This is a genomic window from Serratia sp. Z4 (genome assembly GCF_009900725.1).
GTDB lineage: Bacteria > Pseudomonadota > Gammaproteobacteria > Enterobacterales > Enterobacteriaceae > Serratia > Serratia nematodiphila.
The window spans coordinates 228,515-320,370 of the sequence record NZ_JAAABD010000005.1; the positions used below are offsets into that span (position 1 = coordinate 228,515).

The 91,856-nt window shown below is 59.5% G+C and carries 85 protein-coding genes and 1 pseudogene; 36 read left to right on the forward strand and 50 right to left on the reverse strand.

Annotated elements, in window-relative coordinates:
• Positions 1–120: 120 nt before the first annotated feature.
• Together yiiM and GT753_RS18780 are read left to right on the forward strand one after the other, a co-directional pair.
• Positions 121–792, forward strand: coding sequence for a 6-hydroxyaminopurine reductase (yiiM, locus tag GT753_RS18775; protein WP_088381113.1), 672 nt, complete (start codon positions 121–123; stop codon positions 790–792).
• Positions 793–892: 100 nt separating this feature from the next.
• Positions 893–1,672 carry a class I SAM-dependent methyltransferase gene (locus tag GT753_RS18780; RefSeq protein ID WP_021504151.1) on the forward strand — a complete coding sequence of 260 codons (780 nt, stop codon included), beginning with the start codon at positions 893–895 and terminating at the stop codon, positions 1,670–1,672.
• 10 nt (positions 1,673–1,682) lie between these two features.
• Here the strand turns inward: GT753_RS18780 and GT753_RS18785 are convergent, their stop codons facing one another.
• Both GT753_RS18785 and GT753_RS18790 read right to left on the reverse strand, forming a co-directional pair.
• Positions 1,683–2,045, reverse strand: a complete 363-nt coding sequence (locus tag GT753_RS18785; RefSeq protein WP_021504152.1) for a YibL family ribosome-associated protein — start codon at positions 2,043–2,045, stop codon at positions 1,683–1,685.
• Between the two features lie 73 nt (positions 2,046–2,118).
• Entirely contained in the window at positions 2,119–3,585 is a 1,467-nt protein-coding gene (locus tag GT753_RS18790) for a PLP-dependent aminotransferase family protein (protein ID WP_160125837.1), read from the reverse strand.
• Between the two features lie 142 nt (positions 3,586–3,727).
• Between GT753_RS18790 and GT753_RS18795 the strand changes: the two genes are divergently transcribed.
• On the forward strand, positions 3,728–4,336 hold the full coding sequence (locus tag GT753_RS18795) for a LysE family translocator (protein WP_160125838.1): 609 nt from the start codon (positions 3,728–3,730) through the stop codon (positions 4,334–4,336).
• Here the strand turns inward: GT753_RS18795 and GT753_RS18800 are convergent.
• From GT753_RS18800 to GT753_RS18830, 7 genes are all read right to left on the reverse strand, one after another.
• Positions 4,333–4,884 (reverse strand): MltR family transcriptional regulator, encoded by a 552-nt coding sequence (locus tag GT753_RS18800; RefSeq protein WP_016929575.1) that lies wholly within the window; start codon positions 4,882–4,884, stop codon positions 4,333–4,335. The genes GT753_RS18795 and GT753_RS18800 overlap by 4 nt on opposite strands.
• Before the next feature lie 94 nt (positions 4,885–4,978).
• Positions 4,979–6,124, reverse strand: coding sequence for a mannitol-1-phosphate 5-dehydrogenase (locus tag GT753_RS18805; RefSeq protein ID WP_021504154.1), 1,146 nt, complete (start codon positions 6,122–6,124; stop codon positions 4,979–4,981).
• A gap of 58 nt (positions 6,125–6,182) precedes the next feature.
• Positions 6,183–8,096 (reverse strand): PTS mannitol transporter subunit IICBA, encoded by a 1,914-nt coding sequence (locus GT753_RS18810; RefSeq protein WP_044030181.1) that lies wholly within the window; start codon positions 8,094–8,096, stop codon positions 6,183–6,185.
• Between the two features lie 542 nt (positions 8,097–8,638).
• A complete protein-coding gene (locus GT753_RS18815; RefSeq protein WP_015376162.1) occupies positions 8,639–9,358 on the reverse strand; it encodes a DUF3053 domain-containing protein in 720 nt (239 codons plus the stop codon).
• 367 nt (positions 9,359–9,725) lie between these two features.
• Positions 9,726–11,795, reverse strand: a complete 2,070-nt coding sequence (glyS, locus tag GT753_RS18820) for a glycine--tRNA ligase subunit beta (protein WP_004933969.1) — start codon at positions 11,793–11,795, stop codon at positions 9,726–9,728.
• A gap of 9 nt (positions 11,796–11,804) precedes the next feature.
• Positions 11,805–12,722, reverse strand: a complete 918-nt coding sequence (gene glyQ / locus GT753_RS18825; protein ID WP_004933966.1) for a glycine--tRNA ligase subunit alpha — start codon at positions 12,720–12,722, stop codon at positions 11,805–11,807.
• 766 nt (positions 12,723–13,488) lie between these two features.
• The gene (locus GT753_RS18830) at positions 13,489–15,477 is read right to left on the reverse strand and encodes an autotransporter outer membrane beta-barrel domain-containing protein (RefSeq protein ID WP_015376161.1); all 1,989 of its coding nucleotides are present in this window, start codon (positions 15,475–15,477) and stop codon (positions 13,489–13,491) included.
• A gap of 196 nt (positions 15,478–15,673) precedes the next feature.
• On the opposite strand from GT753_RS18830, the gene GT753_RS18835 reads away from it, so the two are divergent.
• The 8 genes from GT753_RS18835 (at position 15,674) to ghrB (ending at position 23,099) form a co-directional block, all read left to right on the forward strand.
• The gene (locus GT753_RS18835) at positions 15,674–16,240 is read left to right on the forward strand and encodes a DNA-3-methyladenine glycosylase I (RefSeq protein WP_004933960.1); all 567 of its coding nucleotides are present in this window, start codon (positions 15,674–15,676) and stop codon (positions 16,238–16,240) included.
• Positions 16,237–16,689 (forward strand): N-acetyltransferase, encoded by a 453-nt coding sequence (locus tag GT753_RS18840; protein ID WP_160125847.1) that lies wholly within the window; start codon positions 16,237–16,239, stop codon positions 16,687–16,689. The genes GT753_RS18835 and GT753_RS18840 overlap by 4 nt, the downstream gene beginning before the upstream one ends.
• A gap of 247 nt (positions 16,690–16,936) precedes the next feature.
• Positions 16,937–17,599, forward strand: a complete 663-nt coding sequence (locus GT753_RS18845) for an OmpA family lipoprotein (protein ID WP_004933954.1) — start codon at positions 16,937–16,939, stop codon at positions 17,597–17,599.
• A 124-nt stretch (positions 17,600–17,723) separates the two neighbouring features.
• On the forward strand, positions 17,724–18,758 hold the full coding sequence (locus GT753_RS18850; RefSeq protein ID WP_004933951.1) for a LacI family DNA-binding transcriptional regulator: 1,035 nt from the start codon (positions 17,724–17,726) through the stop codon (positions 18,756–18,758).
• 165 nt (positions 18,759–18,923) lie between these two features.
• Positions 18,924–19,676 carry a sugar phosphate isomerase/epimerase gene (locus tag GT753_RS18855; RefSeq protein ID WP_021504157.1) on the forward strand — a complete coding sequence of 251 codons (753 nt, stop codon included), beginning with the start codon at positions 18,924–18,926 and terminating at the stop codon, positions 19,674–19,676.
• A gap of 7 nt (positions 19,677–19,683) precedes the next feature.
• Positions 19,684–20,649 (forward strand): sugar kinase, encoded by a 966-nt coding sequence (locus GT753_RS18860; RefSeq protein ID WP_031299775.1) that lies wholly within the window; start codon positions 19,684–19,686, stop codon positions 20,647–20,649.
• Positions 20,650–20,779: 130 nt separating this feature from the next.
• Positions 20,780–22,048, forward strand: a complete 1,269-nt coding sequence (locus tag GT753_RS18865) for an MFS transporter (RefSeq protein WP_049187072.1) — start codon at positions 20,780–20,782, stop codon at positions 22,046–22,048.
• 73 nt (positions 22,049–22,121) lie between these two features.
• Positions 22,122–23,099, forward strand: a complete 978-nt coding sequence (ghrB, locus tag GT753_RS18870; RefSeq protein WP_021504159.1) for a glyoxylate/hydroxypyruvate reductase GhrB — start codon at positions 22,122–22,124, stop codon at positions 23,097–23,099.
• A gap of 1 nt (position 23,100) precedes the next feature.
• On the opposite strand, the gene GT753_RS25725 is transcribed toward ghrB, so the two are convergent.
• Positions 23,101–23,253 (reverse strand): hypothetical protein, encoded by a 153-nt coding sequence (locus GT753_RS25725; protein ID WP_015376155.1) that lies wholly within the window; start codon positions 23,251–23,253, stop codon positions 23,101–23,103.
• 195 nt (positions 23,254–23,448) lie between these two features.
• On the opposite strand from GT753_RS25725, the gene GT753_RS18875 reads away from it, so the two are divergent.
• Both GT753_RS18875 and GT753_RS18880 read left to right on the forward strand, forming a co-directional pair.
• On the forward strand, positions 23,449–25,512 hold the full coding sequence (locus GT753_RS18875) for an alpha-amylase (RefSeq protein WP_088381108.1): 2,064 nt from the start codon (positions 23,449–23,451) through the stop codon (positions 25,510–25,512).
• 135 nt (positions 25,513–25,647) lie between these two features.
• Positions 25,648–26,901, forward strand: coding sequence for a valine--pyruvate transaminase (locus GT753_RS18880; protein WP_015376153.1), 1,254 nt, complete (start codon positions 25,648–25,650; stop codon positions 26,899–26,901).
• Between the two features lie 39 nt (positions 26,902–26,940).
• On the opposite strand, the gene GT753_RS18885 is transcribed toward GT753_RS18880, so the two are convergent.
• The 3 genes from GT753_RS18885 to ibpA all read right to left on the reverse strand — a co-directional run bounded on the left by GT753_RS18885 (position 26,941) and on the right by ibpA (position 29,716).
• A complete protein-coding gene (locus GT753_RS18885) occupies positions 26,941–28,599 on the reverse strand; it encodes a putative transporter (RefSeq protein WP_015376152.1) in 1,659 nt (552 codons plus the stop codon).
• Between the two features lie 167 nt (positions 28,600–28,766).
• The gene (ibpB, locus tag GT753_RS18890) at positions 28,767–29,195 is read right to left on the reverse strand and encodes a small heat shock chaperone IbpB (protein ID WP_004933922.1); all 429 of its coding nucleotides are present in this window, start codon (positions 29,193–29,195) and stop codon (positions 28,767–28,769) included.
• 107 nt (positions 29,196–29,302) lie between these two features.
• Entirely contained in the window at positions 29,303–29,716 is a 414-nt protein-coding gene (gene ibpA / locus GT753_RS18895; protein ID WP_004933919.1) for a small heat shock chaperone IbpA, read from the reverse strand.
• Between the two features lie 309 nt (positions 29,717–30,025).
• On the opposite strand from ibpA, the gene GT753_RS18900 reads away from it, so the two are divergent.
• Positions 30,026–30,373 (forward strand): YceK/YidQ family lipoprotein, encoded by a 348-nt coding sequence (locus GT753_RS18900; RefSeq protein WP_004933911.1) that lies wholly within the window; start codon positions 30,026–30,028, stop codon positions 30,371–30,373.
• Between the two features lie 30 nt (positions 30,374–30,403).
• Here GT753_RS18900 and GT753_RS18905 read toward each other — a convergent pair whose 3' ends face one another.
• Positions 30,404–31,684 carry a DUF3748 domain-containing protein gene (locus GT753_RS18905; RefSeq protein WP_004933910.1) on the reverse strand — a complete coding sequence of 427 codons (1,281 nt, stop codon included), beginning with the start codon at positions 31,682–31,684 and terminating at the stop codon, positions 30,404–30,406.
• Between the two features lie 38 nt (positions 31,685–31,722).
• Positions 31,723–32,040, reverse strand: a complete 318-nt coding sequence (locus tag GT753_RS18910; RefSeq protein WP_161801197.1) for a hypothetical protein — start codon at positions 32,038–32,040, stop codon at positions 31,723–31,725.
• Between the two features lie 135 nt (positions 32,041–32,175).
• Here GT753_RS18910 and GT753_RS18915 point away from each other — a divergent pair, with 135 nt between their 5' ends.
• Both GT753_RS18915 and GT753_RS18920 read left to right on the forward strand, forming a co-directional pair.
• Positions 32,176–33,144 (forward strand): threonine/serine dehydratase, encoded by a 969-nt coding sequence (locus GT753_RS18915; protein ID WP_075684588.1) that lies wholly within the window; start codon positions 32,176–32,178, stop codon positions 33,142–33,144.
• On the forward strand, positions 33,131–34,072 hold the full coding sequence (locus GT753_RS18920; protein ID WP_075684589.1) for an ornithine cyclodeaminase family protein: 942 nt from the start codon (positions 33,131–33,133) through the stop codon (positions 34,070–34,072). Before GT753_RS18915 ends, GT753_RS18920 begins: the two co-directional genes overlap by 14 nt.
• 25 nt (positions 34,073–34,097) lie before the next feature.
• Here the strand turns inward: GT753_RS18920 and yidA are convergent, their stop codons facing one another.
• The 5 genes from yidA to dnaA form a co-directional block, all read right to left on the reverse strand.
• The gene (gene yidA / locus GT753_RS18925) at positions 34,098–34,913 is read right to left on the reverse strand and encodes a sugar-phosphatase (RefSeq protein ID WP_021504165.1); all 816 of its coding nucleotides are present in this window, start codon (positions 34,911–34,913) and stop codon (positions 34,098–34,100) included.
• A gap of 124 nt (positions 34,914–35,037) precedes the next feature.
• The gene (gene gyrB, locus GT753_RS18930; RefSeq protein WP_004933898.1) at positions 35,038–37,452 is read right to left on the reverse strand and encodes a DNA topoisomerase (ATP-hydrolyzing) subunit B; all 2,415 of its coding nucleotides are present in this window, start codon (positions 37,450–37,452) and stop codon (positions 35,038–35,040) included.
• Positions 37,453–37,470: 18 nt separating this feature from the next.
• Positions 37,471–38,556: a DNA replication/repair protein RecF gene (recF, locus tag GT753_RS18935; protein ID WP_004933895.1), complete on the reverse strand. Its 1,086-nt coding sequence runs from the start codon at positions 38,554–38,556 to the stop codon at positions 37,471–37,473.
• 45 nt (positions 38,557–38,601) lie between these two features.
• Positions 38,602–39,702, reverse strand: coding sequence for a DNA polymerase III subunit beta (gene dnaN / locus GT753_RS18940; protein ID WP_004933892.1), 1,101 nt, complete (start codon positions 39,700–39,702; stop codon positions 38,602–38,604).
• Between the two features lie 4 nt (positions 39,703–39,706).
• Positions 39,707–41,101 carry a chromosomal replication initiator protein DnaA gene (dnaA, locus tag GT753_RS18945; RefSeq protein WP_160125839.1) on the reverse strand — a complete coding sequence of 465 codons (1,395 nt, stop codon included), beginning with the start codon at positions 41,099–41,101 and terminating at the stop codon, positions 39,707–39,709.
• A gap of 682 nt (positions 41,102–41,783) precedes the next feature.
• Between dnaA and rpmH the strand changes: the two genes are divergently transcribed.
• The 6 genes from rpmH to GT753_RS18975 all read left to right on the forward strand — a co-directional run bounded on the left by rpmH (position 41,784) and on the right by GT753_RS18975 (position 46,573).
• On the forward strand, positions 41,784–41,924 hold the full coding sequence (gene rpmH, locus GT753_RS18950; protein WP_000831330.1) for a 50S ribosomal protein L34: 141 nt from the start codon (positions 41,784–41,786) through the stop codon (positions 41,922–41,924).
• A gap of 17 nt (positions 41,925–41,941) precedes the next feature.
• Entirely contained in the window at positions 41,942–42,301 is a 360-nt protein-coding gene (gene rnpA / locus GT753_RS18955) for a ribonuclease P protein component (RefSeq protein ID WP_004933883.1), read from the forward strand.
• Positions 42,265–42,522, forward strand: coding sequence for a membrane protein insertion efficiency factor YidD (yidD, locus tag GT753_RS18960; RefSeq protein ID WP_004933881.1), 258 nt, complete (start codon positions 42,265–42,267; stop codon positions 42,520–42,522). Before rnpA ends, yidD begins: the two co-directional genes overlap by 37 nt.
• 2 nt (positions 42,523–42,524) lie before the next feature.
• Positions 42,525–44,162, forward strand: coding sequence for a membrane protein insertase YidC (yidC, locus tag GT753_RS18965; RefSeq protein WP_004933876.1), 1,638 nt, complete (start codon positions 42,525–42,527; stop codon positions 44,160–44,162).
• A gap of 96 nt (positions 44,163–44,258) precedes the next feature.
• Positions 44,259–45,623, forward strand: a complete 1,365-nt coding sequence (gene mnmE, locus GT753_RS18970; RefSeq protein WP_075686658.1) for a tRNA uridine-5-carboxymethylaminomethyl(34) synthesis GTPase MnmE — start codon at positions 44,259–44,261, stop codon at positions 45,621–45,623.
• A 149-nt stretch (positions 45,624–45,772) separates the two neighbouring features.
• Positions 45,773–46,573 carry an MBL fold metallo-hydrolase gene (locus GT753_RS18975; protein WP_076741176.1) on the forward strand — a complete coding sequence of 267 codons (801 nt, stop codon included), beginning with the start codon at positions 45,773–45,775 and terminating at the stop codon, positions 46,571–46,573.
• A gap of 10 nt (positions 46,574–46,583) precedes the next feature.
• Here the strand turns inward: GT753_RS18975 and GT753_RS18980 are convergent, their stop codons facing one another.
• Positions 46,584–47,702, reverse strand: coding sequence for a threonine/serine transporter (locus GT753_RS18980; RefSeq protein ID WP_160125840.1), 1,119 nt, complete (start codon positions 47,700–47,702; stop codon positions 46,584–46,586).
• Between the two features lie 58 nt (positions 47,703–47,760).
• A complete protein-coding gene (locus GT753_RS18985; protein WP_015376142.1) occupies positions 47,761–48,654 on the reverse strand; it encodes a hypothetical protein in 894 nt (297 codons plus the stop codon).
• A 193-nt stretch (positions 48,655–48,847) separates the two neighbouring features.
• Here GT753_RS18985 and GT753_RS18990 point away from each other — a divergent pair.
• The 4 genes and pseudogenes from GT753_RS18990 (at position 48,848) to GT753_RS19005 (ending at position 51,780) form a co-directional block, all read left to right on the forward strand.
• A pseudogene (locus GT753_RS18990) lies at positions 48,848–48,949 on the forward strand.
• 248 nt (positions 48,950–49,197) lie between these two features.
• The gene (locus GT753_RS18995) at positions 49,198–49,923 is read left to right on the forward strand and encodes a 4'-phosphopantetheinyl transferase superfamily protein (RefSeq protein ID WP_004933861.1); all 726 of its coding nucleotides are present in this window, start codon (positions 49,198–49,200) and stop codon (positions 49,921–49,923) included.
• A 161-nt stretch (positions 49,924–50,084) separates the two neighbouring features.
• On the forward strand, positions 50,085–50,651 hold the full coding sequence (locus GT753_RS19000; RefSeq protein ID WP_004933859.1) for an NADPH-dependent FMN reductase: 567 nt from the start codon (positions 50,085–50,087) through the stop codon (positions 50,649–50,651).
• 76 nt (positions 50,652–50,727) lie between these two features.
• Positions 50,728–51,780 (forward strand): hypothetical protein, encoded by a 1,053-nt coding sequence (locus tag GT753_RS19005; RefSeq protein ID WP_160125841.1) that lies wholly within the window; start codon positions 50,728–50,730, stop codon positions 51,778–51,780.
• 35 nt (positions 51,781–51,815) lie between these two features.
• Here GT753_RS19005 and GT753_RS19010 read toward each other — a convergent pair whose 3' ends face one another.
• Positions 51,816–53,153, reverse strand: a complete 1,338-nt coding sequence (locus GT753_RS19010) for an NCS2 family permease (protein ID WP_004933851.1) — start codon at positions 53,151–53,153, stop codon at positions 51,816–51,818.
• A 233-nt stretch (positions 53,154–53,386) separates the two neighbouring features.
• On the opposite strand from GT753_RS19010, the gene GT753_RS19015 reads away from it, so the two are divergent.
• Together GT753_RS19015 and yieH are read left to right on the forward strand one after the other, a co-directional pair.
• Entirely contained in the window at positions 53,387–53,791 is a 405-nt protein-coding gene (locus GT753_RS19015) for an NUDIX domain-containing protein (protein WP_160125842.1), read from the forward strand.
• 46 nt (positions 53,792–53,837) lie between these two features.
• Entirely contained in the window at positions 53,838–54,506 is a 669-nt protein-coding gene (yieH, locus tag GT753_RS19020) for a 6-phosphogluconate phosphatase (protein ID WP_015376139.1), read from the forward strand.
• Here yieH and GT753_RS19025 read toward each other — a convergent pair.
• The 23 genes from GT753_RS19025 to asnC all read right to left on the reverse strand — a co-directional run bounded on the left by GT753_RS19025 (position 54,503) and on the right by asnC (position 77,133).
• Complete coding sequence (locus GT753_RS19025) at positions 54,503–55,243, reverse strand: amino acid ABC transporter permease (protein WP_015376138.1); 741 nt, start codon at positions 55,241–55,243, stop codon at positions 54,503–54,505. The two genes, yieH and GT753_RS19025, sit on opposite strands and share 4 nt — an antisense overlap.
• 1 nt (position 55,244) lies before the next feature.
• On the reverse strand, positions 55,245–55,958 hold the full coding sequence (locus tag GT753_RS19030) for an amino acid ABC transporter permease (RefSeq protein ID WP_015376137.1): 714 nt from the start codon (positions 55,956–55,958) through the stop codon (positions 55,245–55,247).
• A gap of 81 nt (positions 55,959–56,039) precedes the next feature.
• Complete coding sequence (locus GT753_RS19035) at positions 56,040–56,879, reverse strand: ABC transporter substrate-binding protein (protein WP_015376136.1); 840 nt, start codon at positions 56,877–56,879, stop codon at positions 56,040–56,042.
• 168 nt (positions 56,880–57,047) lie between these two features.
• Positions 57,048–57,782, reverse strand: a complete 735-nt coding sequence (phoU, locus tag GT753_RS19040; RefSeq protein WP_004933833.1) for a phosphate signaling complex protein PhoU — start codon at positions 57,780–57,782, stop codon at positions 57,048–57,050.
• 11 nt (positions 57,783–57,793) lie between these two features.
• Positions 57,794–58,564, reverse strand: a complete 771-nt coding sequence (gene pstB, locus GT753_RS19045) for a phosphate ABC transporter ATP-binding protein PstB (RefSeq protein WP_016929614.1) — start codon at positions 58,562–58,564, stop codon at positions 57,794–57,796.
• Positions 58,565–58,618: 54 nt separating this feature from the next.
• Positions 58,619–59,509, reverse strand: a complete 891-nt coding sequence (gene pstA, locus GT753_RS19050; RefSeq protein ID WP_004933824.1) for a phosphate ABC transporter permease PstA — start codon at positions 59,507–59,509, stop codon at positions 58,619–58,621.
• A 1-nt stretch (position 59,510) separates the two neighbouring features.
• On the reverse strand, positions 59,511–60,467 hold the full coding sequence (pstC, locus tag GT753_RS19055) for a phosphate ABC transporter permease PstC (RefSeq protein WP_004933822.1): 957 nt from the start codon (positions 60,465–60,467) through the stop codon (positions 59,511–59,513).
• A gap of 91 nt (positions 60,468–60,558) precedes the next feature.
• Entirely contained in the window at positions 60,559–61,599 is a 1,041-nt protein-coding gene (gene pstS / locus GT753_RS19060) for a phosphate ABC transporter substrate-binding protein PstS (RefSeq protein ID WP_004933819.1), read from the reverse strand.
• A gap of 335 nt (positions 61,600–61,934) precedes the next feature.
• Entirely contained in the window at positions 61,935–63,764 is a 1,830-nt protein-coding gene (glmS, locus tag GT753_RS19065; protein ID WP_004933817.1) for a glutamine--fructose-6-phosphate transaminase (isomerizing), read from the reverse strand.
• A gap of 151 nt (positions 63,765–63,915) precedes the next feature.
• Complete coding sequence (gene glmU, locus GT753_RS19070; protein WP_015376135.1) at positions 63,916–65,289, reverse strand: bifunctional UDP-N-acetylglucosamine diphosphorylase/glucosamine-1-phosphate N-acetyltransferase GlmU; 1,374 nt, start codon at positions 65,287–65,289, stop codon at positions 63,916–63,918.
• A gap of 290 nt (positions 65,290–65,579) precedes the next feature.
• Positions 65,580–65,999 carry a F0F1 ATP synthase subunit epsilon gene (locus GT753_RS19075; RefSeq protein ID WP_004933814.1) on the reverse strand — a complete coding sequence of 140 codons (420 nt, stop codon included), beginning with the start codon at positions 65,997–65,999 and terminating at the stop codon, positions 65,580–65,582.
• A 20-nt stretch (positions 66,000–66,019) separates the two neighbouring features.
• Positions 66,020–67,402, reverse strand: coding sequence for a F0F1 ATP synthase subunit beta (gene atpD / locus GT753_RS19080; RefSeq protein WP_075685610.1), 1,383 nt, complete (start codon positions 67,400–67,402; stop codon positions 66,020–66,022).
• A gap of 32 nt (positions 67,403–67,434) precedes the next feature.
• Entirely contained in the window at positions 67,435–68,298 is an 864-nt protein-coding gene (atpG, locus tag GT753_RS19085; RefSeq protein ID WP_004933811.1) for a F0F1 ATP synthase subunit gamma, read from the reverse strand.
• 59 nt (positions 68,299–68,357) lie between these two features.
• Positions 68,358–69,899 carry a F0F1 ATP synthase subunit alpha gene (gene atpA, locus GT753_RS19090; protein WP_004933808.1) on the reverse strand — a complete coding sequence of 514 codons (1,542 nt, stop codon included), beginning with the start codon at positions 69,897–69,899 and terminating at the stop codon, positions 68,358–68,360.
• Positions 69,900–69,911: 12 nt separating this feature from the next.
• Entirely contained in the window at positions 69,912–70,445 is a 534-nt protein-coding gene (gene atpH, locus GT753_RS19095; protein WP_025160298.1) for a F0F1 ATP synthase subunit delta, read from the reverse strand.
• A 14-nt stretch (positions 70,446–70,459) separates the two neighbouring features.
• Positions 70,460–70,930: a F0F1 ATP synthase subunit B gene (atpF, locus tag GT753_RS19100; protein WP_004933804.1), complete on the reverse strand. Its 471-nt coding sequence runs from the start codon at positions 70,928–70,930 to the stop codon at positions 70,460–70,462.
• A gap of 57 nt (positions 70,931–70,987) precedes the next feature.
• Positions 70,988–71,227, reverse strand: a complete 240-nt coding sequence (gene atpE, locus GT753_RS19105) for a F0F1 ATP synthase subunit C (protein WP_004093904.1) — start codon at positions 71,225–71,227, stop codon at positions 70,988–70,990.
• Positions 71,228–71,276: 49 nt separating this feature from the next.
• Positions 71,277–72,056: a F0F1 ATP synthase subunit A gene (gene atpB, locus GT753_RS19110; protein WP_015376132.1), complete on the reverse strand. Its 780-nt coding sequence runs from the start codon at positions 72,054–72,056 to the stop codon at positions 71,277–71,279.
• 22 nt (positions 72,057–72,078) lie between these two features.
• Positions 72,079–72,462 (reverse strand): F0F1 ATP synthase subunit I, encoded by a 384-nt coding sequence (gene atpI, locus GT753_RS19115; RefSeq protein WP_004933796.1) that lies wholly within the window; start codon positions 72,460–72,462, stop codon positions 72,079–72,081.
• 639 nt (positions 72,463–73,101) lie between these two features.
• Positions 73,102–73,722, reverse strand: coding sequence for a 16S rRNA (guanine(527)-N(7))-methyltransferase RsmG (gene rsmG, locus GT753_RS19120; RefSeq protein WP_015379471.1), 621 nt, complete (start codon positions 73,720–73,722; stop codon positions 73,102–73,104).
• Between the two features lie 138 nt (positions 73,723–73,860).
• Complete coding sequence (mnmG, locus tag GT753_RS19125) at positions 73,861–75,750, reverse strand: tRNA uridine-5-carboxymethylaminomethyl(34) synthesis enzyme MnmG (protein ID WP_044030154.1); 1,890 nt, start codon at positions 75,748–75,750, stop codon at positions 73,861–73,863.
• Positions 75,751–76,130: 380 nt separating this feature from the next.
• Entirely contained in the window at positions 76,131–76,571 is a 441-nt protein-coding gene (gene mioC / locus GT753_RS19130) for an FMN-binding protein MioC (RefSeq protein WP_016929621.1), read from the reverse strand.
• Between the two features lie 100 nt (positions 76,572–76,671).
• The gene (gene asnC / locus GT753_RS19135) at positions 76,672–77,133 is read right to left on the reverse strand and encodes a transcriptional regulator AsnC (protein WP_004933786.1); all 462 of its coding nucleotides are present in this window, start codon (positions 77,131–77,133) and stop codon (positions 76,672–76,674) included.
• Between the two features lie 155 nt (positions 77,134–77,288).
• Between asnC and asnA the strand changes: the two genes are divergently transcribed.
• Entirely contained in the window at positions 77,289–78,281 is a 993-nt protein-coding gene (gene asnA / locus GT753_RS19140; RefSeq protein WP_016929623.1) for an aspartate--ammonia ligase, read from the forward strand.
• 6 nt (positions 78,282–78,287) lie between these two features.
• Here asnA and viaA read toward each other — a convergent pair whose 3' ends face one another.
• Positions 78,288–79,751 (reverse strand): ATPase RavA stimulator ViaA, encoded by a 1,464-nt coding sequence (viaA, locus tag GT753_RS19145; protein WP_004933781.1) that lies wholly within the window; start codon positions 79,749–79,751, stop codon positions 78,288–78,290.
• A 2-nt stretch (positions 79,752–79,753) separates the two neighbouring features.
• On the reverse strand, positions 79,754–81,262 hold the full coding sequence (gene ravA / locus GT753_RS19150; protein ID WP_160125843.1) for an ATPase RavA: 1,509 nt from the start codon (positions 81,260–81,262) through the stop codon (positions 79,754–79,756).
• Between the two features lie 283 nt (positions 81,263–81,545).
• Here ravA and kup point away from each other — a divergent pair, with 283 nt between their 5' ends.
• From kup to rbsR, 7 genes are all read left to right on the forward strand, one after another.
• Positions 81,546–83,414 (forward strand): low affinity potassium transporter Kup, encoded by a 1,869-nt coding sequence (gene kup / locus GT753_RS19155; protein WP_049240407.1) that lies wholly within the window; start codon positions 81,546–81,548, stop codon positions 83,412–83,414.
• 170 nt (positions 83,415–83,584) lie between these two features.
• Positions 83,585–84,004, forward strand: a complete 420-nt coding sequence (gene rbsD, locus GT753_RS19160) for a D-ribose pyranase (protein WP_015379466.1) — start codon at positions 83,585–83,587, stop codon at positions 84,002–84,004.
• Between the two features lie 7 nt (positions 84,005–84,011).
• The gene (gene rbsA / locus GT753_RS19165; protein WP_004933767.1) at positions 84,012–85,517 is read left to right on the forward strand and encodes a ribose ABC transporter ATP-binding protein RbsA; all 1,506 of its coding nucleotides are present in this window, start codon (positions 84,012–84,014) and stop codon (positions 85,515–85,517) included.
• Between the two features lie 6 nt (positions 85,518–85,523).
• Positions 85,524–86,492, forward strand: a complete 969-nt coding sequence (rbsC, locus tag GT753_RS19170) for a ribose ABC transporter permease (RefSeq protein WP_033652333.1) — start codon at positions 85,524–85,526, stop codon at positions 86,490–86,492.
• Positions 86,493–86,516: 24 nt separating this feature from the next.
• Positions 86,517–87,404, forward strand: coding sequence for a ribose ABC transporter substrate-binding protein RbsB (gene rbsB / locus GT753_RS19175; protein WP_160125848.1), 888 nt, complete (start codon positions 86,517–86,519; stop codon positions 87,402–87,404).
• Between the two features lie 61 nt (positions 87,405–87,465).
• Positions 87,466–88,392 carry a ribokinase gene (rbsK, locus tag GT753_RS19180; RefSeq protein ID WP_160125844.1) on the forward strand — a complete coding sequence of 309 codons (927 nt, stop codon included), beginning with the start codon at positions 87,466–87,468 and terminating at the stop codon, positions 88,390–88,392.
• A gap of 4 nt (positions 88,393–88,396) precedes the next feature.
• Positions 88,397–89,398 (forward strand): ribose operon transcriptional repressor RbsR, encoded by a 1,002-nt coding sequence (rbsR, locus tag GT753_RS19185; RefSeq protein WP_088382019.1) that lies wholly within the window; start codon positions 88,397–88,399, stop codon positions 89,396–89,398.
• Here the strand turns inward: rbsR and mdtD are convergent.
• Entirely contained in the window at positions 89,395–90,810 is a 1,416-nt protein-coding gene (gene mdtD, locus GT753_RS19190) for a multidrug transporter subunit MdtD (RefSeq protein WP_088382018.1), read from the reverse strand. The genes rbsR and mdtD overlap by 4 nt on opposite strands.
• A 67-nt stretch (positions 90,811–90,877) precedes the next feature.
• Positions 90,878–91,567: a FadR/GntR family transcriptional regulator gene (locus GT753_RS19195; RefSeq protein ID WP_004933751.1), complete on the reverse strand. Its 690-nt coding sequence runs from the start codon at positions 91,565–91,567 to the stop codon at positions 90,878–90,880.
• Between the last annotated feature and the right edge of the window lie 289 nt (positions 91,568–91,856).

The following is a 91,856-nucleotide window of genomic DNA, read 5'->3' on the forward strand; positions in this document are numbered from 1 at the left end:
GACGATAAAAGCCTAAATATAGACAGGAAAAACACATCCTTCCGTACAGGTAAACGCCGGGTAGTGTACGGGCACAACTCAGGCTATGCTGAGCCCTCGACGCGAGACACGGAGGCGCACATGCATCACCCAGACGTTTACATCGGCAGCATCCAACCCTATGAAGGCGGGCGCCCCAGCGCCATCGCCAAACGCCAGGTGGATGGCGCCATCCGGCTCACGCAGCTCGGGCTGGAAGGCGACGAACAGGCCGAAAAAAGCTACCACGGCGGGCCGGACCGCGCGCTGTGTCACTACCCGCGCGAGCATTATGCCCACTGGCGCGAGCAGTTTCCGGCGCAGGCCGAGCAGTTTTGCGCCCCGGCCTTCGGCGAGAACATCTCCACCGAAGGGCTGACCGAACACAATGTGTTTATGGGCGACATCTTCCGCTGGGGCGAGACGCTGATCCAGGTCACCCAGCCGCGCTCGCCGTGCTTCAAGCTCAATTATCACTTCGCCATCGAGGACATTTCGGTGCTGATGCAGCAAAGCGGCCGCTGCGGCTGGCTGTATCGGGTGGTGTCGCCGGGCGCGGTCAGCGGCGATCGCCCGCTGGCGCTGGCGGCGCGCAACAGCGATGTGTCGGTGGCCGAAGCCATCGCCATCGCCTGGCATATGCCGTTCGATGCGGAACAGTATCGCCGTCTGTTGGCGGTGGCCGGCCTCTCCGCCAGCTGGAGCAAGACCATGCTCACGCGGCTCGCCGAAGGGCGCCTTGAGGATTTCAACCGCCGCCTGCTCGGCCGTTGAACGCGCGAGCGGAAAATGAAAAACGTGCGCCGAATGCCGCGTTAACCCTTTTCTTCCGCCTATACTGTAGCCGCACGTTTTTTCAGCCAGGAGCCAGGATATGACCACCCCGACCCATTCGATTCATCACGCCGCCGCCGAGGGCTATCAGGCCAATGCCGATCGCTATGTGAAAGGCCGGCCGGATTACCCGCCGGAAATCGCCGTCTGGCTGCGTGACGTCATCGGCCTGCACGCCGGCATGACGGTCATCGATCTCGGCGCCGGTACCGGCAAGTTCACCCCGCGCCTGCTGGAAACCGGCGCGCAGGTGATCGCCGTCGAACCGGTGCCGCAAATGCTGGAAAAACTGTCGGCGGCGCTGCCGCAGGTGAAAACGCTGGCGGGCACCGCCGACGCGATCCCGCTACCGGACGAGTCGGTGGATGCCGTGGTGTGCGCCCAGTCCTTCCATTGGTTCGCCACGCCGCAGGCGCTGGCGGAAATCCAGCGCATTCTCAAGCCCGGCGGCAAACTCGGCCTGGTGTGGAACATGCGCGATGCGCGCGTCGGTTGGGTGCGTAAACTGAATCAGATCGTCGATAGCCACGAAGGCGATGCGCCGCGTTTCTATACCGGCGAATGGCGCAAATTCTTCCCGTTCAAAGGCTTTGAACCGCTGCAGGAGCAGGTGTTTATGCTCGGCCACCGGGGGGCGGTGGAGGACGTGATCTACAACCGGGTACGTTCAACCAGCTTTATCGCCGCGCTGCCGCAGGCGCAACAGGAGCAGGTTATCGATCGGTTGCGCCAACTGGTGGCGGAAGAAGAGGAACTGCGGGGCCAGGACACGGTCACCGTGCCCTATCAGACCAAGGCGTATTTCACCACCAAGGTCTGACGCCCGGGATTCAGAACGCTTTCTTGGCGTAGCCGGTGACCGCTTTCAGGCCCATCTCGCGGCCCAGCGCGGTCATCGGGTGTACCACAATCAGCCCGCGCGCGCTTTTCTTCAGCGCGCCCATATCGGCCTGCTCTTTCTTGGTGATCTCGCGGCTGAACGGCAGCTGGCTCAGCTTCTGCGCTTCGGCGCTCAGCTTCTCGCCGCGCACGTTTTTCAGGCGCTCGATCTCCGTCGCCAGCTTCTCTTTCTCTTTGGTGTGCTGCGCGATCAACTCAGGGTTGCCCTGTTGGATCACGGTGGCGTCTTTGTGGTTCAAGGCGTCCAGCAGGTCGCTCAGACGCTTGATCTCTGCCTTTTCTTTCTCTTTCATGGTCTCTGGCCCATTGTGCCCAAAATGGCACGCTAATCAATGATACCGGCATTGTAGCAAAAGGCGCGCGCCGTTACCCGTCCTGCGCAATGCCGGGCGGCAGGCCGCTCATCTCGCAGGCCCTGGCGCCGAGCCGAGCCAGCGCCTGGGTGTAGCGCGCGTTGAACGGGTAGCAGCAGGAGAGCCGCAGCGCGTTGCGGTAGCGCCCGCTCGGGGAATACAGGGTGCCCGGCGTCAAACAGATCTGCTCCTCAAGCAGCTGATGGAACAGCGCCACGCTGTCCACGCCGGGGGGGAATTCGACCCAGAACACGAAGCCGCCCGCCGGCTGCGTGGCCAGCGTGCCGCGCGGGAAATGCCGGGCGATCAGCGCCCTCGCCTCGTCGACCTGCGCCGCATAGCGCTTGCGCAGGTTGCGCAAATGGTGATCGTAGCCGCCGCTCTCCAGGAAGGTCGCCAGCGTTTCCGACAGCAGCTGCGACTCGGACATCGACGACACCGCCTTCAGCTTGCGCAACGCCTCGTGAAAACGGCCGCCGCAGATCCAGCCGACGCGAAAATCCGGCGCCAGCGTTTTGGTGAAGCTGGAGCAAAACAGCACCCAGCTGTCGCGATCGAACGCCTTCACCGCCGGCGACAGCGCCCCGCCGAACTGGATCTCGGCATACAGCCCGTCTTCAATCAACGGCACCTGATGATCGTTCATCAGCCGCGCCAGCCGCTTTTTCGCGGCCAGCGGCATAGTGCAACCCAGCGGGTTTTGCACCGTCGGCATGGCGATCACCGCATTCAGCCGCTTCTCGTTCAGCAGCAGCTCCAGCGCGTCCAACGACAGCCCCAGCTGCGGATCGGTAGGGATTTCCAGCGCTTTCAGCCCCAGGCTGGCCAGCAGCGGCAGCAGATAAAAGTAGGTCGGCGACTCCAGCCCGACGCAGTCGCCCGGTTTGGTGGTAACGCGCAGCGCCAGCTGCAGCGCCTCCATGCAGCCGTGGGTCAACACCACGTCGCCCGGCTCCAACAGCATGCCGAGCGTCATTGAGCGGCGGGCGATCTGCTGACGCAGCCGCAGGCTGCCGGGCGGCAACGGATACTGCCCGATCAGATCCGGCTGGCGGCGCAGTTGGGAAGACAGCATGCGCCCCAGTTTGCCGCCGGGATAGAAATCGCTGGTCTGCGGGCAGGCCAGCGCAATGTTGGTGAAGGCCGGGTTCTGCTGGGCGGCGAACACCGTATCGATCAACGCCAGCACGTCGTCCGCCGGCGGTTCGATGCGGCCGCTGGGCGCCGAGGCCATCTTCAGCGCCGGCAGCGTGCTGCGGACATAAAACCCCGACTGCGGCCGCGCTTCGATCAGCCCGCGATCCTCCAGCGTGCGGTAAGCCGACACCACGGTATTGATGCTGACGCGATGGGTTTGCGCACAGCGCCGCACCGAAGGCAAGCGGTCGCCGGGCTGCAGCGTGCCGCGGCGAATGGCTTCGGCCAGCGTATCCGCCAGCTGCAGGTAACGGGTATCCGGGGTTTCATCGAGCAGGGTCACAGTTTCTCTCCAGGGAATGGGTACAGTTTACATTTTGCACAACTGTAACCATGACAATAGCCGATTTGTGGTTCTGTCACCATCCCATTGCAGCGATTATGCTGATCCTCTCGTTATCACCGTCATTTTCAAGGAACCTGCCATGCTGGACTCCGCCTTTGTCAGCTACGTCACCGTCATGTCGATCACCCCCGGCCCCAACAACCTGCTGCTGGCCTCGTCGGGCGTCAACTTCGGCCTGCGCCGCACCCTGCCGATGCTGTTCGGCATCTGCGTCGGTTGTGCAGTACAGCTGGCGATCATTATCCCGCTGCTGGCGCTGGCGCTGAGCTGGGCCGGCGTCATCCGCTTCCCGCTGGCGGTGATCGGCTGCGCCTACCTGCTGTGGCTGTCGTGGAAACTGTTTCAGGCGGCCTCGCCGGACGCCAAAGAGCAGGCGCAGCCGATGAGCCTGCTCAACGGCGCGCTGTTTCAGGCGGTCAACCCCAAGGCCTGGCTGATGGTGATCAACGTGGCGATCCTGTTCACCCCGCGCGAAGGCGCCACCTTTGTCCATACGCTGTCTATCATCGCCGGTTTCGCGCTGCTGAACTTGCCTTGCGTGCTGCTGTGGGCGGTGCTGGGCGATCGGTTGCGCAACGCGCTGCGGGTCACCTGGAAGCTGCGGGTGTTCAACGGCGCGATGTCCGGGCTGATGGCCGCCACCGCGCTGTGGTTGTTGTTCGACGAGTGGCGCGCGGCCTTTGCCTAGCCGCGGCCGAGAGGAGAAAGCCGAGAGGGTTGCTTGGCGCCGATGCCGGCGATCAGATCGGTAATGGACAACACCATGGTGGAGCGCACCATCTGCTGATAGCGCTGGCGCTGCATGGCGATCAGCGCTTCATCCGCCTCGCCCGGCTGCAGGAAAGTCGGCACCGGCGGCAGCGCGGCCACGCAGTGCAGCTCGCCGAACGGCCCGAGTATTTCGTCGTCGACGAAGCGGTATTCCGATCCGTCGTGGTTCAGCTCTTCGCGCATCGCCATCAGCAGCTCGGCGTCTTCATATTCGTGGCGGGAAATCACCCCCAGCCCGTACATCAGCTTCAGGCGCACCGACAGCTCCCCCAGCGGGCCGCTGCCGGACAATAGCGGTTCGACGGCATATTTCACCGCATAGTCGTCCTTGCGGAATACCTGCACCACCAGCACGTTGAGCGCTTCCGCCAGCAGCTCTACCGCCGCGATCAGGAAGCTGCGCACCGTTTTGCCCGCGTTCAGCTTTTCCAGAACCTGGTTTTCAAATGCCTGTGCTTCTTCCATCGTCGCTTTTCGAAAGGCGTGGGGAGGGCCGTCGATGCCGAACTCGGGTTCCAGGAGCGCAGCAAGCTGCGCTCGGGTGTTCATCATCACGATTCTACTTGTGCATGGCGTTATACACAGCAACGGCCTCTTCTACAACCTCGCTTTCCGCCGGCAGGCCGGAAATTTGCGCCAGCGCGGCTTTCGGCCCGAGCGTGTTCAGCAATTCCGCCAACTCCAGCGCCTGCGGATCCTGTTCGCTGCGGTAACTCATGGCGGCGGCGATGCCCTGGATCAGGTTGGCATGCGGCAGGCCGTATTCCAGCGTGCCCAGCAGCGGTTTGATCAGGCGATCGCCGGCGCTCAGCTTGCGCAGCGGCTGGCGCCCTACGCGCTCGACGTCATCGTGCAGATACGGGTTTTCGAAGCGGCCGAGAATTTTGTTGATGTAGGCGGCGTGCTTGTCGGCGTCGAAGCCGTAACGCTTGATCAGCACCGCGCCGCTCTCTTCCATCGCCCCTTTCACCACGCGGCGGATCGCCGGGTCGAGAATGGCGTCGCGAATGGTTTGCAGCCCGGCCCGTTGGCCGAGGTAGGCGGTGATCGCGTGGCCGGTGTTGAGGGTGAACAGCTTGCGCTCGACGAAGGCCATCAGGTTATCGGTCAGCTCCATGCCGGCGATCGCCGGAGGCTGGCCTTTAAACTGCGTCTGATCGACGATCCATTCGCTGAAGGTTTCCACCGTCACTTCCAGCGGATCGCTGCTGTCCGCCGGCGGCACGATACGATCGACCGCCGAATCGACGAAGCCGACGTGCTGCTCAACCCATGCCTGCTCGTCCTGCGGCAGCGCGGCAAACACGTGCTGCTTCAGCTGGCTGGTGCCGCGCACCATGTTCTCACAGGCGATGATGTTCAGCGGCTGCACATTGCCCTGCTGATGGCGCAGCACCAGCCCTTTGGCGATCGTGCCGGCGATTTTGGCGAGAATTTGCGGGCCAACGGCGGTGGTCACCAGATCCGCCTCGGCGATCAGCGCCACCGCGGCTTCGCTGCCGCTGTTGACGGCGCTGACGTTGTTGACGCTCTCTACGCGCTCTTGCTCGCCCACCACGTGCACCTGGTAGCTTTTACGGCTGTTCAGCAGATCCAGCACCGTTTGATTGACGTCGGCGAAGGTCAGCTCAACCCCGGCGTCCGCCAGCAGCTTGCCGATAAAACCGCGGCCGATGTTCCCTGCGCCAAAATGTAATGCTTTCATAACTCTACCTTCTTAATGTCGAAGGGTGCAGCACGCTGCACCCTTGAAAATGATTCTGTTATCCGGCTTTTTTGCCGCCGAGCAGGTCCAGCACTTCCTGAACGCTGGTGGTATTCGCCAGCCGCTCGATCACGCTCTCGTCATCCAGCGCGTTGGTCAGGCTGGTGATCACCTGGATATGCTCGTTGTTGCGCGCGGCGATGCCGATCACCAGACGGGCCACTTCATCCTCTTCATCGCCGAAGCGCACGCCCTGCGGGTATTGGCAGAACACCACGCCGGTACGCAGCACCCGGTCTTTGGCCTCGATGGTGCCGTGCGGCACGGCGATCGATTCGCCCAGGTAGGTGGAGGTGAGCTTTTCGCGCTCCAGCATCGCCGGCACGTATTCCGGCTCAACGTAGCCGCCCTTCACCAGTTGCTCGCCGGCGAAGCGGATCGCCTGCTCTTTGTCGCTGGCCTGCAGGTTGAGGAACACGTTGCTCTCGCTTAGCTTGAACAGCCCCGGTTCGCCGGCCTCTGCAGCCGCGTGCGCGCCGCTCTGCGGGGCCGCTGCGGCAGCGGTGTTCACCGCCAGCAAACGCTCGACCAGATCGCCATACAGCTTGCTGTCGAGGAAGTTAGTCAGCGAAATGTGCTGGGCCTGCGGCGCATGGCGCATCGCGCGCTCGGTCAGATCGCGGTGGGTGATCACCAGATCCACATCGTCCGGCAGGCTGTTGATGGCGCTGTTGGTCACCGAGATGTTCTTCAGCCCGGCGTCGGCCACTTTCTTGCGCAGTACCCCGGCGCCCATGGCGCTGGAGCCCATGCCCGCATCGCAGGCGACGATGATTTTGCGCACGGTGCTCAGATCGCCATCGACCGCCGCCGGCGCGGCCGCGCCGCCCTTGGACTGCGATTTCATCTCTTGCACGCGGCGGGTCGCGGCTTCCAGATCGTCATCCTCTTTCACCTTGGAGGTTTTCAACAGGAAAGCGGACACCACGAAGGAGACGGCAAAGGCTGCGCACACCGCCGCAATGTTGGCGAAGTAGGCGCCTTTCGGGGTCATCGCCAGCACCGCCAAAATCGACCCCGGGGAAGCCGGAGACACCAGGCCGCCGTTCAGCATCGTCAGGGTGAATACGCCGGTCATGCCGCCCAGGATCACCGCCAGCAGCAGACGCGGGTTCATCAGCACGTACGGGAAGTAGATTTCGTGGATGCCGCCCAGGAAGTGAATGATCGCCGCACCGCCGGCGGATTGCTTGGCGCTGCCGCGGCCGAAGAACATGTAGGCCATCAGCACGCCCATGCCCGGGCCTGGGTTGGCTTCGATCAGGAAGAACACCGATTTGCCGGCTTCCGTCGCCTGCTGGATGCCCAGCGGCGAGAAGATGCCGTGGTTGATGGCGTTGTTCAGGAACAGGATTTTCGCCGGTTCAACGAAGATGGACGCCAATGGCAGCAGGTTGTTCGTCACCATCACGTGCACGCCCGCCGCCAGCAGCTTGGAAAGCACCTCCACCAGCGGCCCGATGCCCAGGAAGGCCAGGATCGCCAACAGCATGCCGATGATGCCGGCGGAGAAGTTGTTCACCAGCATTTCAAAGCCGCTTTTGATCTTGCCGTCCACCCAGCGGTCGAAGTGCTTGATGGCCCAGCCGCCCAGCGGACCGGCGATCATCGCGCCGAGGAACATCGGCATGTCGGCGCCGACGATGACGCCCATGGTGGTGATGGCGCCGACCACGCCGCCGCGATCGCCGCCCACCAGCCGCCCGCCGGTATAACCGATCAACAGCGGCAGCAGGTAGGTGATCATCGGGCCGACCAGCTTGGCTAAGGTCTCATTCGGCAGCCAGCCGGTTGGAATGAATAGCGCGGTGATAATCCCCCAGGCGATAAAGGCGCCGATGTTGGGCATCACCATGTTGCTCAGGAAGCGGCCAAAGTTTTGCACTTTAACCTTGATGTCTGGTGAAAACATAAAACACACCCCTATTGTTACGCGCTGACAATAGAGCGCGTGATTATTGTTGTGACGATCCAGCCGTGTTGCCGCTGTATGCGAAACGGACTCTATCACGCTGTTTTTGTCACGCGAACTTCACGAATTTTTTGTGACACAAGTCACACACAACACCCCAACAACCCCTCATTTATGGTGATAAAGATCACATTTATGGCGTGTAAAAAAAGCACAGTGAGAAAAAAACCGCCCAAAAACCGACAATAAAGTGATTAATGTCACATTTTTAACTTGGTTGTTTGTTTTTAAATTGTGATAAACATCACAATTTATTTTTAGCTGCAGCGCCCGAACGCGACGCTCTGTTTGATCTTCCCTGTGAGCACTCATCCCGCCGGGAACTAGCGAAGTGATGAATGAAAGAAAACTACAATGCCGAATGAATGGATTAATTGAAGTGTAGTACAGAAGCCTGCGTAATAAACCAGCAAGCTATTGGAAACGCTGAGGGGAAATAAAACAGGCCGGCCAATGCCGGCCTGTAGATCGTCGTAGGCGCGTTATTGCGTCACGCTTTGAATGGCTTTCTGCGCATTCACCAGGTTCTGCTGTTTGGCCACCAGATTCGACATCATGGTGTTGTACTGCGCCACCTGCTGCGCGGTGCGGAACTGCACGCCGTTGTTGTTGAAGCTGACCTGATTGCCCTGGCTCTGCAGGAAATCGCCAACCTGCACCAGATCCTGCACAAAGCTGGCGGTGGTCGGGATTGCCGGCATCAGGGCGTTGGCCGGCGCGGTGACGATTTTGTCATAGGCCTGGTTATACACCGCCTTCAGATCGTCGGGCTGTTTCAGCGCCGTGCGGGCGGTATCCGCCTGCGACTTGGCGGACTGGATCTGCTGGCCCAGCAGGTTCAACGCCCCGACCGATTGCTGCAGCGCATCGCGTTTGTTCAGATAGTCCTGTGCGGTGCGGATCTGGTTAATCTGATCCAGCGCTGGCGTCAGGCTGGCGCCGACCGACTTGGACAGCTGCTGTGAAAAGCCGACCAAAATCGCGTAATCGCCGGCATAGTTGCCGAACTTCTGCTTCTGGTCTTCGCTCAGCGTGGGGATGTTCGCCCCGCTGCGCATCACGGTATTCTGTAAGTAATCAATGAATGCTTTGCGCTGTTCCGGCTCTTTATCGCCGCAGGCGGTCAATTGCATGACCACCAACAATGCCAATACCGGTGCCAACCAACGCGCGAAACCTCTGCTCTGGATCCCTACCGCCATGTGACATAACTCCTGTTATAAACCTGCTTTTTCATTGGACTCCGCCCCTTTTTCCGCACTCCGTGCGCCTATAAGAATAGATCAACTGGCGGCGTTCCGATACGCGATTCCGTTTGCGGTGAACATTGTCTCGGCCGGAGGCGGTTGAACATCGTGCGCAAAACGCACTGAGGTTCATTGCCGTCGGCGACCGGATGCTTCAATTTCCCCAAGTCGCCCCCCAAGTCGCCCCCCAAGTCGCCCCCCAAGTCGCCCCCCAAGTCGCCCCCCAAGTCGCCCCCCAAGTCGCCAGGCGACCTTGCCTTCGCACCCAGGAAACGGAAATAAAAAAGGCGCCCGCAGGCGCCTTTTCACAGCACAGAGCCGTTTACTGCAGTACGGAGATATCCGCCACCTGCAGGAACAGTTCACGCAGTTTGCTCAGCAGCGTCAGACGATTCACGCGCACTTCCGCATCGTCCGCCATTACCATCACGTTGTCGAAGAACGCATCCACCGGTTCACGCAGCGCAGCCAGTTCCACCAGCGCTTCCTGGTAATTGCCCGCCGCGAAGTACGGCTGCAGCTTGTCGCGCAGCACCACCAGGTGGGTCGCCAACTGGATCTCCGCCGCGTCCTTCAGCACCGAGGCGCGCACGCTGTCGTTCAGCGTTTCGGTAGATTTGGCCAGGATATTGGAGACGCGTTTGTTGGCCGCAGCCAACGCCGCCGCTTCGTCCAGCGTGCGGAAGTGGGATACCGCCTTGACGCGCGCGTCAAAGTCGGCCGGCTTGGTCGGACGGCGCGCCAGCACCGCCTGAATGGTATCGACCGCGTGGCCTTCTTCCTGATACCAGGCGCGGAAGCGGCCCAGCATGAATTCCACCACCTCATCGACCACTTTGGCGTTGGTCAGCTTGCTGCCGTACAAGCGCACGGCCTCTTCGGTCAGGGTCTGCAGATCCAGCGGCAGGTTTTTCTCGACGATGATGCGCAGCACGCCCAGCGCGGCGCGGCGCAGCGCGAACGGGTCTTTATCGCCTTTCGGATGCTGCCCGATGCCGAAAATGCCGGCCAGGGTGTCCATCTTGTCGGCGATCGCCAGGGAACAGGCCACCAGTGACTGCGGCAGCGCATCGCCGGCGTAGCGCGGCTGATACTGCTCGTTCAGCGCAACGGCGACGTCTTCCGCCTCACCGTCGTGGCGCGCGTAGTGCATGCCCATCACGCCCTGGGTGTCGGTGAATTCAAACACCATGTTGGTCATCAGGTCGCACTTCGACAGCAGGCCCGCGCGGGTGGCGTGGTTGACGTCGGCGCCGATCTGGCCGGCAACCCAGCCCGCCAGCGCCTGAATGCGATCGGTTTTGTCGCGCAGGGTGCCCAGCTGCTGTTGGAACAGCACGGTTTCCAGGCGCGGCAGATTGTCTTCCAGACGTTTCTTGCGATCGGTGTTGAAGAAGAACTCGGCGTCAGCCAGGCGCGGACGCACCACCTTCTCGTTACCGGAGATGATCTGCTGCGGGTCCTTCGACTCGATGTTGGCCACGAAGATAAAGTTCGGCAGCAGTTTGCCCGCGGCGTCGTACACCGGGAAATACTTCTGATCGCCCTTCATGGTGTACACCAGCGCTTCCGCCGGCACCGCCAGGAATTTCTCTTCGAATTTGGCGGTCAGCACCACCGGCCATTCCACCAGCGAGGCCACTTCTTCCAGCAGGCTGTCGCTCAGATCGGCCTTGCCGCCAATCTTCTGCGCCGCCAGCTCGGCGTCGCGCTTGATGAGCGCTTTACGCGCTTCGTAGTCGGCGACCACTTTGCCGCGCTCCAGCAGGATCTGCGGGTATTGGTCGGCGTTGTCGAGGGTAAACTCGGCTTCGCCCATGAAGCGGTGGCCACGCACGGTGCGCGCGGATTCGATGCCCAGCACGGTGCCCGGGATCAGATCGGCGCCCAGCAGCATCGTAACGGTGTGCACCGGACGCACGAACTGCACGTCGGAGTCGCCCCAACGCATCAGTTTCGGGATCGGCAATTTAGCCAGCGCGGTGCTGACCATGCCGGCCAGCAGTTGTTGCGCCGACTGGCCTTTGACGTGGGCGCGGTACATCAACCACTCGCCCTTGTCAGTCACCAGGCGTTCAGCCTGATCGACGGTGATGCCGCAGCCGCGCGCCCAGCCTTCGGCCGCTTTGCTCGGTTTGCCTTCGGCGTCGAACGCCTGGGCGATCGCCGGGCCGCGTTTTTCAATTTCGCGATCGGCCTGCGCCGCGCTCAGGTTAGCCACTTTCAGCGCCAGGCGGCGCGGTGCGGCGAACCAGCTCACTTCACCGTGTTCCAGGCCGGCGTTGTCCAGCTCGGCGGTGAAGTTGGCGGCGAAAGATTCCGCCAGGGAACGAAGAGCCTTCGGCGGCAGCTCTTCCGTGCCGATTTCCACCAGGAAAGTCTGTTGAGTCATGGCTGCCTCTTAGTTCTCGTTCTTCTTGTTGCACATCGGGAAGCCCAGCGCTTCGCGGGAAGCGTAGTAGGCTTCGGCAACGGCTTTGGTCAGCGTGCGGATACGCAGAATGTAGCGTTGGCGCTCGGTCACCGAAATCGCCTTGCGCGCATCCAGCAGGTTGAAGGTATGGCCCGCCTTCAGGATGCGTTCGTAGGCCGGCAGCGGCAGCGGTTTTTCCAGCGCCAGCAGCGATTGGGCTTCTTTCTCGTACTGCTCGAAGCAGGAGAACAGGAAGTCGACGTCGGCGTATTCGAAGTTGTAGGTGGACTGCTCCACTTCATTCTGATGGAACACGTCGCCGTAGGTGGTGACGCCCAGCGGGCCGTTGCTCCACACCAGATCGTACACGCTGTCCACGCCCTGGATGTACATCGCCAGACGCTCCAGACCGTAGGTGATCTCGCCGGTCACCGGCTTGCACTCCAGGCCGCCGACCTGCTGGAAGTAAGTGAACTGCGTCACTTCCATGCCGTTCAGCCACACTTCCCAACCCAGGCCCCAGGCGCCGAGCGTCGGGTTTTCCCAGTTGTCTTCCACGAAGCGAATGTCATGGATGGTCGGATCCAGACCCAGCTCTTTCAACGAGCCCAGGTAGAGTTCCTGAATGTTGTCCGGCGATGGCTTAATCACCACCTGGAACTGGTAGTAGTGCTGCAGACGGTTCGGGTTTTCGCCGTAGCGGCCGTCGGTCGGGCGGCGAGATGGCTGCACATAGGCGGCGGCCATCGGCTCCGGCCCCAGTGCGCGCAGGCACGTCATCGGGTGTGAGGTTCCCGCGCCGACTTCCATGTCCAATGGTTGAACGATGGTGCAGCCCTGGCGCGCCCAATAATCCTGCAGTGTCAGGATCAGGCCCTGGAAGGTCTTGGTATCAAACTTTTGCATGTTGAATTCGCACGCGATACAAGTGGATTTAGATGGAATGAGCCAGTATACCCGTTGACCGTAAGATATACAGCCAGAATCCGGCAACAAGTGCGAATCGGGGCGAGAAACGCTGGATTTTCGCGCGCGGCGCGCGCAGGACAGGGCGCCGGTTAGCCGGCTAATTTCACCGGCGACGAACGGGGCGAAAATATGACCCGCCAAAAACATTAGAATAACTTAACAAAAAACGAGACTAATCGTTGCTTAAATCGTCACTTATTCGCCCGCAGCTCCTGTTCTCACCAACCCTATTTACGCAGATTGAAATGCACACATGCTTATATTTGCCACAGGGCAAAGTTACGCCAATGTTATTTTTGTTAATTTTATCAACTAAAAAACTCGCCTCACCGGCAGATAATGTGACTAACCGCCAAATTATTTCTTATATCGTGAAAAATAAGGAGAGATCACGCGATGGGCCGCTGCAGCGACTCGAGGAGAAACAAGCGGATATGTAATACGCCAACAATGAGCCACATAAACCCATTGACAGTTAATCTTTGGTTATACAATAATAATTAAAATTTTCCCTGGTGTTGGCCAAGTGGCTACCTGATCCTTTCATAGGATCAGTTTTTTTTTGTATTTCCGTCAGCATTATGGCGGCCCGCATAATTAATTCCCGTCCTCTTCCTCTTAATTAGCTTCCCTTATAAGAACGTATCGCTTACGCAATGCCATTTAGCACGCCTTTGGCAAACGCGCTCTGCAGGCACCCCATTCAAAAACGCGCGCTGACGCCGACGTTATACATAAACTGCTCGCCGCTGCTCAGGCCGCCGGTTTGCGAGACGGTGGCGAAGGCCGACACCCTGTCCGTCAACGGCATGTTGGCCCCGAGCGTGACATCCACCCAGTTTTTGTCCTGACCCGCACTGTCGCGAGTAAATGAGGTTTGCGTCGATTTCAGGCCGCCGCCGGCGCGGTAGACGTCGTCGCCGAACTGATGCTGATAACTCACTTCCGCATAAGGGTTAAACACGCCGAATTGCGTATCCAGCCGCCAACCCAACGCACCGATCTGCGAGTGGTAGGTTTGATCGTTGAAGCGCATGGCGGTGCTGTCATCGCCGTCTTCGCTGTAACCGGAAACGCGGCTGTAATCCCAGGCGAACTGCGCCACCGGCCCGGTGGTCAGGTAAGAAGCGATCGGGAAGTCATAGCCGGCGGTCACGCGCGCCCCCCACTGCCTGCCGGTGGTCGAACCGGTTTCGGTGCGCGTCAGCGGCCCCAGCCGCATGCTGCGGCGGATGTCGTCATAATCCATCGTCGCATAGTGCAGATCGGCGTTGACCCAACCGTGCTCGAATATCGCCAGTGAACTGAAAGCCGAGAGCAGCAGCCCGCGCGCCTTGTAATCAAAGCGGCTGGAAGGATGCTGATCGTCGTTGGAACCGGCGATCAACGCACCGATCAACCAGCTGTCGGTCAGCTGATAGTCCACGCCGACGGTCAGGTTGTGGGTGGTAGCGTTGCCGTCCCCCGCGGCCCGGTTATCGGCATAGTCGTAGTGCTGGCCGGCGTAACCGCCGAACACGCCCAGCGAACCCTGCGGGTTGTCGCCGTTGCGCAGCTGCTGGAAGCGGCTGTCGAGCGTGGCGCGGCTGTCACGCGCCATCGCCGCCGTCGCCTGATTCAGCGCCACCACCTGCGCCGGGCCATCCAACACCGCCTGGATATAATCCGCAATCAGCAGATGCGCCTGTGGGCTGGGGTGGAAATGGTCGGAGAACAGATAGGACTGGCCGGCGTCGAAGCCGGGCATGTCGGAACGGCAAACCGCCGAGGAAACGCCCGGCGGGCAAGCCATGCCGGCGGTGTTGGCGAAGCCGAACTGCGCCGGATTGGCGATCGCTTCGGCGAACAGCTTGTTGACGTCCACCCGCACGATATTGCCGCTCCCCTGCGCCAGCAAACGGTCTTCGCTTTGATTATAGAAATCGGTCAGCTGAGCGGCCTGCGCGCTCAGGCCGTCATACGCCGCGATAAGCTGCGCGGCGATCGCCTGCTGCACCTGAGGAATGGCGCTGCCCTGTTTCGCCGCAGCGGCCAACGCTGCGTGGATCGCCTGCGTGCGTGAAGCGTTGTCCGGCGTCGCCACCGAATTAAGCGTGGCATAGGCCGCCTGGATCGCCGCCCCCTGCACCGGAGACAGCGCCTGTTGAATGATCAATTCCATCAGCTGCGGCGTGGAGCCGATGTTCGGCACCGTCGGCACGATCACCGTGCCGGCACCGGCGTTCAGCAGCGAATGCACCTGCGCGGCCGCCGCGGCGGCGCTGTTATAGGCCACGCCGGGCGCGGTAGCGGCATTCAGCGCCGCCGCCGCCAGATCGTTGCCGCCGATCCAATGAATATACAAACCGTCGCCGTCGGCCTGGCCATTGACCCGGTTCAGATAGCGCTGCACCTGCTCCTGGGTGTTGTCGGCCGGGTTCAGGCCCGGCACCGCCACGGCGCCGCCGGCGGCGTAGTTCTCACCGCCGTTGTCCGAAGCCACCAGCGCCGCCCCGATGCGTTGCGCCAACGCTTCGTCGTACAGCAGGTGCTGGCTGCCGTCATAGGTGAACCGGCCGTTGTTGCCGGTATCGCTCAGGCTGTCGCCAAAGACGTAGAGTTGATCGTACGCCTGAGCCGGAAGGGTCACACTGCAAAGTAACGCCACTGCAAGCGCCGCCGGGCGGGGCATGCACGTTATTTTTAGAGGCATGAATCGACTCCTGAGAGCCTGCAAATGAAGGCCATGTCGTTTTTATCGTTGGTCAGTTTTCCACCGGCCATGTAGTAACTATTGTCGGCTTTTTCGTCACGTCAAGCGGGCTGATGACAAAACAATCAGAGACTTGCCAAGTTCGGCGCTTCGAGCGATGATTACTGTTCATAAACACAGCATAAGGACATTCAGGATGGCAGACGAACGTTGCGGTTGGGTGACGGCCGATCCGTTGTATCTCGAATATCACGACAAGGAATGGGGCGCGCCCACCACCGACGCGCGCGAGCTGTTTGAAATGTTGTGCCTCGAGGGGCAGCAAGCCGGCCTTTCCTGGATCACCGTCCTGAAAAAGCGCGAGAACTACCGCCGCGCTTTCCACGGTTTCGATCCGCAGCGGGTTGCCGCCATGACCGAACAAGACGTGGAAAACCTGCTGCAGGACAGCGGCATCATCCGCCATCGCGGCAAGATAGAAGCCATCATCACCAACGCCAAGGCCTATCTGGCGATGGAGGCGGCCGGAGAGAATTTCGTTACCTTCATTTGGGACTTCGTCGGCGGCCGGCCGCAGCTCAACCGCTGGCAAGCGCTGAACCAGGTGCCGGCCAAAACCGAGCAGTCCGACGCCATGTCCAAGGCGCTGAAAAAGCGCGGCTTCAAGTTTATCGGCTCCACCATCTGTTACGCCTTCATGCAGGCCAGCGGGCTGGTGAACGATCATCTCACGGGGTGCATGTGTTACCCAAAGCCACGGTGATCCGCCCCTGTGGCCCGGAGGATATCGAACGGCTGATGGCGCTGTGGCTGCCCAGTACCATCGCCGCCCATCCGTTCGTGGCGGAAAAATACTGGCGTGAGAGCGCCGCGCTGGTGCGGGAAAACTATCTGCCGCGCGCGCAAAGCTGGGCCTGCTGGCACGAAGGCGAGATCGTCGGCTTTATCAGCGTGCTGGACGAGCTGTTCATCGGCGCGCTGTTTGTCGATCGGGCGTTTCACGGCCGCGGCGTCGCCCAGGCGCTGATGACGCACGTGCAACAGCGCTACCGCCGACTCAGTCTGGAGGTGTACCAACAGAACCTGCGCGCCTGCGCGTTCTACCACAAGCACGGCTTTCAGATAACGCAGCGCCTGTTCAATGATGAAACCCAGGCCTATACGCTGATCATGAACTGGCCGGCAGTCGAAAACTCAACCGGTTACGCTTAAAAAAGGCGCATCCGCACCCCGGATGCGCACAATTAGGAATCCGCTGCATGGCGCCGCCCGGCGTTTTGCCGCATAACTCCCCCAGCACTTACCCGCGCTCATCATTTGTCACGTTTTTCTCCGGAACTGCCGGCGAAAGCGCGCGTCATAGGTAGCGCGGCGATGCGGGCTCCCTGCGTCACCCACTTTTTTGCGTCCCCGTTTTGGGCCGGCGCGTACAGATTCTGATGCCATTAAGGACAAGAACATGAAAAAACGCATTGCAATTATTGCCGGCGCCGTGAGCCTTACGCTCGCGCTGTCGGCCTGTACCACCAACCCTTACACCGGTGAATCCGAAGCCGGCAAATCCGGCATCGGCGCAGGCCTCGGCGCCGCACTGGGCGCCGGCGTCGGCGTGCTGTCCTCTTCCAAGAAAGATCGCGGCAAGGGTGCGCTGATCGGCGCAGCGGCCGGTGCAGCCCTCGGCGGCGGCGTAGGCTATTACATGGACGTGCAGGAAGCCAAACTGCGCGACAAGATGAAAGGCACCGGCGTCAGCGTCACCCGTCAGGGCGACAACATCGTGCTGAACATGCCGAACAACGTGACCTTCGACAGCAGCAGCGCCACGCTGAAACCGGCGGGCGCCAACACCCTGACCGGCGTCGCCATGGTGCTGAAAGAGTATCCGAAAACCGCGGTCAACGTGGTCGGCTACACCGACAGCACCGGTTCCCGTTCGCTCAACATGAACCTGTCGCAGCAGCGCGCCGACGGCGTAGCCAGCGCGCTGATCACCCAGGGCGTGGCGGCGAACCGTATCCGCACCACCGGCGCCGGCCCGGACAACCCGATCGCCTCCAACAGCACCGCGGAAGGCAAGGCGCAAAACCGCCGCGTCGAGATCACGCTCAGCCCGCTGCAGTAATCCCGTGCGGGGCGCCACCTGCGCCCCGCCGCCTCCCTGCGATTTTCTCCTTACCCTTCAACATTCCCGCCCGCACATCGGGTATGGTAGTCTCCTTGGCAATTAACCGCAGGAGGGATCGGCTGTGAGCACTGTCAAGGCAACGCGCGCATCGGGACGCGCCACCATCAGCGATGTGGCCAGCATCGCCAAAACCGGCAAGACCAGCGTGTCGCGCTATCTGAATGGTGAACAACACCTGCTTTCCGACGATCTCAAACAGCGCATCGAACAGGCGATCCAGCAGCTCGACTACCGGCCAAGCCAGATGGCGCGCAGCCTGAAGGGCGGCCAGACCCGCCTGATCGGCCTGATCCTCGCCGATATCACCAATCCCTACTCGGTGGACGTGATGCGCGGCATCGAGGCCGCCTGCCGCCAGCACGGCTTTACCCTGCTGGTGTGTAATACCAACAACGAAGTCAATCAGGAACAGCACTACCTGCAGTTGCTCAGCAGTTACCGGGTGGAAGGTATCGTGGTCAACGCGGTCGGCATGCGCGAGGAAGCGTTATCCACGCTGCAACAGTCGATGCTGCCGATGGTGTTGATCGACCGCAAAATCCCCGATTTCGCCTGCGACGTGGTGGGCCTGAACAACCGCGAAGCGGCCACCGTCGCCACCGAACACCTGTTGCAACAAGGTTTCGAAGCGATCCTGTTCCTCAGCGAGCCGCTCGGTACGGTCAATACCCGCCTGGAACGCCTGCACGCCTTCAGGCATACCATGGCGCAGCACCCCGCGCTGTTGGCGGAGCAGGCCGAAACGCCGCTCAACGATCGGCAGAAGCTGGAGCAGGTGCTGAGCGATTTCAGCGGCCGCCACCGCGGCATGCGCAAGGCGGTGATCTCCGCCAACGGCGCCCTGACGCTGCAGGTGGCGCGCGCCATGCGTCGGCTCGGCATCCAGTGGGGCAACGACATCGGCCTGCTGGGCTTTGACGAACTGGAGTGGGCGGAACTGGCGGGCGTCGGCATCACCACGCTGAAACAGCCCACCTACCAAATGGGGCACGCGGCGCTGGAGCGGCTGGTGCAGCGCATTCAGGGCCTGGCCGCCCCCAGCGGCGAGCAGATGTTCTCCGGCGAGCTGATCGTCCGCGGCTCCACCACCCGCTAACCCGCCTTTTCCGGGGCGTTAACCGCCCCGCCCTCACCGGCTGTTTTTTGCTCAGCTTCGTGATTGCGATCATATTTTTACACTCTGCCGCTTTTCGCTGGAACCGGTTCCATTTAACGTACCGGTAACAGCAGCGGCGGCGACAATGCCGCCTCAGGAGTCAAAATGAAAACAGAAATCATCGTGGTCACCGGCGCCTACGGCACCGATACCGTCAAACAACACGGCGGCCAGCGCGCGCTGTTGCCCCTCATCGCCGGCGCTGGCGCCGACGGGGTGGAGATCCGCCGCGAACTGTTCGCCGCCGGCGAGCTGGACAGCCTGCCGGCGCTGGCGCAAGAGATCGATCGCCAGCAGCTGTTCGCCGTCTACTCCGCCCCTGAGGCGCTGTTCACCCCGCAACATACGCTGAACCCCAACCTGCCGGCGCTGCTGGCGGAAGCGCAGGCGCTGAACGCGCGCCAGCTGAAGCTGTCCCTCGGTCATTTCCGCCCCGGCTTCGATTTTACCGAGCTGAAAGTGGCGCTGGAGCAACACCCGGTCAAGCTGGTGGTCGAGAACGACCAAACGCCGGACTGCGGCATTTTGTCGATGCTGAACGCCTTTTTCCACGCCGCGGAAGATAGCCATCTGCCGGTCAGCATGACCTTCGATATGGCCAACTGGCTGTGGGTGGGGCAAGACGCCTTCGCCGCCGCCGAGCGCCTGGCCCGCCACGTCGGTTACGTGCACGTCAAAGCCGCCACCCAAGGCCCGCGCGGCTGGCGCGCCGTCGCGCTGGACGATACCGACGGCAGCTGGCGCGATCTGCTGGCCCGCCTGCCGCACGATGCGCCGCGCGGTATCGAATTCCCGTTGCAGGGCGATGACCTGGAGGCCGTCACCCGTCATTACGTCAATATTTTGCGTGCGGAGTAACCCCATGATGACAACGTTAACGGCAACGACGGCGCAGCAGACGCCCCTGGATGTGGTCACGCTGGGCGAAGCCATGGCGATGTTCGTGGCGGCGCAAACCGGCGACCTGGCGGAGGTGGAAACCTTCACCAAACGCATCGCCGGCGCCGAACTGAACGTGGCGATCGGCCTGGCGCGTCTGGGCATGAACGTCGGCTGGGTCAGCCGCGTCGGCAATGACTCGTTCGGCCGCTTCGCCCTGCAGCAGCTGAAAAAAGAAGGCATCAACTACCGGCAGGTGACGGTCGATGGCCACTATCCGACCGGTTTTCAGGTGAAATCCAAAACCACCGATGGTACCGATCCCAGCGTGGAGTACTTCCGCAAGGGCTCGGCGGCCAGCCACCTGTCGATTGCCGATTTTAACCGCGAGTATTTCGGTTCCGCGCGCCACCTGCACCTGAGCGGCGTGGCGGCGGCGCTGTCCGGCGAATCGCTGGCGCTGTGCCACCATGCGGCGCGCGAGATGCGCGCCATGGGCAAAACCATTTCGTTCGACCCCAATCTGCGCCCGGTGCTGTGGCCCAGCCGCGAGGTGATGATCGAGCAGCTGAACCAGCTGGCGTTCGCCGCCGACTGGATGCTGCCGGGGCTGAAAGAGGGGCAGATCCTCACCGGCCAATCGACGCCGGAAGGCATCGCCGATTTCTATCTGGAACGCGGCGTGCAGGCGGTGATCATCAAAACCGGCCCGGACGGCGCCTGGTTTAAAACCGCCGCCGGCGATAAGGCGGCGGTGGCCGCAGTCAAGGTCGACAACGTGGTGGATACCGTGGGGGCGGGTGATGGCTTTGCCGTCGGCACCCTCAGCGCCCTGCTGGAAGGCAAAACGCTGGTACAGGCGGTGCAGCGCGGCAACAAAATCGGTTCGCTGGCGATCCAGGCCATCGGCGACAGCGAAGGCCTGCCGACCCGCGCGGCGCTGGCCGAATAACAATAAAAAAACGACTTCTCCGCATGACGTCAGCCTCTGGCCCTACAACCGGGACGCGTCGGGAGAGCATCTGCCCCTTCTTCTGGCATGCCGGGCGAAGGGGATGCAACACCACTGAAGGATACTGAACATGAACAAAGCGACTGTCGCGGCCAAACGCTGGTGGTACATCATGCCCATCGTGTTTATCACCTACAGCCTGGCCTATCTCGATCGCGCCAACTTCAGCTTCGCCTCCGCCGCCGGCATCAATGAAGATCTCGGCATCACCAAGGGCATGGCCTCGCTGCTTGGCGCGCTGTTTTTCCTCGGTTATTTCTTCTTCCAAATTCCCGGCGCCATCTACGCCGAACGCCGCAGCGTCAAAAAATTGATCTTCTGGTGCCTGATCCTGTGGGGCGGTTGCGCCTCGCTGACCGGCGTGGTGAGCAATATCCCGATGTTGGCCGCCATCCGCTTTATCCTCGGCGTGGTGGAAGCGGCGGTGATGCCGGCGATGCTGATCTACATCAGCAACTGGTTCACCAAATCGGAGCGGTCACGCGCCAATACCTTCCTGATCCTCGGCAACCCGGTGACGGTGCTGTGGATGTCTGTGGTGTCAGGCTACCTGATCCACGCCTTCGGCTGGCGCGAAATGTTCATCATCGAGGGCATTCCGGCGGTTATCTGGGCGTTCTGCTGGTGGGTGCTGGCGAAAGACAAACCGGCGCAGGCCGGCTGGTTGAGCGCCAATGAGAAACAGGCGCTGCAACAGCAGTTGGACGAAGAACAGAAAGGCATCAAGGCCGTGCGCAACTACGGCGAAGCCTTCCGCTCACGCAACGTGATCCTGTTGTGCGTGCAGTACTTCGCCTGGAGCATCGGCGTGTACGGCTTCGTGCTGTGGCTGCCTTCCATCCTGCGCAGCGGCATGCAGATGGGCATGGTGGAAGCCGGCTGGCTGTCGGCGGTGCCTTACCTGGCGGCAACCATCGCCATGATCGTCGTCTCCTGGGCGTCGGACAAAATGCAAAACCGCAAGCTGTTCGTCTGGCCGCTGCTGCTGATCGGCGCGCTGGCGTTCTTCGGCTCTTACGCCGTCGGCACCAACCACTTCTGGATCTCCTACGGCCTGCTGGTGGTCGCCGGCGCCGCGATGTACGCCCCTTATGGGCCGTTCTTCGCCATCATTCCGGAAATGCTGCCGAAAAACGTCGCCGGGGGCGCCATGGCGCTGATCAACAGCATGGGCGCGCTGGGTTCGTTCTTCGGTTCGTGGTTCGTCGGCTATCTGAATGGCGCCACCGGCAGCCCGGCGGCCTCTTACATGTTTATGGCCATCGCACTGGTGGTGGCGGTGGTGCTGACGCTGATCGTCAAGCCCGCCCGCAACGAGATCCAGCCACAATTGGCTTGATCCGGTTATACTTTTTCTCTGTTAACCCAACCGGGGGGGCGCCATGCCCCCTTTGGCCCAGCTGGAGTTCGTGATGAAGCCTTCTATCGTATTGTACAAAAGCCTGCCCGCCGATCTGCGTGAACGTCTGGAACAGCACTTCACCGTGCACGCCTTCAACGGCCTGCAGCCGGAGAACCGCGACGAACTGCGCCAGGCGCTGCAGCAGGCCGAAGGGATCATCGGTTCCGGCGGTAAAATTGACGAAGCTTTCCTGCAGCAGGCGCCCAAACTGCGCGCGGCCTCGACCGTTTCCGTCGGCTACGACAACTTCGACGTCGAGGCGCTCAACGCCCATAACGTGCTGCTGATGCATACCCCGACGGTGCTGACCGAAACCGTCGCCGACACCATCATGAGCCTGGTGCTGGCGACCGCGCGCCGGGTGGTGGAAGTGGCGGAGCGGGTGAAGGCCGGCGAATGGCGCGGCAGCATCGGGCCGGACTGGTTCGGCGTCGACGTGCACCACAAAACCATCGGCATCCTCGGCATGGGGCGCATCGGCCTGGCGCTGGCGCAGCGCGCGCACTTCGGCTTCGGCATGCCGGTGCTGTACAACGCCCGCCGCACGCACGAAGAGGCGGAGCAACGCTTCAACGCCCGTCGCTGCGATCTGGATACCCTGCTGGCCGAATCGGATTTCGTTTGCATCACGTTGCCGCTGACCGAACAAACTTTCCATCTGATCGGCCGCGATCAGCTGGCGAAAATGAAGAAAAGCGGCATTCTGATCAACGCCGGCCGCGGGCCGGTGGTGGATGAGCAGGCGTTGATCGAAGCGCTGCAAAACGGCGTGATCCACGCCGCCGGGTTGGACGTGTTCGAGAAAGAGCCGCTGCCGGCCGACTCGCCGCTGCTCAGCATGCCGAACGTGGTGGCGTTGCCGCACATCGGCTCCGCCACCCATGAAACCCGCTACGGCATGGCCGCCTGCGCGGTGGATAACTTGATCGCGGCATTGACCGGCACGGTGAAAGAAAACTGCGTCAATCCGCAGCTGTTGCAGAAATAACTTAGCGCGGCCGGTGGTCTGCGGATAACCGGCCGTGTTGCTCTTCCTGCTGCGGCGCGAACAGCGCCTGCAGCTGATGTTCTTCGGCGAAGTGCTGCAATTCGGCATCCTGAATTGCCCGAACGATCTCTTCTCGCCAGTTTTTGTCCGTCATCGCTAACCTCCTTTGATGTTCATCGTTTAATCTGCCGCAGCGCGCGCGCAAAGCCAAGCCGAATCAATCCGAAAACGCTCCGCCCTTCTCCTCCTCCCCGAAAAACCCTCGCAGGGAGGAGGCCATTTTTCCGCCGTTTGCCACACTGGCGCTACCCAGCGGAAAAAACGCTTCCTGCCACGCGTAAGGAGAGCCATGAAACTGTTACCCCTGCCCTTGTTGATACTGCTGTCGCCTTCGGCACTGGCCGGCTGGACGTTGGCGGGTTTCCCGGCCTTCGACGAAACTGCCGCCGGGCTGTTCGCCAGCCAGGCCGCGCTGCCCAAAGGCCAACTGCCGCTGCGGCTGTATCAGGATAACCACTGCTGGCAGCCCGCCGAGGCGGTGAAGCTTAACCAAACGCTGTCGCTGCAGCCCTGCGGCGCCCATCCGCCGGCCAGCTGGCGGCAGTTCCGCGCCGGCGATTATCAGGTGCGCATCGACACCCGCAGCGGCACGCCGACGCTGCAGCTCAGCCTGAGCAGCGCGCCGGAAAGCGCCGCCGTTGCCGTGCGCAGCTGCCCGCGCTGGGACGGCAAGCCGGTCACGGTCGACGTCGCCTCCACCTTCACCGAAGGCGAAACGCTGCGCGATTTCTATTCCGGCCAAACGGCGCAGGTGAGCCAGGGGAAAATCACGCTGCAGCCCGCCGCCGCCAGCGGCGGCCTGTTGCTGCTGGAATCCGCCGCCACGGCGAAACCGGCGGCGTTCAGTTGGCATAACGCCACGGTCTACTTCGTGCTGACCGATCGCTTTGAGAACGGCAATCCGGCCAATGACCACAGCTACGGGCGCCGCAGCGACGGCCTGCAGGAAATAGGCACCTTTCACGGCGGCGATCTGGCCGGCCTGACGCAGAAGCTGGATTATCTGCAGCAGCTCGGCGTCAACGCCTTGTGGATCAGCTCACCGCTGGAGCAGATCCACGGCTGGGTCGGCGGCGGCACCCAAGGCGATTTCCCGCATTACGCCTATCACGGCTATTACGCGCTGGACTGGACGCGCCTCGACGCCAACATGGGCACCGAACAGGAGCTGCGCACGCTGGTCGAGCAGGCCCATCAGCGCGGCATTCGCATTCTGTTCGACGTGGTGGTGAACCATGTCGGCTACGCCACGCTGGCGGATATGCAAACGTTCCACTTCGGCTCGCTGTATCTGCAGGGTGCAGAGGTGGAGAAAACCCTGGGGAAAAACTGGAGCGACTGGCGCCCCGGGCCAGGGCAAAACTGGCACAGCTTCAACGACTACATCAATTTCAGCGACAAGGCGGGCTGGCGCCCATGGTGGGGGAAAAACTGGATCCGCACCGACATCGGCGACTATGACGCGCCGGGCTATGACGACCTGACGATGTCGCTGGCCTTCCTGCCGGACATCAAAACCGAAGCGCCCGGCGCCAGCGGCCTGCCGCTGTTCTATCGCCACAAACCCGACACCGCCGCTCGCGACATGCCCGGCGCCACCACCCGCGATTACCTGACCGTCTGGCTCAGCCAGTGGGTGCGCGATTACGGCATCGACGGTTTTCGCGTCGACACCGCCAAGCACGTGGAAAAACCGACGCTGGCGCTGTTGAAGCAGCGCGCCACGGCGGCATTGGCGGCGTGGAAAGCGGAGCATCCACAGCAGGCGCTGGATGACGCGCCGTTTTGGATGACCGGCGAGGCCTGGGGCCACGGGGTGATGAAAAGCGACTATTACCAAAACGGCTTCGACGCGATGATCAACTTCGATTTCCAGGACCAGGCGTCGCAGGCGCTGGGCTGCTTTGCCGACATCGATGCCACCTACCGGCAGATGGCCGAGCGGCTGCAGGATTTCAACGTGTTGAGCTACCTCTCTTCACATGACACCCGGCTGTTCTTCGCCAGCGACGCCAAAGGCTCGCAGGTGCGCCAACAGCGGGCGGCGAACCTGCTGTTGCTGGCGCCGGGGGCGGTGCAGATTTACTACGGCGATGAAAGCGGCCGCCCGCTCGGCCCAACCGGTACCGATCCGCTGCAAGGCACCCGCTCCGACATGAACTGGCCTGAGTTGCAGGGGGAAAAAGCCTCGCTGCTGGCCCACTGGCAACGGTTGGGGCAGTTCCGCGCTCGCCACCCGGCGATCGGTGGCGGCGTGCAAACGCCGCAGCCGCATGCCGCCTACTATGCCTTCAGCCGTCGACTCGGCGACGATAAGGTGATGGTGGTATGGGCCGGCGAACGGTCACAATAATCCAGCGTAATATGCTGACAATCGGCTAATGAGCGAAGCTTTTGCCCATTGGTCGATTTGTCGGCCGCATTGCAGAGGAATTTGTCTGGCGGTATGGTGGGGGATTACCTGCTAAAAAACAGTACTGCTGCACCTATGACTTTCTCACTTTTCGGCGAAAAATTTACCCGTTATGCGGGCATTACCCGTTTGATGGACGACCTGAACGAAGGCCTGCGCACCCCCGGTGCCATCATGCTCGGCGGCGGCAACCCGGCGCAGATCCCAGAGATGGAAGCCTACTTCAAACAGCTGTGCCAGGAGATGCTCGATCAGGGCAAACTGACCGAGGCGCTGTGCAACTACGATGGCCCGCAAGGCAAGGACGCGCTGCTGAAAGCGCTGGCCAATCTGCTGCGCGACGAGCTCGGCTGGGAGATTTCGCCACAGAATATTGCACTGACGAACGGCAGCCAAAGCGCGTTTTTCTACTTGTTCAACCTGTTCGCCGGCCGCTACGCCGACGGTTCGCGCCGCCGCGTGCTGTTCCCATTGGCGCCGGAATATATCGGCTATGCCGATGCCGGGCTGGACGAAGGGCTGTTCGTCTCCGCCAAACCGAACATCGAGCTGCTGCCGGACGGCCAGTTCAAATATCACGTTGATTTCGAACACCTCACCATCGGCGACGACATCGGCATGATCTGCGTTTCACGGCCGACCAACCCGACCGGCAACGTGATCACCGACGAAGAGCTGATGAAGCTCGACCTGCTGGCGCAGCAGCGCGATATTCCGCTGGTGATCGACAACGCCTACGGCGTGCCGTTCCCCGGCATTATCTTCAGCGACGCCACGCCGCTGTGGAACCCGAACACCATCCTGTGCATGAGCCTGTCCAAACTCGGCCTGCCGGGCTCGCGCTGCGGCATCGTGATCGCCGACGAGAAGGTGATCACCGCGCTGACCAACATGAACGGCATCATCAGCCTGTCGCCGGGCAGCATGGGGCCGGCGATGGCGACGGAAATGATCGCGCGCGGCGATCTGCTGCGCCTGTCGAACGAGGTGATTCGCCCGTTTTACAAACAGCGCGTCGAACACACCATCGAGATTATCCGCCGCTACTTGTCGCCGGAGCGCTGCCTGATCCACAAACCGGAAGGGGCCATCTTCCTCTGGCTGTGGTTCAAGGATCTGCCGATCACTACCGAGGTGCTGTATCAGCGCCTGAAAAAGCGCGGCGTGCTGATGGTGCCGGGCCACTACTTCTTCCCGGGGCTGGAGCACGACTGGCCGCACACCCACCAGTGCATGCGCATGAACTACGTGCCCGACCCGGAGAAAATCGAACGCGGCGTGGCGATCCTGGCAGAAGAGATCGAACGCGCGCATCAGGAAGCGAACTAAGCGCAATCCATTGGGGCGCCACCACGGCGCCCTGATGGATTACAGCGTCCAGAACAGCACCGCCAGCAGCTGCGGCGACATGATGCGCAGGAACATCGCCAGCGGATAAACGGTGGCGTAAGACAGCGCCGCGGCACCGCTGGTGGGATGCAGACCGTTGGCGAATGCCAGCGCCGGCGGATCGGTCATCGATCCCGCCAGCATGCCGGACAGCGTCAGGTAGTTCATCTTGCCCACCGTGCGCGCCAGAATACCGACGCTCAGCAGCGGAATCGCGGTGATCAAGGCGCCGTACCCGACCCACGTCAGCCCCTCGCCGTGCAGCAACGTATCGATGAAGTTACCGCCCGATTTCAAACCAACCACCGCCAGAAACAGCACGATGCCCAGTTCGCGCAGCGCCAGGTTGGCGCTCGGCGGCATAAACCAGTACAGCTTGCCGATGCTGCCGATGCGCCCCAGGATCAGCGCCGCCACCAGCGGCCCGCCGGCCAGCCCCAGCCGCAATGCCGCCGGGAAGCCGGGCACGAACAGCGGAATGGAACCGAGCAACACCCCGAGGCCGATACCGATAAAGACCGGTAGCATCTGCACCTGCTGCAGTTTTTGTTGGGCGTTGCCGACAATCGCCGTCACCGCGTCGATGGCCTCCGGCCGGCCGACCAGGTTGAGAATGTCGCCAAACTGCAGCGTCACGTTGCTGCCGGCCACCAGCTCCACGCCGGCGCGGTTGAGGCGTGAAATCACCACGTCATACTTTTGCTTCAGATTCAGATCGCGGATTTTCTTGCCCAGCACCTGCTCGTTGGTCACCACCGCCCTCACCACCTGCAGCGCAGTGCCGCGCGTCGACAGCGAGGCATCCACCTCTTCGCCGATCACCAACCGGGCGTTCTCCAGATCTTCGCGTTTGCCCACCAGATGCAGGTAGTCGCCAAGCTCCAGCCGCTCGTGCGGCGCCGGCACCATCAACAGCTCCCCGCGCTTGAGGCGCGAACAGACGATCGCTTCACCGTTGAGCAGCGGCACGCTTTTGATCGCCATGCCCTGCAGATTGGGGTTGCGCACCGCCACGTTGATGGCGTGCAGCAACTCGCGCTGATTGCCCAGACTGCTTTCAAACGCCTGAGCCTCACGCTCGATGTTGATGCGGAAAATCAGCCGGATCAGCCACATCACCAGCAGGATGCCGCATATGCCGAACGGATAGGCCATGGCGTAACCCATCCCCATGCCGTCCACCAGCGCCGGATCGGAACCGAGATCGGTCAGGATTTGTTGACCGGCGCCCAGCGCCGGGGTGTTGGTGACCGCACCGGAGAACACGCCGAGGATGATCGGCAGCGGCACGTCGAACAGCTTGTGTACCGCCGCCGCCACGATGCCGCCGGTCAGCACCAGCAGCACCGCGAAGGCGTTGAGCCGCAGACCGGAGACGCGCAGCGAAGAGAAGAAACCGGGGCCGACCTGGATGCCGATGGTGTAGACGAACAGGATCAGGCCAAACTCCTGGATAAAGTGCAGCATGTCCCCATTCAGGCTGATTTGCCCGCTCTGGGCAAAGTGGCCGACCAGGATACCGCCGAACAGCACGCCGCCAATGCCCAACCCGACGCCATACAGCTTCCAGTTCCCCATCCACAGCCCAATGACGGCCGCCAACGCCAACATGCTGACGGTCAGGGCGATATCGCTCATAGGTCACATCCTTGCCAAAGTTGAACATGGGATTTGCGGCCAAAGACACACAATTAACAAGGATTATGGCATCGGGCAGACGAGGGGACTGTGGCGTGCGCCACATAACGCAACGGGGGAGATCCGTTTGGATCTCCCCCGCATGATGATGGCCGTTTTTCAGCCGGTTATTTCGCTTCCAGCTCCGGCGTCGCGCCGATGGCGATGCGCTGAGGCTGCAAGGCTTCCGGCACCTGACGCACCAGATCGATGTGCAACAGGCCATTTTCAAATTTGGCCTCGGACACCTGCAGGTGTTCCGCCAGGGTGAAGGTCAACTGGAACTCTTTGCACACCAGCCCCTGATGCAGGTACTCGACCTGTTTTTCCGGCGGCGTGGGTTTACCGCTGACGGTCAACCGCGGCCCTTCCACTTCAATATTCAGTTCGCTCTGCCGGAAACCGGCCAGCGCCAGAGAAATGCGGTAGTGATTGTCGTCACTTTTCTCGATGTTATACGGCGGGAACCCCTGGGGTTCCTGGCCGCCCATTGAACTGGCCAATTTATCAAAACCAATCCACTGACGCAGAAGCGGGGATAAATCGTAATTACGCATAGGAACAACTCCTTTCATTAAGCGAGATGTGTTTATTCAGCCCCCTGACGGCAGGCTAATCATGACTTCATATTTACCGGCAGCGTACCTGCCGGCGAAACGGAAATTTATTTAATTTCGATGCGGCGCGGTTTTAATGTTTCCGGCACGATGCGTTGCATGTCGATATACAACAGGCCATTCTCCAGTTTGGCGCCTTTAATTTGAATATGTTCGGCCAGCTGGAATTTACGCTCGAAATTACGCTCGGCGATGCCCTGGTATAAATAGGTTTTTTCTGCCGGTTCATTGTTGTGCGCCCCGCGCACGATCAGCAGATTGTCCTGCGTGGTGATCTCCAGCTCCTGCTCGGCAAACCCGGCTACCGCGATGGCGATCCGATAATGATTTTCATCCACCAGCTCGACATTATAAGGGGGATAACCGCCGTTGCCCTGACTCTGGCCAGCCTCCAGCGCGTTGAACAGGCGATCGAAACCAATGGCGGAACGGTATAGCGGGGAAAGATCAAAATTACGCATAAAACAGCCTCCTAAGGCACTTCAGCGAGGTTGAAATAAATACGCCTTCCACTCTGGACAGGCTAATTAAGCCAGAATTCCCTTACGGCGAATTCTCAATTCGGCTCTGATGATAAAATGGGGGTTGCTTTCATCAATTCAACAGGCGAGGATCAAAAAAATTTGCACCAATAAGGTAAAAGTTTTTTTTACCACTTACACTAAAGTGAGAGAGCCGCCACAGAGCGGGATTTTGCTTCTTTTAAAGCAGCAACAGGATGTTATAAATCAGCTTAATTTAGGGGCACAGCAACCCTGCAGGATGGATTAATGACGATGATGAAAGCGATAGCGACGGGCTGCATGTTGTTGGCGACCAGCGGTTGCTCCAGCGTGATGAGCCATACCGGCCCGAATCAGGGTTACTATCCCGGCACCCGCGCCAGCGTGGACATGCTGAAGGACGACAACACCAGTTGGGCGATGATGCCGCTGGTGGCGCTGGATCTGCCGTTCTCCGCGGTGATGGATACCGTGCTGCTGCCTTACGACTATCTGCGATCCGGCAACGACGCCACCGCAGACTCGCCAAAAGCGCGTATCCTGCGCAGCGAGCAGCAGAATTTGGCGGCGACCGGCAATCCCGGCCAGGGCGACGACAGCACCGCCACGCACTAATCGCGCACGCAGCGGGTCATCAGGCCCGCCTTACGCCTCAACCACGAAGATCTGGTTGAACCCCGCTATCTCGCGCATAAACGCCACTTTCTTGCCATCCGGCGAGAACACCACGGCATCCCCCGACGGCGGCTGCACGCTGCGCTGCGTCAAACGCTGCAGGCGACCGCTGGCCACCTCGCACAGCATCACGCTGTTGTCGCACACCAGGGCTATCGTCCCGCCCTGCGGGTGCCAGCTGAACGCCGACTGGATGTCATGCTCGCTGCGGCTCACCTGGCGCGGCTCGCCACCGTTAGGCGACACCGTCCACAGCTGCACCACGCCGCCGTCGTCCTTCATCAGAAAAGCTATCTGGCTGCCGTCCGGCGAACTGCGCAACCAGTGGCGCGGCGCACCAGCCACGCCAGGAAAACGGCGATCCCCGGTAAAGGTTACCCGCCGCTGCCTGACGCCAAGCGGCGGCGCCGGCAGCTCGCTTTCCGTCCCCTGCAGCGGCAGAGCGCCCGCCCGGGCGTAGTCGACGTCGTTCTCCGGCAGATCGACGATAAACACCTCAGACAGCTTCTCTCCGGCAGCGGACAACGTATCGCCGATAAATGCCAGCGCCCAGCGCTGCCGGCTGCCGTCGGCCTTACGGTAGCCTTCGCGCCCGATCCAGCCTTCTTCGTAAGCGCGATTGATCTGATCGCTACCCGGCTGCGGCTGCGGCACCGTCTCGCTGACCAACACGCAATAGTGGCTGCCGTCGTACTCACGCGGGTGCTGTTTTGGCGGATTAACCCCGTGCAGCGGCACGGCCACGCCGACGTTGCGCAGATCGCGCGCCGGATCGCGTTCATGCATCACGTGATCGTTGTAGGTAAAGCTGAGGCGGCTGCCGTCCGGACTGAAAACGTGCACGTGGCTGCCGCCGCGCAGCGCGCCGGGGGTATAGGGCGCGGTGATATCCAGCGCGTCGAGGGTGATGGCCAACTCGCGATCCGGTTCGCTGACGATCACCCCGCGGCGGTGGTGAAAATCATACTGCCAGGCGCTGTCCGGGTGCTCAGGTCCGTGAATAAAGGCATAGCGCGCCGGCGCATCGGGGCTGACCGTGACCACGCCAACGTGGGCGCCGTGCTGGGCGCGATAAATCACCTCCACCGCGCCGCTGGCGACGTTGACACGCTCGATGCTGAGGCCGGTGAAAGAGGCGCCGCGCGGGCGCACGTCATAAGCCAGCCATTGACTGTCCGGCGTCCAGACGTTGATATTGGTTAACTGATGCCCACGAGGGTCGAAAGTCAGTTGTTTTTCCCGATGGCTCATGGCGGCTCTCCTGCACATGCTGGCACTGAGCCGTCATCTTACCGGATCGCCCGCAGCGTTTCATATGGCCTGTGAGGGTGAGGCGGGAGGATTTTTCGATTCGAAATCACGCAATTATTTTCCAGCGTCTTATCATTTAAGCCGATCGACGGCGTCGGCAGGAAATAAGCGGCCGACCAGGCGATCGAATTCCTGCCGGCGAGACTCAACGGTGCCAATGTAATAGAGGTGGGTGATGCAAACGCTATTTTTTCATTCTCACTTCCCTTATAAGAATAAGGCAGCGGCAGCGCCTTACTTAACGCAAATAAATAAAAAATCGTGCCGCTAAACGACAGGTTTATGATTATTTTCACCGAAAACGGCAATGCTCCCGCCGACCGTTGCCGTTTTCTGATCGGTGTGCCCGAAGGTCGGGCCGCGGGGTTTACAATCAATACAAAAAAGTACAAACTGGATTTTTAAGTCCAAATTAATTTTCTGGAGCCGGTATGAACACCCTCTTCGATGCCATTGTTTCCGCTCATCAGCAACTGCGCCCTCAGGTGCGAGTCACGCCATTGGAGCGCAGCGTGCTGCTTTCACAGCAATTGGGTTGCGAGCTGTATTTGAAATGCGATCACCTGCAGCACACCGGTTCCTTTAAATTTCGCGGCGCCAGCAACAAGCTGCGGCTGTTGGATAACGAGCAACGCCGGCGCGGCGTGATCGCCGCCTCAACCGGCAACCACGGCCAGGCTGTCGCCCTGGCGGGGCAACGGATGGGCGTTGGCGTCACGGTTTATGCGCCGGAGACGGCGGCGAGCATCAAGCTCGACACCATCCGGGCGCTGGGCGGCACCGTGGAATTGGTGCCGGGCGACGCGCTGAACGCCGAACTGGCGGGGGAACAAGCCGCACGCGAACAGGGGAAAACCTACATCTCGCCGTATAACGACGAGCAGGTCATTGCCGGCCAGGGCACCTGCGGCATGGAGCTGGTTGAACAACTCGCCGATCTTGACGCGGTGTTCGTGGCGGTCGGCGGCGGTGGCTATATCGCCGGCATCGGCACCGTTCTGCGGCAACTGTCGCCGAACACGCAGCTTATCGCCTGCTGGCCGGAAAACGCCACCAGCCTGTACAGCGCGCTGGAAGCCGGCCATATCTTCCCGGTGGAAGAACAAGAAACCCTGTCCGACGGCACCGCCGGCGGCGTCGAGCCGGGTGCCGTGACCTTCCCGCTGTGCCAGCAGCTGATTGACCGTAAAGTGCTGGTCAGCGAGGCGGAGATCAAACACGCGATGCGCCGGATCGCCGCCAGCGATCGCTGGATTATCGAAGGCGCGGCCGGCGTGGCGCTGGCGGCGGCGATCAAACTGGCGCCGGAATACCAGGGTAAAAAGGTGGCGGTGGTGCTGTGCGGCAAGAACATCGTGCTGGAGAAATACCTCAAGGCCATCGCCGATGCGCATCCTTAATCAGCAGCAAATCCTCGCCGCGTTCGACGCCGAGGCCATTACGCCGCTGCTGAAGCAGGGTTTTATCGCCTACTCGCAACAGCGGGTGCAACAGCCGCCGGTGCAGCATTTCCTGTTCGAGCAGGCCGCCGGCGACTGCTGCATCAAGTCCGCCTGGTTGGAAGGCGACAAACTGTTCGTGGTCAAGATCTCTACCGGTTTCTACCGCAATGCCGAACACGGCCTGCCGAGCAATCAGGGGCTGATGATGGCGTTCTCCGCCCAGACCGGCGAGCCGCAGGCGCTGCTGCAAGATGAAGGTTGGCTGACCGCGCTGCGCACCGCCCTGGCCGGCCGCATCGTCGCCGAGCTGTGCGCGCCGCCGCATATTCAGGCGATCGGCATGGTCGGCACCGGCCTGCAGGCGCGGCTGCAGCTGCAATGTCTGAAACCGGTGACCGATTGCCGCGAGGTATGGGTGTGGGGCCGCAACGAACAGGCGCTGGCGGCGTATCGGCGCGATGCCGAGGCTGAGGGTTTTCGGGTGCGGGTCACGCAGGATGCGGCGGAGCTGGCGGCGCACTGTCAGCTGATCGTCACCACCACGCCCAGCCGCGAACCGATTTTGCAGGCGGCGGATATTCGGCCCGGCACGCACATTACCGCGGTGGGTGCCGACGCGCCCGGTAAGCAGGAGCTGGCGACCGAGCTGGTGGCCCGCGCGGACGCGCTGTTGGTCGATGCGCTGGCTCAGTGCACAGACTATGGCGAGATCGCGACGGCTTATCGGCAGAACAAGCTGACTTCAACGCCGATCGTCGAAATGGGCGCCGCATTGGCGCAGGGCGGGCGGGTACGACGCGAGCCGCAGCACATCACCATCGCCGATCTCACCGGCTTGGCGATTCAGGATCTGCAGATCGCCAAAGGGGTGTTGGCGAAAGTATAAAGGGGCGCCGCAGCGCCCCGTTTTCTCAGGCGTTGAGCACGAACTTCTCGATAGCGCGCGCCACGCCGTCTTCGGTATTGGCGCTGGTGACAAACTGCGCCACCGCTTTCAGCTCGGGAATGGCGTTGCCCATCGCCACGCCGACGCCGGCATATTCGATCATCGCCGTATCGTTAGCCTGATCCCCCAGCGTCATGATGTTTTCCCGCGCCACGCCGAGGTGCTCGGCCAGCATTTTCACCCCGGCGCCCTTATCGACGTTTTTATGTAAGATCTCGAGGTAGTAAGGCGCACTTTTCAAGATAGTGTAACGCGCGCGCGTTTCCTCCGGGATGCGCGCGATGGCGCTGTCCAGCAGCGCCGGTTCGTCGATCATCATCACTTTTGGAAAACGCATCTGGCGATCCATCTCTTCCACGCTGCGGTATTTCAGCGGAATGCCGGTCATTTCCGCCTCGTGTATGGTGTACTTGCCGATGTCCTTGTTCGGGGTATACAAGGTATCGAAATCAAACGCCTGGAAGTGAACGCCTAACTCGCGCGCCATCTGCTCGAAGTGCAGATAATCCTCGAAGCCCAGGGTTTCCTGCAGGATGCAGGCGCCGTCGACCGCGCGCAACACCAGCGCGCCGTTATAGGTGATACAGAAATCGCCGGGGCCCTGAATGTCCAACTGGCGCAGATAGTCCTGCACGCCGACATAAGGCCGCCCGGTGGCCAGCACCACGTGCACCCCTTTGCGCCGCGCCGCCGCGATAGCCTGCTTTACCGCCGGCGTGATTTGATGCTGCGGATCCAGCAACGTGCCGTCCATGTCGATCGCAATCAGTTCAATAGCCATTCAACGCTTCTCCCAGTGGTTTTTATTCATGCTAACGCGTTTCAGCCTCGGCTGTCAGCGCCAAAAAAGGCAAAAAAAAATCCGCGCGGGTCGCCCGGCGCGGATTTTCACAGCCATTAACGCATCAGATATCGATGTTCGCCGCTTTCAGGGCGTTTTCTTCGATAAAGGCGCGACGCGGTTCAACCGCATCGCCCATCAGCGTGGTGAACAGCTGATCGGCAGCGATGGCGTCCTTGACGGTCACGCGCAGCATGCGGCGGCTTTCCGGGTCCATGGTGGTTTCCCACAGCTGCTCCGGGTTCATCTCGCCCAGACCTTTATAACGCTGCACCGACAGGCCGCGGCGCGACTCTTTCACCAGCCACTCCAGCGCCTGCTCGAAGCTGTCTACCGGCTGACGGCGTTCGCCGCGCTCGATGAACGCGCCCTCTTCGATCAGCCCGCGCAGCTGCTCGCCCAGCTGGCAGATCTTGCGGTATTCACCGCCGTGGATGAAGTCGAAGTCCAGCTTGTAGTCGGTATCCACGCCGTGGGTGCGGATGCGCAGCGCCGGCTCGAACATCTGGCGTTCGCGGTTCTCGAAGATCACGAAGTCATAGCTGCTGCCGTGCTGCTCTTTGTCGTTCAGCGCCTGCACCAGCGACGCGATCCAGGTCTTCACCTTGGCTTCATCGCTGAGATCGCCTTCGTTCAGCGTCGGCTGATAGATCAGGCTGTTCAGCAGCGCGCGCGGGTAGCGGCGCTCCATGCGGCCGATCAGCTTCTGCACGCCGTAGTGCTCGGCCACCAGTTTTTCCAACTGCTCGCCGCCGAGCGCCGGCGCGCTGGCGTTGGTGTGCAGCGTAGCGCCGTCCATCGCGATGGCGATCTGGTACTGATCCATCGCCTCGTCATCTTTGATGTACTGCTCCTGCTTGCCTTTCTTCACCTTGTACAGCGGCGGCTGTGCGATGAACACGTGGCCACGCTCGATGATTTCCGGCATCTGGCGGTAGAAGAAGGTCAACAGCAACGTACGGATGTGCGAACCGTCGACGTCGGCATCGGTCATGATGATGATGCTGTGATAACGCAGCTTGTCTGGGCTGTACTCGTCGCGGCCGATGCCGCAACCCAGCGCGGTGATCAGCGTCGCCACTTCCTGCGAAGAGAGCATTTTGTCGAAACGCGCTTTCTCGACGTTGAGGATTTTACCCTTCAGCGGCAAGATAGCCTGATTCTTGCGGTTGCGCCCCTGCTTGGCAGAGCCGCCCGCGGAGTCCCCTTCCACCAGGTACAGTTCGGACAGCGCCGGATCGCGTTCCTGGCAGTCCGCCAGCTTGCCCGGCAGGCCGGCCAGATCCAGCGCGCCTTTGCGGCGGGTCATCTCACGCGCTTTACGCGCCGCTTCGCGCGCGCGCGCCGCGTCGATGATTTTGCCGACCACGATTTTCGCGTCGCCCGGATTCTCCATCAGGTAATCCACCAGCTTCTCGTTCATCAGCGTTTCAACCGCGGTTTTCACCTCGGAAGAGACCAGCTTGTCCTTGGTCTGAGAGGAGAACTTCGGATCCGGCACCTTCACCGACACCACGGCGATCAGGCCTTCACGCGCGTCATCGCCGGTGGCGCTGACCTTGGCCTTCTTGCTGTAGCCTTCCTTCTCCATGTAGCTGTTCAGCGTACGGGTCATCGCGGTACGGAAACCGACCAGGTGCGTGCCGCCGTCGCGCTGCGGAATGTTGTTGGTGAAGCAGTAGATGTTTTCCTGGAAACCGTCGTTCCACTGCAGCGCCACTTCCACGCCGATGTCGTCTTTCACGGTGGAGAAGTAGAACACGTTCGGGTGGATCGGGGTTTTGTTCTTGTTCAGGTACTCGACAAACGCCTTGATGCCGCCTTCGTAATGGAAGTGGTCTTCACGGTCGGTGCGCTTGTCCTTCAGGCGAATAGACACGCCGGAGTTGAGGAAGGACAGCTCGCGCAGACGCTTGGCCAGAATGTCGTACTCGAATTCGGTCACATTGGTGAAAGTCTGGTGACTCGGCCAGAAGCGCACCATGGTGCCGGTCTGCTCGGTTTCGCCCACCACGTTCAGCGGCGCCTGCGGCTCGCCGTGGCTGTAAGTTTGTTCGTGCACTTTGCCTTCGCGGCGGATCACCAGCTCCAGTTTCTCCGACAGGGCGTTAACCACCGAGACGCCCACGCCGTGCAGGCCGCCGGAAACTTTATAGGAGTTGTCGTCGAATTTACCGCCGGCGTGCAGCACGGTCATGATGACCTCTGCGGCTGAAACCCCTTCTTCCGGGTGAATGCCGGTCGGAATGCCGCGGCCGTCATCCTGTACCGATACCGAGTTGTCGGCATGGATGGTGACCTGAATGTCACTACAGTGGCCCGCGAGCGCTTCGTCGATAGCGTTGTCCACAACCTCGAATACCATGTGGTGCAGACCGGTGCCGTCATCGGTATCGCCGATATACATGCCCGGGCGCTTGCGCACCGCATCCAGCCCTTTTAATACCTTGATACTTGAGGAGTCATAAGAATTCGACATCAACGTTTCTCGCTCATTTTAGTCCTGTGGTTGAACCTCTATTTTACCCTGTTCCACGCGGAACATCTTGCCCTTTTCACCGGCCATGTCGGTCACTTGTTCAGCGCTGACCGCGCTGACAAAAACCTGGGCCTGGGTGGCTTTCAGGCGATCGGCCAGCAACCGGCGACGGCCGGTGTCCAGCTCGGAGGCAAAATCATCAATCAGATACAGGCAACGCCGCCCGCTCTGCCGGGTGAGAAACTCACCCTGCGCCAAGCGCAACGCGCACATCAGCAGCTTAAGCTGACCGCGCGATAACAAATCCTCTACCGGCGTGCCGTCGGCACGAATGCGAAAGTCCGCTTTATGCGGCCCCACCGCGGTATAGGTCAACGCCCTGTCGCGCTCAAACTGGCGCTCCAGCAGCTCGCCGTAGTCGCTCTCTTTGTCCCAGCCGCGCTGGAAGGAGAAGCTCAGGGCGAATTCAGGCAGAAACTGCGCGCAGGTCGCGGTGATATCCGCGGCGATCGCGTCGCTGTATTCCGCCCGCCATTCGCTGATGCGCTCCGCGAGCGGGATCAGTTCCTGATCCCAGGCGCGGATCTGCGCATAGCGACTCACCTGGCGCAGCGCGGCATTGCGCTGCTTCAGTAACCGTTTCAGGTTGCTCCAGGCGGTGAAAAAACCGGGTTCGTTATGAAAACAGCCCCAGTCCAGGAAAGCGCGCCGGAATTTCGGCCCGCCGTTCAGCAGGGTAAAACCTTCGGGGGTGATCAGCTGCATGGGCAGCAGCTGCGCCAGCTCGGCCACCTTGTGGCCGTCGCTGCCATCGATGCGTACTTTGCTGTCACCCTGACGGCTCTTGCTCAATCCTACCGACAGCTCGCGCTCCGCGCCTTCGATGCGGCCATGCAGCACGAACTCCGGTTGGTCGTGGCGGATCACCCGACCGGCCTGCAGGCTGCGGAAGGCGCGGCCATGGCCGAGCGTATACACCGCCTCCAGCACGCTAGTCTTGCCGCTGCCGTTGGCGCCGACCAGGAAGTTGAATCCCGGCGCCAGCGCCAAATCCGCCGCCTCGATATTGCGGAAATCTTTAATCAATAAACGCGTCAGAGCCATGCAATCTCTTTACCGATGACGGTGCTGTAATTCAAGGTAACGAGACTACAACCGCATTGGCATGACAACGTAGGCCGCCGCCTGGCTGGCGCCATCTTCGATCTGCACGCTGGAGACCGAGTCGGTCAACAGCAGGCGCACGTCTTCACACTTGAGCGCGTTCAACACGTCCAGCACGTAGCTGACGTTGAAGCCGATCTCCATCTCCGCGCCGTCGTAGCTGACGTCGAGGATCTCTTCCGCCTCTTCCTGCTCCGGGTTGTTGGCGGTGATCTTCAGCTGGTTCTGGCTGACGTACAGCCGCACGCCGCGGAATTTCTCGTTCGAGAGAATGGCAGCGCGGGCAAACGCCTGCTTGAGCAGATCGCAGCCGGCTTCCAGCGTTTTGTCCGGATTCTTCGGCAAGACGCGGCGATAGTCCGGGAAACGGCCGTCAACCAGCTTGGACGTGAAGATGAAATCGCCAACGTGGGCGCGGATGTTGTTGCTGCCGATCTGCAGCTGCAGCAGCGAGTCGCCGCCGTCCAGCAGACGCACCAGTTCCATCACCCCTTTACGCGGCACGATCACCGAATGCGATGGCAGCTGCTGGCCTATCGGCATCGAGCACACCGCCAGGCGGTGGCCGTCGGTCGCGACGGTGCGCAGCTCTTCGCCTTCGGTTTCAAACAACATGCCGTTCAGGTAGTAACGCACGTCCTGATGGGCCATCGAGAACTGGGTGGCTTCGATCAGGCGCTTCAGCGTCGCCTGCGGCAAGGTGAACTCCACCTCGCTCTGCCAGTCGTCCAGGTTCGGGAAGTCCGCCGCGGGCAGCGTGGACAGCGAGAAGCGGCTGCGGCCGGACCGCACCAGCATGCGCTCGCTCTCCAGCGTGACGGCAATCTCCGCCCCTTCCGGCAGGCCACGGCAGATATCAAAGAATTTGCGCGCGGGCACAGTCGTCGCGCCCGGCTCGTGCGGCTGGGACAGGGCGACGCGCGCCACCATCTCCATCTCCAGATCGGTGCCGGTCAGCAGCAGGGAGCCTTCCGTCACCTGCAGCAGCAGGTTGCCCAGGATCGGCAAGGTCGGGCGGCCGCCCAGCGGGCTGCTCACCTGTTGCAGCGGTTTTAGCAGATGCTCACGTTCAACGATAAATTTCATAGCGCTATGAAGATAATGTTCTGATTAAATTGGAGAAATCTTCTTTGATGTCGTGACTTTCCTCACGCAACTGCTCGATCTTCCGGCAGGCGTGCAACACCGTGGTATGGTCGCGGCCACCAAACGCATCGCCGATTTCCGGCAGGCTGTGGTTGGTGAGTTCCTTCGCCAGCGCCATCGCCATCTGGCGCGGGCGGGCAACGGATCGCGAACGCCGCTTGGACAGCAAATCCGCGACTTTAATCTTGTAATACTCCGCCACCGTCTTTTGGATATTGTCGATGGTGACCAGCTTTTCCTGCAGCGCCAGCAGATCGCGCAGCGCTTCGCGCACGAAATCGATGGTGATGGCCCGGCCGGTAAAGTTGGCGTTGGCGATCACGCGGTTCAGCGCCCCTTCGAGCTCACGCACGTTGGAACGCAGGCGCTTGGCGATGAAGAACGCCACTTCACCCGGCAGGCGAATGTCGTTTTCGTCGGCCTTTTTCATCAGGATCGCCACGCGGGTTTCCAGTTCCGGCGGCTCGATCGCCACCGTCAGCCCCCAGCCGAAGCGGGACTTCAGACGATCTTCCACCCCGTTGATCTCTTTAGGGTAGCGATCCGAAGTCAGGATGATCTGCTGATTGCCTTCCAACAGGGCGTTAAAGGTATGGAAGAACTCTTCCTGCGAACGCTCCTTGTTGGCAAAGAATTGGATGTCATCGATCAGCAACGCGTCGACCGAACGGTAGTAGCGCTTAAACTCTTCGATGGCGTTGTTCTGCAACGCTTTGACCATGTCCTGCACAAAGCGTTCCGAGTGCATGTAGACCACTTTGGCGTTGGCCTTGCGCGCCATGATGCCGTTGCCCACCGCGTGCAGCAGGTGAGTTTTACCCAGGCCGGTGCCGCCATACAGGAACAAAGGGTTGTAGGCGCCGCCCGGATTGTCCGCCACCTGGCGAGCCGCCGCGCGCGCCAGCTGGTTGGACTTACCCTCGACGAAGTTGTCGAAGGTGTGTTTAGGGTTGACGTTGGAGCGGTAAGAGAGCTCGGGCTGCGCCGCCGCGTTGTCCCAGCTCGGGCGCGAAGGCGCGGCCGTGCGCGCCGCCGGAGCCGCAGGGGCGCTGCTGACGCTGGCGGTCACGCTCTGGCTGATCACCTGCGTGATCGGCTTGCTGCCGACTTCAAAACGCAGCAAAGGCGCATCCGTGCCGCAGAAATCATTCAGCAGACCATTGATGTTGTTTAAGTACTTATCGCGAACCCAATCCAGCACAAAACGGTTAGGCGCGTACAGCGCCAGGGTGTTGTCACTCAGTTCCGCCTGCAATGGGCGAATCCACATACTAAATTCTGTGGCAGGTAACTCATCCTGCAATCGGGCAAGACACTGCTGCCAAAGCGAAAGTGACACGGCGGACTCCACTCGAACAAGATCAATAAAGAAAAGAAACGGGCAACTTTTTTATAACTCATGATTTTTGACACATACCCGGCATCGGCTGTTTGCCTGTGGGGGATGCGAACCGCCTTTCACGGTTTGTGTCCCTCACGATCCCGGCATGAGGGATCGCGATCGGAATGACGGATCATAGCGCAATCCGCGCAAGAGATCCTCCCCTTCCTCACAGATTAGATCCATTTTATCCACAGGCCGCGGCCGGCGGCGATCTTTTCGCCGCCAGCGCCGAATGACCGCGCAGATCCCGGCCGCTGCGCCGCATTTTTTACATTGTCAACCGGTTATACCCTGTTATCCACGTCGGATCCTGCGATCGCGCGCAAAGGATCTCACGGGGATCCTTGCGATTTCACCCCGAGTCCGTATAATCTTCGCCCTACGTGTGATACCTGGTTCCTTATGGTGCGTCATTAGCCAGACAGGATTCTGCGGTGACCACGGGCCAAGAGCGGATTTTGTTCCGTTATTGGCAGACAACCAGGTAGGCTGGCGCGATGCGAATTGACTCAGGACTGTACAATTATTACAATCCCGCTTCTTTATGTATTGCGATTGAGGCGTCGGTCATCTTCACGCCGAGTAGCCAAACGCGTTTACTGATCAGTAATTATTTTAAGTTTAGGTAGAAATCGCTATGAAACGCACTTTCCAACCGTCCGTATTGAAGCGCAACCGTAGCCACGGTTTCCGTGCTCGTATGGCCACCAAAAATGGTCGTCAAGTTCTGGCCCGCCGTCGTGCGAAAGGCCGTGCTCGTCTGACTGTTTCTAAGTAATAAAGCTAACCCGCTGAGTGGTTAAGCTCGCTTTTCCCAGGGAGTTACGTTTGTTAACTCCCACTCATTTCACTTTCGTCTTCCAGCAGCCACAACGGGCTGGCACGCCGCAAATCACCATCCTCGGCCGCCTGAACCAGCTGGGGCATCCCCGCATCGGTCTTACCGTCGCCAAAAAACACGTCAAACGCGCGCACGAGCGTAATCGGATCAAACGCCTAACCCGCGAAAGCTTCCGCCTGCGCCAGCACGAATTACCGGCGATGGATTTTGTCGTGGTGGCCAAAAAGGGGATAGCGGATTTGGATAACCGCGCGCTGACGGAAGCTTTGGATAAATTATGGCGTCGCCACTGTCGCCAGGCTCCCGCATCCTGATCGGGCTGGTGCGGGCCTATCAGCTCGTCATCAGCCCGCTGCTAGGGCCTCGTTGTCGCTTCCAGCCGACATGCTCTCATTACGCAATTGAGGCATTAAGCAGGTTTGGCATGATAAAAGGCAGTTGGTTAGCATTGAAACGCGTATTAAAATGCCACCCTTTGAACCCAGGTGGCGATGATCCGGTGCCGCCAAAAACCGACGATAACAGAGAACACTAACGATGGATTCGCAACGCAATCTTCTTCTCATCGCTCTGCTGTTCGTGTCTTTCATGATCTGGCAGGCATGGCAAACGGACAACGCTCCGCAGCCGGCCGCACAGACCACGCAACAGACTTCGAACGCAGTAGCCGGTGATGCCGCCAGCCAGGCCGTGCCAGCCAGTGGTCAGGGTAAGCTGATTACCGTGAACACCGACGTGCTGTCACTGACCATCAACACCCGTGGTGGCGATATCGAGCAGGCTAAACTGTTGGCCTACCCGGATACTCTGGGTTCATCGACTCCGTTCCAACTGCTGGAAACCACTCCGTCGTTCGTCTATCAGGCGCAAAGCGGCCTGACCGGTAAAAACGGCCCGGACAACCCGGCCAACGGCGAACGCCCGCTGTATCAGGCGGCGCAAGACAGCTACACCCTGCCGGAAGGCCAGGACGAGCTGCGCATCCCGCTGACCTACACCGGTAAAGACGGCGCGATCTACACCAAGACCTTCGTGCTCAAACGCAACCACTATGCGGTCGGCGTGGATTACAGCATCGACAACAAAGGCGCGACGCCGCTGGAGCTGACCCTGTTCGGCCAGCTGAAGCAGACCACCGAATTGCCTAAGCACCGTGATACCGGCAGCAGCAACTTCGCGCTGCACACCTTCCGCGGCGCGGCGTACTCGTCCAGCGAGGACAAGTACCAGAAATACGCGTTCGACAAAGACGAAAACCTGAGCGTCACCACCAAAGACGGTTGGGTTGCGATGCTGCAGCAGTACTTCGCCACCGCGTGGGTGCCGGCGACCAAGGGTGACAACACCTTCTACACCGCCAAACCGGGTGACAACCTGTCCACCATCGGCTTCAAATCTACGCCGGTCGTGGTGCAGCCGGGCGCTCAGCAACAGCTGAACGCGACCCTGTGGGTCGGCCCGGAGCTGCAGGACCAGATGGCCCAACTGGCGCCGCACCTGGACCTGACCGTGGATTACGGCTGGCTGTGGTTCATCTCCCAGCCGCTGTTCAAACTGCTGAAGTTCATCCACGGCTTTATCGGCAACTGGGGCTTCTCCATCATCATCATCACCTTCATCGTGCGCGGCATCATGTACCCGCTGACCAAGGCGCAGTACACCTCGATGGCGAAAATGCGCATGCTGCAGCCGAAGCTGCAGGCGATGCGCGAGCGCATCGGCGATGACAAACAGCGCATGAGCCAAGAGATGATGGCGCTGTACAAGGCGGAGAAAGTGAACCCGCTCGGCGGCTGTCTGCCGCTGATCATTCAGATGCCGATCTTCCTGGCGCTGTACTACATGCTGATGGGTTCAGTCGAACTGCGCCACGCTCCGTTCGCCCTGTGGATCCATGACCTGTCGGCGCAAGACCCGTACTACATCCTGCCAATCCTGATGGGCGTGACGATGTTCTTCATTCAGAAGATGTCGCCGACCACCGTGACTGACCCGATGCAGCAGAAAATCATGACCTTCATGCCGGTGATCTTCACAGTGTTCTTCCTGTGGTTCCCATCCGGTCTGGTGCTGTACTACATCGTCAGCAACCTGGTGACCATCCTGCAGCAGCAGCTGATTTACCGTGGTCTGGAAAAACGCGGTCTGCACAGCCGCGACAAGAAAAAAAGCTAAGCGTAGTGTAGGGGTTCGGCGCGCCGACCCTTGCAGTCACACCAAAGGCGGTCATTAGACCGCCTTTTTGCATCTTAATCGTCAGAGAGAACCGTTATGAGCACCACCGATACCATCGTAGCCCAAGCCACCCCGCCGGGACGCGGCGGCGTCGGCATTCTGCGCATTTCCGGAAGCAAGGCCAAAGACGTCGCCCTGGCGTTGCTCGGCAAGCTGCCGAAGCCGCGCTACGCTGACTATCTGCCGTTCCGCGACGCCGCCGGCGCCACCCTCGATCAGGGCATCGCGCTGTGGTTTCCGGGGCCAAACTCCTTTACCGGCGAAGACGTGCTGGAGCTGCAGGGCCACGGCGGGCCGGTGATCCTCGATCTGCTGCTCAAGCGCGTGCTGGCGCTGCCCGACGTGCGCATCGCCCGGCCCGGCGAGTTCTCCGAGCGCGCGTTTCTCAACGACAAACTCGATCTGGCGCAGGCCGAAGCGATCGCCGATCTGATCGACGCCAGCTCCGAGCAGGCGGCGCGTTCGGCGATGAACTCGCTGCAGGGCGCATTTTCCACCCGCATCCACCAGCTCGTGGAAGCGCTCACTCACCTGCGAATCTACGTGGAAGCGGCGATCGACTTCCCGGACGAGGAAATCGACTTCCTGTCCGACGGTAAAATCGAGGCGCAGCTCAACGACGTCATGGCGGATCTGGACAACGTGCGCGGTGAAGCGCGCCAGGGCAGCCTGCTGCGCGAAGGGATGAAGGTGGTGATCGCCGGGCGTCCTAACGCCGGTAAATCCAGCCTGCTCAATGCGTTGGCCGGGCGCGAGGCGGCGATCGTCACCGATATCGCCGGCACCACCCGCGACGTCTTGCGCGAACATATCCATATCGACGGCATGCCGCTGCACATCATCGACACCGCCGGCCTGCGCGACGCCAGCGACGAAGTGGAGCGTATCGGCATCGAACGTGCCTGGAACGAGATCGAACAAGCTGACAGGGTGCTGTTTATGGTGGACGGTACCACCACCGCCGCCACCGAGCCGGCGGAGATCTGGCCGGAGTTTATGGCGCGCCTGCCAGGCACGCTGCCGATCACCGTGGTGCGCAACAAGGCCGACATCACCGGTGAAACGCTGGGCCTGACGGAAGTGAATAACCACTCACTTATTCGCCTGTCGGCCCGCACCGGCGAAGGCGTCGATGTGCTGCGCGATCATCTGAAACAGAGCATGGGCTTCACCAGCAACATGGAAGGCGGCTTCCTGGCGCGCCGTCGCCACCTGCAGGCGCTGGAACTGGCGGCGCAGCATCTGGTGCAGGGCAAAGAACAGTTAGTGAGCGCTTACGCGGGCGAGCTGCTGGCCGAGGAACTGCGTCAGGCGCAGCTGGCCCTGAGCGAAATCACCGGCGAATTCACCTCCGACGACCTGCTGGGCCGCATTTTCTCCAGCTTCTGTATCGGTAAATAACGCGCTGCCAGAGGCCTTCACGGCCGGGATAAGCCCTTGTTCCGGCCGTTTTTCTTTCCCGCTCTCGCTCTGCGCGCTGGCTCACAGCGCCACCGCAACTGCCCGCGATATACTGGACGGTCAGGTGTCTTTCTCAGGAACGAGTCAACATGGCGTTAACCCTCAAGGTATTGCTGGAAAACCGCCGCGCCGCCGGCGCCAACCCGCTATTGCAGGCCAAGGCCGGGTTAAGCCTGCTGATTGAAGACGAGACGACCTCCATACTGTTCGACACCGGCCCCGACGACAGCTTCCTGCACAATGCGGCGCTGATGGGCGTCGATCTCTCCCGCATCACCGCGACGGTGCTCTCCCACGGCCACTATGACCACTGCGGCGGCGTCGCCTGGCTGCCGGACAACAGTCGCATCATCTGCCATCCCCAAATCGGTGATGAACGCTATGCGGCGCTGAAGGTGCTGGGCCACACCCACAAAATCAAAAAGCTCTCTTTGGACATCGACTACTCACGCCATAACATGCACTACAGTCGCGAACCGCTGGCGATCGGCGATCGCTTTATGTGGTCAGGTGAAATCGCCGTGCCCGCACCGCGCGCCTACGGGGTGATTACCGGGGAAAACGCGGCGGTGGATTACGTTATCGACGAAGGGGTGCTGATTTACAAATCGGATCGCGGTCTGGTGATCGTGACCGGCTGCGGGCATCGCGGGATCGTGAATATCGTGCGCCACTGCCAGAAAATCACCGGTATCGATCGGATCCACGCCTTGATTGGCGGTTTTCATCTGCGTTGCGCTTCCCCGCGCACGCTCTGGCGCGTCCGCCGTTTTTTACGGCAGCACCAGCCGGAAAAGATCATGGGTTGCCACTGTACCGGCGCGTGGGGTCGGCTATGGCTGCCGGAAGGGATCGCGCCGGCCACCGGCGATACGCTGATTCTGGCTTAGACGTACCGCTTTACACGAATAGCGTCGCTATCACCGCGATGCCGCAGCACAGCACCGCTATTCCTACCATCTTTTGCTGGCCGTCGCCCCGCTGTAAAAAATACAGTGATGGGATGAAAAAGACGGTCATCACGATAACGGGTATCGACCAGCTTGAGATGATCTTGATGATGCTCGGATTAATCGTGCCGATAAGCGTACAGACAACAATGTTCCCCGCGATGATGCCCTTTTTTCCCACCATGCCGAAGGACGTAATACCGTCGATGACCCCGGTCAAGGTGCCGATATAAGCGCCGCCGGTGAGCAAGCACAGCAGCAGGGCTGCGCCTAACCACGCCATCGAGTTACCGGTCAAACCTGCGGTATAAAACAGCGAATCCACATTGCGGCCGTTAATGATCGAGATATCATCCAACGTCAGCAAGCGACTGATAGCGATAACGATCATGGCGATAAACGCCAGGATCAGTATCTTGCCGAACAGAATACTGCGCGCCTGCGGCCGCACGGCACTTTGTGCAAACCGCTGGATACACGGGGTAAAGTTAAACGTAAAAAGAAAAATAGGCAGCAGCACCAACGTTTGCAATGAAATGCTCGGCGGCGCAGGCGTCCGCTGAGCCCCTGCAGGTTGTAACAGGAAAAACAGCGTAAGGATCGCCACCAGAACGATAGAAACCAGTGCCATTCTGGAGATCAAGTGCTCGATTCGCTGGCTAAATGCCAGCCATGCGGCCGACAGCGCCGCACTCAGCAACAGCGAAACACCGCCCCGAACCCAAAATCCATCGTGGAGAAAAGACGCGACCACGTTAACCAGGGTGATGAAATTTATCAGCACGATAATGATCATCGACAGAATAAACAGCACACAGACGATTGCCGCCGCCCGCTCACCGATAAACGTCGACGATGCCGCCAGGAAATCTTTCTGCGGGTGCGAGATGATGAATTTGAAAAAAAGATAGTGCGCCATCATCGATACCGACATGGCGATGACGATAAACAGCATGAACGCCTTCATCCCCAGCACGCCCGGCCCCACCGCCTGAGGCAAAAAGAAAATCCCGGCGCCGAATGCCGTGGAGAAGAAAGTGACTGGCCAATACAGGTGTGAAATTTTCATGATAATGCTCGACCATCATGGCTATGCAGCGACACATAGCCAGCTGGCACAAAAAATGTCATTCAAAACATGATCTTCCGAAGAAAACCAGTAAGGAAGGCAAGGAAAAGTTATCGTAAAAAGTCGCGGCCGCGCGATAGCCGTTAAGTACGTTAACGCGTGAACACAGCGGAAAAACGCCAATATGCGACGTGTAATTATCGAAGACTTTATTAGAGGAAATACGATACCGAATAGCCCTGAACGTCGCGGCATTGCCCGCCGCACAGGTCGGTTTATTTTCCTTGATGATATCGAACTCGTGCTCTCCCACCGCCATCTTCACATTACCGTCTTGGCGCTGAAAATACGCCTCTTTATCCATACGGTTTTTAATGTGGCGTTTAAAGCGATCCGCCATGTTTTTCTCACTGACATAAAATGCATTGATATCAATGTTATGACGTTGATTCGACGCCAGAATGTAGTCGTTTATTTTTTCTGGAATAATATACGGAGATGTCGCCATCCTCCTGAATTCGTTAGCGCCGTCTATCTCGCTGCCATCGTTTTTTTCCATATAGAAATCATTTATTTCCATCAAGAAGTCAGGCTGAACGTTGAGCTGTCGGATGGATTCGGCTATGTAGTCAATGCAGAATCGCGCGGACTTTTCCACTTCACTGCTGACAGAAAAACGATCGTCCAAATTAACCACGGTATGCCCGCCGGAAATCACCACCTTATCCGTCAAAAAAGACGATGCCAGCGCGATGAGCTCTTCGAGGTTATTATTTGAAACCTCATTGTTGACGACCTCAATGATTCCATTCTGATCGGCCTTGTAGACGATAAAGCGATCTTCGCCCTTCCAACCTTTTTTGCAGTTGCATTTATATTCTTTAAAAACAACACGTTCAGCTGTCTTATAAAATTCGGCGCTTTGCAGCGGCATTAACTCGAGATCTGGCATGCCCTTCTTCCCTATTCGTAGCCAATGACGCCAACTTTTTATAACAATAGCTAATGTAAATTTAGTGATCTGACTCCGATAATTAACAAACACACATATAAAATAGGGCTTTTGTGGCTTTAGTCACATTTCCAAGTTTAGGTTATTTTAACCATTTTTATTTTGTGGTTTTATGTTTCCAACAAACGAATGCGGAGAGGTGGGCGAGTGGTTTAAGCCAGATTTAAGAAACTAACCGTTTCTTAAATCCACACGAGTTATCGTGTCGTAGGTTCGAATCCTGCTCTCTCCGCCAACTCTTTCTTGTCTGATAGCTACTTTTATAGGCTCATTGGACGCCGTCGATTCGGATGTGGTTGGTTTCGGAACTGATTAATTTTGTGCACGCACCTATTCAGGTCCGTACGATCTTCTCCCCCCGCCTATACAGCGCAAAGCCAACAAATCGGATAAAACGCATAGTGTTTTTTGATGATAAATCCTCAACTTAGTCTTAATCTAACACCCCTGCGTTCTTAGCGACCCTCTGTCATGGAGCGAACAATGGCGTGTCATTTTGCCCGATGGACCCCGGCCTCCGCTGTCCTGGATACCCAGAGACTCGCCGACGAAGTGATAGCCGCCACCCGCACCTTTTCCGTTAAGCGCCGCACGCGCTACCTGCAAGGGCGCATTCTGCTCGCCGAAATGATGTTCTACCTGTACGGCCTGCCGACGCTTCCCCCTATAGCCACCACGCCCACCGGCCGCCCCTGCTTCGCCGACCATCAGCTGCCCGATTTTAGCCTCGCCTATGCCAGCAACACCGTGGGCGTGCTGCTCAGCGACGAAGGCAAAGTCGGACTGGATATCGAAGTGATGCGGGCGCGCGGCAGCCGGCAAAGCGCGCTGCAGAACGCACACCAGACGCCGGCGGAAAGCGCCTGGATCGGCGCGCAGGACGATCGGCTGGAGGCGGAAACTCAGCTGTGGAGCATTCGGCAAAGCGTGCTGAAAATTTCCGGCCTCGGCAACAGCGGCCAGTCTACGCTGCGTCTGCATCCCTTCTCCGGCCACCTGCGCTCCAGCGCCACGCCGGACGTTCAGGTGATGAGCGACGCCGACGAATATCTGAGCTGGGCCTGCGCCGGCAGCCCCGGGCTGGATCGCCTGCTGTGCTGGCGCTACGAAGAGCGTGGCGGCCTGCACAAAGACGGGGAAATCTCGCCGCGCAGCCCGGCGGCATCCTCACGCTTCGTTAAACTGACGGGCCTGAAGACGCCAGGTTGACGCGGCGCAAAGCGGATAACGCGGTCTTTACCGCACCAGTTACTGGATTAAATTGTAAAGACAGCTAAATGTTGAGCAATCGCCTATTCTCGACCCGCGCTTTAGCCTACTATTCGCCCATGTTGTACGCTGAATCTGCTCATTCGAAAGGGAGAATCACCATGTCAGACCAAGCCTTAAAAATCGTCACTCTACTCGGCAGCCTGCGCAAAGGCTCCTACAACGCCATGGTGGCCCGCGCCCTGCCTGGCCTGGCCCCGCAGGGCGTCACCATTGAAGCGCTGCCCTCCATCCGCGATATCCCGCTGTACGACGCCGACATGCAACAGGGTGAAGGCTTCCCTGCCGCGGTCGAGGCGATCGCCGAGCAGATCCGCCAGGCCGACGGCGTGATCATCGTCACCCCTGAATATAACTATTCCGTGCCCGGCGGGTTGAAGAACGCCATCGACTGGCTGTCTCGCGTACCGAATCAGCCGCTGGCCGGCAAGCCGGTCGCCATTCAAACCAGCTCAATGGGGCCGATCGGCGGCGCGCGCTGCCAATACCATCTGCGCCAGATCCTGGTGTTCCTCGATGCGATGGTAATGAACAAGCCTGAGTTTATGGGCGGCGTGATCCAGAGCAAGGTCGATGAACAGGCCGGTGAACTGAGCGATCAGGGAACGCTGGATTTCCTGACCGGCCAGCTGTCCGCGTTCAGCGATTTTATTCGCCGCGTGGAGTGAAGGTCTCGCGGCGCCCGCTGGGCGCCGCAACAGGACATGACGTCCGTCAATTTATTGAAATTAAAGCCATAGCATCATGTATTTTTTCATTTTAGCGTTATTTTTCGTTTCCATCACCAGTCCCGCTTTCGCCGCAGACATGCGTTATCCCGCCGGTGAAGAGCCGCTGGAGCTGCCGGCGCACAGCGCGCTCAACGCCCAACTGTCGCGTTCCGCGCAAACCCAGGAAGACAAAAAGCTCGGCGCCATGTCGCTGTACCTGACGCTGATGCGCGAAGACGGCCGCAACGTCTGGGCACCCTACCAGCTGGCGGTGTCGTCGGCGGAGAAAGGGCAAACCGAACTGGCGGAGCGCTACCTGCAGCTGAGCGCCGACCGCGGCCTGTGGTACTACTACAACCTGCTGGAGGACGACGCCTTCAACAGCATCCAACACTCCGCCACTTACCAATCCATTTTGGCCGTCACCAAAGCGCGCTATCTGCAGCACGCCCGTCAGTATGAAGGCAAAGCCAGCTACGCGGTGCCGGACGGCGAAGCGCCGCCCGCAGGCTGGCCAACGGTGATCTTCCTGCATACCTACGGCAAAGCCGCCGCCATCAGCCCCGAGGAGCGGCTGCTGTTCGGCGAAATGGGCGTGGCCTACATCGAGATCAACGGCACGCAGATGCTGTCGGAAAACAGCTTCCGCTGGTCAAATTACAGCGACGAGAGCACCCAAACCGCCCTGCAGCGCACGGTGCAACAGCTGGCTCCGCAGCTAAAGCTGGATCCCCGGCGAATTTATCTCAGCGCCCGCGGCCAGGGCGCGCTGCATGCCGCTAACCTGCTCGCGAAGTACCCACAGTTTTACGCCGGCGCGCTCCTGATCGCCCCCCACGGCGAGATCAAGCCGGCCCAGCAGTCGCTGGCGGCGAAAAAGAAAATCGTGATGGCGTATTACGATCGGCAGACCTTCAGCGAGCAGGCGCTGGCGTTGCACTTCGCCAATCTGTTCGGGGAGGATAATCAGGTGCAGACGCTGCACTTCGCCCAGGGAGAGGATGCCGCCGGCAGCTGGCAGGCGCGCTTCAGACGGCCGTTGCAGTGGGTGTTGGATCAGGCGCCGGATGCGACGCCGGGCGCCTAGGGATTCAGGGCCGACCGCCGTCGGCCCTTTGGCTGTCAATGGCCGTCGACGAAGACGATCTTAAGCACGAACAGCAGCGCCACCACCACCACGCACGGGCTGATTTCACGCCAGCGGCCGGTGCCCAGCTTCATCACGCAGTAGGAGATAAAGCCGAGCGCGATGCCTTCGGTGATCGAGAAGCTGAACGGCATCATCACCGCGGTGACAAACGCCGGCACCGCTTCGGTCAGATCGTCCCATTTCACCCGCGCCAGGCTGGAGGTCATCAGCACGCCGACGTAGATCAGCGCGCCGGCGGCGGCATACGCCGGCACCATGCCCGCCAGCGGCGACAGGAAGATCACCAGCAGGAACAGCAGGCCGGTGACCACCGCCGTCAAACCGGTGCGGCCGCCGACGGCGACGCCGGATGAGCTTTCGATATAAGCGGTCACGGAAGAGGTGCCCGCCAGCGAACCGGCCACCGAGCTGATGCTGTCAACGTACAGCGCCTGCTTCATGCGTGGGAACTTACCCTGGTTGTCGGTCAGGCCGGCTTTATCGGTGACGCCGATCAGGGTGCCGGAGGAGTCGAACAGGTTCACCAGCATAAACGAGAAGATGACCCCGGCCAGCCCGATGTTCAGCGCGCCGGCCACGTCGACCTGGCCCACCACCGAGGTAATGCTCGGCGGCAGCGAGAACAGACCGCCGTATTTCACGTCGCCCAGCATCCAGCCGATCAGGGTAGTGACCACGATCGACACCAGCACCGCCGCGTGGAAGTTACGCGAAGAGAGCACGGCGATAATGAAGAAGCCGAGCGCCCCCAGCAGCACGTTGTGCGAGGTCAGGCTGCCGATGGTCACCAGGGTGTCCGGGTTGGCCACCACGATGCCGGCGTTTTTCAGCCCCATCATGCCGATGAACAGGCCGATGCCGCTGGTGATGCCGACCCGCAGGCTGACCGGAATGTTGGCGATCATCCAGTAGCGAATGCGGAAAATGGTCAGCAGCAGCAGGCCGACCGCGCCCCAGAAGATGGCGCCCATGCCCACCTGCCAGGAGATGCCCATCGCCCCGACCACCACGAAGGCGAAGAAAGCGTTCAGCCCCATCGCCGGCGCCAACGCCACCGGCAGGTTCGCCAGCAGGCCCATAAAGATGCTGCCGAAGGCGGCGATCAAACAGGTGGTGACAAATACCGCCTGGGTATCCATGCCCGCCGCGCCTAAAATTTGCGGGTTAACGAACACGATATACACCATGGTGAGGAAGGTGGTGATACCGGCAATCGTTTCCGTACGCGCCGTCGTGCCATGTTGCTTGAGTTTAAACACGCGCCCAAGCAAGCCTTGCTCAGCGTCAAGGCCAGATACTGGTTTGGTCATTATCAGAATTCCGAAAATGGGAATGGACAGTCGCCGGCTATCCTATAACAAAAAGTGGGGCTTTTGACGCCGGTCACAGGTTTTTTTCGCCGTCTTTACGGCTAAACGCGTCAACGGCTTGTATTTACAGACATTCATCCCCCGACCGCCCGCTGCGTTGCCGTTTGTCGGCACGGCCGATAAAATGGCCTATCGCCCCCTCTTTCCCTATCCGTTAACAAACAGGAATCCGCATGTCTTCGACCTTTATCGATAAGCTGGCGTTGATCGCGCTGAAAGATGACAAAGTGGCGCTGGTGCGCTCACACAACAAGACGCTGTTTTATATGCCAGGCGGAAAGCGCGAAGCGGGTGAAACCGACGAACAGGCGCTGTGCCGCGAAATCGACGAAGAGCTGACCGTCGCGCTGCAGCCGAACTCCATCGCGTTTTACGGCGAGTTCACCGGCCCGGCAGACGGCAAGCAGGACGGCACCCAGGTGCGCATTCGCTGCTACCAGGCCGGCTTTACCGGGCAGTTGCAGCCGGCCGCCGAAATCGCCGAGCTGAAGTGGTGCGACAGCCGCGATCTGCCGCAGTGCTCACACGTCGCCGCGCTGATTTTGCACGATCTCAAGGCGCGTAACCTGATCAAGTGATCGCTGAGTCGCCTCAGCGGCGTTAACCCGAAGGAACCTGTCCCGCATGAATCAGATTGACTGCATTTTGTTCGACTGCGACGGCACGCTGGTGGACAGCGAAGTGCTGTGCAGCAAAGCCTATGTGCACATGTTCGCCCGCTACGGCATTCATCTGTCGCTGGAAGAGGTGTTCAAGAAATACAAAGGGGTGAAGCTGTACGAGATCATCGATCGGGTCAACGCCGAGCAGGGCACTGACCTGGCAAAAGAGACGCTGGAGCCGCTGTATCGGCAGGAAGTGGCGCGGTTGTTCGACAGCGAGCTGCAGCAGATTGCCGGCGCCCGCGAGCTGCTGGCGCAGGTGACGGTGCCCGTCTGCACCGTCTCCAACGGGCCGGTCAGCAAGATGCAGCACTCACTCGGCCTGACCGGCATGCTGCCTTATTTTGATGACCGGTTGTTCAGCGGCTATGACATTCAGCGCTGGAAGCCGGATCCGGCGATCGTGTTTCACGCCGCCGAACAGATGCGGGTGCCGGTGACGCGCTGCATCCTGGTGGACGACTCGCCCGCCGGCGCGCAGGCCGGCATCAATGCCGGCATCCCGGTCTTTTACTTCTGCGCCGATCCGCATAACCCGCCGATCGATCACCCGCTGGTGACAACGTTTGACGACCTGGCTCAATTGCCCACGCTGTGGCGCGAACGCGGCTGGCGGCTGACGGCCGATTAACTGGCCGGCAACGGCGGCTTGTTGCGCCACCAGCGCCAGGACCGTTTCAGCGCGCGGGTTTGCGCGCCGAAGCGGCGGTTGACCGCATTGGCCAGCAGATCGAGCGCCAGGCAAAACACAAAATAGACCAGCGCCACGAACAGGAACACTTCCATCGGGTAGACCATGCTGCGGTTGTTGACCTGGGTCGCCAGGAAGGTCAGTTCGCCAACGCCGACGATATAAGCCAGCGAAGTGTCTTTGATCAGGGAGATCCACTGGTTGATGAACGACGGCACCATCATGCGCAGCGCCTGCGGCAGCACGATCATGCGCAGCGTCTGCCAGCGGGTCAGCCCCAGAGAGAGCCCGGCCTGCCACTGGCCGGGGCCGATCGCGGCGATGCCGGCTTTCACCGCATGGGCCAGATAGGCCGAGGCGATCAGCGCCAGCGCGCACACGACGGTGGTGATTTCCGGGATCTCTACGCCAAACACCATCGGCAGCAGGAAATAGGTCCAGAAGATCAGCATGATGACCGGAATGGCGCGGAAAAAGCCCAACACCGCCGCCAGCAGCCCGGCGGCGATGCCGCGCGACATCGCCAGCGCCACGCCGAGCAGGGTGCCGAGCACCGCCGAGGCGACCCCGGCCATCAGACTGATCGCCAACGTCAGCGCCGCGCCGCCCAGCGGCCCATCCGGCCAGGTGCCCCACAGCAGGTAGCCCAGGTTGTCGTGAATCACGCTGAAATCCATCTCAATGCCCTCCCAGCGGTTTACGCTGTTGTCGCCACATGCCCCAGCCTTCCAGCAGCGCGATGATGGCGATGTACAGTACCGTCGCCACGCCGAACGCCTGGAAGGTGCGCAGGGTTTCGGTTTCGACCTGACGCGAGGCGTAAGAGAGTTCGGCCACGCCGATCGCCATGGTCAGCGACGAGTTCTTGATCACGTTCATGTATTGCCCCAGCAGCGGCGGCAGCGCGATTTTCAGCGCCTGCGGCAACACCACGTAGCGCATCGCCTGCCAGCCGGTCAGCCCCAGCGCCTGAGCGGCATATTTCTGCCCGCCGGCGACGCCGCGAATGCCGGAACGGATCTCTTCGGCGATAAAGGCGGTGGAGTAGAGCGTCAGGCCGAAGAAACCGGCGAGAAACTCAAACGACGGCCACTCAAGCGGGCCGATCTGATGGGCGCTGTTCAGCCACTGCATGGCGGCGGACGGCAAGATCTGCCCGGCGGCGAAGTACCAGAAGAACAGCTGCACCAGCAGCGGCGTATTGCGAAACAGCGAGCTGTAGCCCATCGCCAGCCAGCGCAATGGCCGCAGGCTGCTGTCGCGCATCGCCGCCAGCACGAAGCCCAGCAGCGTGGCCGCCAGGCCCGCGCAGGCGGAAAGCCACAGCGTCAGCAGAAAGCCGTGCCACAGCCAGCTCAGGTATTGCGGCGCCAGCAGCCAGTCCAGATTCATGTTCAATCCTTGTCTTGCAGAATGCATCAGGGGCGCAGCAAGCTGCGCCCCTCCGTACCGATCTCACCGCGCGCGGTTAAATCAGGCTTTCGGTTGCTGATCCAAAGGCGCGATTTTGAAATCGCCGCGCGGCTGGGCGGATTGGGTTTCCGGCCCGAACCAGCGATCGTAAATCTTAACCGCTTCACCGTCTTTTTCCAGCTTGATCAGCGTCTCGTTCACCGCGGCGGTCAGGCGATCTTCGCCCTTGGGAATGCCGACGCCCTGATACTCTTTGGTCAGGCTGAACGGCGAAATTTCAAACTCCGCCTTTTGCGCCGCCGGCAGGTTGCCGAGCAGGCCGACCAGCTTGGCGTCGTCCTGAGTGATCGCCTGCACGTTGCCGTTACGCAGCGCCACGAACGCCAGCGGGGTATCATCGTAGGAGATCACTTTCGCCGTCGGGAAACGCTCGCGCAGGGTGATTTCCTGCACCGTGCCCTTATCCGCGCCGATGCGCAGCTTCTTGATGTCCTCCGGCGTTTTCAATACGCCTTTGCGGGCGATGAATTTCTGGCCGGTGGCGAAATACGGCACGCTGAAGTTCACTTCCTTGGCGCGCTCGTCGGTAATGGTGAAGTTGGCGGCAATCAGGTCAACCTTCTTCGACACCAGCAGCGGAATGCGGTTGGCCGGGTTGGTGGCGCGCAGCTCCACTTTCACCCCCAGCGCTTTGCCGATCGCGTCGGCGACATCCACATCGTAGCCCACCAGCTTCTTGCTCTGCGGATCGATGTAACCGAACGGCGGATTGCTGTCGAACACCGCGATGCGCACCACGCCGGCTTGCTTGATATCGTCAAGTTTGTCCGCGTGCGCGGCGCCGGCGGCGAAACCGGTCAGACTGGCTAACAACGTTAAGGCCAAAGCGCGATGTTTCATAGAAAGCTCCTAAGTGGTTGATGTCCTGCTGGCGGATAAGCTAGCAAGCGCCACATAGGTCAGGAAATAATATAAAAAGCTATATTTATAACCTTTTTATCTTTACGCGCTTAAGATGGAATAAAGGCGCGGGAAACCGCGCCTTGGAAGGATATTACCCGGAAAGGGTTAGTCGTCTTTTTCGTCTTTACCGCCCGGAGACAGCAGCTTTTCCAGGGCGTCGCCGCCCAAATGACGGAAATCCTGTCCTTTGACGAAATAGAAGATAAATTCGCAGATGTTCTGGCAGCGATCGCCGATACGCTCGATAGAACGGGCGCAGAACAGCGCGGTCAGCACGCTCGGAATGGTGCGCGAATCTTCCATCATGTAGGTCATCAGCTGACGCACGATGCCTTCGTATTCCTGGTCGACCTTTTTATCTTCCCGGTAAATACGGATTGCTTCGTCCAGATCCATGCGCGCGAACGCGTCCAGCACGTCGTGCAGCATCTGCACGGTGTGGCGCCCCAGCGACTCCAGGCTGACCAGCAGCGGCTGGTGCTGGTGCGAGAACTTCTCCAGCGCGGTGCGGCAGATCTTGTCCGCCACGTCGCCGATGCGTTCCAGTTCGGAAATGGTTTTGATGATCGCCATCACCAGACGCAGATCGCTGGCGGTCGGCTGGCGCTTGGCGATAATGCGCACGCAGGCTTCGTCGATCGCCACTTCCATCATGTTGACCTTGGCGTCGCCTTCGATCACGCGCTTGGCCAGCTCGCCATCCTGATTGTGCATCGCGGTGATGGCATCGGTCAGCTGCTGCTCCACCAGCCCGCCCATGGTCAGCACCTGGGTGCGGATATGCTCGAGCTCTGCGTTGAACTGGCCGGAAATGTGTTTGTTTAAATTCAGGTTATCCATGATGCTTCCTATCAACCATAACGGCCAGTGATGTAGTCTTCAGTCTGCTTTTTCTGCGGCGCAGTGAACAGGTTATCAGTATCACTGAACTCGATCAGCTCGCCCAGATACATAAATGCGGTAGAGTCGGAGCAGCGCGCCGCCTGCTGCATGTTGTGCGTCACAATCACCACGGTGTAATCGGCCTTCAGTTCGCTGATCAGCTCTTCAATCTTGCCGGTGGAGATCGGATCCAGCGCCGAGCAAGGCTCATCCAGCAACAGCACTTCCGGACGAATGGCGATGCCGCGGGCGATGCACAGACGCTGCTGCTGGCCGCCGGAGAGGCTGTAGCCGCTCTGGTGCAGCTTGTCCTTGGTTTCGTTCCACAGCGCCGCCTTGGTCAGCGCCCACTGCACGCGCTCGTCCATATCGGCGCGCGACAGCTTTTCAAACAGGCGAACGCCGAAGGCGATGTTGTCGTAAATCGACATCGGGAACGGCGTCGGCTTTTGGAACACCATGCCGACCTTGGCGCGCAGCAGCGCGATATCCGAGTTGTCGGTCAGGATGTTCTGGCCGTCCAGCAGGATGCCGCCTTCCGCACGCTGTTCCGGGTACAGCTGGTACATCTTGTTGAAGGTGCGCAGCAGGGTGGATTTGCCGCAGCCGGACGGGCCGATAAACGCGGTGACCTTGTTCTTGGCGATATCCAGCGTGATGTTCTTCAGCGCATGGAATTTGCCGTAGTAGAAGTTCAGATCGCGTACCTGAATTTTGCTGCTGGAAGCGTCAGTAACCATACTCATCAAGACTTCTCTCTTTTCATCAGCGCCGCCAAAGCGGCGCTCAAAATTTTATGAATGCTTTTTCTTGGCGAAAATTACGCGCGCCAGGATATTCAGTAACAGTACGCACAGGGTGATCAACAGCACCCCGGCCCAGGCCAGCTGCTGCCATTCGGCGAACGGGCTCATGGCGAATTTGAAGATGGTCACCGGCAGGTTGGCGATCGGCTGCATCAGGTCGGTGCTCCAGAACTGGTTCGACAGCGAGGTGAACAGCAGCGGCGCCGTTTCCCCCGCGATACGCGCAATCGCCAGCAGCACGCCGGTGATGATGCCGGACACCGACGCCTTCAGCGTGATAGCGGAAATCATGCGCCATTTCGGCGTGCCCAGGGCATAGGCGGCCTCGCGCAGCGTATCCGGCACCAGCTTCAGCATGTTCTCGGTGGTGCGAATGACGATCGGCACCTGCAGCAGCGCCAGCGCCACGATGCCGGCCCAACCGGAGAAGTGTTCCATCTTCGCCACCACGATGGTGTAAACGAACAGGCCCACCACGATCGACGGTGCGGAGAGCAGAATGTCGTTGATAAAGCGGATCACTTCCGCCAGCCAGGATTTACGGCCGTATTCCGCCAGGTAGATGCCGGCCATGATGCCCAGCGGCGTACCGAAGAGGGTCGCCCACAGGATCAACAGACCGCTGCCGGCGATGGCGTTGGCCAGGCCGCCGCCCGCGGTATTCGGCGGCGGGGTCATCTCGGTGAACAGCGCCAGCGACATGCCGTCGAAGCCTTTGGTGACGGTGGCGATCAGGATCCAGATCAGCCAGAACAGCCCGAACGCCATGGTCGCCATCGACAGGAACAGCGCGAGGCGGTTTTTCTGCCGGCGCCAGGCCTGCATTTTGCGGCGGCTTTCCGCCAGAACGACTGCGTTTTGCATATCCATCGTCGCCATGTTAACGCCCCTCATTCTTGGCCAGACGCATGATCATCAGTTTCGACAGCGCCAGCACGATAAAGGTGATAACAAACAGAATCAGGCCCAGCTCCATCAACGCGGCGGTGTGCACGCCGGACTCGGCTTCAGCGAATTCGTTGGCCAGCGCCGAGGTGATGCTGTTGCCCGGCATGTACAGCGAAGCGCTGTCGAGCTGGTAGGTGTTGCCGATGATAAAGGTCACCGCCATGGTTTCCCCCAGCGCGCGGCCCAGGCCCAACATCACGCCGCCGATGACGCCGTTTTTGGTGAACGGCAGCACGATGCGCCAGATGACCTCCCAGGTGGTGCAGCCGATACCGTAGGCCGACTCTTTCATCATTACCGGGGTCTGTTCGAACACGTCGCGCATCACCGCAGCAATGTAAGGAATGATCATGATCGCCAGGATCACCCCGGCGGCCAGGATGCCGATGCCGAAGGCCGGGCCGGAGAACAGCTCGCCGACGATTGGAATGCCCGACAGTACTTCGCCCACCGGCGTCTGGAAGTATTCGGCGAACAGCGGGGCGAACACGAACAGGCCCCACATGCCGTAGACGATGCTCGGAATGGCCGCCAGCAGCTCAATGGCGATGCCCAGCGGCCGCTTCAGCCAGTTCGGCGCCAGTTCGGTCAGGAACAGCGCGATGCCGAAGCTCACCGGCACGGCGATGATCAGCGCGATAAGCGAGGTGACCACGGTGCCGTAGATCGGCACCAGCGCGCCGAACTGCTCCGCCGGCGCGTCCCACTCTTTGGTCCACAGGAACGCAAAGCCGAATTTCTGCATGCTTGGCCAGGAGGCGAAGATCAGCGAAACGATGATGCCACCCAGCAACAATAGGGTAATCAGCGCAGCCAGTCTCACCAGCGCGCTGAAAATGATGTCACCGTTTTTGCCCGGTGCTTTGATGGTCGGCTTGTACTCAGCCATAGATTACTCTCTGTTTGAACCCTGGCAGCCCCAACCGGGATCGGAGCCTGAAGAACTGTGTGGGGCGCGGCGAACCCGCGCCCCTGCGTTGTTAGTACAGCGCTTTACCTGAACTGTCTTTTACGTTGGTTTTCCAGGCCGCACGCACCTGCTCAACCACTTCTGCCGGCAGGGTGGCGTAATCCAGCTCGTTAGCTTGTTTTGCACCGGTTTTATACGCCCAGTCGAAGAACTTCAGCACTTCGGCGCCCTGAGCAGGGTTTTTCTGCTCTTTGTGCACCAGGATGAAGGTGGTGGAGGTGATTGGCCACACGTTGTCGCCTTTCTGGTCAGTCAGATCCTGAGCGAAAGTTTTGCTCCAATCTGCGCCTTTGGCGGCGTTGCTGAAGCTCTCTTCGGTCGGGCTGACCGGTTTGCCGTCGGCGGACACCAGCTTGGTGTAAGCCAGGTTGTTCTGCTTGGCGTAAGCGTATTCTACGTAGCCGATAGAGCCTGGCAGGCGCTGAACGAAGGCGGCGATGCCGTCGTTGCCTTTACCGCCCAGACCGGTCGGCCAGTTAACGGTAGAACCGGCGCCAATCTTTTCTTTCCACTGCGCATTGGCCTTGGACAGGTAGCTGGTGAACACGAACGAGGTGCCGGAACCGTCGGCGCGGCGCACTACGGCGATGTTCTGGTCAGGCAGTTTCACGCCTGGGTTCAGCTTGGTGATAGCCGGATCGTTCCACTTTTTGACGTTGCCCAGGTAGATATCGCCCAGGGTTTTGCCGTCCAGCGTCAGTTCGCCGGATTTGATGCCCGGGATATTCACCGCCAGCACCACGCCGCCAATCACGGTCGGGAACTGGAACAGGCCGTCGGCCGCCAGCTTGTCGTCAGACAGCGGGGCGTCGGAGGCACCAAAGTCAACGGTGTTGGCCACGATTTGCTTCACGCCGCCAGAGGAGCCGATGCCCTGATAGTTAACTTTGTTGCCGGTTTCTTTCTGATAAGAATCTGCCCACTTGGCGTAAACCGGAGCGGGGAATGTCGCACCTGCACCGGTCAGGCTGGCAGCAGCGAACGCGGACACGGCGGTCAGGGAGAAGGTCGCTGCCACAATACTGGCGACGGTGGTACGCATCAGTTTCATAATCCCTCCTAATGGGATACTTAAAATCGACTTCGAGTCGTTTTAATCAGAGTAAGTATTGCTGCAGGAGGGAAAATAGGACAGTTTGGTGACAGAAAAATGTACGCAATATGACAGTTATATTACAGCGTATTTGATAGGTATTTGTTTTTATGTAAATCAGAAGGTTAACCGTGAAACAGCACATTTCCCAAGCAATAAAAAACCGGCTTGGCGCGGCCTATCCGCTTGAATATGACAACGTTTATCACCGAAACGGCAGCGCTGTCATCTTTAAGGTCACTCATGAAAAAAGCCGGCGCTAAGGCCGGCTTTTGCAGTTTACCTGTAACAAATTACTCTACGGTGACAGACTTCGCCAGGTTGCGCGGCTGGTCAACGTCGGTGCCCTTGATCAGCGCCACGTGGTAAGACAGCAGCTGCAACGGCACGGTGTAGAAGATCGGCGCGACGATTTCCTCGACGTGCGGCAGAGGAATGAGGGTCATGCCTTCGCTGCTGACGAAGCCGGCGTCCTGATCGGCGAACACGTACAGCTGGCCGCCGCGCGCGCGCACTTCTTCAATGTTGGACTTCAGCTTTTCCAGCAGTTCGTTGTTTGGCGCCACCACGATCACCGGCATATCGGCGTCGATCAGCGCCAGCGGGCCGTGTTTCAACTCGCCCGCCGCATAAGCTTCAGCGTGAATATAGGAGATCTCTTTCAGCTTCAGCGCCCCTTCCATGGCGATCGGATACTGATCGCCGCGGCCGAGGAACAGCGCATGGTGCTTGTCGGAGAAGCCTTCCGCCAGCGCTTCGATCTCTTTATCCATCGACAGCATCTGCTCGATACGCGCCGGCAGCGCCTGCAGACCATGCACGATCTCGTGCTCCACGCTTTCCGCCATGCCTTTCAGACGGCCCAGGCGCGCCACCAGCATCAACAGCACGGTGAGCTGCGTGGTGAAGGCTTTGGTCGAGGCTACGCCGATTTCCGTACCCGCTTTGGTCATCAGCGCCAGATCGGATTCGCGCACCAGCGAAGAGCCGGCAACGTTACAAACGGCCAGCGAACCGAGATAACCCAGCTCTTTGGACAGGCGCAGCGCCGCCAGGGTGTCGGCGGTTTCGCCGGACTGCGACAGAGTGATGATCAGGCTGCCCGGACGCACCGCCGATTTGCGGTAACGGAATTCGGACGCGATCTCGACATCGCACGGCACGCCGGCCAGCGCTTCGAACCAGTAACGCGCCACCATACCGGAGTGGTAAGAAGTCCCACAGGCGATAATCTGCACGTGCTGCACCTTGGCGAGCAACTCGTCGGCGTGCGGCCCCAGCTCACTCAGGTTGATTTGGCCATGACTGAAACGCCCTTCCAGGGTGTTTTTCAGCGCCAGCGGCTGTTCGTAAATCTCTTTTTGCATGTAGTGGCGATAAGCGCCCTTGTCGCCGGCGTCATACTGCACCTGGGATTCGATCTCAGGACGCTCAATGGCGTTGCCCTGTTTGTCGAAGATGTTGACGGTGCGGCGAGTCACTTCCACCACGTCGCCCTCTTCCAGGAAGATGAAGCGGCGGGTGACCGGCAGCAGCGCCAGTTGATCGGAAGCGATGAAGTTTTCCCCGACGCCGCGGCCGATAACCAGCGGGCTGCCGGAACGCGCCGCGACCAGCACGCTCGGATCGCGGCTGTCCATCACCACGGTGCCATAAGCGCCGCGCAGCTGCGGGATCACGCGCTGAACCACTTCCAGCAGCGTACCGCCTTGCAGTTGTTCCCAGTGCACCAGGTGCGCAATCACTTCGGTGTCGGTTTCAGAGCTGAAACGGTAACCGCGTTCAATCAGCAGTTCGCGCAGCGGCTCGTGGTTTTCGATGATGCCGTTATGCACCACGGTAATGTAGTCGGAAACATGCGGGTGCGCGTTCGCTTCGGTCGGTTCACCGTGCGTAGCCCAACGGGTGTGAGCGATGCCGGTACCGCCGTGCAGATCGGTTTGTTCCGCCGCTTCGGCCAGCTTTTGTACCTTGCCAACGCGACGCAGGCGACTGACGTTGCCTTTTTCATCGACCACCGCCAGACCAGCGGAGTCATAACCGCGATACTCGAGACGACGTAAACCTTCCAACAGGATTTCTGCGATATCACGTTGCGCTACTGCGCCTACAATTCCACACATCAGTTATATTCCTAATGAACGCCCTTCATGGGCGCTTTCGATGCCTTGACCTGATTTTTGCCGGTTTTTACCGTGCGTCCCCCGAGCCTGTAGATGGTGGGGGTTATTATGTTTTGTATTGGGCTCTGAACGGAGCCCAACGCAAAACACACTATGGCTTCTTCTTCACCGGACGTTGCCAACCCTGAATGTGCACCTGCTTGACGCGGCTCAGCACCAGTTCGTTCTCGGCGATATCGCGCGTCACCGTGGTGCCGGCGGCGATGGTGGATCCTTTGCCGACCGACACCGGCGCCACCAGCTGAGTATCGGAACCGACGAACACGCCATCGCCGATCAGCGTTTTGTGCTTGTTGGCGCCATCGTAGTTACAGGTGATGGTGCCGGCGCCGATATTCACGTCATCACCGATTTCGGCATCGCCCAGGTAGCTGAGGTGGCCGGCCTTGGAGCCTTTGCCCAGACGCGCCTTTTTCATTTCCACGAAGTTGCCGACGTGAGCCCCTGCCGCCAGCTCCGCGCCTGGGCGCAGGCGGGCGAACGGTCCCACCGTGCAGTCTGCTTCCAGCACGCTGTCTTCCAGCACGCTGTAAGGGCTGATCTCGCAGTTATCGCCAATCACGCAGTTTTTCAGCACGCAGCCGGCGCCGACTTTCACCCGGTCGCCCAGCTTGACGTGACCTTCGATAATCACATTCGCATCAATAGTGATGTCACGGCCGTGAACAAGTTCCCCGCGCAGATCGAAACGCGCCGGATCCAACAACATCACGCCGGCCAACAGCAGCTTTTCAGACTGTTCCGACTGGAATACGCGCTCCAGAGTCGCCAGCTGCAGACGGTTGTTCACGCCTTCCACTTCACTTAAACGCGACGGGTGCACGGCTTCGATTTTCTTGCCGTCGGCATGGGCCAACGCAATGATATCGGTGATGTAAAACTCGCCCTGTGCGTTGTCGTTATTCAACATTCCCAGCCAGCGCTTCAGATCGCGCCCGTTCGCCACCAGGATGCCGGTATTGATCTCGTTGATCTGGCGCTGTGCCTCACTGGCGTCCTTGTGTTCGACGATGCCCACCACGTTGCCCTGCTCACGCACGATGCGGCCGTAACCGCTCGGATCGTCCAGCTTGACCGTCAGCAGGCCGATGCCGCCCTGCGGCTTGGCCGCCAGCAGGCGTTGCAGCGTATCCACGGAGATTAACGGCACATCGCCGTACAGCATCAGCACGTCTTCATCGTCGGCAAAGTGCGGCGCGGCCTGCTGCATCGCATGGCCGGTACCCAGTTGCTCGGCCTGCAGCACCCAGTTCAGCGCGCCTTCGGTCAACGTGCTTTTCAACAGATCGCCGCCGTGGCCGTATACCAGATGAACCTGTTGCGCGCCCAGTTTCATCGCGGCATCAATGACGTGTTGCACCATCGGCTTGCCGGCCAACGGATGTAAAACCTTGGGAAGATCGGAATACATGCGTGTTCCCTTGCCCGCGGCGAGGATGACCACGCTCATTGCGCTGTTCGACATAAGCAACCTGATAACTCCATTTTGATAGACGAAAGTAAAACCGTTTAGCGACGATATTACTACATATTTCTCTGCACGAACCCGGCGCAGGCCGCGTGGGCCTTGGTCTGCCGCTATCACGGCTAATTCGGCGTCGGGACGAAAAAACTGTCGGCGATCGGCGACGTTTATTTCCCGATATCAGCGGTTATACACCACACCGCCCGCCGGGCTGAAATGCTTATTTTAAAGTAAAAAAAAAGCGACCCTATAGGCCGCTTTCTTAAAGTTGGGTGCCGGGCACCCAAACATTACATCGCTTTTCTGGTGAGCTCGATAACGCGCAGTTTTGCGATCGCTTTCGCCAGTTCAGCGGATGCCTGAGCATAGTCGACATCGCCATGAGAGCTGCGAATGTGTTCTTCAGCTTTACGCTTAGCTTCCAACGCTCTCGCTTCGTCGAGGTCAGTACCACGGATAGCAGTGTCCGCCAGCACGGTAACCACGCTCGGCTGCACCTCGAGGATGCCGCCGGACAGGTAGATGAACTCTTCTTCACCGTGCTGCTTAACAATACGCACCATGCCAGGCTTGATGGCAGTCAGCAGCGGCGCATGGCCAGGGAAGATCCCCAGTTCACCTTCGCTGCCTGTCACCTGGATCTTCTGCACCAGGCCGGAAAACATCTGTTTTTCCGCGCTGACTACATCCAGATGGTAAGTCATAGCCATATCACCCTCCTCTCAAGGCGTTACAGTTTCTTGGCTTTTTCCACTGCTTCTTCAATGGTGCCAACCATGTAGAACGCCTGCTCCGGCAGGTGGTCATAGTCGCCGTCCATAATGCCTTTGAAACCACGGATGGTGTCTTTCAGCGATACGAACTTGCCCGGAGAACCGGTGAAGACTTCTGCCACGAAGAACGGCTGAGACAGGAAGCGTTGGATCTTACGCGCACGGGATACGACCAGTTTGTCTTCTTCAGACAGCTCGTCCATACCCAGGATCGCGATGATATCTTTCAGTTCCTGGTAACGTTGCAGAATGGACTGCACGCCACGCGCTACGTCGTAGTGCTCCTGGCCAACAACCAGCGGATCCAGCTGACGGCTGGTGGAATCCAGCGGGTCAACGGCCGGGTAGATACCCAGAGAAGCGATGTTACGGCTCAGTACCACGGTTGCGTCCAAGTGCGCAAAGGTGGTGGCTGGAGACGGGTCAGTCAAGTCATCCGCAGGAACGTAAACGGCCTGTACGGAAGTGATGGAACCGGTCTTGGTCGAGGTGATACGTTCTTGCAGAACGCCCATCTCTTCCGCCAGCGTTGGCTGATAACCTACCGCGGATGGCATACGGCCCAGAAGTGCGGACACTTCGGTACCGGCCAGGGTGTAACGGTAGATGTTGTCAACGAACAGCAGAACGTCACGGCCTTCGTCACGGAATTTCTCCGCCATGGTCAGACCGGTCAGCGCAACGCGCAGACGGTTACCTGGTGGCTCGTTCATCTGGCCGTAAACCAGAGATACTTTGTCCAGAACGTTGGAGTCGGTCATTTCGTGGTAGAAGTCGTTACCCTCACGAGTACGCTCGCCCACGCCCGCGAACACGGAATAACCGGAGTGCTCGATCGCGATGTTACGGATCAGCTCCATCATGTTTACGGTTTTACCTACGCCCGCACCGCCGAACAGACCGACTTTACCGCCCTTGGCGAATGGACAAATCAGGTCCATTACCTTGATACCGGTTTCCAGCAGTTCCTGGGAGCTGGACAGCTCTTCGTAGCTTGGCGCCGCGCGGTGAATCGCCCAACGCTCTTCTTCGCCGATGTCGCCTTTCATGTCGATCGGTTGACCCAATACGTTCATGATACGGCCCAGGGTAGCTTTACCCACCGGCACTTCAATCGGGTGGTTCAGGTTGTTCACTTTCAGACCGCGACGCAGACCGTCGGAGGTCCCCATTGCGATACAGCGAACCACGCCACCGCCCAGCTGTTGCTGAACTTCCAACACCAGTTTTTCGGTGCCGTTTTCTACCTCAAGGGCGTCGTACACTTTCGGTACGGCATCCTGAGGGAACTCGACGTCCACCACGGCGCCGATTACCTGGATAATCTTTCCAGTAGCCATCTTGAATCCTCTACGTAATTCGTAAACCTAGCTTAAACCGCGGAGGCTCCCGAAACGATCTCGGTGAGTTCCTGAGTGATGCTGGCCTGACGCGCCTTGTTGTATACCAACTGCAGCTCTTTGATCAGGCTACCGCCGTTATCGGTTGCGGCTTTCATCGCGACCATTCGTGCGGCCTGCTCGCTGGCCAGGTTTTCCACGACGCCCTGATAAACCTGCGACTCCACATAGCGGCGCAGCAAGGTATCAAGCAGCACTTTTGGATCCGGTTCATACAGGTAATCCCAAGGCGTTTTCTTCAGCTCTTCGTCATCGGCTGGCGGTAACGGCAGCAGCTGAAGCACCTGCGGCTCTTGGGACATCGTATTAACAAATTTGTTGCTGACAATGTACAGCTTGTCCAAACGACCTTCGTCGTAGGCCTGCAGCATCACTTTCACCGGCCCGATCAGATCCGACAGGGAAGGTTTATCCCCCATGCCGGTCACCTGGGCAACCACGTTGCCGCCCACGGAACCAAAGAAAGAGGCCGCTTTAGAGCCAATCAGCGCCAAATCGGTTTCGACGCCTTTTTCGGACCAGGCTTTCATCTCCGCCAGCAGCTTTTTGAACAGGTTGATGTTCAAGCCGCCGCAGAGACCACGGTCAGTAGACACCACCAGATACCCAACGCGCTTAACGTCACGCTCATCCAGGTACGGGTGCTTGTACTCCAGATTCCCTAACGCAAGGTGACCAATCACTTTGCGCATGGTCTCTGCATAAGGACGGCTGGCCGCCATGCGATCCTGCGATTTACGCATTTTGGAGGCGGCGACCATTTCCATCGCTTTAGTGATCTTTTGCGTGTTTTGCACGCTAGCGATCTTACTACGTATCTCTTTTGCGCCGGCCATCTCTGCTTCTCCTCAGTGCCAGACGGCCTGCTGTCTTTCAACAGCAGGACCGTTCGGCGTTACCAGGACTGGGTTTTCTTGAAGGTCTCGAGGATGTCTTTCAACTTGCCCTCGATCTCATCATTGAAGTTGCCAGTTTGGTTGATGTGGTTCAGCAGTTCGGCGTGCTCGCGGTCCGCATAGGCGACCAGCGCGGCTTCGAAGCTCACCACTTTGGCGACTTCGACGTCGTTCAGGTAACCGCGTTCTGCGGCAAACAGCACCAGAGACTGTTGTGCAACCGACATCGGCGCATACTGTTTCTGTTTCAGCAGCTCGGTCACTTTCTGACCGTGGCTCAGCTGTTTGCGGGTCGCGTCGTCCAGATCGGAGGCGAACTGGGAGAACGCAGCCAGTTCACGATACTGCGCCAGCGCGGTACGGATACCGCCGGACAGTTTCTTCATGATCTTGGTCTGCGCGGCGCCACCAACACGGGATACGGAGATACCCGGGTTAACTGCCGGACGAATACCGGAGTTGAACAGGTTGGATTCCAGGAAGATCTGACCATCGGTAATCGAGATTACGTTGGTCGGAACGAACGCGGAAACGTCACCCGCCTGGGTTTCAATGATCGGCAGAGCGGTCAGTGAACCGGTTTGGCCTTTAACTTCACCTTTGGTGAAGGCTTCAACGTATTCGGCGTTGACGCGCGCTGCGCGCTCCAGCAAGCGGGAGTGCAGGTAGAATACGTCGCCTGGGTAAGCTTCACGACCTGGCGGACGACGAAGCAGCAGGGAAATCTGGCGGTAAGCAACGGCCTGTTTGGACAGGTCATCGTACACGATCAGCGCATCTTCACCGCGGTCACGGAAGTATTCGCCCATTGCGCAACCGGCATATGGCGCCAGGTATTGCAGTGCAGCGGATTCGGAAGCGGTCGCCACCACCACGATGGTGTTGGCCAGTGCGCCGTGCTCTTCCAGTTTGCGCACCACGTTAGCGATGGTGGACGCTTTCTGGCCGATAGCCACGTAAACGCATTTGATGCCGGAGTCGCGTTGGTTGATGATCGCATCGATCGCCAGCGCGGTTTTACCGGTCTGACGGTCACCGATCACCAGCTCACGCTGGCCACGGCCGATTGGAATCATGGCGTCAACGGATTTGTAGCCAGTCTGAACCGGCTGATCAACGGACTGACGCTCGATAACGCCTGGCGCGATAGCTTCTACCGGAGAGAAACCGTCGTTCTCAATCGGGCCTTTGCCGTCGATTGGTGCGCCCAGGGTGTTAACTACGCGGCCCAGCAGACCACGACCGACTGGAACTTCCAGGATACGGCCGGTGCATTTCACCTTCATGCCTTCGGCCAGATCCGCGTACGGACCCATGACCACGGCACCGACGGAGTCGCGCTCAAGGTTCAATGCGATTGCGTAACGGTTGCCAGGCAGCGCGATCATTTCGCCCTGCATAACTTCGGCCAGGCCGTGTACGCGGATGATCCCGTCGCTGACGGAAACGATAGTACCTTCATTGTGAGCTTCGCTCACTACATTGAACTGAGCAATGCGCTGCTTGATCAGTTCGCTGATTTCGGTGGAATTCAGTTGCATGCTCCAGTCCCCTTAAGACTGCAAGACGTCTGTCAGGCGTTCAAGACGACCGCGAACGCTGCCATCAATCACCATATCGCCGGCGCGAACAACGATGCCGGCCAGTACAGACTTGTCAATTTTGCAATTCAGCTTAACTTTGCGTGACAGACGTTTTTCCATCGCAGCGGCGATTTTCGCCTGCTGTTCGTCGCTCAGCGCGCTCGCAGAGAGCACTTCGACTTCGACGGTGGATTCCAGCGAGGCGCGCAGTTCGATGAACTGCTGCAGCACGGCAGGAAGAACCAGTAAACGTCCATTTTCGGCCATTACACGGATAAAGTTCTGGCCATGTTCGTCGAGCCGATCGCCACAAACCGCGATGAACGTCTTGGACAGCGTTTCTGGCGCAACCGCGCCAGACAGCAGTTCAGAAATCTGTTCATTGCGAGTGACTTCAGCCGCAAACGCCAGCATGTCCTGCCAGCGCTCTACGCTTTGGTGCTCAACGGCAAAGTCAAAAGCTGCTTTGGCGTAGGGGCGAGCTACAGTTACAAATTCAGACATCAGCCCCTCCCTCCTTACAGTTCAGCGACCAGTTTATCAACGATGTCGCTGTTAGCAGCTTCATCCACGGAACGTTCGATGATCTTCTCGGCGCCGGCAATTGCCAGCATCGCGACTTGCTTACGCAACTCTTCACGAGCGCGCTTACGTTCGGCTTCGATCTCAGCCTGAGCCTGCGCCACGATTTTGTTACGTTCCTGCTCGGCTTCGGCTTTCGCTTCATCCATGATCTGAGCTTTGCGTTTGTTCGCTTGCTCGATGATCACCTGAGCTTCTGCTTTGGCAGTTTTCAGCTGGTCGGTCGCATTGGCTTGCGCTAAGTCCAGATCTTTTTTGGCACGCTCTGCAGAAGCGAGGCCGTCAGCGATTTCTTTCTGACGCTTCTCGATGGCAGCCATGATCGGCGGCCATACGTACTTCATGCAGAACCAGACAAACAGAACGAACGCGATGGCCTGGCCGAGGATTGTTGCGTTAAGATTCACAGCACAATGCCTCTTTAAAAGTTAATAGTTTGGTTACGTCGTAGAGGGTTGCTCTACTTACGCGACGGCGAACATCACGTACAGACCCAGACCTACAGCGATCATCGGGATGGCGTCGACCAGACCCATAACGATAAAGAACTGTGTACGCAGCAGAGGAATCAGGTCAGGCTGACGAGCAGCGCCTTCCAAGAATTTACCACCCAGGATGCCGATACCGATCGCAGCACCGATTGCCGCTAAACCCATCATCACAGCGGCAGCCATGTACAGCAGATCCATACTCAGGTTTTCCATGACAGTCTCCAGTTTGTTTCAGTTTAAAAGTGCAAGTGTTTTAAGAAAATCAGTGCTCTTCAGACGCCATCGACAGATAGACGATCGTCAGAACCATGAAAATAAAGGCTTGAAGCGTAATGATCAGGATGTGGAAGATAGCCCAAGGCAAGCTCAGGACCCACTGTGACCACCACGGCAACAGGCCGGCAATCAGGATGAAGATCAACTCACCCGCATACATGTTGCCGAACAGTCGCAGACCCAGTGAAACAGGTTTGGACAGCAGGCTGACACCTTCAAGAATCAGGTTGATAGGAATGAATACAGGGTGGTTGAACGGCTGCATGGTCAACTCTTTAACAAACCCGCCAACGCCTTTCATTTTGATGCTATAGAACAGAATCAGGATAAACACGCCCAGCGCCATCGACAGCGTGACGTTCACATCGGCGGTAGGCACCACGCGCAGCGCAGGCAGGCCGAGGATGTGTTCGCCAACATAAGGCAGGAAGTCGATGGGCAGCAGGTCCATCAGGTTCATCAGGAACACCCAGACGAACACGGTCAGCGCCAGCGGCGCAATCACCTTGCTCTTGCCGTGGTACATGTCGCGCACGCTGCTGTCGACGAAACCGACCACCAGCTCCACGGCGGTTTGCAGTTTACCCGGCACGCCGCTGGTGGCGTTTTTGGCCACTTTGCGGAAGATCACCAGGAAAAGCGCCCCGAGGACGACGGAGAAAAACATCGAGTCGATGTTGATCGACCAGAACCCAGTCCCGACCTGAAGCTGCGTCAGGTGGTGACCGATATACTCCTGTGGAGTCAAGACTTCTCCTGCAGACATGATGCCTCTTACCCTTATTTAGTTAAGTTCGGTAACTGTTAATCACGGCCGGTGCCACTATCTGCACCACTAACACCGCTAAATAGGTCAGGCCAAGCGGTATAAACTCCGCCTTGAACACCCCCAGCGCCACGATCAGCAAAACGATGGTGATCACGACCTTTAGCCCCTCGCCGATGGCGAACGACCAGGCAACCCTACCGGGCGCCGGCGTTTGCGCCTGATGGCGCAAGGCAAACAGCATAAACATTGCACTCGGCAACCAGGCGGCGAGACCGCCTGCCAACGCCGAAGCGCTCCATTCCGGGCTTTTCAGCCAGAAAGCAACGCTGATCAGAACAAAAGTCATTAACTGCAAAAACAGCAGTTTGCGTGCGACTTTCCCGCTGTAAAGGGACACAGACATGACGTTTGTTCTCTCCGTACCCCAGAGGGGGTATGCTGAGTGACGTATACAACTGTTTTTGCTGTCCTGAGTCAAGCAGCAAAAAACGAGCAAATTATACGGGGCATACCAACGAATTCAATCGATAAGTAGCGAAAAGGTGAACAATTATTTAAATTTCCCTATTCCAGCCTATTTTCACAAGAAAACGGTCGGAATAATAGGGCGCATTTAATTGTCTGATTATTCCAGCGTTGCGTTTAGAAACGCGAAGCTGATCACAGTAATGTCCCTTCCTGATTTATAGCCGATGGTCAACCAAACCGTCTTTAGCAATTTGAGCGATCAAAAAATTATATAAATCAAAACATTACTAGTTAACTGTTCAAAAACAATCCGTATACCCGATGAAAACCTTTTATTGACAAGCAGCGGGGCAATATTCCAACAGCCAATTAACATTAGCAGCAAACGCCAATCTTTCGCACATGATTGCTAACGTGACTATTTCTAAATGCAATTACTCTATTGTCGCTAATTAGCCGCGTTTTTTGTGTTAATAGAAAGTAAATTAACTAAAAAAAGCGACCAACTAATTAGCCTGCTTATCTTTCTGCTGGGTACGACCTTTAATTCACGCTTGTTTGATCAAAAGCAAACTCAGTTTGCCTTAAGAATCACCAGATGACGTTCGCCTTCCAGTTCAGGCACCTGCAGCCGCACGATAGACTCCAGGCTAACGCCAGCCGGCAGCTGCGTCAGTTCTTCATCCGGGCGCACGCCTTTCAACGCGTAAAAACGCCCCTGCCCTTTCGCCGGCAGGTGATGGCACCAGGACAGCATATCCTGCAGCGAAGCGAATGCCCGGCTGATCACGCCATCGAACGGTGGCTCGGCCGGAAACGCTTCGACGCGGCTCTGCACCGGCTCGATATTGTTCAGGCCCAGCTCATGCTGCACCTGGCGCAGGAAACGCACGCGCTTGCCCAGGCTGTCGAGCAGCGTGAAATGCGCGTCCGGGCGCACAATCGCCAGCGGAATGCCCGGCAAGCCGGGGCCGGTGCCGACATCGATAAAACGCGAGCCCTGCAGATGCGGATTGACCACAATACTGTCGAGGATGTGGCGCACCAGCATTTGCTGCGGATCGCGCACCGACGTGAGGTTATAAGCCTTGTTCCACTTATCCAGCATGCCGACATAGCCCAGCAGCTGCTGTTTCTGCTGATCGGGCAGCTCAATGCCTGCTGCCGCGAGCAGCGAGTCTAATTTTTTTTGCACAACGGATCCTCTGGCAGGCGCTGAACGACCAGCGGATGGTTAGCTGGCGCAATGAGGCGACTATGATAATTCAGGGCGCAAGTGATGTCAGCGGCCGTTTGGCTACGGGTTGAGCAAACGGCCGCCTGGATGCGGGATTTATGCGCTGCGGCGCAGCAGTCCCTGCTTTTTCAGCCAGATCAGCAAAATCGAGATCGCCGCCGGTGTAATGCCGGAGATGCGCGAAGCCTGGCCGATGGAGTTCGGTTTGTGATCGTTCAGCTTGGCGATCACCTCGTTCGACAGTCCCGAAACCTGACGGTAGTCAAGATCCAGCGGCAGCACGGTGTTCTCGTTGCGCTGCTGTTTTTCGATCTCTTCCTGCTGGCGAGCGATATAGCCTTCGTATTTGACCTGGATCTCGACCTGCTCGGCGGCTTGTACGTCGTCCAACGGCGGCGCGAAGGCGTCGATGCCGGTCAACTGCGCGTAATCCATCTCAGGACGGCGCAGCAACTCTTCGCCGTTCGCTTCACGCGACAGCGGCGCTTTCAGCAATGCATTGACCTGTTCGACGTTCTCGGCATGCGGGTGCATCCAGATGTCGCGCAGGCGCTGACGTTCACGTTCGATCCGCTCCAGCTTTTCGCTGTAGCGCGCCCAGCGCACGTCGTCCACCAGACCGAGTTCACGGCCTTTTTCCGTCAGACGGAGATCGGCGTTGTCTTCGCGCAGCATCAGACGATACTCGGCGCGTGAGGTAAACATGCGGTACGGTTCTTTGGTGCCGAGGGTGCTGAGATCGTCCACCAGCACGCCGAGGTAGGCCTGATCGCGACGTGGCGCCCAGCCCTCTTGTTCATCGGCGAAGCGCCCGGCGTTCAGGCCGGCCAGCAGGCCCTGTGCGGCGGCTTCTTCATAGCCGGTGGTGCCGTTGATCTGGCCGGCGAAGAACAGGCCCTGAATAAATTTGCTTTCCAGCGTCGGTTTCAGATCGCGTGGATCGAAGAAATCGTACTCGATGGCATAACCAGGGCGAATAATACGCGCGTTCTGCATCCCTTCCATTGAACGGACGATCTGCATCTGCACGTCGAACGGCAGGCTGGTGGAGATCCCGTTAGGGTAAATCTCGTTGCTGGTCAGGCCTTCCGGCTCAAGGAAGATCTGGTGCGCGTTGCGATCGGCAAAGCGCATGACCTTGTCTTCGATCGACGGACAGTAACGTGGGCCGATCCCTTCGATGATCCCGGCATACATCGGGCTGCGATCGAGGTTATTGCGGATCACGTCATGGGTTTTTTCATTGGTGTGGGTGATGTAGCACGCCATTTGTTCCGGGTGCTGGCTGGCATCGCCCAGGAACGAGAATACCGGCACCGGCGTATCGCCGTGTTGCGGCGCCAATACGCTGAAATCGATAGTGCGGGCGTCGATGCGCGGCGGCGTACCGGTTTTCAAGCGGTTAACGCGCAGCGGCAGTTCACGCAAACGCTGCGACAGCGAGATCGAAGGAGGATCCCCTGCGCGGCCGCCGCTGTAATTCTCCAGGCCGATATGGATCTTGCCGTCCAGGAAGGTGCCTACGGTCAATACCACCGCCTTGGCGCGGAATTTCAGACCCATTTGGGTGACGGCACCCACGACGCGATCGTTTTCGACGATCAGATCCTCAACCGGCTGTTGGAAGATCATCAGGTTGGGCTGGTTCTCCAACGCGGTACGGATCGCCTGCCGATACAGGACGCGATCCGCCTGAGCGCGAGTGGCGCGAACGGCTGGGCCTTTGCTGGCGTTTAGTATCCTAAACTGGATGCCGGCATGGTCGATCGCCGTTGCCATCAGGCCGCCGAGCGCATCAATTTCCTTAACCAGATGCCCTTTACCAATACCGCCAATCGCCGGGTTACAGGACATCTGTCCCAGCGTATCGATATTGTGTGTCAATAATAAAGTCTGACGTCCCATGCGCGCCGCGGCCATGGCGGCCTCGGTACCTGCATGGCCACCACCGATGATGATGACGTCAAATTGATCTGGATAAAACATGGAACTGCACCTCGCCGTATTGCGAACGATCGTATTTGCCCTGGGGTCGGGGATTCTACTCAAGTTTAGACGATCGACCAAGTGGTCAGGATCGTCGGTAATTAAAAGAAGATCTTTTTTATTTAAAGATCTCTTTATTAGATCTCTTATTAGGATCGCGATCCTCTGTGGATAAGTGACTATTCACGATGAAGATCAGCAGATTAAGGAGGATCGTTTGCTGTGAATGATCGGTGATCCCGACGCAGATAAGCTGGGATCTAAAAGGCTTGTTATACACAGGACAAAAAGCGCACTACGGTTGTTATTGGGATAACTACGGCTTTTACCCTGCTTTTAAGTATAGTTATCCACAATCGTTCGCACGATCTTTAGACGAATTAGAGTAAATTAATCCAGTTTTTTACCCATTCCTCGGCCGGATCCTCGGGAATTTCATGCTCGGTCACGTCGATCTCGAGACGATCGCCGATCCTTTTAGCGCCTCTGGCGATCAACAGATCGTCGATCTGTTTGATCGCACCGCAGAAGGTGTCGTATTCCGAACTGCCCAAACCGACGGCGCCGAACTGTACCTCGGAAAGATCCGGCTGCTGCTCAGCGATCTGTTCCAACAGCGGTTGAAGGTTATCTGGCAGTTCGCCGGCGCCGTGCGTGGAAGAGACCACCAGCCAGCGGCCGGTCAACGGCAGTTCATCCAGTTCAGGGCCGTGCAGCATCTCGGTAGAGAAACCCGCGTCTTCCAGCTTTTCAGCCAAATGTTCAGCCACGTATTCGGCGCTGCCAAGCGTACTGCCACTGATCAGAGTAATGTCTGCCATGAACCAACGATCCCAACCTTCTCACTCAAAGTGGCTGCATTGTACGCTGTGAATCGGCTGGGATCTACCTGTGGATAATGTGGGTATGCAATTTGGCGGGTTACGGCACGATGGTGCGCATAATGGGGTTCTGCAGTGAGATCAGCGTTTCGGTGGACTGGATCTCGTCGATGGTCTGGATCTTGTTGATAAGTACCTGTTGCAACGCGTCGATCGATCGGCACATTACCTTAATAAAGACGCTGTAGTGGCCGGTGGTGTAATAGGCTTCCACCACTTCTTCCAGGCTTTCCAGCTTCTTCAGCGCCGAAGGGTAATCCTTGGCGCTCTTTAAGATGATGCCGATAAAGCAGCACACGTCGTAGCCCAGCTGTTTGGGGCTGACGTCGATGCGTGCGCCGGTGATGATCCCGGCCTGCTTCATCTTCTCCACCCGCACATGAATGGTGCCGGGGCTGACGGCGAAGTTTTTCGCCAGTTCGGCGTACGGTGTGCGCGCATTGTCCATCAGGGCGTTGAGAATGCCGCGATCGAGATTATCGATCTGATAAATTTCCGCCATTTAATCCCCCATTAATTAGCGATTGTTGAATTCTGTCCGGGTAAAAATGAACGATTAAAAGTGAAAAGGCAATATTGATTAATGGATATTGAATAGTCGTGTCATTTTGTTGCTTAATCGATGGCAACAGAGACAGGTTTACAAGAGATACGGCAATGAAAAAACAGTTTATCCAAAAACAACAACAAATCAGCCAGGTCAAATCCTTCTTCTCCCGCCAGCTGGAGCAACAGCTCGGTCTGATCGAAGTGCAGGCCCCGATCCTTAGCCGCCTGGGCGACGGCACGCAGGATAACCTTTCCGGCAGCGAGAAAGCGGTGCAGGTCAAAGTCAAAACCTTGCCGGACGCCACCTTCGAAGTGGTGCACTCACTGGCGAAATGGAAACGCAAAACCCTGGGCAGCTACGATTTCGGTGCCGGCGAAGGCCTGTATACCCATATGAAGGCGCTGCGCCCGGATGAAGACCGCCTGACGCCTATCCACTCGGTGTACGTCGATCAGTGGGACTGGGAACGGGTGATGGGCGACGGTGAGCGTAGCCTGGACTACCTGAAAAACACCGTGCGCAGTATTTACGCTGCGATCAAGGCGACGGAGGCGGAAGTCAGCCGCGAGCATGGCCTGACCCCGTTCCTGCCGGAACAAATCCACTTCGTGCACAGCGAAACCCTGCTGCAGCGCTACCCTGATCTGGACGCCAAGGGGCGTGAGCGGGCGATTGCCAAAGAATTGGGCGCAGTGTTCCTGATTGGCATCGGCGGCAAGCTGTCACACGGTAAATCGCACGATGTGCGGGCGCCGGATTATGATGACTGGACCACGCCGACGGCGGATGGCCTGGCGGGCCTGAACGGCGATATCGTGGTGTGGAACCCGGTGCTGCAGGACGCTTTCGAGCTGTCCTCCATGGGGATCCGCGTTGACGCCGCCGCGCTGAAACACCAGTTGGCGCTGACCGGCGATGAAGAGCGCATGAAGCTGGAATGGCACCAGTCCTTGCTGCGCGGCGATATGCCGCAGACCATCGGCGGCGGCATCGGTCAGTCGCGTCTGGTGATGTTGTTGCTGCAACTGTCGCATATCGGCCAGGTGCAATGCGGCGTGTGGTCGCCGGAAGTGCGCGGCGCGGTTGAAGGTCTGCTCTAATCCCGCCTAGCGCCGCCAGCGGCGCATCAAACGGCTTTTCAGCCCGGTATCAAAGCGCCAGATATGATCGAAGATGCGCATGATGCCGGGTTTGCCGTAGGCGGACATCGCCACCGCGTGGAAACGTTGCTGGTGGCTTTGTTGCTGCTGTTTCACCTTCTTTATTACCTCCTCCGGCAACCGCTGGGCAATAAAATCGGAAATGATCACCGCATCGGCGTCGAACCAGCCGCTCTCCGCCATTTTGGTGACGGTGGCGTTCAGGCAGGCCGCCAGATCGGTACCGCCACGAAACTGCTGGCCGAGAAAGCGCACTGCCTGCTCGATGCCGCTGGCGGCGGTGAGTTCGTAATGCACGATCTGGTTGGCGAACAGCATGATATAGCAGCGGCGGTTGTCCGCCAGCGCAATGCGCAGCAGCGCCAGACAGAACGCCTTGGCGCACTGTTCGTTGAAACCGCCCATCGATCCGGAGGTGTCCACGCAGACGATAAACGGCCCGCGCGGCTGTTGATCCTGCTGCTGGTGAGTGACCTGGCGGATCAGGATCTGTTCCTGCCAGACGTCGCCCTGCAGACGGTAGCTCAGCAGCCGCTTTTCCAACAGGCGGCGATAAAACTCGAATTCCAGCTCTTCAATCCCCAGCGTCGCCAGCTCCGGCGGCAGCAGGCGCAGAATGTCGTCGCTTTGATGAATGCCGCTCACTTCTTCTGGCAGCGTGGCCGGCACCTGCACCATGACCCTGAACGGCTCCGGCTGCGCGTCCTGTTGCTGCACCGCCTTGGCCTGATAGCTGCGGCCCAGCTGTTGCGCCAGTTTTTTCAGCTCCGGCTGCTGCTGCAAAAAGTTGCCGTACTCCACCAGCCGCTGATAATCGCCACGCTGCAGCTGGCCTTTGCTCATGTCCCACAGCCTGCCGGCGGCGGTGTCGTTTTCCGACAGCAGCGGTTCCAGCGCGCCGCTCAGCGCCAACCGCTCCTGCAGCTCCGCCATCAGCTGCTCGCGCTCTTGTTCCAGCAGTTGGTGGTGCAGCATGGTGGCCTGCAGCGTCAGGCTGATGCGCCAGCGCTGCAGAAACAGCGTTTGAAAGCTGTCGTCCAGCGGATGATTGGGCAGATCGGCGGCGTCCACCAGCGCGCGCGCCTGTTCATAAAACGGTGAGACCAGCTGGCGCAGCAGCTCCATGGTGTCGTTGAGGTTGTGATAGAACTGGGTGTTGTTCTCCAGCTGACACTGCTGGTAGCGATAGAATTCCTGCGCCAGCGCCGGCGGCACCATCGCCTCCTGCAGACGCTCCTTGAGCTGCAGCTTCCAGCGCGGCAGATCGCGATCCAGCGCTCGGCGAAGGGCCGGAAACTTTTTAAAGAATACCGACAGCTGCGGCGCCGCCAGCATGCCGACGATCATCTCCTCGATCATCTCGCCTTCGGTGATCGCCAGCAGCAGATCGAGCGTCTCCAGACTGAGCATGGTTACTGGCCGCGCATTTGCTGCAGTTGCTGTTTAACCTGTTCCGCGACCTGCAGCAGACTGGCTTCGATCTTGGCCAGGCCGGCGGTGGGGGTGAACAGACAGGGCTGATGTTGGCTGAAGGCGCGGCGTTGCTCCGCCAGGCGCTGGGCCAATCCGTCCATTTCATCCAGCAGCGCCTGCGGCGTGGCGGTGGCCTGTTTGCCCGGCAGCGCCAGCAACGACGGCTGGCGGCTGACGTCCAACACCGTGAGGTGCAGTTGGTCATCCACTTCCAGGTCGATCGGCTGCGCAAAGCCGATGCCGTTCAGCTTGGCGCGCACGTCGCCGCCTTTTTGCAGCCAGTTGTCCAGCGCGCTGCTTTCGATGCTCAGATGGTTGACCTGAATGTCATGCAACTGCAGCGGCTTTTGCAACAGCAGAGTGAGGGTGCCGCCGGCGAACGGCGTGGCCGGCGCGTATTGCGGTTTGCGGCTGAACATGCCGCCTTTTTTCACCAGGCTGATGGCCTGCCGGTCGCTTTGTTGCTGCTGGTCCTGCAGCCAGCGAGTGTGGATCTGTTGCAACTGGATCAGCATCGACTGCTGCTGATAGGCCGACTCGGTCAGCAGCTGATCTATCTGCTGTTGCAGCAGCTTCAGCGAGGTGAGATCGTGCCACAGGCAGTCCTTCAACAGCATCAGATCGAGCGGGGCGATGGCGTCGCGCCCGCTGAAGAAGGCGCAGGCCTGCAGCAGGCGCAGGGCTTTTTTCCAGCGTCGATCGGAGACGTATGGCGCCTGCTCCAGTGCGTCCAGCCGCTGGCGCAGTTGGAAAATCAGCTCAAAGCAGGCTTCCGGCAGCGCCACCTTATCGATCTGCGGCTGCCATTGCAGAAACTCTTCGTCGCTGATGCTCAGCGCCGCCGGCACCGGGTTTTGGCTTTCGCTCTGGCGGTTGACCAGCAGCGAGCGGAAATTCTGTTTATCCTGCACCTTGTCCAGCCACAGGCGGATCAGCATGCGGTCATATAAGGCTTCGAGGCTGTTGTCCGCTTCGGGCAGTTCGTTGGAGGCGGTGACCAGCAGGCGCAGCGGGATCGGTTCTTCGCTGTTGCCGTTGCGAAAGCGGCGTTCGTTGATCGCCGTCAGCAGGGTGTTGAGGATCGCCGGGCCAGCCTTCCAGATCTCGTCAAGAAACACGATCTCCGCTTCCGGCAGATAGCCGGCGGTCAGACGCTGATAGCGCCCCTCATCTTTCAGCGCCTGGATAGAGAGCGGGCCGAAGACCTCTTCCGGCGTGGAAAAACGCGTCATCAGGTATTCAAAGGAGCGGGCGTTGCGGAAGGCAAACTTCAGCCGGCGCGCGATCAGGCTCTTGGCGATGCCGGGCGGGCCGAGCAGGAATACGCTTTCGCCGCTCAGCGCCGCCAGCAGGCACAGACGGATTGCCTCTTGCCGCTCATAAAGACCGCTCTCCAGCGCGCTGCTGAGGCGGGAAATTCGTTCTGCCAGAAGGGATGATGGCGTCATATAATTGTCGCATTGTCCGAGAGTTAGCCAATCTTGGTCGATAATCCGATGATAAACCACCATTATTTTTAGTGGTATAGCCCGTTGATTAGTAATATTTTTCTACGTTAAGCCGGATATTCGGTTCACATTTTGTTTATTTTTCGGCTCTGATATAAGGGTAGGCAAGCGGTATAAATGGTGCATACTGTGCGGCTTTCTGGTGGGCGTGACGGATCTTTGAGCCCGTATTTTGCCTGATGCGGATGCATCGCTAACGGATGTTCTGATAAAGAAACGAATTATGAGCGCAGAGCATAAGCAGTCCTTATCGGCGGTAACCCTGGCTGCCATCGGCGTGGTCTACGGTGATATCGGCACCAGCCCTCTCTATACACTGAGAGAGTGTTTCTCCGGCCATTACGGCTTCGATGTTCGTCCAGACGTGGTTTTCGGCTTCCTGTCGCTGATTTTCTGGATGCTGATCGTGATCGTTTCCCTCAAATATCTCACCTACGTGATGCGCGCGGACAACGCCGGCGAGGGTGGTATTCTGACGCTGATGTCGCTGGCCGGGCGCAATACCTCGGCGCGTACTACTGCGGTGCTGGTGATACTGGGTCTGATCGGCGGCAGCTTCTTCTATGGCGAGGTGGTGATCACCCCGGCGATCTCGGTGATGTCGGCGATAGAAGGGTTGGAAATCGCCGCCCCTGCGCTCGATGCCTATATCGTGCCGCTCTCCATTCTGGTGTTGACGCTGCTGTTCGTTATCCAAAAGCACGGCACCGGCAGCGTCGGCAAGCTGTTCGCCCCGGTAATGCTGCTGTGGTTCATCGTGTTGGCGGTGCTGGGCGCGCGCAGCATCATTTCAAACCCGGAAGTGCTGCAGGCGCTGAATCCCAAATGGGCGCTCAACTTCTTCATTGAATATAAGAAGGTATCGTTCTTCGCACTGGGGGCAGTGGTGTTGTCGATCACCGGCGTCGAGGCGCTGTATGCCGATATGGGGCACTTCGGCAAGTTCCCGATCCGCCTGGCCTGGTTCACCGTGGTGCTGCCTTCGCTGGTGCTCAACTACTTCGGCCAAGGGGCGCTGCTGCTGAAAAATCCGGAGGCGATCAAAAACCCGTTCTTCCTGCTGGCGCCCGATTGGGCGCTGATCCCGCTGCTGATTCTGGCGACCCTGGCGACGGTGATCGCTTCGCAGGCGGTGATTTCCGGCGTCTTCTCGCTGACTCGCCAGGCGGTGCGCCTGGGCTATCTGTCGCCGATGCGCATCATTCACACCTCGGAAATGGAATCCGGCCAGATCTACATTCCGGTGATCAACTGGACGCTGTACATCTCGGTGGTGCTGGTGATCATCGGCTTCGAGCACTCCAGCAACCTGGCGGCGGCGTACGGTATCGCCGTCACCGGCACCATGGTGCTGACCAGCATTCTGGTCACTTCGGTGGCGATTAATAACTGGCACTGGAACCGCTTCCTGGCGATCGGCATCGTAACCATCTTGCTGATCATCGACGTGCCGATGTTCTCTGCCAACGCCCTGAAGCTGTTCTCCGGCGGCTGGCTGCCGCTGACCCTGGCGCTGGTGATGTTCATCATTATGACTACCTGGAAGAGCGAGCGCTTCCGCTTGCTGCGCCGCCTGCATGAACACGGCAACTCGCTGGAGGCGATGATTGCCTCGCTGGAGAAATCGCCGCCGGTACGGGTGCCGGGCACCGCGGTCTTCTTGTCGCGCGCCACCAACGTCATTCCTTTTGCGCTGTTGCACAACCTGAAGCACAACAAGGTGCTGCACGAGCGCGTGGTGCTGCTGACGCTGCGCACCGAGGATGCGCCTTACGTGCACAACGTGCGCCGGGTGACCATCGAGCAGCTGTCGCCGACCTTCTGGCGGGTGGTGGCCAGCTACGGCTGGCGCGAAACGCCGAACGTCGAGGAGGTGTTCCACCGCTGCGGGCTGGAAGGGTTGCCGTGCCGCATGTCGGAGACGTCGTTCTTCATGTCCCATGAATCGCTGATCCTCACCAAGCGGCCGTGGTACCTCTACCTGCGCGGCAAACTGTTCGTCGCCCTGAGCCGCAATGCGCTGCGCGCGCCGGATCAGTTCGAAATCCCGCCGAACCGGGTCATCGAACTCGGTACGCAGGTCGAGATCTAATCCGCCTGACAGGGGCTCAGCATGGCTGAGCCCCTTTTGTTTGCGCTTTCTCCGTGCGCGAACGAAACGTTTCGATAACGATCACACTTCTGCATTGTCCTGGTTGCCTTCCCCTGCCGTTTTTTTAAACTCCCCCAAAGAGCGAAACGTTTCGCTAGCGGAGTGAGAAGATGAAAAAAGGCGTATTACTGAATTCTGACGTGTCTGCCGTGATTGCCCGGCTGGGGCATACCGACCAGCTCACCCTGTGCGATGCGGGCCTGCCGATACCGGCGGCGACGCAGCGCATCGATCTGGCGTTGACGCAGGGCGTGCCGACCTTCATGCAGGTGTTCGCGGCGGTCACGCAAGAGATGCAGGTAGAAAGCGCCATCCTGGCGGAAGAGATCGTGAAACAGAATCCGTCGCTCCACGAGGCTCTGTTGGCTGAACTGACCGCACTGGGCCAACGCCAGGGCAATACCATCAGCGTGCGCTATATCAGCCATCAGGCGTTTAAAGCGCAAACCGAGCACAGCCGGGCGGTGATCCGCAGCGGGGAGTGTTCGCCTTACGCGAACGTGATCCTGTGCGCCGGCGTAACTTTCTGAGGCGTTTATGCAACCTTTACTGCAACTGAAAGGGATTGATAAAGCCTTTCCCGGCGTGAAGGCGCTTTCCGGCGCTGCCCTCAGCGTTTATCCCGGCAAGGTGATGGCGCTGGTGGGGGAAAACGGCGCCGGGAAGTCCACCATGATGAAAGTGCTGACCGGCATCTACCAGAAAGACGCCGGCAGCCAGTATTTTCTCGGTAAAGAGGTGGCGTTCAACGGGCCCAAGGATTCGCAGGAAGCGGGCATCGGCATTATTCATCAGGAGCTGAACCTGATCCCGCAGCTGACGATTGCGGAAAACATCTTCCTCGGCCGCGAGTTCGTCAACCGTTTCGGCCGCATTGACTGGAAGCGCATGTACGCCGAGGCCGATCGCTTGTTGGCGCGGCTCAATCTCCGCTACAGCAGCCACCGGCTGGTGGGCGAGCTGTCGATCGGCGATCAGCAGATGGTGGAGATCGCCAAGGTGCTGAGCTTCGAATCGAAAGTGATCATCATGGACGAACCGACCGATGCGCTGACCGACACCGAAACCGCCTCGCTGTTCAAGGTGATCAATGAGCTGAAGGCCGAAGGGCGCGGCATCGTCTATATCTCGCACCGTCTGAAAGAGATCTTTGAAATCTGCGACGACGTGACCGTGTTCCGCGACGGGCAGTTTATCGCCGAGCGGCCGGTGAGCGAGCTGCAGGAAGATTCGCTGATTGAGATGATGGTCGGCCGCAAGCTGGAAGAACAATATCCGCGCCTGGATTTGCCGCGTGGTGAAAAGCGGCTGGAAGTCAGTCATCTTTCCGGCCCCGGCGTTGAAGACGTCAGCTTTACGCTGTACCGCGGCGAGATCCTCGGCGTGGCCGGGCTGATGGGCGCCGGGCGCACCGAATTGATGAAGATCCTGTACGGCGCCGCGCCGCGCAAGGCCGGCACCGTCAGCCTGGACGGCCGCGAGGTGGTCGCCCATTCGCCTCAGGATGGGTTGGCGAACGGCATCGTCTATATCTCGGAAGACCGCAAGCGCGACGGCCTGGTGTTGGGCATGTCGGTGAAGGAAAACATGTCGCTGACCGCGCTGCGCTACTTTAGCCGCGCCGACGGCAGCCTGAAACAGGCCGATGAGCGGCAGGCGGTGGGGGATTTCATCCGGCTGTTCAATATCAAAACGCCGTCGATGGAGCAGCCTATAGGTCTGCTTTCCGGCGGTAATCAGCAGAAAGTGGCGATCGCCCGCGGCCTGATGACCCGGCCGAAGGTGCTGATCCTCGATGAGCCGACGCGCGGCGTCGATGTCGGCGCCAAAAAAGAGATCTATCAGTTAATCAACCAGTTCAAACAGGAAGGGCTGAGCATCATTCTGGTGTCTTCGGAAATGCCGGAGGTGATGGGCATGAGCGATCGCATTCTGGTGATGCACGAAGGGCATCTCAGCGGCGAGTTCCCGATTGAACAGGCCACCCAGGAAGCGTTGATGGCGGCAGCCGTCGGCAAGCAATACGGCGTAAAGCAGGAGTAATCAGATATGAGTTCCCAGACTATCGCAGCTAAGCGCTGGTTCAGTAAAGAATGGCTGTTAGAGCAGAAGTCGTTGATTGCGCTGCTGGTGCTGATCGCTGTGGTCTCTTCCATGAGCCCGAACTTCTTCACACTGAACAACCTGTTCAATATTCTGCAGCAGACCTCGGTCAACGCCATCATGGCGGTGGGGATGACGCTGGTGATCCTCACTTCCGGCATCGATCTGTCGGTGGGATCGCTGCTGGCCCTGACCGGCGCGGTGGCGGCGTCGATCGTCGGCTTTGAAGTCAACGCGCTGGTGGCGGTGGCGGCGGCCTTGGCGCTGGGCGCCGCGATTGGCGCCTGCACCGGGGTGATCGTCGCCAAAGGCAAAGTGCAGGCCTTTATCGCCACGCTGGTGATGATGCTGCTGCTGCGCGGCGTCACCATGGTGTACACCAACGGCAGCCCGATCAACACCGGTTTTACCGACGTGGCCGACACCTTCGGCTGGTTCGGCATCGGCCGTCCGCTGGGCGTGCCGACGCCGATCTGGATCATGGCGATCGTGTTCATCGCCGCCTGGTATATGCTGCACCATACGCGCCTGGGCCGCTATATTTATGCCCTGGGCGGCAATGAAGCGGCGACCCGTCTGTCCGGCATCAGCGTCGATAAAGTGAAGATTATCGTCTACTCGCTGTGCGGCCTGTTGGCGGCGCTGGCGGGGGTAATCGAAGTGGCGCGCCTCTCGTCGGCGCAGCCGACCGCCGGCACAGGCTATGAGCTGGACGCCATCGCCGCCGTGGTGCTGGGTGGCACCAGCCTGGCCGGCGGCAAGGGGCGCATCGTCGGCACGCTGATCGGGGCGCTGATCCTCGGCTTCCTGAACAACGGCCTGAATTTATTGGGTGTTTCTTCCTACTACCAAATGATCGTGAAGGCAGTGGTGATACTGCTGGCGGTTCTGGTAGATAACAAAAGCAACAAGTAACCTCCCCCTACAGGAATCACGATGATGAAAATGAAAAAACTGGCAACCTTAGCCTCCGCCATCGCGCTGAGCGCCACCCTGAGCGCCAATGCCATGGCCAAAGAGACCATCGCGCTGGTGGTGTCCACCCTCAACAACCCGTTCTTCGTCTCGATGAAGGATGGGGCGCAGCAAGAGGCCAACAAGCTGGGTTATAACCTGGTGGTGCTGGATTCCCAAAACAACCCGGCGAAGGAACTGGCCAACGTGCAGGATCTGATGGTGCGGGCGCCCAAGCTGCTGTTGATCAACCCGACCGACTCCGATGCGGTCGGTAACGCCATCAAGATGGCCAACCAGGCTGAGATCCCGGTCATCACGTTGGACCGCGTGGCGAGCAAGGGTGAAGTGGTGAGCCATATCGCTTCGGATAACCGCGTGGGCGGCAAAATGGCCGGCGACTTCATCGCCAAGAAAGCGGGCGCCGACGCCAAGGTGATTCAGCTGGAAGGCATTGCCGGCACCTCCGCCGCGCGTGAACGCGGCGAAGGCTTCAAACAGTCGCTGGATCAGAATAAATTCAAGCTGCTGGCCAGCCAGCCGGCCGATTTCGACCGCACCAAGGGCCTGAACGTGATGCAGAACCTGCTGACCGCTCACCCGGATGTGCAGGCGGTATTTGCCCAGAACGATGAAATGGCGCTGGGCGCGCTGCGTGCGCTGCAAACCGCCGGTAAAACCGACGTGATCGTGGTAGGCTTCGACGGCACCGCCGACGGCGTGAAAGCGGTTGAAGGCGGCAAGCTGGCGGCGACCGTGGCGCAGCGTCCCGATCAGATCGGCGTGATAGGCGTGGAAACCGCCGATAAAGTGCTGAAAGGCGAAAAAGTGCCGGCGACCATTCCGGTCGATTTGAAACTGGTCACTAAGTAAGTCATACCAGCGCCATCGGGACGGGGCGTTTACGATGGCGCGCAATTCAGGAATCAATGCGATGGAAACAGGTAAGCTGGTGGTTCTGGGCAGCATCAATGCCGACCATATCCTCAATATTGAACAATTCCCCCACCCGGGCGAAACGGTGATCGGGAAGCAGTATAAGGTGGCGTTTGGCGGCAAGGGAGCGAATCAGGCGGTGGCGGCCGGGCGCAGTGGGGCGGAGATCGCCTTTATCGCCTGCGTGGGCGCCGACGATATCGGCGAGCGTGTCCGCCGGCAGCTGGCGAGCGATCGCATTGATACCCAACCGATTGAAGCCATCGCCGACAGCACCACCGGCGTGGCGCTGATCTTCGTCAACGCCGAAGGCGAGAACGTGATCGGCATCAATGCCGGCGCCAACGCCGCGGTAACGCCGGATTACCTGGCGCGCTACCGGCAAAAAGTCATCGACGCCGATGCCCTGCTGATGCAGCTGGAGTCGCCGTTGGAGACGGTGATCGCCGCCGCCCGCTTGGCCAAGCAACATCAAACGCAAGTGATCCTCAACCCGGCCCCGGCGCGCGAGCTGCCGGACGAGCTGCTGGGGATGATTGATATGATCACCCCGAATGAAACCGAAGCGCAGCGCCTGACCGGCGTCGCTGTGGACAACGACGCCGATGCGGCGCGCGCGGCGCAGGCGCTGCACGACAAAGGCATCGCGACGGTGATCATCACCCTCGGCAGCCGTGGCGTGTGGCTGAGCGAAAACGGCAACGGCAAACGGGTGCCCGGCTTCAAAGTGCAAGCGGTGGATACCATCGCCGCCGGCGATACCTTTAACGGTGCGCTGGTGACCGCCCTGTTGGAAGGCAACAGCATGGCCGACGCGGTGCGTTTCGCCCATGCGGCGGCGGCGATCGCCGTAACCCGCCCCGGCGCGCAGCCTTCGGTGCCGTGGCGCGAAGAGATTGACGCCTTCTTGCAGCAACAGGGGTGATCCTTTGGCCACCATGAAAGATGTCGCCCGCCTGGCGGGCGTTTCAACCTCTACCGTTTCGCATGTGGTCAACAACAATCGCTTTGTCAGCGACAGCGTGCGCGACAAGGTCATGGCGGCCGTGGAACAGTTGAACTATGCGCCTTCTGCGCTGGCGCGCAGCCTGAAGCTTAATCAAACCCGCACCATCGGCATGCTGGTGACCGCCAGCAACAACCCGTTTTATGCCGAAGTGGTGCGCGGCGTGGAGCGCAGCTGTTATGAACGTGGCTACAGCCTGATCCTGTGCAATACCGAAGAAGATGCCGCGCGCATGAACCGCAGCATGGAGACGCTGCTGCAAAAGCGCGTCGACGGTTTGCTGTTGATGTGCACCGAAAATCACCGGCCATCGCAAGATGCCCTGAGCCGTTACCCGTCATTGCCGATCGTGATGATGGACTGGGCGCCGTTCGAGGGTGCCAACGACATTATTCAGGATAACTCGCTGCTGGGCGGCGAGATGGCGACCGATCATCTGATCGCCCGCGGCTACCGCAAGATCGCCTGCATCGCCGGCCCGCAGGATAAAACCACCGCCCGTCACCGGCTGGAAGGCTATCGCAACGCGATGCGGCGCGCCGAATTACCGGTTCCGTCAGGGTATGAAGTGCATTGCGACTTTGAGTTTGAGGGCGGCGTGAACGCCATGCGCCAACTGTTGGCGCTGGACGAACCGCCGCATGCGGTGTTCGCCGGCAACGACGCGGTGGCGGTAGGCGTTTATCAGGCGCTGTATCAGGCCGGGCTTTCCGTGCCGCAGGATATGGCGGTGATGGGGTACGATGATATTGAGCTGGCGCGTTATCTGGCGCCGCCGCTGAGCACCATTCATCAACCGAAGGATTCGCTGGGCGAGCTGGCGATCGATGCGCTGATCAACCGCCTGCAAAATCCGGAGCGCGCGCCCCAGGTGCTGGTGCTGACGCCCGAGCTGGTGGAGCGCGCTTCGGTGGGGCGCCGTTAACTGGCCGCCTTCGCTTCTTTCTTGCTTTCCTGGCCGCTGATCAAATTGCGGCCATCTTTCCTTCTCAGCAACATAAACACCAGCGCCGACGCCACGGTGACGATCCCCATGGTGATAAAGGTGTAATGGAAGTGGTCGATCATGGTGCCTAACGACAGGGATTCGTAAAAACGCAGCACCGCCGCGCTGATCGCCACGCCGAAGCTGATGGACAGTTGTTGGGTGACCGCCAGGACGCTGTTGCCGGCGCTGGCGTTGGCGTCGTTCAAATCCGCCAGGCTGATGGTGTTCATGGCTGTGAACTGGGTGGACATCGCCATGCCCAGCACGAACAGCGGCAGGATCATCAGCCACAGCGGCATGCCCGGGCTTTGCAGGGCAAACTGGGCGATCAGCACCCCGATGATAACGGTGATGCCGACCAGCGTTTTACGATAACCGAACCAGCGCAGCACCTGAGTGACGGTGGATTTCGCCATCAGTGAGCCGATGGCGGTTGGCGCCATCATGCAACCGGCGACGATTGCCGTGTAACCGAATCCCACCTGCAGCATGAGCGGCATTAAAAACGGCACGCAGCCGGTGCCCAACCTGGAGGCGACGTTGCCGGCGATGCCGACCGAGAAGGTGCGGGTTTTGAACAGGTCGAGACCGATCAGCGGCTGAGGGTGGCGGCGTGCGTGCGCGATGTAGCCGAACAGCATCACGAAGCCGCTGAGCAGAATGCCCAGCGAAACGTAGCTCGCCAGCACCCGCTCGCCAAACAGTTCCAGCCCGGTAGAGATCAGCACCAGACTCAGGCCGAACAGCATAAAACCAAGGAAATCGAAGCGGCGTTTGGGCGTGGTGAAGTCCGGCATGTATTTGCGTGCATAGAAGATGCCGAGCAGACCGATAGGAATATTGATCAGGAAAATCCAGTGCCAGGTGGCGTAGGTTACCAGCCAGCCGCCCAGCAGCGGCCCGAGAATCGGCCCGACCAGGCCGGGCATGGTGACGAAGTTCAGCACCGGCAGCAGTTCGCTGCGCGGGTAGGCGCGCAGCAGCGCCAACCGCGCGACCGGCATCATCATCGCGCCGCCGATGCCCTGCAGCACGCGAGAGGCAACCAGCACGCTCAACGTGGGGGAGAGGGCGCACAACAGCGAACCGAGGGTGAATAACGTGACGGCGAAGATGAATATCCGTCGAGTGCCGAAGCGATCCGCCAGCCAGCCGCTGACCGGGATCAGCATCGCCACCGTCAGCGTGTAGCTGATGACGGCCGATTGCATCGCCAGCGGCGAACGCCCCAGGCTTTGGGCGATCGCCGGCAGCGCGGTGTTGAGGATAGTGGCGTCCAGCGCCTGCATAAAGAACGCCATTGCGGCGATCCACGGTAGTCCTGCCATACTGCGCGCGGATTGGGTCATGGTCGGTCCTGGTTAAATGGTCGTCTGTCCCTCGTCTCTTTCTTCTATATATAAGCGGGGAGCGTGTCTAGTCTTTCTCTTTCAGCAGCACCTGGCAGGCGACGAGTGCGCCTGCGCTGTCTCCGGCGAGTATCGCATCGACGATAGCCTGATGATGGCGCAGCTTGATCACTTCATTGCCGGTGATGGCGCGGAAGTAGCTTTGGTACACCGAACTGAACAGGTTGGCGAACGAGGTCAGGAACGGGTTGCCGCTGGCCTCGTAGATAAGCTGGTGGAATTGGGTATCGACCTGGATCCAACGCTCGCGATCAAACTGGGTATGCAGCGCGCGCATTTCCGCCATCAGCCCCGCCAGCAACTTGGTTTGTTGCGGGCTGGCGTGGTTTGCCGCCAACGCGCAGGCCTGCGGCTCCAGCGAGGTGCGCAAGATAAGGAAGTGTTGCATCACCTGATCGAAGTTTTCCCGCGTCATCCACCAGGTCAGTAAATCTTGATCGAGGAAATTCCATTGGCTTTGCGGCATCACGCGGGTGCCAATGCGCGGGCGCGGCAACAACATGCCTTTGGCGGCTAACATCTTTACCGCTTCGCGCACCGCGGTGCGGCTGACGCCGAATTGCTCGCCCAGTTCCATTTCACCAGGCAGGATGCTGCCGGCCTGATAATCGCCTGCCAGAATTTGTTGGCCGAGTTTTTCTGCAAGCAGATAAGAAAGATTGCGTTGGGCGGCCTGTTGTTGTGCATTTAACGGCATGGCTGCGGATCCTTACTGACATCGTTATTTCTATTTTACTCCAGTGATCGCCAGCTTTTATGGCTGTTTACCTGAAAAAGTGACATTAATTCGCCGCTTTTTCGCCCTTTTGTTGAAAAAATCCGCGCTTGAAAAGTTTTTTGCAATTAGGGGTTGCGGCCTGCCGAGAACTCCCTATAATGCGCCTCCACTGACCGGGAACAACGACTGACAAGCCGCCGGGTCAGCGAGAAGAAAGCGAAATAAACGCTTGACTCTCCGGGCGAAAAGCGTAGTATACGCAGCCCGC

Bases quoted from the DNA above. Each gene is read 5' to 3' on its own strand.
- atpG (WP_004933811.1), bottom strand. From the start codon at position 68,298: ATGGCCGGCGCAAAAGAGATACGTAGTAAGATCGCTAGCGTGCAAAAC.
- phoU (WP_004933833.1), bottom strand. From the start codon at position 57,782: ATGGATAACCTGAATTTAAACAAACACATTTCCGGCCAGTTCAACGCA.
- atpH (WP_025160298.1), bottom strand. From the start codon at position 70,445: ATGTCTGAATTTGTAACTGTAGCTCGCCCCTACGCCAAAGCAGCTTTT.
- GT753_RS18985 (WP_015376142.1), bottom strand. From the start codon at position 48,654: ATGCCAGATCTCGAGTTAATGCCGCTGCAAAGCGCCGAATTTTATAAG.
- GT753_RS18810 (WP_044030181.1), bottom strand. From the start codon at position 8,096: ATGTTTTCACCAGACATCAAGGTTAAAGTGCAAAACTTTGGCCGCTTC.
- atpI (WP_004933796.1), bottom strand. From the start codon at position 72,462: ATGTCTGTGTCCCTTTACAGCGGGAAAGTCGCACGCAAACTGCTGTTT.
- glmU (WP_015376135.1), bottom strand. From the start codon at position 65,289: ATGTCGAACAGCGCAATGAGCGTGGTCATCCTCGCCGCGGGCAAGGGA.
- rbsD (WP_015379466.1), top strand. From the start codon at position 83,585: ATGAAAAAAGGCGTATTACTGAATTCTGACGTGTCTGCCGTGATTGCC.
- GT753_RS18900 (WP_004933911.1), top strand. From the start codon at position 30,026: ATGACGATGATGAAAGCGATAGCGACGGGCTGCATGTTGTTGGCGACC.
- rpmH (WP_000831330.1), top strand. From the start codon at position 41,784: ATGAAACGCACTTTCCAACCGTCCGTATTGAAGCGCAACCGTAGCCAC.
- atpD (WP_075685610.1), bottom strand. From the start codon at position 67,402: ATGGCTACTGGAAAGATTATCCAGGTAATCGGCGCCGTGGTGGACGTC.
- ibpA (WP_004933919.1), bottom strand. From the start codon at position 29,716: ATGCGTAATTTTGATCTTTCCCCGCTATACCGTTCCGCCATTGGTTTC.
- yidC (WP_004933876.1), top strand. From the start codon at position 42,525: ATGGATTCGCAACGCAATCTTCTTCTCATCGCTCTGCTGTTCGTGTCT.
- GT753_RS19000 (WP_004933859.1), top strand. From the start codon at position 50,085: ATGTCAGACCAAGCCTTAAAAATCGTCACTCTACTCGGCAGCCTGCGC.
- yiiM (WP_088381113.1), top strand. From the start codon at position 121: ATGCATCACCCAGACGTTTACATCGGCAGCATCCAACCCTATGAAGGC.
- mnmE (WP_075686658.1), top strand. From the start codon at position 44,259: ATGAGCACCACCGATACCATCGTAGCCCAAGCCACCCCGCCGGGACGC.
- ghrB (WP_021504159.1), top strand. From the start codon at position 22,122: ATGAAGCCTTCTATCGTATTGTACAAAAGCCTGCCCGCCGATCTGCGT.
- kup (WP_049240407.1), top strand. From the start codon at position 81,546: ATGAGCGCAGAGCATAAGCAGTCCTTATCGGCGGTAACCCTGGCTGCC.
- recF (WP_004933895.1), bottom strand. From the start codon at position 38,556: ATGGCTCTGACGCGTTTATTGATTAAAGATTTCCGCAATATCGAGGCG.
- rbsK (WP_160125844.1), top strand. From the start codon at position 87,466: ATGGAAACAGGTAAGCTGGTGGTTCTGGGCAGCATCAATGCCGACCAT.
- GT753_RS18995 (WP_004933861.1), top strand. From the start codon at position 49,198: ATGGCGTGTCATTTTGCCCGATGGACCCCGGCCTCCGCTGTCCTGGAT.
- GT753_RS18845 (WP_004933954.1), top strand. From the start codon at position 16,937: ATGAAAAAACGCATTGCAATTATTGCCGGCGCCGTGAGCCTTACGCTC.
- GT753_RS18875 (WP_088381108.1), top strand. From the start codon at position 23,449: ATGAAACTGTTACCCCTGCCCTTGTTGATACTGCTGTCGCCTTCGGCA.
- GT753_RS18865 (WP_049187072.1), top strand. From the start codon at position 20,780: ATGAACAAAGCGACTGTCGCGGCCAAACGCTGGTGGTACATCATGCCC.
- GT753_RS18885 (WP_015376152.1), bottom strand. From the start codon at position 28,599: ATGAGCGATATCGCCCTGACCGTCAGCATGTTGGCGTTGGCGGCCGTC.
- GT753_RS18860 (WP_031299775.1), top strand. From the start codon at position 19,684: ATGACAACGTTAACGGCAACGACGGCGCAGCAGACGCCCCTGGATGTG.
- gyrB (WP_004933898.1), bottom strand. From the start codon at position 37,452: ATGTCGAATTCTTATGACTCCTCAAGTATCAAGGTATTAAAAGGGCTG.
- asnA (WP_016929623.1), top strand. From the start codon at position 77,289: ATGAAAAAACAGTTTATCCAAAAACAACAACAAATCAGCCAGGTCAAA.
- atpA (WP_004933808.1), bottom strand. From the start codon at position 69,899: ATGCAACTGAATTCCACCGAAATCAGCGAACTGATCAAGCAGCGCATT.
- mnmG (WP_044030154.1), bottom strand. From the start codon at position 75,750: ATGTTTTATCCAGATCAATTTGACGTCATCATCATCGGTGGTGGCCAT.
- GT753_RS25725 (WP_015376155.1), bottom strand. From the start codon at position 23,253: ATGACGGACAAAAACTGGCGAGAAGAGATCGTTCGGGCAATTCAGGAT.
- pstA (WP_004933824.1), bottom strand. From the start codon at position 59,509: ATGGCGACGATGGATATGCAAAACGCAGTCGTTCTGGCGGAAAGCCGC.
- pstC (WP_004933822.1), bottom strand. From the start codon at position 60,467: ATGGCTGAGTACAAGCCGACCATCAAAGCACCGGGCAAAAACGGTGAC.
- GT753_RS18785 (WP_021504152.1), bottom strand. From the start codon at position 2,045: ATGAAAGAGAAAGAAAAGGCAGAGATCAAGCGTCTGAGCGACCTGCTG.
- atpE (WP_004093904.1), bottom strand. From the start codon at position 71,227: ATGGAAAACCTGAGTATGGATCTGCTGTACATGGCTGCCGCTGTGATG.
- mioC (WP_016929621.1), bottom strand. From the start codon at position 76,571: ATGGCAGACATTACTCTGATCAGTGGCAGTACGCTTGGCAGCGCCGAA.
- GT753_RS18855 (WP_021504157.1), top strand. From the start codon at position 18,924: ATGAAAACAGAAATCATCGTGGTCACCGGCGCCTACGGCACCGATACC.
- rbsB (WP_160125848.1), top strand. From the start codon at position 86,517: ATGAAAATGAAAAAACTGGCAACCTTAGCCTCCGCCATCGCGCTGAGC.
- yidD (WP_004933881.1), top strand. From the start codon at position 42,265: ATGGCGTCGCCACTGTCGCCAGGCTCCCGCATCCTGATCGGGCTGGTG.
- rbsC (WP_033652333.1), top strand. From the start codon at position 85,524: ATGAGTTCCCAGACTATCGCAGCTAAGCGCTGGTTCAGTAAAGAATGG.
- rbsA (WP_004933767.1), top strand. From the start codon at position 84,012: ATGCAACCTTTACTGCAACTGAAAGGGATTGATAAAGCCTTTCCCGGC.
- mdtD (WP_088382018.1), bottom strand. From the start codon at position 90,810: ATGACCCAATCCGCGCGCAGTATGGCAGGACTACCGTGGATCGCCGCA.
- GT753_RS18915 (WP_075684588.1), top strand. From the start codon at position 32,176: ATGAACACCCTCTTCGATGCCATTGTTTCCGCTCATCAGCAACTGCGC.
- GT753_RS19010 (WP_004933851.1), bottom strand. From the start codon at position 53,153: ATGACCAAACCAGTATCTGGCCTTGACGCTGAGCAAGGCTTGCTTGGG.
- GT753_RS18975 (WP_076741176.1), top strand. From the start codon at position 45,773: ATGGCGTTAACCCTCAAGGTATTGCTGGAAAACCGCCGCGCCGCCGGC.
- GT753_RS19035 (WP_015376136.1), bottom strand. From the start codon at position 56,879: ATGAAACATCGCGCTTTGGCCTTAACGTTGTTAGCCAGTCTGACCGGT.
- pstS (WP_004933819.1), bottom strand. From the start codon at position 61,599: ATGAAACTGATGCGTACCACCGTCGCCAGTATTGTGGCAGCGACCTTC.
- GT753_RS18815 (WP_015376162.1), bottom strand. From the start codon at position 9,358: ATGGCGGTAGGGATCCAGAGCAGAGGTTTCGCGCGTTGGTTGGCACCG.
- asnC (WP_004933786.1), bottom strand. From the start codon at position 77,133: ATGGCGGAAATTTATCAGATCGATAATCTCGATCGCGGCATTCTCAAC.
- GT753_RS19195 (WP_004933751.1), bottom strand. From the start codon at position 91,567: ATGCCGTTAAATGCACAACAACAGGCCGCCCAACGCAATCTTTCTTAT.
- GT753_RS19030 (WP_015376137.1), bottom strand. From the start codon at position 55,958: ATGAATCTGGACTGGCTGCTGGCGCCGCAATACCTGAGCTGGCTGTGG.
- GT753_RS18780 (WP_021504151.1), top strand. From the start codon at position 893: ATGACCACCCCGACCCATTCGATTCATCACGCCGCCGCCGAGGGCTAT.
- GT753_RS18830 (WP_015376161.1), bottom strand. From the start codon at position 15,477: ATGCCTCTAAAAATAACGTGCATGCCCCGCCCGGCGGCGCTTGCAGTG.
- pstB (WP_016929614.1), bottom strand. From the start codon at position 58,564: ATGGTTACTGACGCTTCCAGCAGCAAAATTCAGGTACGCGATCTGAAC.
- GT753_RS19015 (WP_160125842.1), top strand. From the start codon at position 53,387: ATGTCTTCGACCTTTATCGATAAGCTGGCGTTGATCGCGCTGAAAGAT.
- atpB (WP_015376132.1), bottom strand. From the start codon at position 72,056: ATGTCTGCAGGAGAAGTCTTGACTCCACAGGAGTATATCGGTCACCAC.
- glmS (WP_004933817.1), bottom strand. From the start codon at position 63,764: ATGTGTGGAATTGTAGGCGCAGTAGCGCAACGTGATATCGCAGAAATC.
- GT753_RS18835 (WP_004933960.1), top strand. From the start codon at position 15,674: ATGGCAGACGAACGTTGCGGTTGGGTGACGGCCGATCCGTTGTATCTC.
- GT753_RS18805 (WP_021504154.1), bottom strand. From the start codon at position 6,124: ATGAAAGCATTACATTTTGGCGCAGGGAACATCGGCCGCGGTTTTATC.
- dnaN (WP_004933892.1), bottom strand. From the start codon at position 39,702: ATGAAATTTATCGTTGAACGTGAGCATCTGCTAAAACCGCTGCAACAG.
- GT753_RS19075 (WP_004933814.1), bottom strand. From the start codon at position 65,999: ATGGCTATGACTTACCATCTGGATGTAGTCAGCGCGGAAAAACAGATG.
- ibpB (WP_004933922.1), bottom strand. From the start codon at position 29,195: ATGCGTAATTACGATTTATCCCCGCTTCTGCGTCAGTGGATTGGTTTT.
- yieH (WP_015376139.1), top strand. From the start codon at position 53,838: ATGAATCAGATTGACTGCATTTTGTTCGACTGCGACGGCACGCTGGTG.
- GT753_RS18880 (WP_015376153.1), top strand. From the start codon at position 25,648: ATGACTTTCTCACTTTTCGGCGAAAAATTTACCCGTTATGCGGGCATT.
- GT753_RS19005 (WP_160125841.1), top strand. From the start codon at position 50,728: ATGTATTTTTTCATTTTAGCGTTATTTTTCGTTTCCATCACCAGTCCC.
- GT753_RS19025 (WP_015376138.1), bottom strand. From the start codon at position 55,243: ATGGATTTCAGCGTGATTCACGACAACCTGGGCTACCTGCTGTGGGGC.
- GT753_RS18905 (WP_004933910.1), bottom strand. From the start codon at position 31,684: ATGAGCCATCGGGAAAAACAACTGACTTTCGACCCTCGTGGGCATCAG.
- GT753_RS18800 (WP_016929575.1), bottom strand. From the start codon at position 4,884: ATGGAAGAAGCACAGGCATTTGAAAACCAGGTTCTGGAAAAGCTGAAC.
- yidA (WP_021504165.1), bottom strand. From the start codon at position 34,913: ATGGCTATTGAACTGATTGCGATCGACATGGACGGCACGTTGCTGGAT.
- viaA (WP_004933781.1), bottom strand. From the start codon at position 79,751: ATGCTCAGTCTGGAGACGCTCGATCTGCTGCTGGCGATCACCGAAGGC.
- GT753_RS18980 (WP_160125840.1), bottom strand. From the start codon at position 47,702: ATGAAAATTTCACACCTGTATTGGCCAGTCACTTTCTTCTCCACGGCA.
- GT753_RS18795 (WP_160125838.1), top strand. From the start codon at position 3,728: ATGCTGGACTCCGCCTTTGTCAGCTACGTCACCGTCATGTCGATCACC.
- GT753_RS18920 (WP_075684589.1), top strand. From the start codon at position 33,131: ATGCGCATCCTTAATCAGCAGCAAATCCTCGCCGCGTTCGACGCCGAG.
- ravA (WP_160125843.1), bottom strand. From the start codon at position 81,262: ATGACGCCATCATCCCTTCTGGCAGAACGAATTTCCCGCCTCAGCAGC.
- glyQ (WP_004933966.1), bottom strand. From the start codon at position 12,722: ATGCAAAAGTTTGATACCAAGACCTTCCAGGGCCTGATCCTGACACTG.
- glyS (WP_004933969.1), bottom strand. From the start codon at position 11,795: ATGACTCAACAGACTTTCCTGGTGGAAATCGGCACGGAAGAGCTGCCG.